Origin of the sequence: Streptomyces sp. NPDC057694 (assembly GCF_042799415.1) — a bacterium.
Classification (GTDB): Bacteria; Actinomycetota; Actinomycetes; order Streptomycetales; family Streptomycetaceae; genus Streptomyces.
On sequence record NZ_JBHVIX010000007.1, the window covers coordinates 1 to 113932 of the forward strand.

Genomic DNA, 113932 nt, shown 5'->3' on the forward strand with positions numbered 1-113932 from the left:
TGGTACTGCAGGGGGGACCCTGTGGGAGAGTAGGACGCCGCCGAACAAATTTTGAGAAAACCCCCGTGCCATCGGCACGGGGGTTTTCTGCGTTTAAGGGGCTGGTCGGTCCACAGCCCCGTTATACGAGGCCGTGGTGGATCAGTGGGTGGGTTAAAGGCGGCCGGCCGATTTCAGGGACAGATAGGCGTCTGCCAGTGCCGGGGCCAGTTCTGATGGTGTCGCGTCGACGACGGTGACGCCGTGGCGGGTGAGCTTTTCCGCGGTGCGGAGGCGTTCCGCCGTGGCCTGGGCCGCCGATGCCGCGTCGTAGATCGCGTCCGTGGTGCCTCTGGCCGCCGCCATCGTTTCGATGGCCGGGTCGGCGACCGAGGCCACCACCACTGTGTGGCGCTTGGTGAGGCGGGCCAGGACAGGGAGCAGGCCCTCCTCGACGGGGGCTGCCTCCAGCGACGTAAGAAGAACGATGAGGGAACGGCGGGGCGCCGAGTGGAGGGCCGTCGCCGTGAGGCCTCGGGCGTCGGTTTCGATCAGTTCGGGTTCCAGCGGGGCCATCGCGTTGACCAGGGCCGGGAGGACCTCGCCCGCGGTGCGGCCCTGGACCAGGGCGCGGACGCGGCGGTCGTAGGCGAGCAGGTCGACGCGGTCGCCCGCGCGGGACGCCAGGGCGCCCAGGAGGAGCGCGGCGTCCATCGAGGCGTCCAGGCGCGGGGCGTCGCCGACCCGGCCGGCGGACGTGCGGCCCGTGTCCAGGACCAGGAGGATGTGGCGATCGCGTTCGGGGCGCCAGGTGCGTACGGCTACGGACGACTGTCGGGCCGTCGCGCGCCAGTCGATGGAACGGGTGTCGTCCCCGGGGACGTACTCGCGGAGGCTGTCGAACTCGGTGCCCTCGCCCCTGGTCAACACGCTGGTGCGGCCGTCGAGTTCGCGGAGGCGGGCCAGCTTGGAGGGGAGGTGCTTGCGGCTGTGGAACGGTGGCAGGACGCGGACCGTCCACGGGACGTCGTGCGTGCCCTGGCGGGTGAAGAGGCCCAAGGGGCCGAACGAGCGGACCGTGACGCGGTCCGCCCGGCGGTCGCCCCTGCGGGTGGGCAGGAGGCGGGTGGTGACCCTGCGGCGTTCGCCCGGCGGGATCGTCACCTGGTGGCGGGACGCGTCGTGCTCCATGCCCTTGCGCCAGGTGCTGGGCGGCCAGGCGTCGCGGATCTGCGCGCGCAGCGGACGGCGTCCGGGATTGGTGACCGTGAGCGTGACATCGGCCGGATCGCCGAGACGTACGGACGTGTCGCCGGAGCGCGTCAGGCGCAGTGAGCGTACGGGGGCGGCCAGCGCGAAGTCGCAGGCGCAGGCCAGGGCCAGGGGGGCGTTGACGGCCAGGATGCCTGTCCAGCTGGGCTCCCAGATTCCGATGGGGAGGGAGCCCACTGCTGCGAGCAGGGCCGTGCGTCCGGTGAGGGCCATGTCGTCCGGTCTCTAGCGGGGGACGGGGACGTGGGTGAGGATCGCGTTGATCACCGAGTCCGTGGTGACGCCTTCCATCTCCGCCTCCGGGCGCAGTTGGACGCGGTGGCGGAGCGTGGGCAGGGCGAGGGCCTTGACGTCGTCGGGCGTGACGTAGTCGCGGCCGGTCAGCCAGGCCCAGGCACGTGCGGTCGAGAGCAGGGCCGTCGCGCCTCGGGGGGACACGCCGAGCGTGAGGGACGGGGACTCGCGCGTCGCGCGGCAGACGTCGACCACGTACGCGGTGACCTCGGGGGAGATGGAGGTCTTGGCCACCGCGGCGCGGGCCGTCTCCAGGTCGGCGGACGTGGCCACCGGGCGGAGGCCGGCCGACTTGAGGTCGCGCGGGTTGAAGCCGGACGCGTGGCGGGTGAGGACGTCGATCTCGTCCTGGCGGGTGGGAAGAGGAACGTTCAACTTCAGCAGGAAGCGGTCCAGTTGCGCCTCGGGGAGCGGGTACGTGCCCTCGTACTCGACCGGGTTCTGGGTGGCGATCACCATGAACGGGTCGGGGAGGGGACGCGGGGTGCCGTCCACCGTGATCTGACGCTCCTCCATCGCTTCGAGGAGGGAGGACTGGGTCTTGGGCGGCGTGCGGTTGATCTCGTCCGCGAGGAGGAGGTTCGTGAACGCCGGGCCCGGCTGGAAGGAGAAGCGCGAGGTGTGGGTGTCGTAGACCAGGGAGCCCGTCACGTCGCTGGGCATCAGGTCCGGGGTGAACTGGATCCGCTTCGTGTCCAGTTCGAGGGACGCGGCCAGGGAGCGGACGAGGAGTGTCTTGGCCACACCGGGGACGCCTTCGAGGAGGACGTGGCCCCGGCACAGAAGGGCCACGACCAGGCCCGTGACGGTGGAGTCCTGGCCGACCACGGCCTTGGCGATCTCGGCGCGCAGTGCTTCCAGGGAAGCCCGTGAGCTGCGGGGATCGCTCGTGGGCCCGGCGTTGTCAGTGGTCGGGTCCATCATGAATTCCGTACCTCTCTTTCGAGGGCGTCGAGGTGGTCGGCGAGGGCGATGAGTGCCGCGTCGGTCGTGGGGGGCGGACCGAAGAGGAGAGCGTGCAGGTCCCGGCCGGGCGTGGGGAGTTGGCGGGCCAGGGCCGGCAGGAAGGTCTCGGGCGTGTGGGCCTGGGAGACGGGGATGCCGATGAGGGGGGCGAGCTTGGTGCGGGTGGAGATACGCAGGGCGCTCGCCGCGCGGTCGCGGGCGTTGGCCTTGCGGTAGAGGCGGGCGCGGCCTTCGGTGGTCTCGGAGGCGCGGATCGCGACGGGGAGACGCTCGGGGACCAGGCGGCCCAGACGGCGTGCGCGCCAGAGGGCGGCGAGGGCTGCCGCGACGAAGAGTTGGAGCGTGCCCCAGAGCCAGCCCTTGGGGATCAGGTCGAAGAAGCTGCGGTCGTTCTGCGCACCGGAAGCCGCGGATTCGTCGGAGAGGGAGGGGAGGTACCAGACCAGATGGGGGCGGGTACCGAGGAGTTGGAGAGCGAGCGAGGCGTTGCCCTGCTCGTCGAGGCGGTCGTTGAGCAGGATGTCGGGGGCGCCGATGATCACCGTGTCGCCGGTGGCCGCGGGCAGGCGGAGCAGGGTGGGGATGCCGTCGCTCGGATAGCAGGAGTCGGCTTCGGACGACGCCGTGTTGTAGCGCTCGCCGCCGGTGTCGGCCGTGCCCGCGCTGCGGGCCGCCGGCAGGGAGCAGTCGGGGGCGAGGGTCCTCTCGGCGCTGGGCCCGGGGTCCGCGGTGACCCCGGGGGCCAGCTTCTCCACCGACGCGGCGCTGGGGGCCACCAGGACCGTACGGCCGCCGGATCCGGTGGTGGCCTCCGCGATCCCGCGCTGCTGGTGGGCCGTGAGCAGGTCGGGGACGGCGACGAGGAGGGTGGTGTCCGATCCGGTCGCGGCGCGGGCCTCGGCCGCCGTGGTGACGACCCGGGTGTCGACGCCGCGCTCGGCGAGGAGTGCGGCGACGGCGCGGCTGCCGTACGGGTCGGCGGAGCGCGGGTCGAGCTCGCCGTGCTTCTCGCCGGAGCGGACGGCCGCGATGGCCACCGCGGCGGCCAGGAGGAGGACCAGGGCGAGGGCGATGCCTCGGGTGCGGGTCCACACCTGGCGGACCGTGGGGGTGGCCGAGGTGGCCCCAGGGGCCGGTTCGGGGGCCTCAGGTGGTGGCGGTGGCGCGGTGAGGGTGGCCGTGCCGGTGCCGGTCGGGGGCGTGGCGCGGCCGGGCTTGGAGAAGTCCGGGGTGGGGGACGGCGGCGCCGGGGGTGGCGTGCTGCCCGGGGAGGGGTCGGCGTGCGGGTTCGGGGTGCTGGGGTCGGTCACCGTGCGGCCCCCGGGGCGGCGAGGGACGGGGCGGTGCGTTCCGCCTCGGTGTCCAGGGCGGTCAGGCGCTGGTACATCTCCGGGGTCGCGGAGCGGCCGCCGTATGTGACGTCGTCGAAGTCGCGGGCCGCCGCGCGGAGCCCGTCCGTGTGCTGCGGCAGCGCGCGGGAGGCCTCGGTGGCCGCCTCGTCGGCGGTGCGGCCGGGGCGCGGGTCGAGCAGGGCGCGTTCCTCCAGGGAGCGGACCAGGGCCCGCATCCGCTCCTGGACGGCCTGGTTCCAGTGGCCCTGGGCGGCGTGCGCCTCGGCGGCCGCCCGGTGTTCCGCCGCGCTGCGCGGGCGGTCGTCGAAGAGGCGGGCCGTGGAGGTGGGCGCGCGGTGCGGTGTGCCGAGGCGCCACCACAGTGCGGCCGCGACGGCGACGATCGCCAGCACGATCACGATCAGGCCGACGGCGCCGCCCGGTGTCGCGCCGGAGGCGGCGGAGAGCAGCTTGTCGATCCACTCCCAGAACTTGTTCAGGGCCCGCATGTACCAGCTCGGATCGTTCTGGTGGTACGCGGGCTTGGACAGCTCGTGCTCGGCCGCTTCCCGCGCGGGATCGCGCGAGATCGTCACCGGCGGCTCGTCGCCGCCGGCGCGCGTCAGCCAGGCCGCCGCCATGAGCACTCCCCCGGGCGCGCTCACCGCATCAGCCCCCCGGGGTGGCGCCGGGGGCGGTCCCGTAGCCCTGCAGGCCCGCGGCGCGGGCGAGTTCGAGGTCGAGGGCCTCGCGACGGATGCGCTGGTCGATGTAGAGCAGCACGGTGACGCCCGCGGTGATCGGGAAGGTGAGCGTGGAGCCGATCACCGAGCCGATGCCGCTGATGATCAGGAAGGCCCAGCCCGAGTCGCCGGTGCTGTCGAGGAGCCCGACGCCGCCCCCGCTGACCGCCGCGGCGACGAGGGTGAAGGGGATCAGGATGATCGAGGAGACGATGTTGGTGATGATCGTCGCCAGGATCTGAATGCCGAAGACCCGCCACCAGGAGCCGCGGACGAGCTTGCTGGACCGGCCCATCGCCTTGCGGACCGTCTGCTTCTCCAGCATCAGCGCGGGCGAGGCCAGCGAGAAGCGGATCATCAGCCAGACCGCGACGACGAAGCCGGCGATGCCGCCGATGACGGCGAGCGCGATGCCCCCGTCGGACGAGCCGAAAGCGGCGAGGAGGATGCCGGGGACGGTGCCCACGCAGACGATCGCCCCGACGATCAGCGGCAGCAGCAGCGTCAGACCGAGCAGCCGCAGGACCTGCGGACGGGCGTCGCGCCAGGCCTCTCCGGTGGTGACGGACGTGCCGAGGACCGCACGGCTGGTGACGGTCGTGAGCAGCGCCGTGGCGATGATCGTGCCGAGCAGTGTGACGACGAGGACGGCACCGGCGCCGATGAAGATCCCGCCCACGGCGTTGAGGACTTCGCGGGGGGTGGCGTCCGGGTTGTCCAGCGCGGCGTTGGTCGCGGAGTCGTCGAGGAAGAAGCCCTGGAGGAGGACCGCCAGAAGTTCGGTGACCACGGCGACGGTCAGCGAGATGCCGAGGACGGTGCGCCAGTACGTGCGCATCGTCGATACCGCGCCGTCGAGGATCTCTCCGACGCCGAGCGGGCGCAGCGGGATGACACCGGGCTTGGCGGCGGTGGGCGGGCCGCCCCATCCGCCGTTGCCCCAGCCGCCGGGGCCGCCGCCCTGCGGGGGAGCGCCCCAGCCGCCTTGACCGGGACCGCCGGGGCCCTGGCCCCAGCCCTGGCCGGGAGCCGGCGGGGGCGGTGGCGGGGTCTGGCCGGGACCGGAAGGGCCCGGAGAGCCGGACGGGGCGGACCACTGTGCGGGCGGCGGCTGCTCCTTGGACCACTGGGGGCCCTGGCCCGCGGCGTCCTGGGGAGCGGCGTCCTGAGCGTCGCCGCTCTGGCTCGTGCCCTCCTGGCGCTTGTCGTCGGGGCCGTCGGAGGGGGCAGATCCGGGCGAGGCCCAGCCCGGAGTGTCGTTCATCGTCGCTCCTTCAAGGTGCCCGTCCGCGGTCGCCGCGGCAGGTTGGCTGCCATCGTGCCATGGGGTGGGTTCGGCGTGACCTGGCCCCGTAGTGCCTTGACACCTTCAATTGTCGGGGCCGCAAAGGGCAGACTGGGCGGATGGCTGATCAGTACGCGCAATCCGGCGAGGACATACAGCTCAGCGAGGACAAACAGCCCAAGACCATCGACGTACAGGCGATCCGCTGGGAGGAACCGGCGGAGGGGCCCGTTCTGGTGTTGCTCGACCAGACGCGCCTTCCGGCAGAAGAAGTCGAGCTGGTGTGCACGGATCCGCAGGCGTTGGTGCAGGCGATCCGGTCCCTGGCCGTGCGCGGGGCTCCGCTGCTCGGCATCGCGGGGGCCTACGGGGTGGCCCTGGCCGCCGCTCGTGGGTTCGACGTGCAGGAGGCCGCGGACGCTTTGGCGAACGCGCGGCCCACCGCGGTCAATCTGGCGTACGGCGTGCGCAGGGCACAGTCGGCGTACCGGTCGGCGTTCGGGAACGGTGCGGGGGCGGACGGCGCGGCCGTCCGGGAGCGGGCCGCCGCTGCCGCGCTCGCCGCCGCGCGGGCACTGCACCAGGAGGACGCCGCGGCGAGTGCCAGGATGGCGGAGCACGGAATGCGGCTGCTCGACGAGCTGTTGCCCGGCGGGAACCACCGGATCCTGACGCACTGCAACACCGGGGCCCTGGTCTCCGGCGGTGAGGGCACGGCGTTCGCGGTGGCGCGCGCCGCGCACCGCGCCGGGCGGCTGCGCCGGCTGTGGGTGGACGAGACTCGTCCGCTGCTGCAGGGGGCGAGGCTGACGGCGTACGAGGCGGCGCGCAGCGGGATGGCGTACACGCTGCTGACCGACAATGCGGCGGGGTCGCTGTTCGCCGCCGGTGAGGTGGATGCCGTGCTGATCGGGGCGGACCGGATCGCCGCCGACGGTTCGGTGGCCAACAAGGTGGGGAGCTATCCGCTCGCGGTCCTGGCGCGATATCACCATGTGCCGTTCATCGTGGTGGCGCCGGTGACGACGGTGGATCTGGCGACTCCCGACGGTGCGTCCATCGAGGTGGAGCAGCGGGCCGGACATGAAGTGACGGAGCTCACGGCGCCGCAGGTGCCGTTGGCGGGAGTGGAGGCGGGTGGCGGGATTCCGGTGGCACCGTTGGGAACGCAGGCGTACAACCCTGCGTTCGACGTGACACCGCCGGATTTGGTGACGGCGATCGTCACGGAGTGGGGCGCGTTGGCGCCTGTGACAGGTGAGGGCCTGAGTGAGCTGTGTTCCAGGTCACGCCAGGTAACGATGAGCTAATGGGATGATGTGGTCCATGAAGGGACGAGTCCTTGTCGTCGACGACGACACCGCACTGGCCGAGATGCTCGGCATTGTGCTGCGTGGTGAAGGTTTTGAGCCGTCGTTCGTAGCTGACGGCGACAAGGCGCTGGCCGCTTTCCGTGAGACCAAGCCCGATCTGGTTCTCCTCGACCTCATGCTGCCCGGCAGGGACGGCATCGAGGTGTGCCGCCTGATCCGGGCGGAGTCCGGGGTTCCGATCGTGATGCTCACGGCGAAGAGCGACACCGTCGATGTGGTGGTGGGGCTCGAATCGGGCGCCGACGACTACATCGTGAAGCCCTTCAAGCCGAAGGAGCTCGTGGCCCGTATCAGGGCGCGGCTGCGGAGGTCGGAGGAGCCCGCGCCCGAGCAGCTGGCCATCGGTGACCTGGTCATCGACGTGGCCGGGCACTCGGTCAAGCGGGACGGACAGTCGATCGCGCTGACGCCGCTGGAGTTCGATCTCCTGGTGGCACTGGCCCGCAAGCCGTGGCAGGTGTTCACCCGCGAGGTGCTGCTCGAGCAGGTGTGGGGCTATCGGCACGCGGCGGACACGCGCCTGGTCAATGTGCATGTGCAGAGGCTGCGCTCGAAGGTCGAGAAGGATCCTGAACGGCCGGAGATCGTGGTGACCGTCCGCGGTGTCGGCTACAAGGCAGGGCCGAGCTGACATGTCCCGTAACAGTGCCGCTCCGGCGCCCGGGAAGCCGGGATCCCGCGCGGAGCGGCCTGTGGGACAGGCGGCCGGGCGGGATTCCTGGTCGCGCCGCATGCTCGACGGTGGTCTGCTGCTCCAGGGCGGAATGAAGGGCAGTCCGGTGCTCCGGCTGTTCACGCGCTGGGTGCGGCGGCCGCTGCTGCCTGCGATGCGGCTGTGGCGGCGCAACATCCAGCTGAAGGTCGTCGTCACCACGCTGGTGATGTCGCTGGGTGTGGTGCTGCTGCTCGGCATCGTCGTCATCGGTTCGGTGAGCAACGGACTGCTGGACGCCAAGGTGAAGGCGTCGCAGAGCCAGGCCGAGGGCGGCTTCCGGGCCGCCAAGGACAAGGCGGACTCGGCCACGGCCGGGACCTCGGACGGCGCGTCCGAGGAGAGCCGCACCAGCGTGGAGCCCAACGCCTGGAAGACCGATCTCGTCAGCCAGCTCTCCAGCGGCGGCAAGGGTGCTTTCGACGTCGTCACGCTCAGCTCCGGCGACGCCGACAGCGGCAAGGGACGGGCCCTGCGCGGCTCCGGCAGCGTGCAGCCGGTGCGCAGCGTGCCCGAGGAACTGCGGGAGCGGGTCGAGCGGATGACCGGCGCCTCCCAGGAGTACACGCGGATCATCTACGAGGAGGGTCAGGCCTCGCAGCCCGGCCTGGTCATCGGCAAGCGCCTCAACGATCCCGAGGGCAACCCCTACCAGCTGTACTACCTCTTCCCGCTCACCCAGGAGGAGAAGTCCCTGGGCCTGGTGAAGGGGACGCTCGCGACGGCGGGCCTGTTCGTGGTCGTGCTGCTCGGGGCCATCGCCTGGCTCGTCGTGCGGCAGGTCGTGACGCCCGTGCGGATGGCGGCAGGAGTGGCCGAGCGGCTCTCCGCGGGCCGCCTCCAGGAACGTATGAAGGTCACTGGCGAGGACGACATCGCGCGCCTGGGTGAAGCCTTCAACAAGATGGCGCAGAACCTGCATCTGAAGATCCAGCAGCTGGAGGATCTGTCGAGGATGCAGCGCCGCTTCGTGTCGGACGTCAGCCATGAGCTGCGGACGCCGCTGACGACCGTACGGATGGCCGCGGACGTCATCCACGAGGCGCGGGTCGACTTCGATCCGGTGACCGCGCGGTCCGCGGAACTGCTCGCCGATCAGCTGGACCGGTTCGAGTCGCTGCTCGCGGACCTGCTGGAGATCAGCCGGTTCGACGCGGGGGCCGCCGCGCTGGAGGCCGAGCCGATCGACCTGCGCGAGGTCGTGCGCCGGGTCGTCAGCGGCGCCGAGCCGCTCGCCGAGCGCAAGGGCACGCAGGTGCGGATCGTCGGCGCCGACCAGCCGGTGGTCGCCGAGGCGGACGCCCGCCGCGTGGAGCGCGTCCTGCGCAACCTCGTGGTGAACGCCGTGGAGCACGGTGAGGGCCGGGACGTCGTCGTGCGGCTCGCCGCCGCCGGTGGCGCCGTCGCCGTCGCCGTGCGCGACTACGGGGTCGGGCTCAAGCCGGGCGAGGCGACCCGGGTGTTCAGCCGTTTCTGGCGGGCCGATCCGGCACGCGCGCGGACGACGGGCGGCACCGGCCTCGGCCTGTCGATCGCCCTGGAGGACGCGCGGCTGCACGGCGGCTGGCTGCAGGCGTGGGGTGAGCCGGGTGGTGGTTCGCAGTTCCGGCTGACGCTGCCGAGGACGGCGGACGAGCCGTTGCGCGGGTCGCCGATACCGCTGGAGCCGGAGGACTCCCGGCGCAACCGGGGCCTGGGCGACGGCGCCACGCAGGACAGGAAGCTCGCGACGGTGCCGGCCCAGGCGCCGCCGGCGCCCGCGCAGGCACCGATAGCGCCGCGCCTGCGCCAGGCCGCGGTGCCCGCCGACCCCACGGCGCTGCCGGGCAGCGGCGCGCGCGTGGTCTCGCGCGGTGGAGGTACGGGGTCGGGCGGCGGGGCGCTGAGCGTGCCGCGCCAGCCGGGCGACGGCACGCACCGGACCGGCGAGGCCGGTCCGGTCGGTGAAGTGGGTCCGGTGGAGGCCGTCGGGTCCGAGCCGGTGCCCGGCACGCCGTGGCACGGAGACGTCGCCGTCGGCGGCCGCCTCGGTGGACCGGCGGAGCGTGACGAGGGGAGCGACGGCGGTCGTGGATGAGCAGCGGGCGTCGCGTCGGCGGCGCGGGGTGCGGGGCGGTGCGCTGGCCGGATGCGGCGCCATCGTGCTCGCCGGGTGCGCGTCGATGCCGGACAGCGGCGGACTCGAATCGGTGGAGGCGTCGCAGCGCCCGGACTCGCAGGTCCGTGTCTTCGCGCTGCCGCCGCAGGACGACGCGGCGGCCAAGAGCATCGTCGAGGGTTTCCTCGAGGCGCTGACCGGCGACGACCCTTCGTACGCGGTGGCCCGCAAGTATCTGACGTCCAAAGCCGCGAAGACCTGGCATCCCGAGCGGCAGACCGTCGTGCTCAAGGAAGCCCCGGGCGCGACCTCGACGGACCGGGCGAATTCCGGGGACGACGGGCACGGCTTCGAGCTGACCGGGACCCAGATCGCCAGCCTCGACGAGGAGCAGGCGTACCGGCCGGCCGACCACCGTTACGAGGGTCGGCTGCATCTGAGCCTGGTCGAGACCGCCAAGGGCAAGCCGAAGCAGTGGCGGATCGACACCCCGCCGGACGGCGTCGTCCTGGGGAAGACCGACTTCCAGCGGATCTATCAGTCCGTCAACAAGTACTACTACGCGGTGGATTCCGGCGCGGCGTCCGCCGGCGGAGCCAGTCAGAACCGGCTCGTCGCCGACCCCGTCTTCGTCCGCAGGTGGGTGGATCCGCTGACGGAGACCGTCAGGGAAGTGCTCGCGGGGCCCACGCGCTGGCTGAACCCCGTGGTGACGACGTCGTTCCCGCTCAAGGCGGGGCTGCGCGCCGGTACGAAGTCGCTGGCTCCCGACGACGCGAACAAGCTGACGGTGCCGCTGAACAAGACCGCGGACTCGATCGGTTCGGCGCGGTGCAAGAAGATGGCCGCCCAGATCCTCTACTCGCTGCGGGACCTGTCGTCGTCGAGCGTGGACGATGTCGAACTGGAGCGCGCCGACGGCCGGTTGATGTGCACCCTCGCGAAGCCCGCGGCCGACGCGCTGGTGGCGCCGCGGTACTCGGAGGGGACCGAGTACCAGTACTTCCTGGACGACAAGGGCCGCTTGGTGCGGATGCCGGGTACCAGCGGCTCCCACCAGAAGCCCGAGCCGGTGGCGGGGCCGATGGGCGAGGGTGAGCGGCGGATGCGCTCCGTCGCGATCTCGCGCGACCAGGAGCGGGCGGCGGCGGTGTCGGGCGACGGGCGCTCGCTGTACGTGGCGTCCATGGTCACCAACGCCTCGCTGGGGGACGCGCTCGCCCACAGCGGCGCCAAGGCCGAGAAGGACGGTTTCACGACGCCCAGTTGGGACGGGAACGGCGACCTGTGGGTGGCCGACCGCGATCCGAAGAACCCGCGCCTGCTCGTGTTCGGGCAGGGCCAGGCCGACCGGATGCAGGAGGTCCGGGTCGGCGACCTCGGTGACGAGGCCCGTATCGAGGCGGTGAAGATGTCCGCCGACGGCGCGCGCATCGCCCTGCTGGTGAACGAGGACGGCAAGACGCGGCTGAAGGTCGGCCGCGTCGAGCGGGAGCACGGCACGACGGACGGCGACGTCGAGATCTCGGTGGCCGACCTGGGCCTGGCCGCACCGGAGATGGAAGAGGTCACCGCCGTGTCCTGGGCGGGCGGCAGCCGGCTCGTGGTGGTGGGCCGGGAGCCCGGCGGGCTGCAGCAGATCCGGTACGTGCAGTCCGACGGCTCGACACCGACCGGTCAGGCGCTGCCGGGGCTGACCCGGGTGAGCGAGATCGCGGCGGCCGACACGGATCTGCCGCTGCTGGCGCACTCCGACGACGGGATCGTGCGGTTGCCCTCCGGGTCCGCCTGGCAGTCCGTGCTGAAGGACGGGACGGCGCCGGTCTACCCGGGATAGCCGGTCGGTCCGGAGCCCCCGGGGCCGCTCTCACCTGCGCTCTCACCTGTGCTTCACCTGCGGAGATTCGGGCGCCGGTCAGTACGGTCCAGTTGTCCACAGGCCGTTGTCCACAGGGGTGGTCGCGCAGCGCGCATGTTGGCACAGTGGTGGGTATGCGGGGGTGGTGGCAGGACCTCTCCGACCTGGTGCTGCCGGCCCGGTGCGCAGGCTGCGACAGGTCGCGTACGCCGCTGTGCGCGAGGTGCACACAGGCGGTGCACGGTGCTGGGCCGGGGCGGGTGCGGCCACGGCCGAAGCCCCCGGGGCTGCCCGTCGTGCACGCGGCGGCGCCCTACCAGGGGCCCGTGCGGGCCGTGCTGCTCGCGCACAAGGAGCGTGGGGCGCTGGGTCTGGTCCGGCCGCTGGGCGAGGCGCTCGCCGGGGCGGTGCGGGCCGGGCTGCCGGTGGACGGCGCGGGAGCCGTGGCCCTGGTGCCGGTGCCCTCCGCGCCCTGGGCGGTGCGGGCGCGCGGGCACGATCCGACACGCCGACTGGCTTACGCGGCTGCGGCCGGACTGCGCCGTGACGGCGTTTCGGTCAGGGTGCTCGCCGTGCTGCGGCAGCGGCGCGCCGTGGCCGACCAGTCGGGGCTCGACGCCCGGCAGCGCCGGGCCAATGTGTCCGGCGCGCTGGCCGTGGTGGGCGGTGCGTCCGCCCTGCTCGGGGAAGTTGGCCGGATCGTGCTGGTCGACGACCTCATGACGACGGGCGCGTCTTTGGCGGAGGCGGCGCGTGCAATACGCGCGGTCACGCGTTCTCCGGCGGGCGCGGGAGAAGCCGCGACGGGTCCGGGAATGGCAGGACCGATCGCTATGGGCGCAGCCGTGGTCTCCGCATCTCCGGATTCCTTCGAAATAAACCGGAACTGACCGAGGATCTGCATCGTTGCAGGTAGAGAGAGGGTTCATTCACTTGAATGGAGGTACGCGTCAGTAGAGGGTGACGACATCCGTCCGGGCGAGATATGTTCAGTTGTGAGGAACTCGGCAGGAAAGACGGAAGCCGCACCTCGCATATCGGAATGCCATGCGGGAGATTGCGCAGAGTTTTTGACAATCACCCGTCCCGGTGGGGTGGAGATCTCGTCCACGGGGGAGGAGGAGGTGGAAGTCACCGAGTCCGAGGCTCCGGAAGTGGCCGGAGTCGTGTGCAAGAGGGAGATGCTCCGCCGAGCGAGCGGAGTTATCCGGGAACGGAGTTCTGCGTGGACATCGTCGTCAAGGGCCGCAAGACCGAGGTACCGGAGCGGTTCCGCAAGCACGTGGCCGACAAGCTGAATCTGGAGAAGATCCAGAAGCTCGACGGCAAGGTGATCAGCCTCGACGTGGAGGTGTCCAAGGAGCCCAACCCCCGGCAGGCCGACCGTTGCGACCGCGTGGAGATCACGCTGCGTACGCGCGGACCGGTGATCCGGGCGGAGGCCGCGGCGAGCGACCCGTACGCGGCGCTCGACCTGGCCACGGAGAAGCTCGACGCGCGGCTGCGCAAGCAGCACGACAAGCGGTCGACGCGGCGTGGCACGAAGCGGATCTCGGCCGCCGAGGTCGCCGAGCACGTCCCGGACGCCGCCACGCTCAACGGGGACGGCTCGATCGCCCAGTCCGGCGACGACGCCGAGGCCGGCGGAGTGCAGACCACCAGGATCGGCTCGCTGGAGGTCCAGGGCGAAGGCCCGCTGATCGTCCGGGAGAAGACCCACGTCGCGGCACCGATGACGCTCGACCAGGCGCTCTACGAGATGGAGCTGGTCGGGCACGACTTCTACCTGTTCGTCGACGCCGAGACCAAGGAACCCAGCGTGGTCTACCGGCGCCACGCCTACGACTACGGCGTCATCCACCTCAACAGCGATCCCATGGTCGCCGACGTGCGCAGCGCCGACGCCGGGGACGCGATCGGCGGCTGAGCCCGCCCGGTCAGCCCCGCCGGCAGGCCCCTCCGCAAGCAGGACGTCCCGTCGGCAGACTGTCCGAAAACCCACTCATCCGGTGCCCCTGGAGCGTGCGTGCGCCCCCGGGGGCACCCTTGTGCGACCCCTTCGTGCACCGCTCCGTCGACGCGCGGACGCCGAGGCATGAAATCATGGCCGTGCCGGGTCAACCGGTGTGCCGGCGCCTCGGGTTGGCCCGGTACAGGAAGACGGGGCCACGGCCTTCAGGGGGAGGAACGATGGCGGACAGCTTCGGACCGATGCGGGGCGAGGGCGCCGACGCGGCCGATGGCGGCGCCGGCACGGGCCCGGACGAGGGCTCACCGCGCAAGGAGCCGATCCGGGTCCTTGTGGTGGACGACCACGCTCTGTTCCGGCGTGGTCTGGAGATCGTCCTCGCGGCCGAGGAGGACATTCAGGTCGTCGGTGAGGCGGGCGACGGCGCCGAGGCGGTGGACAAGGCGGCCGATCTGCTGCCGGACATCGTCCTCATGGACGTACGCATGCCCAAGCGCGGCGGCATCGAGGCGTGCACCTCCATCAAGGAGGTGGCGCCGAGCGCCAAAATCATCATGCTCACGATCAGCGACGAGGAAGCGGATCTCTACGACGCGATCAAGGCGGGCGCGACGGGATATCTGCTGAAGGAGATCTCGACCGACGAGGTGGCCACGGCCATTCGCGCCGTCGCCGACGGTCAGTCGCAGATCAGCCCTTCCATGGCGTCGAAGCTGCTCACCGAATTCAAGTCGATGATCCAGCGCACCGACGAGCGCCGGCTGGTGCCCGCGCCCCGGCTCACCGACCGGGAGCTGGAGGTGCTCAAGCTGGTCGCCACCGGGATGAACAACCGGGATATCGCCAAGGAACTGTTCATCTCGGAGAACACCGTGAAGAACCATGTGCGCAACATCCTGGAGAAGCTGCAGCTGCACTCCAGGATGGAGGCCGTGGTGTACGCGATGCGCGAGAAGATCCTGGAGATCCGCTAGCTGGAGATCCGGCGGCAGGGGATCGGCCGGTGGGAGATCGGCGGGCGGGGGATCCGTCGGTCGGGGCGCCGGGCGCTCTAGTCGAGGGCTCTGACGAGGTCCTGCTTCAGGGCCGGGTCCGTCATGCGCTCCACCCGGACGCTGTCGCAGCCCACCCAGCTCGCCGCTTCGACCAGGGCCTGGGCCACCGGCGCGACGGCCTTCGGGCCGTCCAGGGAGACCTGCCGGGCGACCAGGGTGGTGCCCTCGCGTGCCGGGTCGACGCGGCCCACCAGCTGCCCGCCCGCCAGGACCGGCATCGCGAAGTAGCCGTGGATCCGCTTCGGCCTGGGGACGTACGCCTCCAGGCGGTGCGTGAAGCCGAAGATCCGCTCCGTGCGCGCCCGCTCCCAGATCAGCGAGTCGAACGGGGACAGGAGCGTCGTGCGGTGGCGGCCGCGGGGTGTCGACTCCAGTGCCGCCGGGTCGGCCCAGGCCGGCTTCCCGCCCCAGCCCTCGACCGTCACCGGGACCAGACCGGTCTCCTCGATCACCGCGTCGAACTGCTCGCTCTTCAGCCGGTGGTAGTCGGCGATGTCCGAGCGGGTGCCGACGCCGAGCGCTTGGCCGGCCTGGACGACGAGTCGGCGGACGCACTCCTTGTCGTCCAGGTCGTCGTGGAGCAGATCCGCCGGGATCGCCCGCTCCGCCAGGTCGTAGACCCGCTTCCAGCCGCGGCGCTCGACGCAGACCACCTCGCCGTACATCAGCGCGCGCTCGACGGCGACCTTCGAGTCCGACCAGTCCCACCACTCGCCCTTGTTCTTCGCGCCGCCCAGCTCCGTGGCGGTCAGCGGGCCCTCGGCGCGCAGCTGCTTGATCACCTGGTCGTAGGCGCCGTCGGGGAGGTGGTGGTTCCAGTGCGGGCGGCCTCGGTAGGCGCGGCGGCGGAAGGCGAAGTGCGACCACTCCTCCACGGGGAGGATGCAGGCGGCGTGGGACCAGTACTCGAAGGCGTGGGTCTGCGTCCAGTAGGCCTGCTCGACCTTCTTGCGGCCCACCGCGCCCAGGCGCGCGTACGGGATCAGTTCGTGGGAGCGGGCCAGGACCGAGATCGTGTCGAGCTGGACCGCGCCGAGGTGGCGCAGGACTCCGCGTACGCCCGCGGCGCGGTTCGGGGCGCCTAGGAAGCCCTGGGCTCGCAGGGTGATGCGGCGGGCCTCTGTCGCGGCGAGGGCGACGGGGGTGTGGTGGGTGGGGTGGTGCGGGGCGGGCGTCGGCATGGTCGGAACCCTAGGGGGCGGCGCTGACATTTCTGGGCGGGCCGGGGCCGTGGGGGCCGCTCGGGGCTGGGGCGCGGGTCTGTCGGGGCGCCTGCCCGGCGCTTGGGGGCCGCCTTGCCCACCCTGCCGCCCTTGGCGGCAGATTGCCCAAGGCGGGGGCGGGGCGGGGGTGGGGGTCCGGCGGGTTGCCCAGGGCGGGGTGGGGTGGGGCCGGGACGCGAGAGGTTGCCCAAGGCGGGGTGGGGTGGGGCGGGGCGCGGCAGATTGCCCAAGGCGAGGGTGCAGCAGATTGCCCTTGGTGGTGGGGCTCAGTGGGGGGTTGGGAGGTAGGGGAGGGGGGTGGGGAGGGTCAGGTCCGAGGGGAGGAGGGAGGCCAGTCGGCAGTCGCGGAGGACTCCCTTGTTGAGGAGGCCCGCGCGCAGTACGCCCTCCATGGTGAAGCCGGCCTTCTCGGCGACCGTGCGCGAGCCGTGGTTGCCCACCTCGGCGCGCCATTCCAGGCGGGGGCAGGCGAGGTCCGTGAAGGCCCAGCGGGCCACTTCCAGGACCGCCTCCGTCATGTAGCCGCGGCCGCGGAACTCCTTGGCCGTCCAGAAACCCACTTCCCACGCACCCGCGCGCGGGTGGTGCAGCCCGATCGCGGCGGCGATCGGTCCCTGCTCGTCGGTCCGGACCGCGAAGGTGTACTCGGCATCGTCACGCCAGCCGTCCGCGACCACCCGGTCGATGAAGTATTCGGCGTCCACGCGCGCGTAAGGCGAGGGAATCGTGGTCCAGCGCTGGATGTCGGGGTCCTGGCAGATGGCGTGCACCTCGTCGACGTCGGCGGGGGCGAAGGTGCGCAGTCTCAGACGAGCGGTGGTCAGCGTCACGGGTTCCATCACCCGATTCTGCTCGGTGCGAGGAGGGCGCACCATCACTTTTCGTGGGGTATACCGGCACCTTCAGAGGCACCTGTGCGTTGGACCTGATGGCAGACCTCCCGGCGCGGTGGGGTCCTCGCATACGATGGCCGTTGCTCAGGCTGTCGCCCGAGTAACCGACCGTGCCAGGCCCGACCGGCAAGGAGACCAACCCCCGTGTCCGTCATCCAGAAGATCATGCGTGCAGGCGAAGGCAAGATCCTGCGCAAGCTGCACCGCATCGCGGACCAGGTCAACTCCATCGAAGAGGATTTCGAAAGCCTCTCCGACGCCGAGCTGCGCGCGCTTACGGACGAGTACAAGCAGCGCCTCGAGGACGGCGAGACCCTCGACGACCTGCTGCCCGAGGCGTTCGCGACCGTCCGTGAGGCCTCCCGGCGTGTCCTGGGCCAGCGCCCCTACGACGTGCAGCTGATGGGTGGCGCCGCCCTCCACCTGGGCTACGTCGCCGAGATGAAGACCGGTGAGGGCAAGACCCTGGTCGGCACGCTGCCGACGTATCTGAACGCGCTGTCCGGCAAGGGCGTCCACCTGATCACGGTGAACGACTACCTGGCCGAGCGCGACTCCGAGATGATGGGCCGCGTCCACAAGTTCCTGGGCCTCACCGTGGGCTGCATCCTGGCGAACATGACGCCGGCCCAGCGCCGCGAGCAGTACAACTGCGACATCACCTACGGAACGAACAACGAGTTCGGCTTCGACTACCTCCGCGACAACATGGCGTGGTCCCAGGACGAGCTCGTCCAGCGCGGCCACAACTTCGCGGTGGTCGACGAGGTCGACTCCATCCTCGTCGACGAGGCCCGTACGCCGCTGATCATCTCCGGTCCGGCGGACCAGGCCACCAAGTGGTACGGCGACTTCGCCAAGCTGGTCACCCGCCTGACCAAGGGCGAGGCCGGCAACACCATGAAGGGCATCGAGGAGACCGGCGACTACGAGGTCGACGAGAAGAAGCGCACCGTCGCCATCCACGAGCCGGGCGTCTCCAAGGTCGAGGACTGGCTGGGCATCGACAATCTGTACGAGTCGGTGAACACCCCGCTGGTGGGTTACCTGAACAACGCCATCAAGGCCAAGGAACTCTTCAAGAAGGACAAGGACTACGTCGTCATCGACGGCGAAGTCATGATCGTCGACGAGCACACCGGCCGTATCCTCGCGGGCCGCCGCTACAACGAGGGCATGCACCAGGCGATCGAGGCGAAGGAAGGGGTGGACATCAAGGACGAGAACCAGACCCTGGCGACCATCACCCTTCAGAACTTCTTCCGCCTCTACGACAAGCTCTCCGGCATGACCGGTACGGCGATGACCGAGGCCGCCGAGTTCCACCAGATCTACAAGCTGGGCGTCGTCCCGATCCCGACGAACAGGCCGATGGTCCGCAAGGACCAGGCGGACCTGATCTACCGGACCGAGGTCGCCAAGTTCGACGCGGTCGTCGACGACATCGCGGAGAAGCACGAGAAGGGCCAGCCGATCCTCGTCGGTACGACGTCGGTCGAGAAGTCCGAGTACCTCTCGCAGCAGCTCTCCAAGCGCGGTATCCAGCACGAGGTGCTCAACGCCAAGCAGCACGACCGTGAGGCGCCGATCATCGCGCAGGCCGGCCGCAAGGGCGCCGTCACCGTCGCCACGAACATGGCCGGCCGTGGTACCGACATCAAGCTCGGCGGCAACCCCGACGACCTCGCCGAGGCCGAGCTGCGCCAGGCGGGCCTCGACCCGGTCGAGCACGTCGAGGAGTGGGCCGCGGCCCTGCCCGCCGCGCTGGAGAAGGCCGAGCAGGCCGTCAAGGCCGAGTTCGAAGAGGTCAAGGACCTCGGCGGGCTGTACGTGCTGGGCACCGAGCGGCACGAGTCGCGGCGTATCGACAACCAGCTGCGCGGTCGTTCCGGCCGTCAGGGCGACCCCGGCGAGTCGCGCTTCTACCTGTCGCTCGGCGACGACCTGATGCGGCTGTTCAAGGCGCAGATGGTCGAGCGCGTGATGTCGATGGCGAATGTGCCGGACGACGTCCCGATCGAGAACAAGATGGTCACGCGTGCGATTGCTTCCGCGCAGTCGCAGGTCGAGCAGCAGAACTTCGAGACGCGTAAGAACGTCCTGAAGTACGACGAGGTGCTCAACCGCCAGCGCGAGGTCATCTACGGCGAGCGCCGCCGCGTCCTGGAGGGTGAGGACCTGCAGGAGCAGGTCGTGCACTTCATGGACGACACCATCGACGAGTACATCGGCGCCGAGACCGCCGAGGGCTTCGCCGAGGACTGGGACCTCGACCGGCTGTGGGGCGCCTTCAAGCAGCTCTACCCGATCAAGGTGACGGTGGAGGAGCTGGAGGACGAGGCCGGGGACCGTGCCGGGCTCACCGCCGAGTTCATCGGTGACGCCGTCAAGGACGACATCCACGCGCAGTACGAGGAGCGCGAGGAGCAGCTCGGCTCCGAGATCATGCGTGAGCTGGAGCGCCGGGTCGTGCTCTCCGTGCTCGACCGCAAGTGGCGTGAGCACCTCTACGAGATGGACTATCTCCAGGAGGGCATCGGGCTGCGCGCCATGGCGCAGAAGGACCCGCTGGTCGAGTACCAGCGCGAGGGCTTCGACATGTTCACCGCCATGATGGAGGGCATCAAGGAGGAGTCCGTCGGCTACCTGTTCAACCTGGAGGTCCAGGTCGAGCAGCAGGTCGAGGAGGTCCCGGTGGAGGACGCCGCGCCCGCCACGTCCCTGGACAAGGAGGACGCGGTGCCGGCGCAGGTCCGTCCGGAGATCCGGGCCAAGGGGCTCGACGCTCCGCAGCGGCCCGACCGGCTGCACTTCCAGGCGCCGAACGCCGAGGGTGGGGTCGACGAGGGTGACTTCGTCACCGAGGGCGGGCCTACTCGGTCCTCCGCCGATGGTCTGACGCGGGCCGAGCGTCGTAAGCAGCAGAAGGGGCGGCGTCGCAAGAAGTGACGCTGCTTGTGTGAAGGGCCGGGCGCCGGGTGGTTGGGCGCCCGGCCCTTTGCGTTGTGCTGCGCTCGCTCTGGTTGTTGTCGGGTGCGGGGCTCGTCGTGGCTGGGCGCGCAGTTCCCCGCGCCCCTGGGTTGTCGGTCGGCTGACGGCCGGTGGGGCTTCTCGCGCAGTTCCCCGCGCCCCTGAGGTGGGCGGCTTCGCCGTCACCTCCCCCCTCGCGCAGTTCCCCGCGCCTCTGGGTCGGTGGTCGGCTGCGGCCCGGTGGCCGCTTCTCGCGCAGTTCCCCGCGCCCCTGAGGTGGGCGGCTTCGCCGTCACCTCGCCTTACGGGGCTTCGGGTTCTCTTGGGGTGCGGCCGTCCAGGTCTACTGCTGTGCAGCGCCAGCGGAGGTCCTCGGCGCGGGTCAGGCGGAAGGCCAGGGCGTGCAGGCGGGGGCCGACCGCGATGCGGGCGAAGACCTCGTAGGTGTCGGTGTCGGGCTCGTAGTGGCCCACGTCGTGGATCCTCGGGCTCGGGCCCGAGCGGGCCAGTGGGCGGTGGGCCAGGAGCCAGAGCAGGTCCTCGAAGGCGTGGCCCCTGCTGTGCCGGGCGAACCAGACCGCGGGGCGATGGCCGGCCAGGACCAGCAGGAGCAGGTCGGTGAAGTGTTCGGCGGGGTGCGGCGGCGCCTGCGGCCGTACCCGGGGCGGGGCGGGGCGCCGGGTGTCCCTTCGGGCGGGGGGACGGCTGGTTCGAACGGGGCCTCGCCTGGAAAGCACCTTCTGCACGTCGCCTCCGGATTGATACCAGTCGGTAACTCTTCGTGATCACCTTCTACGAGGTCGGGCAACGGCTCCGCAAGAGTCGGCGGAGGGGCCTGGAGGGGTGCCGGGGATTCACTTATCCGGGTGACGGCGGGGTGCGCGAGGCCCGTGTGGCGGGGTGGGGCCGGGGGGCGCGGTGGAGCAGGGGTGACGGGGGTGTAGGAGGTGGGCGGCAGCCCGAAAGGGGACTCCCGCACGTATCCTGAAGGCCTCCCGGACGATCACCGACGACTACGAAAGCGGACCGTCATGCGCGTGTACGTACCTCTCTCCCTGCCGCGACTCGCTCAGGCGTACCAGGCGGGCGAGCTGGGGCCCGCGCCGCTCACCGCCTTCGCCGTCACGCCCGCGCTGCGCGAGTGGTACCTGTCGGACGACATCGAGGAGCTGGAGTACGCCGCCCTCAACCGGGCGGGGCTCGCCTCCCTGCGGATGCTCGCGGGCGAGCCGGACGCGCCGCGCCGCCGGGTCGTCGTGGCCGTCGACGTCGCGGACCGGGTCGCCGTCGCCGATCCCGACCGGGGCCTCGACCCCGGCGCGCTCGGTGAGGTCACCGTGCGCGAGGTCGTGCCGCTGGCCAAGGCCGCCGCCGTACATGTGGACGCCGACGACGCGGAGGCCGATGTCGCGGCCGCCGCCGACGCGCTGGGCGCGGCCGATCACGGTGACGACGACGCCCAGTTCGTCGTGGACGGCGCCGAGGATCACGAGCTGCTGTGGTTCGCGACGCAGGAGATCGCCAACCTGGTCGGCCAGGGCGACTGAATCGGGGCCGGTCCGTGCGGGGTACGTTTCGCCGTATGGGGAAGCACATAGCCGGGGGCTCGTTCGGCCCGTCCGCCGGACACATCGTCTGGGACTGGAACGGGACGCTGTTCCACGACATCGACGCCGTCATCCACGCCACCAACGCCGCGTTCGGGGAGCTCGGGCTCGCGCCGATCACGCTGGAGAAGTACCGCGCGCTGTACTGCGTACCGGTTCCGAAGTTCTACGAGCGGCTCATGGGCCGGCTGCCCACCGAGGCCGAGTGGCTCGTCATGGACGAGGTCTTCCACCGGCACTACGCGCGGCACTCCGTGGACTGCCGGCTCGCCGACGGCGTGGAGCCGCTGCTCGCCGGGTGGCAGGAGGCCGGGCGCAGCCAGTCCATTCTCAGCATGTACGGGCATGAGGAACTGGTGCCGTTGGTGCGGCAGTTCGGGATCGCCGAGCGGTTCGTGCGGGTGGACGGGCGGGTCGGGCCCTCCGGGGGGAGCAAGGCCGAGCACATGGTGCGGCATCTGGGGGCGCTGGAGAAGGTGGCCGGGATCGCGCCCGAGCAGGTCGTTGTCATCGGGGATGCGGCTGATGACGCGGTGGCGGCGTTGGCTGCCGGGGCGCGGGCCGTGCTTTATACCGGGGGGTCGCACGGGCGGGCCAGTCTTGAAGGGGTGGGGGCGCCGGTGGTGGATTCGTTGGCGGAGGCCGTGCGGGTCGCTTCCGCGGGGTAGCGGGTGGGGGTGGTGGGGCGGTGCGGCTTTCGTCGTGGCTGGTTGCGCAGTTCCCCGCGCCCCTTGCGGGGCTTCTCGCGCAGTTCCTCGCGCCCCTGAAAGATCTGCGTCTGCCTTGTGGGGGTTCGTTGCCAGGTGCGGGACGTGGCCGCTTCTCGCGCAGTTCCTCGCGCCCCTGAGTTGCGCACTTCGTGCGGCATCTCATCCGGCTTCTTGCTCACGCTCCGCTTGTGGCTGCGTACGCTTGGTGGGAGTGGTGGCTTGACGGGACACAGTGGGGGAGTGGGGCATGGGGTTCGGGTTCGGGCAGCGGCGTGGTGGTCAGCTTCCGGTCGAGGTGACCCCGTTCGTCGGTAGGGCGGCCGAACTCGCCCAGGTGCGGGCGGCGTTCGCGGGGGCCAGACTCGTCACGCTCGTCGGGCCCGGGGGTGTGGGCAAGAGCCGTACGGCGTTGCGGGGCGCGGCGGAGCTGGCGGGTGGGTTCGCGGACGGGGTGGTGCTCGTCGAGCTGAGTGCGCTGCGCGATCCCGAGCTGATTCCGGTGACGCTCGCTGCGGTGCTCGAACTGCCCGAGCAGGCGGGGATGGAGCCGCTCGATGCCGTTGTCGCCCATCTGCAGGGGCGGCGGATGCTCGTCGTGCTCGACACGTGTGAGCATCTCGTCGACGCGTGCGCCATGCTCGCCGACGTGCTGCTGCGGGAGGCGGCCGGGGTGCAGGTGCTGGCCACCAGCCGGCAGCCGCTCGACGTGCCGGGCGAGCACTGCGTGCCCATCGCGCCGCTGGAGCCCGACGACGCCCTGGAGCTGTTCGTGCAGCGGGCCGCCGCGGTGGTGCCCGGGTTCGCCGTGCACGACGGCAATCGGGAGCAACTGGCCGCGCTGGCGAAGAGGCTGGACGGCATTCCGCTCGCCCTGGAGCTGGCCGCCGTGCGGCTGCGGGCGGTCTCCCTGGAGCAGTTGGTGGAGCGGCTCGGGCAGCGGTTCGAGGTGCTGACCGGGGGGCGGAGGACCGCGCTGACCCGGCACCAGACGTTGCGTACGGCCATCGGCTGGTCCCACGAGCTGTGCACCCCGCGCGAGCGGCTGCTGTGGGCGCGGCTCTCGGTCTTCGCCGGGTCCTTCGAGCTGCGGGCCGCCGAATTCGTGTGCGCGGGCGAGGAGTTGTCCGGCGGTGAGGTGCTGGAGTGCCTCATCGGGCTCGTCGACAAGTCCGTCGTGCAGCGGCTCGGGGTGGACGGCAGCCGCTACCGGCTGCTCGACACCATCCGTGAGTACGGCGCCGAATGGCTCGTGGAGTCCGGCCGGGCGGACACCGTGCGGGCCCGGCACTTCGCGTACTACCGGGATCTCGGGCAGCGCTACTGGGACGAGTTCCTCACCCCGGCGCAGCCCGTCCTGCACCGGGCGCTGCGCACCGAGAGCGCCGATGTGCGGTGTGCGCTCGACTACGCGTACGGCTCGGCCGAGCTGGCCCCGCAGGGGCTGTGGCTGGCCTCGCAGCTCGGGCCGTACTGGCGGGCGCTCGGCGCGCTGTCCGAGGGGCGGTACTGGATCGAGAAGGGGCTCGCACCCCTCGGTGAGGTGGGGGACGAGCAGGCCTGGGGCCGGTTCATGATGGCGCTGTTCTCGGTGTGGACCGGGGACCTGCCGACCGCGCTCGAACTGTTCCACCGCGCGCTCCGGATCGCCAGGGACGCCGGAAACGACCGCGTCGAGCTGTTCTGCGACGCGTATCTCGGCGGGCTCGGCGCGCTGTGCGGGGAGCCGGACGGGCTGACCGCGCTGGAGGACGCCCGGCAGCGGATCCTGGCGCGCGGCGACGGGCTCGGCACGGCCGTCGTCCACTACGAGGGCGCGCTGGTGCTCGGCGTGCTCGGCGATGCGGAGGCCGCCCTGGAGTGGTGCCGTACCGGGCTCGCCTACCTGGAAGGCACCGGGGAGCGCCAGATGTACGCGTCGACGCTCACCGTGCAGGGGCTGATCCTGTGGCTCTCCGGGGAGCGCGAGGAGGCCGTCGGGCTGCTGGGGCGGGCCCTGGAGGCCGCCGCGGAGATCGACGAGATCCTGGTCGCCGCCATGTGCTGCCTGATGCTCGCCTGGTCCGCGTCGTCCGAGGAGCGGCATGTGCGGGCCGCCTGGCTGCTGGGCTACGCGGAGAACGCGCGGCGGCTCGGCGGCGGCGACCCCGTCGGCATGCTGCCCTCGCTCTTCGACGAGCAGGAGGCCGTGCGGGCCGGGCTGCGGCGGGCGCTGGGCGACGAGGAGTACGAGCGGTGGCACGGGGTCGGGGCGCGGCTGTCCGGGGCGCAGGTGCTGGCCGCTGTGCGGGAGGGGGCCGACGTGCCCGGTGACCGGGTGCCGGCGGCGCGCGGGGGTGGCGTGGACGCTCTGACGCGGCGGGAGCGGGAGGTGGCCGCGCTGGTGGCGCAGGGGTTGTCCAATCGGGAGATCGCGGAGCAGTTGGTGATCTCCAAGCGGACTGCTGATGCGCATGTGGAGCATATTTTGGCGAAGTTGGGGGTGGGGTCGCGGACGGAGGTCGCCGCGATTGCCTCCGGCGGGGAGCGGGTTCAGCGTTCGGGGGGCTGATTTCTGGCGGGGTGAGGGGTGCGTTGTCGGGTGCCGGTTCGTCGTGGCTGGTCGCGCAGTTCCCCGCGCCCCTATCGGGGCTTCTCGCGCCCCGCGGCGGAGCCGCTGATGGATACAGTCCCGCGCCCCTTACGGGGCTGGTCGCGTCCCGCGGCGGAGCCGCTGATGGATGCAGCCCCGCGCCCCTATCGGGGCTTCTCCTAGGTATACCGAGACCGGCCGAGCCCCCTCACATGCGTATACCGGTCTCCCCGGATACCGATGTCGTCGGAGGGCGGGGCCCGGTTAGGTAGGGGTGTGCCGTGGGTTTTCGGGAGATGCGGTGCGGCGGAGCGTCGGGCAGTAATGGTCAACTCCCCACGGCTGTCGTGGCAACGGCCCTCCGTCGTGGCGCCCGGGATACGGCACACCTCGGTGGCTGCCCTCGTCGGCGGGGCAGCCACCGCACAGGCGTACAGGTGGGATCAGACCGCCGGGGCCTTCGCCCGCAGGACCGTCAGGAACTCCCGCATCCACGCCGCGTGGTCCGGCCAGGCGCGGGACGAGACCAGGGTGCCGTCGACGACCGCCTCGGTGTCCTGGAACGTGGCGCCCGCCGCCTGCATGTCCGGTTCGAGGGCCGGGTACGCCGTGACCCGGCGGCCCCGCAGACCGTCCACCGACGCCGTCAGGAGCGGGCCGTGGCAGATCTGGGCGATCGGCTTGTCGGTGTCGAAGAACGCCTTGACGATCTTGCGCAGCTCGGCGTCGCCGCGCAGGTACTCGGGTGCGCGGCCGCCCGGGATCACCAGAGCGGCGTACTGGCCCGGGTCGACTTCGGAGAAGGCCAGATCGGCCGGCCAGGTGTATCCCGGCTTCTCCGTGTACGTGTCGAAGCCGGGCTCGAAGTCGTGGATCACGAAGCGGAGCTTCTTGCGGGTGGGGGCCGCGATGTGGACCTCGTAACCCTCTTCGAGGAGGCGCTGGTACGGGTACAGGACCTCCAGCGACTCCGCCGCGTCGCCGGTCACGATCAGGATCTTGAGTGCCATCGGTCACACGCTCCCGTGTCGGTCGTGCGCTGTGCGGGCCGAATCCGCCCGGTGCCCAACGTGCCGCTGCCTGGGACTCCTGACAAGAGGGGCCGTTCTGTGCAGAGTGTCAAAGTTCGGCCACCGGTTTTGTACACATGCGGCTCATGACGTGCCCCCCGTCAGGAGCGATAGCCTGGTCCCGTGATCAGCGCGATATCTCGCGGGGGCATCGTCGCCCCCTGCCCGCGCCGGGAGAAGACGGACCGCCACAGCGGCCGCCCCCGGCGCTCGGACGCCGATCATTTCCGGCGGATGGCCAGTTCGTTGAAAATGGCGCATTACCGTCCGCTCTTCTCTCAATCCGGCATAACGTCGAAGGCGACCGGACACCCCGCGTCGCGGCGTTACGTCGAGCCAAACACGTCTACGTCACGCAACGGCGCGCGACAGGAGCCAGAGGACAATGCAGACCAAGCTGGACGAAGCCAAGGCCGAGCTGCTCGCGCGGGCCGCCCGGGTAGCTGAGAACAGCCCGGTAGGGGGGCACCTACCGACGGGCGAGAGCACTCCTGATCAGGACACCGTGCTCACGTTCCTCCAGCGCTACTACCTGCACACCGCGCCCGAGGACCTGGCCGACCGCGACCCGGTCGACGTCTTCGGAGCCGCCTACTCGCACTACCGGCTCGCCGAGAACCGGCCACAGGGCACCGCGAGCGTGCGGGTGCACACCCCTACCGTCGAGGAGAACGGCTGGACCTGCAGCCACTCCGTCGTCGAGGTCGTCACCGACGACATGCCGTTCCTCGTGGACTCCGTGACCAATGAGCTGTCGCGGCAGGGCCGGGGCATCCACGTCGTCATCCACCCGCAGGTCGTCGTGCGGCGCGACGTCGCCGGCAAGCTCCTCGAAGTGCTGCCGGCCGGGACCACCGCCGAGGGCCACGACGTGCTCACCGAGTCGTGGATCCATGTCGAGATGGACCGCGAGACCGACCGCGCCGATCTGAAGCAGATCACCACCGACCTGCTCCGGGTCCTGTCCGACGTGCGCGAGTGCGTCGAGGACTGGGACAAGATGCGCGACGCGGCGCTGCGCATCGCCGACGAGCTGCCGAGCGAGCCCACCGCCGGTGACCTGCGCGACCAGGAGGTCGAGGAGGCCCGCGAGCTGCTGCGCTGGCTCTCCGCCGACCACTACACCTTCCTGGGCTACCGCGAGTACGACCTCACCGACGACGACTCGCTCACCGCCGTCCCGGGCACCGGCCTCGGCATCCTGCGGGCCGACCCGCAGCACGACGCCGACGACCACCACCCCGTGTCGCCGTCCTTCAACCGGCTGCCCGACGACGCCCGCGCCAAGGCCCGCGAGCACCGTCTCCTGGTCCTGACCAAGGCCAACAGCCGCGCCACCGTGCACCGGCCGTCCTACCTCGACTACGTCGGCGTGAAGAAGTTCGACGAGAAGGGGAACGTGGTCGGCGAGCGCCGCTTCCTGGGGCTCTTCTCCTCCGCCGCGTACACCGAGTCGGTCCGTCGGGTCCCCGTCGTGCGCCGCAAGGTCGCCGAGGTCCTCCGGGGCGCGGGCTTCTCGCCCAACAGCCACGACGGCCGCGACCTGCTCCAGATCCTGGAGACGTACCCGCGCGACGAGCTGTTCCAGACCCCGGCCGACGAGCTGCGGTCCATCGTCACGTCCGTGCTGTACCTCCAGGAGCGGCGCCGGCTGCGCCTGTACCTGCGCAAGGACGAGTACGGGCGTTACTACTCGGCCCTCGTCTACCTGCCCCGCGACCGGTACACCACCGGTGTCCGGCTGCGGATCATCGACATCCTCAAGGAGGAGCTGGCCGGTACCAGCGTCGACTTCACCGCCTGGAACACCGAGTCGATCCTGTCCCGGCTGCACTTCGTCGTCCGCGTCGCGCCCGGCACCGAGCTGCCCGAGCTGACCGACGCCGACTCGGACCGCATCGAGGCCCGGCTCGTCGAGGCCGCCCGCTCCTGGGCCGACGGCTTCGCCGAGGCGCTCAACGCCGAGTGCGGCGAGGAACGCGCCGCCGAGCTGCTGCGCCGCTACGGCCAGGCCTTCCCCGAGGGCTACAAGGCCGACCACACGCCGCGCGCCGCCGTCGCCGACCTGGTCCACCTGGAGCAGCTCAGCCACGGCGACCGCGAGGGCAAGGACTTCGCGCTCTCGCTGTACGAGCCCGTGGGCGCCGCTCCCGGCGAGCGCCGCTTCAAGATCTACCGGACCGGTTCGCCCGTCTCGCTCTCCGCCGTCCTGCCGGTGCTCCAGCGGCTGGGCGTCGAGGTGACCGACGAGCGCCCGTACGAGCTGCGCTGCGCCGACCGTCCGACCGCGTGGATCTACGACTTCGGGCTGCGCATGCCGATGCCGGGCAACGGCAGCGGCGGCGAGCTGGGCGCCGACGGCCGCGAGCGGTTCCAGGAGGCGTTCGCCGCGACCTGGACCGGGCTCGCCGAGAACGACGGCTTCAACGCGCTGGTCCTGGGCGCCGGGCTGAACTGGCGGCAGGCGATGGTGCTGCGCGCGTACGCCAAGTACCTGCGCCAGGCCGGCTCCACCTTCAGCCAGGACTACATGGAGGACACCCTCCGCAACAACGTGCACACCACGCGCCTGCTGGTGTCGCTGTTCGAGGCGCGGATGTCGCCCGAGCGGCAGCGCGCGGGGACCGAGCTGATCGACGGGCTCCTCGAAGAGCTCGACGGCGCCCTCGACCAGGTCGCCAGCCTCGACGAGGACCGCATCCTGCGCTCCTTCCTCACCGTCATCAAGGCGACCCTGCGCACGAACTTCTTCCAGAGGACGACGGACGGCACCCCGCACTCGTACGTCTCCATGAAGTTCGACCCGCAGGCCATCCCGGACCTGCCCGCGCCGCGCCCCGCCTTCGAGATCTGGGTGTACTCGCCGCGCGTCGAGGGTGTCCATCTGCGCTTCGGCAAGGTCGCCCGCGGCGGTCTGCGCTGGTCCGACCGGCGCGAGGACTTCCGCACGGAGATCCTCGGCCTGGTCAAGGCGCAGATGGTGAAGAACACCGTCATCGTGCCGGTCGGCGCCAAGGGCGGCTTCGTCGCCAAGCAGCTGCCCGACCCGGCCGTCGACCGGGACGCCTGGATGGCCGAGGGCATCGCGTCGTACAAGACCTTCATCTCGGCGCTGCTCGACATCACCGACAACCTCGTCGCCGGTGAGGTCGTGCCCCCGGCCGACGTCGTGCGGCACGACGAGGACGACACCTACCTGGTGGTCGCGGCCGACAAGGGCACCGCGTCGTTCTCCGACATCGCCAACGGGGTCGCGGAGTCGTACGACTTCTGGCTGGGCGACGCCTTCGCGTCCGGTGGCTCGGCCGGGTACGACCACAAGGGCATGGGCATCACCGCGCGCGGCGCCTGGGAGTCCGTCAAGCGGCACTTCCGTGAGCTGGGCGTCGACTCGCAGTCCGAGGACTTCACGGTCGTCGGCGTCGGCGACATGAGCGGTGACGTGTTCGGCAACGGCATGCTGCTCTCCGAGCACATCCGCCTGGTCGCCGCCTTCGACCACCGGCACATCTTCATCGACCCGAGGCCGAACGCGGAGACGTCGTACGCCGAGCGCCGCCGCATGTTCGAGCTGCCGCGCTCGTCGTGGGCGGAGTACGACAAGGAGCTGATCTCGGCCGGCGGCGGCGTCTTCCCGCGCTCCGCCAAGTCGATCCAGCTCAACGCGCACATCCGCGAGGCCCTCGGCATCGCGTCCGGCCAGGCCAAGATGACCCCGGCCGAGCTGATGAAGGCGATCCTCCAGGCGCCGGTCGACCTGCTGTGGAACGGCGGCATCGGTACGTACGTGAAGTCGTCGGTGGAGTCGAACGCGGACGTCGGCGACAAGGCCAACGACGCGATCCGGGTCGACGGCCAGGACGTGCGCGCCCGCGTCATCGGCGAGGGCGGCAACCTCGGCGCGACCCAGCTGGGCCGCATCGAGTTCGCCCGCACCGGCGGCAAGGTCAACACCGACGCCATCGACAACAGCGCGGGCGTGAACACGTCCGACGTCGAGGTCAACATCAAGATCCTGCTCAACGGCCTGGTCTCCGAAGGGGACATGACCGTCAAGCAGCGCAACAAGCTGCTGGCCGCGATGACCGACGAGGTCGGCCACCTGGTGCTGCGCAACAACTACGCGCAGAACACCGCGCTGGGCAACGCCGAGGCGCAGTCGTCGTCCCTGCTCCACGCCCACCAGCGCTTCATGCGCCGGCTCGGCAAGCAGGGCCACCTCGACCGCGGCCTGGAGTTCCTGCCGAACGACCGGCAGATCAAGGAACTCCTCAACAACGGGCGCGGGCTGAGCCAGCCCGAGCTGGCCGTCCTCCTCGCGTACACGAAGATCACGGCCGCCGACGAGCTGATCCAGACGACGCTGCCCGACGACGCGTACCTGCGCCGGCTGCTGCACGCGTACTTCCCGCAAGAGCTGCGCGAGAAGTACGGGGAGGCGATCGACGGGCACGCGCTGCGCCGCGAGATCATCACGACGGTGTTGGTCAACGACACGGTGAACACCGGTGGTTCGACGTTCCTGCACCGGCTGCGCGAGGAGACCGGTGCCTCCCTCGAAGAGATCGTGCGGGCGCAGCTCGCCGCGCGCGAGATCTTCGGCCTGAGCGAGGTCTGGGACGCGGTGGAGGCGCTGGACAACACCGTCGCCGCCGATGTCCAGACCCGGATCCGGCTGCACTCGCGGCGGCTCGTCGAGCGCGGCTCCCGCTGGCTGCTGAACAACCGGCCGCAGCCGCTCCAGCTCGCCGAGACGATCGACTTCTTCCGGGACGGTGTCGCCGAGACGTGGGCCTCGCTGCCGAAGATGCTGCGCGGCGCGGACGCCGAGTGGTACCAGTCGATCTTCGACGAGCTGACCGGCGCCGGAGTCCCGGAGGAGCTCGCGCGGCGGGTCGCCGGGTTCTCCTCGGCGTTCCCGGCGCTGGACATCGTGCAGATCGCGGACCGGATGGGCAAGGAGGCGCTGGACGTCGCCGAGGTGTACTACGACCTCGGCGACCGGCTCGGCATCACCCAGCTCATGGACCGGATCATCGAACTCCCGCGGGCCGACCGCTGGCAGTCGATGGCCCGCGCCTCGATCCGCGAGGACCTCTACGCGGCGCACGCGGCCCTGACCGCCGACGTGCTCGCGGTGGGCAACGGCAGCTCGACGCCGGAGCAGCGGTTCAAGGCGTGGGAGGAGAAGAACGCGGCGATCCTGGGCCGGGCGCGCACGACCCTGGAGGAGATCCAGGGCTCGGACGCCTTCGACCTGGCGAACCTGTCGGTGGCGATGCGCACCATGCGCACGCTGCTGCGCACGCACTCGTGACGCGTCGGGCGTAGCCCGTACGTCCACCAGGGGCGCCCCGGACCGAACCGGTCCGGGGCGCCCTTGTGTCATGTCGTCGCCGTGTCATCTGCCGTTCCACGCGGCGCAGTTGGCGCGCGGCGGGCGTCGCCGACCGGGTTCGTCGCCGTATTCTGCCCCTGTTCTTGGCGTGCTCTTGCCTGCCTCCTGACGTCGTCCGGCTTGATGGACTCCCTGCACCCGGGCCACGTCTCGGGGCAATGCGGGACATAGCGTCTAAAGTGGACTCCGATTGTCTGATGACCGTTCAGGGAGAGCCGATGCCGTCGAAGCCAGCCGATTCGCCGAAGTCGCCGCGGACGGCCGAGCGTGCCCTCGCGCTGCCCGAGACGTGGGCGGCGACGCCGCTCACCGTCGTGATGCCCACCTACAACGAGGCCGGGAATCTGCCCGGCATGGCCGAGGGCCTGATGGGGCTCGAACTGGCCGGCCTGCGGCTGCTCGTCGTCGACGACTCCAGCCCCGACGGCACCGGGGACATCGCAGAGGAGTACGTACGCCGCTTCGGCGCCGACCGGATCGGCGTGCTGCACCGCGCGGGCAAGGAAGGGCTCGGCCGCGCGTACGCGGCCGGGATGGGCCGGGCCGTCGCCGAGGGCGCGCGCTACGTCCTTCAGATGGACGCCGACGGCAGCCACCCGGTCGCGAAGGTCCCCCAGATGCTGGGCGTCGCGCTGGCCACCGGCGCCGGGGTGACCATCGGCAGCCGCTACGTGCAGGGCGGCACCCTCTCCGACGCCTGGGGCGCGCACCGCCGCCTGCTCTCCCGGTGGGCCAACGCCTACGCGGGCACCATCCTCGGCACCCGGGTGCGCGACATCACCGGCGGCTTCAACCTGTGGCGCGAGGACACCCTGCGCGCCATCGACCTGGCCTCCGTCGACAGCGCGGGCTACAGCTTCCAGGTCGAGATGAAGTACCGGGCGCTGCGCCGCGGGCACGGCATCGTCGAGGTCCCCATCCACTTCGAGGACCGCACCGTCGGCGAGTCGAAGATGAACCTGATGGTGCAGCTGGAATCGGTGGCGATGCCGTGGAAGCTGCGCGCGAGGGCCCGTTGACGGCTGCGGAAGCCGCGCGCGAGGGTCCGCTGACCGCCACGCCCGCCCGCATCGCGGCCGGTGCCGCCGCCTGCGGTGTTCTCGTGCTGCTGTTCGCCGTCGTGCTCCGGCTGCCCTGGGCGGGCGATCTCGGCATCCACGCCGCCACCGTCGAACGCCTGCGCCACGACCTGCTCGACCCCGGCGACCCACTGGTCGCGGCCGACGCCGACAGCCCGTACTACAGCCCCTGGACCCTGCTGCTCGGCTGTGTCGCGAAGGCGACCGGGCTCGGGGTGTTCGTCGTGCTGCGCGTCGGGGCGCTTCTCTCCCTCGCGGTGCTCGCAGGCGGGGTGTGGGTGTTCACCGGTACGTTCCTGGAGCGGGCGGCCGCGGGGTGGCGGCGGGCGGCCGTGACCGGGCTCGTGCTGCTGTGCCTGGTCCTGCTGTGGGGCACGACGCTGTTCAACTGGAGCGGCTACCTCGGCCTCAACTCCCTCGCCCTGTGCGTCGCCTACCCGAGCACGTTCGCGCTCGGCGCGTCGTTCTGGCTGTGGGCGCTGCTGCGCCGGGCCGTCTCCTGGGCGCACTTCCTGGGCGCCGGGGTGCTGTGGGCGGTGATCCTGCTCAGCCACCAGTTCACCGGCGTCGTCGCCTCGCTCGGCGCCCTCGCCATGGTCCTCGGCGCGCGGCCGTGGCCCGGCCCCGCGAGCTGGGCCCGGCTCGCCGGGGGACTCGCGGCCGGTCTGCTGCTGATCGGGCTCTGGCCCTACTACTCCTTCTTCGCGCTGTTCGGCGCGGGCGACAACCTGGAGGCCATCCACCGCTCCCTCTACCGGGACCTGCCCGCCCGGCTGTGGCTGGTGGCGCTCGTCGGCGGCGCGGCGCTCGTGCTGCGGTGGCGGCGCGACCGCCGCGACCCGCTGGTCCTCTTCTGCCTGTCGGGCCTCGTCGTGTTCGCGGCCGGCGGTCTGACCGGGCACTGGTCGTGGGGTCGGGTGCTGCCGGCCGTCCTGATCCCCGCGCAGGTCGCGGCCGGCCTCGAAGTGTTCCTCGCCCCGCGCAGGGCGGTGCGGATCGCCCTCGGCTGGGCGGTGACGGCGGCGCTGCTCGCGGGGGCGTGGACCCAGTCGGGGACGCTCGGATACGTGCTGCCGCGCTCCGCGCTGCCCTCGTCCGTCGCCGCCAAGTACCGCGAGCCGTGGGGCGGTTACCACTGGATCACGCCCTGGGTGGCGTACGGGGACGTGGTGCTCGCCAAGACGTTCCCGGCCCGCCAGATCCCCGCCTACGGGGCGTACACGGTCGCCCCCGGCTACCCGGACTTCTTCCTCGACGACGAGGGGGCGCGGGAGGCCGCCGTGGAGACGTACTTCGCGGACCGGTCGCCGCGCCGGGACCGGCTCGGCGTGCTGCGCCGCTACGGCGTGAAGTGGGTGGTGGCCTACCGCAGCGACGGCGGGCTGCCGGCCGGGGACCCGGCCCTGGAGCGGGTGGCCGTGGGTCCCCGGGGACAGCAGCTGTACCGGGTGCGCGTCAGCGGGTGAGGGCCGACACCAGACGCGCGGCCCGCCGCACTCGCCGCGCCACCTGATTGCGGCCCACCCGGCGCGCGACCGGCCGTACGATCCGGGCCGTCATCCCGACCGCGGTCCACCGCACCTGGAGCCGTCCCGCGCCGCGGCCCTCCGGCTCGACCGTGACCCGGTGCTGACGGAACTCGGACGTGAAGGACGGGAAGTCCAGCGGGGCGAGCAGCAGGCCCGTGTTGCGCAGGCCGCCCGGCGCCTGGAGCTGGAGGAGCGGGTGGCGGGTGCCGTCGAAGCCCTGGGCCGGCAGCGCGACCTGTGTCAGGTCGAGGTCGACGCGGCCCTCGAAGACACCGGGGCGCACCGGGTCGAGGCGGAAGCGGACCGTCGTGCGGCGGCGCCCGGGGGAGAGCAGCAGGGCGGCGACCTGCGGGCCGACCGGGAGGCGCAGCGCCGGGTCGTGGGTGCGGACGTGCAGGGCGAGCGAGGCGGGTCCCGGGCCTCGCCGCACCGAGACGATCTCGTGCCGGAACTGGGCGCCGGGGAACGGGCGGGAGTCGAGCGCCAGGTCGTCGAGGGCCAGCTCGCGGCGGGCCTCGGGCGTGCCGGGCAGCGTGGCGCCCCAGTAGAGGCTGCCCGAGGCGTCCGTCGCCACCTCGCGCGGGGCGACCCCGTGCCCGAGGCCGCGCGCGGCGAGCCGGGCCTCGTCGAGGCGGCCGTCGCGGACCAGCTGGAGGACGACGCGCTCGGCGCGCGGCAGCCGTTCGTAGGCGCCGGGGGCGAGGCCCGCCAGATACGGGTTCACGATCTCGGCGAACCCCTCCAGCCAGTCGTCGGCCCGGTAGGGCAGGTCGCCCGCGTACATCCGGAAGTCGTGCTTGAGGAACTTGTAGTCCTTGGCCTCGCGCACCGCGTCGCTGAAGCCGCCCTGCTCCAGGAAGTCGTCGATGAGCGTCTGGACGTGGACGCGGTCGCGGACGTTGGCCAGCTTGTGCCGCTGGTTGGAGATGGAGGCGGCGGACTCGGCCGCGTACGGCGCGATGTACCAGCGGTAGACGGTGTCGGGGACGACCGTGAAGGATCTCGCCAGGCCGTACGCCTGCGCCGAGAACAGCTGGTCCTCGTAGTGGATGCCCTCGGGGAAGCGCAACCGGTGGCGGTCGAGGAAGGTTCGCGCGTACATCTTGCTGGTCGAGAGGTGCTCGAAGAGCAGGGCGGGCTCGGCCTCGATGCCGGGGACCGTGCGGCGCTCGGCGACCAGGTGCGGCATCCAGATCGAGCGGTGGCCCGTGTCGACCCTGATGCGCTGCACCGCGCCCATCGCGAAGTCGATCGCGGGGTTCTCGCGGTGCGCGGCGAGCAGCGACTCGACGGCGCGCGGCGGGAGTTCGTCGTCGCTGTCCAGGAACATCAGATAGGGGGCGCGGGCGATCTCCAGGGCGCGGTTGCGCGGGGCGGAGCAGCCGCCGCTGTTCTCCGGCAGCCGCAGATAGGTGATGCGCGCGTCCTGCGCGGCCAGTTCCCTGGCCACCTCGGGGGTGCGGTCCGTCGAGTGGTCGTCGCTGATGACGATCTCGATGTCGCGGTGCGTCTGCGCCCGCAGCGAGGCGACGGCGCGCGGCAGCCGCTCGGCGTCGTTGAAGACGATCACCGTGATGGTCACGTCGGGGGTCTGCGCGGGCATCAGCCGGTCGCCTCCTCGGGGGTGGGAGCGGGGGTGCGGGACTCGACGGGGAGCACCGGCGGCAGGCTCTCCTCGGGCTCGCCCAGGAAGACGCGGCGCACGACGCGCTCGGCTGCCCGCCCGTCGTCGAACTCGCAGAAGCGGCGCCGGAAGTGGGCGCGGCTCTTCGCCGACGCCTCGTCGCGCCAGGTGTTCGTGGCGAGGATCTCCGTCAGCTCCTCCTCGGTGCGCGCCACGTGGCCCGGCGGCTCGGCGAGCAGGTCGAAGTAGGTGCCGCGGGTGCGTGCGTACGTCTCCCAGTCGTCGGCGTAGCTGATGATCGGGCGGTTCAGGTTGGCGTAGTCGAACATGATGGACGAGTAGTCGGTGACCAGCGCGTCGGCGGCCAGCGCCAGCTCCTCCACCGGGTCGTACGCCGATACGTCGATGACCCGGCCGGTGCGCCGCAGGCCCGCCAGCGGGGACGTGCCGCCGCCGTAGAAGTAGTGGCCGCGCACGAGGAGGACCGTCTCCTCGCCGAGCCGCTCGGACAGGGCCGCCAGGTCCAGGCGCGGGGTCCAGCTCGCCTCGTAGTCGCGGTGGGTCGGCGCGTACAGGACGGCCCGGCGGCCCGGGGCGATGCCGAGGCGGTCGCGGATCGCGCGGATGTCGGCGGCCGTCGCCCGGTAGTAGACGTCGTTGCGGGGATAGCCGTGGTCGAGCGAGGTGTAGTGCGACGGGTAGGCGTGCTCCCACATCCGCGTGGAGTGGCTGTTGGCGCTGACGCTGTAGTCCCACTTGTCGACGCGGGCGAGCAGGGCGTCGAAGTCGAGGCCCCGGGAGGCCGTCGGGTAGGCGAGCTGGTCCAGGCCCATCTTCTTCAACGGGGTGCCGTGGTGGGTCTGGAGGTGGATCGCGTCCGGGCGTTTGACCACGGCGTTCGGGAAGTTGACGTTGTTGGTGAGGTAGCGGGCGCGGGCCAGCACCTCCCAGTAGCGGCGGGTGCCGGGCACGATGTGGTCGGTGCCGGGCGGCAGGAGCGGCTCGGTCGCCTTCGACACCACCCACACCGGGCGGATGTGCGGGGCCAGCTCGGCGAGCTTGGCCGCGATCGCCGCCGGGTTGCAGGCGATGCCGCGGTCCCAGTAGGCGGAGAAGACGGCCAGGTCCTGGTCGACGGGCTCGCGCAGGGCCTTCTGGTAGTAGTGGTCGCGGACCTTGGCGCCCAGCTGCTTCTTGCGGGTGCGCAGGGTCGTCCGCAGGCCGCGCCGCCGCTGGTTGGCGGCCTGGAACGCGCGGTACTTCGGGTACGCGTCCTCTTCGAGCAGTCTGCGCCGGATGCCCTCCATGCCGCCGGGGCGCCGGTGGCCGGCGGGCTTCCAGCGCACGGCGGCCGCCGAGGCGCGGTGGAAGAACTCCCGCGCCGTCGCGTCCGGCATCGACTCGCGGGCCACGACCCGCATCGTCTCGGTGGCCATCAGGTCGTACAGGACCGCGCGCGGCCGGGGCGCGGACTCCTGCCGGCTCAGCAGGCGCTGGAGACGGTCGTAGGACTCGATGAGTCCGTACCGCTGCTCGGCGGTCACCGGGGGCAGGCTTTCGGGCCGCAACTGCCTTACCTCCACGACCACTTGGTCCAGGCAGGCGATCCGGCCGGCGAGCGCCAGGGCGGCGCGGGAGGCGAACATCTCGTCCGGGTCGGCCAGTTCGGCCTCGTGCGCGCGCCAGAAGTCGGCGCGCAGGGCGCGCTTGACGAGCAGCGGGGTGACCCGGAGCAGGTCGGGGGCCGCGTCGAGGGTGACGTCGCGGCGGGCCACCCGGGCCAGCCGCCCGGCGTCGGCGCCGGAGGTGCCGGTGCCGCGCCAGGTCGTACGCACGTGGTCGGCGACCACGACGTCGACCGGCTCCGGCACCTCGGCCAGCCGGTCGAGCAGCGCCCGCACCGCGCCCGCGGGCAGCCGGTCCTTGGCGGGCAGGAACCACAGCCAGGTGCCGCGTGCCCGCTCGGCCCCGGCGGCGCGCGCCGCCGCGTCGTCGGTGTCCTCGGGCAGCGGCAGGACGGTGCCGCCGGAGCGCACCGCCACGTCCTGCGCGTCGTCCCCGACGGCCGCCGTCACGAGCTCGGCCTCCGGCGGGAGCTGGGCCGCCACACTGTCCAGGCATACGCCGAGCAGTCCCTGTATGTCACGCCCGTACACGATGATGCTGAGCAACGGCTCGTCGGTCCGGGATATCTGCACAGGGGCTCCTTGGTCGTCTTCAGTTCACCGCCCAGGCGCCCCATACTTGCACTAAACGGACAAAACGGTAAGCGCAGTTGTGCCCCTGATGGGCCTCATGGGGGAAGAGGCGGGCCGGTGGGGGTCAGGTTCCCTTTGCACCGCTCTTGCCCGGCTTGGCGCCCTTGGGAGTCTTGGGCGGGTTGGTGAATGCCTCGTACGCCGCGAGGACCTCCTCGGTCGGTCCGTCCATCCGCAGTTCGCCGCGCTCCAGCCAGAGCACCCGGTCGCAGGTGTCCCGGATCGACTTGTTGCTGTGGCTCACCAGGAAGACGGTGCCCGCGCGCTCGCGCAGCTCCTTGATCCGCTGCTCGGAGCGCTTCTGGAAGGAGCGGTCGCCGGTGGCCAGGGCCTCGTCGACGAGGAGGACGTCGTGCTCCTTGGCGACGGCGATGGAGAAGCGCAGCCGCGCGCCCATGCCGGACGAGTAGGTGCGCATCGGCAGGGTGATGAAGTCGCCCTTCTCGTTGATGCCGGAGAAGTCCACGATCTCGTCGTAGCGGTCGCGGACCTGCTCGCGGCTCATGCCCATGGCGAGGCCGCCGAGCTTGACGTTGCGCTCGCCGGTGAGGTCGCTCATCAGGGCGGCGTTCACGCCGAGCAGGGAGGGCTGGCCGTCGGTGAAGATCCGCCCGTTCTCCGTGGGCAGCAGTCCGGCGACGGCCTTGAGCAGGGTCGACTTGCCCGAGCCGTTGGTGCCGATCAGGCCGATGGCCTCGCCGCGGTAGGCGGTGAACGACACGTTCCGTACGGCGTGCACCTTGCGCACGCCCGCGCGCCGCTCGACCTTCTTGCGGCCGCGCACGATGCGGCTGAGGGCGGCGGTCGCGGTGCCGCGGCCCGCGCCGGTGCCGTTGACCCGGTAGACGATGTCGACGCCGTCGACGATGACGGTGGGGACGCGCTCGTCCTGGGGCTGCGGGGCCGGGGCCGGGGCCGGGGCGGGGGCGGGGGTCGGGGTCGTGTCGTGGAGGGCGATCGCCTCGGTCTGGGTCTCAGTCACGGCCGTACGTCTCCTCTGCCTTCCAGAAGTAGATGAACCCGCCGATGCCGGCGAGCAGGGCCCAGCCCACGGCGAAGGCCCAGATGTGCGGCGGAAGGTTGTCCGCGGTGAAGCTGTCGATCAGGGCGAAGCGCATCAGGTCGATGTAGACCGCGACCGGATTGAGCTGCACGGCCTGCTGGACGACCACCGGAAGGTCGGTCTTCGGCAGCTTGTCGCTGAGGCTGAACATCACGCCGGACAGGTACATCCACACGCGCAGGATGAACGGCATCAGCTGGTTGAGGTCGGGGGTGCGGGCGCCGAGCCGTGCCATGACCAGTGCCAGGCCCGCGTTGAAGACCGACTGGAGCGCCAGGGCGGGCAGCACCAGGATCCAGGATGGGCCCGGCGGGACGCCGAACGCCAGCAGGATCACGATCAGCGCGACCATCGAGAACAGCAGCTGCTGGAGCTGCTGGAGGCAGTACGACAGCGGCAGCGAGGCGCGCGGGAAGTGCAGGGCGCGCACCAGACCCATGCTGCCGGAGATCGCCTTCACCCCGGCCATCACCGAGCTCTGGGTGTACGTCCAGATGAACACCCCGGTCACCAGGAACGGGATGTAGTCCGGGACGCCTCTGGAGGTCTTCAGGATGACGCCGAAGATGAAGTAGTAGACGGCGGCGTTGAGGAGCGGGGTCAGCACCTGCCACAGCTGACCCAGGCTCGACCTGCTGTACTGCGCCGTCAGCTTGGCGGTGGCGAAGGCGGTGATGAAGTGCCGCCGCGCCCACAGCTGCCGCACATAGGCGGACAGCGTGGGGCGGGCGCCACTGACGCTCAGGCCGTACCGGGCCGCGAGGGCCGCGGAGTCCTCGGTGGCGGCGGCCGGGGGTGCCGGCGTGGGAGGCGTGTCCAGTACCTGACTCACGTCCGCTGCTTCCTTCGATGGCTTCGGTGAATGGAGGACGACGGGCGTTCACCTCCCGTTTACGTCGGGACGGGTCCGTATCGTCGTCACGTGATGGCGATGACGATAGGGCTGATCTACGTCGGAACGCAACCGTTTCGTCGTTACGCCTCTATGCTTTGCCATATGACGACCAACGCCGACCCCGCCCATGAGAAGGCCAAGCCGACGCGTCGCAGGACCCCGGCCGGGGCCGCCGTCCTGCGCGAGGACGTCACGGACGCCATCCGCGGCGCCGTCTTCGAGGAGCTGGCCTCCGTCGGCTACGCCCGCATGTCCATCGAGGGCATCGCGCGCCGGGCCGGGGTCGGCAAGACAGCCGTCTACCGCCGCTGGCGCTCCAAGCTGCATCTCGTCCTCGACCTGGTCTCCGCGATAGCGGTGCAGGGGCTGCCCGCCCCGGACACCGGCTCCCTCCAGGAGGACCTGCTCCTGCTGTACCGGGTGACGTCCCGGGCGCTGCGCCACCCCGTGGCCGGCCAGATCATCCCCGACCTCCAGGCGGAGGCGGCCCGCAATCCCGAGATCGCCGACGCGATGCAGAAGGCGCTGCGCGAGGGCCAGCACGGGGTGGCGAGCGGGATCGTGCGGGCAGCCGTCGAGCGGGGCGAGCTGCGCGAGGGGCTCGACGAGGAGCTGGCGCTCGACCTGATCTCCGGCCCGCTGTACTGGCGCTCGGTGGTCGTGCGCACACCGGAGCTGCCGAAGGGGCATCTGAAGCGGCTCGCGACGGCGACCGCGGCGGCGCTCAAGGCGCTGTGAGGCACGGCGGGACACGGTCAGCAGGATCCCGGCCGAAGTTTCATGAAAGGTAAGGGCGGCGCACAGCCCGGGTAAAAGTTCGGCGGGCAGAGTCTTTGCCATGGGAACTGTGCAGACCGGGATACGGCGCAGGGCGCGCCTGCTGAAGGAGGCGCTGAGCGCGCCGGCACCGAGGGCGGGAGGGCCGGCGGCCCCGCCAGCGAGGCGGCCGCCCAAGCGGACCGTCCCCCTGGAGGTGGCGGTGCCGAGGGCGCCGCGCCTGGTGGAGAGCCCGGTCTTCGTCCTGACGCCGGTCCGCGCGGGCTCCACCCTGCTGCGGATGCTGCTCAACAGCCACTCCCGGGTCCGCGCCCCGCACGAGCTGCACCTGCGCAGCGTCGAGGTGGACCTCGCCCCCGACTTCTCGGGGCGGGCGCTGCGCGCGCTCGACCTCGACAAGGCCGAGCTGGAACACGTCCTGTGGGACCGGGTGCTGCACCTGGAACTGGAGCGCTCCGGCAAGGACGTCGTCGTCGACAAGACCCCGGGCAACGTCTGGGCCTGGCAGCGCCTGGAGCACGCCTGGCCGCGGGCCCGCTTCCTCTTCCTGCGGCGCCACCCGCGGGGCATCGTCGACTCGCTCGACAGCCGCAAGGGCAACACGGCGACCACGGCGGAGAACGAGCGCAACGTGCTGAAGTACCTCGACCCCCTCGAAGAGGCCCGCCGCCGCCTCGACCCGGCGCGCACCCACACCGTCCGCTACGAGGACCTGACCGCCGACCCGGCCGCCGTCACCCGGGGCATCACCGACTGGCTCGGCCTCGACTGGGAGCCCGGCATGCTCGACTACGGCTCCCACGCCGACGAGCACGGCCCGCTGCTGGCGAACCTCGGCGACCGCAGCGAGAAGATCCTCTCCGGCCGCGTCCAGGCGACACCCGCGCCGCCGACCCTCGACGGACTGTCGCCGCGGGTGCGGGAGGTCGCGGAGAACTGGGGATACGGGCACGGGTTCGCCGCCTAGCCTGAATGGGGTAAATGTCCGTTACGCTCGATTTCTATGGCTGTGACGACGGACACCCCCTGGCTGACCCGGGCGCTGCCGCGGCTGCGCGGCCTCGAACCCATCAGGAACTACGGCTACGCCGGTGAGTTGCTGCACGACGACGGCCGCACCGACATGGAGGCGTACGGCGCGCGCGTCGCCGACCTCGCGATCCGGCTCGGTGACGCGCTGCTGATGTACGGCGGTTCGGCGGAGGAGGCCGTCGCCGGAATGCTGGTGACCGCCGAGACGTACGGGCTCAGTTACTGCGAACCCGGCGTCACCCTCTCCGAGGTCTCGCTGTCCGGCTACGCGCCCGGAGAACTCACCCCGCTCCACGCCCGCCGGGTGATCCGCCGATACGGAACCGACTACGGCGCCCTGGGCCGCGTCCACCGTCTCGTGGACCGGATCGGCGCCCGCGAACTCACCCTGGACGAGGCGCGGGCCGAGACCGCGCGGATCCTGGACGCGCCGCCGCGCGGCGGGCGGTGGGCGCGGTGGCGGGTGCCGGTGCAGACCGGGCTCGTCGCCGCGGGCGCCTCCGTCGTCTTCGGGGGCGGGCCGCGGTCGCTGCTCTGCGCGTTCGTCGCCGGGCTGCTCGGGGCGCTGCTGTGCGGGTGGCTCGGGCGGCACGGGGTGCCCGCGTTCTACCGGTTCGCCGTGGCCTCCATGCCGGCCGCGCTGATGGCGCTCGCGGTGAGCCGGGTCGCGCCGCCGTCGGTCGTGCCGGCCGTCGTCGTCGCCGGGGTGCTCGGGCTACTGCCCACGGTGACGTTCGTGAGCGCCGTGCAGGACGCGCTCACCGGGCACTATCTGACCGCGCTCGGGCGGCTGTGCGATGCCGTGCTGATCTTCGCGGCCGTGGTCACCGGGGTGGTGATCGTGCTGGGGGTCGGGGATCTGCTCGGGTTCGCGGTGCCGCTGGTGCCGGCCGTCGGCCGGGCCGAACATCTGGGGCTGCCGGTGGTGGGGGTCGTGGTGTTCGCCGTCGCGGTGGCGGCCCGTGCGCGGGCCCCTCGCCGGGACTGGCTGCCGGCTGCCGTGCTCGGGGTCGTCGGGTTCGTGGTGTCCGTCGAGTTCCGGGTGCTCGGGTTGTCGGCGCTGGTCGGTACGGCACTGGTGGCCACCGCCGTGGGGTGCGCCGGGCATTGGGTGGCCCGGCGCCGTCGGGAGTCGGCCCTGCCGTTGGTCGTGCCCGCGATCGCTCCGCTGCTGCCGGGCGGGGTGCTGTACGGGGCGCTGGGCTCGCTGGCCTCCGGGCGGACCATCGAGGGGCTCGGGGGGATGGTCGACGTGGCCGCCGTGACGCTGGCGCTGGCTGTGGGGGTCGGGCTGAGCGGGGAGGTCGGCCAACTGGTCCGCAGGGTGCGGGGGGCCGGGGGGTAGCCGGCGGGGCGGTGGGGGCTGCGGCCGGGGTGTCGGTCGGGTGCGGGTCTCGTGTGGTTGCTCGCGCCGTTCCCCGCGCCCCTGAAGCGAGCTTCGCTCGCCCTTGTTGTCGGGTGCGGGTCTCGTCGTGGTTGCTCGCGCAGTTCCCCGCGCCCCTGGAAGCGGGCTGCGCCCGCTCTTGTTGTCGGGTGCGGGGTGGTGGCCGCTTCTCGCGCCGTTCCCCGCGCCCCTGGAGCCTTGCGCTGCGCGCGGCTCATCCGCGGGGCGGTGGCCGCTTCTCGCGCCCCGCGGCGGAGCCGCTGATGGACACAGCCCCGCGCCCCCGAAGCGGGCTGCGCCCGCCCAGGGGCGTCAGGGTTGGGGCTCGTCCGGCCAGACGGCTATGTGGTCCTGTTCCAGTTGGAGCAGGACGCGGTGTTCCATCGCGAGGGAGTCGACGTACTCCGACGGCAGTTGGAGGCGGCCCGCGCGGTCGAGCATCGCGTACTCGCGGGCCTCGACCGAGGTGCGGCCGCCCTCGTCGACGGTGGTGCGGCGCAGCGTCTCGGTTGAGGTGCGGCCGTCGCGTATGGCGACGGTGCGGCGGACCTCGTCGGCCACCGCCTGGTCGTGCGTCACCACCAGCACGGTGGTGCCCAGCTCGTCGTTGGCCCGGCGGAACGCGGCGAAGACGTCGGCGGCCGTCGCCGAGTCGAGCTCGCCGGTCGGCTCGTCGGCGAGGAGCAGCGACGGGTCGTTGGCGAGCGCGACCGCGATGGCGACCCGCTGCTGTTCGCCGCCGGAGAGCGCGGCGGGGCGGCGGTCGGCGCGGTCGGCGACGCCGAGGAGGGCGAGCAGGTCGTGCGCCCGTCGCGCGGCGGCGGCACGGGCCTTGCGGCCGCCGCGCCCCGCCAGCCGGATGGGCAGCGCGACGTTCTGCGCCGCGTCCAGGTACGGCACGAGGTTGCGGGAGGTGCGCTGCCAGACGAAGCCGACGGTCGCGCGCCGGTAGGCGAGGCGGTCGCGGGAACCCATGGTCAGCAGATCGCGTCCCGCGACCCGGGCCGCGCCGGCGGTGGGCACGTCGAGGCCCGCGAGGATGTTCATGAGCGTCGACTTGCCGCTGCCGGAGGCACCCACCAGAGCTGTCAGTTCCCCCTTGCGGACCAGGAGATCGAGGCCCTGGAGGGCCTGGACCTCGACGCCGTCGGCGGTGAAGACCCGTACGAGACGGTCGCAGACGACGAGCGCGTCCTGGCCGTGGGCGGGGCGCTCCCGCCCGGCCCGGGCCTCCAGCTCGGCCAGGCTGCTGGGGCCGCGGGCGCCGTCCGAGGGCGGTGGCACGGTCATGAGGACTCCCCTCTCACAGGTCTCACAGGTCTACGGGTGTTCGGTCGGGGTGGGGGCGGCGGTGCCCGGGCGTCGGGCGGGCCGGTCGCCCGTCCGGCGGGTGTGCAGGACCGTCACGACCGCGGCGAGCACCAGCACCGCGACGGCGGGCAGCGCCAGCGCGGCCGGGTCGGCCGGCAGGCCGGGGCGGAACCCCTCCGGGACGGCCGCGCCGTCCTGCCCGGTGCGGGCCGGACCGAGAGCGAGCAGCCGCAGGTCGATCGCCGGGCCCGCGAGGGTGATCGCGGCCCATCCGGTGACGGCGCCGCCGAGGGCCGCGGTCGCCGCGAGCGGTGCCGCCTCCAGCAGAGCGAGCCACCGGCCCTGCCGCACCCCGAGCCCCAGCGTGCGCAGGCGGCCGAGGAACGCGGTGCGGGCGGCGGCGTCGTGCAGCAGGGACAGCGCGAGGGCGAGCGCGGCGAACGCGCCGGCGGCGGCGACCGCGGCGGCGTAGACGAGGACGCTGCCCTTCTGCAGCGGCGACGAGGCGTACCGCGCCCGTACGTCGGAGCGGAGCACGGCGCGCACCTGCGCGGAGGATCCGGCGCGGGCCGCGCGTTCGAGGGCCTGCGCGTCGGCCGGGGCGCCGCTGACCAGCAGGCTCGTCACACCGGCCGGTGCTTTCAGGCGGCTCCGGTCCAGGACGAGGAACGCGCCGTCGGGGACGGCCGGGGTGGTCGTCCGGGCGGCGGTGACGCGCACGGTGACGGTTCTGCCGAACGCCTCGATCTCGTGCGGCCCCGTGCCCAGCCGCCGGGCGAGCCCGGCCGAGGCGACGGCGCCCACCGCACCCGAGCGGCTGCCGAGGTCGTCCGGTTCGAAGCCGCCGAGGCCGGTGGAGCGGGTCAGCCGGGCGTACGCGTCGGCGGGGACGGCGACGGCGGTGAACGCGGCGTCCCCCGCCCGCGCGTCGCGGTCCGCGCCGACCGCCGTGACCGCGCGGACGCCGGGCAGCGCGGCGACGGCCCGGGGCGCACCGGCGGCCAGCCGGCCCCCGCCCAGGACGTCGACGCGGGCGTCGGAGCCGGTGACGAGCACCGCGGCCCGGTCCCGGGCGTCGGTCGTGCCGGCCAGGACCGATCCGCCGAACGCGGCCGTGGTCAGGGCGATCACGAGGGCGCAGAGCGGGAAGGCGGTGGCGGCGGGCGCGCGCCCGGCCCTGGCCAGCGCGAGGAACACCACGGAGCCGCGCAGCCGGGCCGCGGACCGGGCGGCACGGCGCAGCAGCGGCGGTGTCAGACGCAGCAGCAGCAGCGCGCCGAGCAGCGCGGTGAGTACCGGCGCGACGGCGATCGCGGCCGTCGAGTCCGCGCCGGTGGTGCGCAGGGCCACGAGCGAGCCGGCCGTGAGCAGCACGGCCGTCGCCTCGACGACCAGCCGGCGGCGGCCCGGGCGGACGTCGGCGATGTCCTCCCGCTCGTCGTGCACGCGCGGCACCCGGTGACCGGCGAGGACGAGCAGGGGCGGCACCGCGCAGACGAGCCCGGCGGCGGCCGCCACGGCGAGCGCGGCCGGGGCGTCGCGCCCTTCGGGCAGCGCCAGCCGGGCGAGCAGCAGCCCGAGGGCCGCCGCGGGCAGCGCGCACACGGCCGTCTCGGCGGCGGTGCGGGCGGCCAGCGAGGCCAGACCGGCGCCCCGGGCGCGCAGCAGCGCCAGTTCGGGGGCGCGGCGGCGGGTGAGCACGGCGGCCGCGGCGATCAGTACGAGGGCGGCGACGGCGGCGGCTCCGGTGAGGCCCGCCGTGACCAGCGGGCGCAGCGTGTCGCGCAGTTGGGTGTGGTCGGTGACGACGGCGCCGAGCCCGGTGGTGACGGCGGCGGTGGGCCCCGCGACCGAGCGCAGCCGCAGGGCGGCGGGGCCGTTCTGCATCGACGCGGTGGCGCGGACGAGTCCGTCGGCGTCGGCGCCGGTCAGCCCGTCGGTGTCGGGGGCGAAGCGCCAGACCAGTTCCGGCTGGGTCTGGGTGCCGAGCAGCACGGGCGCGGCCTCCGCGGGCAGCAGCAGCGCGGCGGACCAGTACAGCGACGGCGGCTTGCCGCTGGTGGCGGCGAGGCCGGGGGTGCGCAGCTGCGGATCGGCCGACCAGTACGGGCTGTCCGGTTCGAGCGCGCGCAGGATGCCGCTGATGGTGAACACCGGGCCCGGGGCGCCGTTCGCGTGGGCGGTGTGCACCGTGCTGCCGACGCGCAGGTGCAGGGCCTGCGCGGTGGCCTCGGTGACGGCGGCCTCTGCGGTGCGGGTGTTCTCCGTGGCGTCGCGGGGCGCGCGCGGCAGCCGGCCGGACGCCGCCCGGGCGTGCTCGGCGAGGCCGCTCAGCGCGTGCACGCTGAACTGCGGCGGCACGGCCTCCGGTCGGGGCAGGCCGGGGTCGGTGCCGACGAGCTGGTCGGTGGTGCGGACCTCGGTGACGGCGCTGCCCGGGTCGGCGGCCAGCGGCGCGGGGAACAGTCCGGCGGCCCGCTTCGTCACCCGGGCGAGCGCGGCCGGGGCGACGGCGGCCGCGCGGTCCCGCGGCGAGAGCGCCAACGACGGCTGCGGTGCGGTCAGTTCGATGGCGGTGCGCGAGGGGCCGGCCGTGTCGAGGGTGGAGCGCAGCGCCCGGGCCGTGACCGTGTCGTCGGCGCGCGGCAGCCCCGCGGCGAGGAAGGCGACCACGCCGACGAGCGCGGCGAGCGCGAGGGCCGCCCGCGGCGCGGCCCGCAACCGGGTCCGCAGCCAGGGCGCGGGGACCCGGTGCCCGCGCGCCGGGCGCGGCGCGGTGGTGCCGCTTTCTGTTGCGCGGTGCACGGTCATGCGGGCTCCGTTCCGGCGCCCGCCGGGGTGCGGGCCGCGTGGCGGGCGAGCAGGGCGGTGACGACGACGGGGACCGCGGCCACGGCGGCGAGCAGGACGAGGACATGGGCGACGGGCAGATCCGTGACCGCCGTCGGCACGGGCCGTGCGCCGGTGGCGGTACGGACGGTGTACGGGACCACGGCGTGGACCAGCAGCACGCCGAGGACGGTGCCGGTGACCAGGCCGGTCACCAGGTGCGCGGCGTTCTCGGCGACGACCAGCAGCAGGGGCAGCCGGCGTGGTGCGCCGAGGGCGCTCAGCACGGCGAACTCCGGGCGGCGGACCCGGGCGGTGCCCGCGCCGGCCGCCGCGAGACCGAGCGCCGCGAGGACGACCGCGGCGGCGGCCGTGGCCCACAGAGCGCCCCGCACACCGCCGTTGAGCGGATCGGCGAGCAGTCGCGCGGCGACCTCGTCGCGGACGGTCACGGTGGCACCGGGGACGGTGGCCCGCAGGCTCGCGGCGGCCTGTTCCGTATGTCCCGCCCCGGGCGCCGCCCACCACTCGGTCGGGGTGAGCGGGTCGCGGTCGTGGGCGGCCAGCCAGGCCTCGGTGGCGGCGAGGTCGACGACGAGCGCGCCCTTGGTGCCGGTGGTCGGGAAGGTGGGCGCGGTGGCGGCGATCCTGACCCGCAGCGACTCGCCGGAGAGCGTGACGTCGACGGTGTCTCCGGCGTGGGCGCCGGTGGCCCGCAGGTACGCGTCGGTGGCGAGGGCGGGCAGGGCGGCGGGGGCGTGCGGCCGTTCGCCGGGGCGCAGCCGCACGGTGAGAGTGGCGTCGCCGAGGTCGTCCGACCCGGTCGGGTAGGAGAGCGTCACCGCGTCCCCGGCGGCCTTCGGACGCAGGGAGCGGGCCGGATCGTCGAGCGTGCCGCGGGTCACGGTGGACTCGGCGCTCCAGGTCTGTCCCGCGGGCAGGTTCAGGGCACGGGGCTGGTCGCCCGCACCTGTGGTGAGCAGCGCGCCGATGCGCAGGACGGCGGTCCCGCCGTGGACCGGCACGGCACTTTCGAGGCCGATCTCGGCGACGGTCAGCGGGCCCGCGGGGGTGAAGCGCGCGGAGTCCGCGCTGGTGTCGAGCGCGACGTGGAGCCGGTGGGTGCGGCCGTCGGCGGGCAGTTCGCCCGCGGCGAGCCGGTAGGCGGTGCCGTGCCGGTCGGTGACGAGCACGCTCACCCGCCCGGCAGGGGCCCGATCTCCCCGCGACCCCGTCCTGGCGTCGATCAGGAGCGCGCGGGCGTCCTTCGGGAGGGTCACGCGGGGGCCGTCGGCGGCGGGCCGGGCGCGGGTGAGCGGGGCGAGCGCGGTGTCGGCGGAGCCGGGCCCCGGCAGGACGACGGAGCGCAGGGCGGCGGTGTCCGCGGCGAGGACGGTGGCCCGGGCGCCGCCGGAGAGGTCGGTGTCGGCGCGGTGCACGGGCGCCACGGCCCGCAGGCCCCGTACGCCGTCGACGCGGCCGCTCTGCCCCGGGCCGCTCGGGCGCGGGTCGTCGAGGCGCAGCGGCGCGCCGGCCGTCTGGTCGGCCTGGTCGTGCTGCGAGGTGCGCCACGAGGCGTTCTGCCCGGCGGCGAGCAGCCCGGTGGCGACGGCGAGGGCGAGCAGCAGGACGGGGGCGGTGGCGACGGCCGGGCGCCGGGCGAACTGCCGTCCGGCGAGGGCGGCCCCGGCACCGCGGCGCCGGGCCGCGAGGTGCTCGGCGGCGCGTGCCGCCCACGGCAGGAGCCGCAGCATGAGCACGGTGCCGGCGAGGAGGGTGAGGGCCGGGGCGAACGCGGCGACGGGGGTGAGCCGGTCGCCGGAGCGCAGCGGGAGCCAGGCCGCGGCGGCGAGGACGGCCAGGGCGACGTCCGCTCCGGCCCGCACGGGCCCGGGCAGGGCGCGGGCCCGCCCGCTCGCGCTCTCGTCCCGGGCCGGGGTGGCGGTGCCGAGGACGACGGCCGCTCCGGCGAGCGCGGTCCCGGCCGCGACGAGGACGACGGGCAGGGTGAGCGGGGCGTGCGCGGCGTCGGCGGCGAACAGACCGGCCAGCGGACGCGCGGCGAGCACGGCGACGGCCGCCGCGGGCAGCGCCAGGCACACCGCCTCGACGGCGGCGACGGCGGCCAGCCGGCGGGTGGAGGCGCCCCGGGCGCGCAGCAGGACCGTCTCCGCGGTGCGCCGCTCGCGCAGCAGCCGGGCGACGAGCAGCAGGACGCCCAGGGCCAGGACGACGAGGTGCACGGCGGCGGTCAGCAGCGAGGTCGCGGCCACCGAACGGGCCGTCGCCGCCTCGTCGAGGAGGGCGGGCAGCCCGGTCGTGACCTGGGCGGCGCCGCCCAGCGCGGGCGCCTTGCGCAGCGCCGCGCGGGCCCGGACCACCTGGGTGCGCAGGTCGTCCGCGTCGGCGACGGTCAGCCGGCGGGTGTCGGCGGTGACGCTCCACGCGGTGCTGTCGGTGCCGACCCGGCCCGAGCCGAAGGCGGTGGCGGGGGCGAGCAGCGGCCCGTACGTGGTGAAGGAGACGGTGGCCGCGCCGCGCCCGCCCAGCGGGTCGAGCCGCCAGTACGGATCGGCGGTGTCCCGTGCCTCGTACACGCCGGTGACGGTGACCCGCAGGGCGCGGGAGTCCAGGCGGCCGGTGAGGGCCAGGGTGTCGCCGACGCGGAGGCCGAGGCGTTCGGCGGCGATCCGGGGGACGGCCACGGGGACGCCGTCGCCGCTGCCCCCTGAAGGCAGCCGGCCGGAGACGAGGCGCACCCGGTCGGTGTCGAGGGTGGCGAGCCGGGCGAGGTCCGGGTGGTCTCGGTCGCCGCCGGGCAGCGCGTACGTGACGGAGCGCTCGCTCTCCCGGACGGTGGCGGGCAGCCCGGCGAACGCGGCGCGGGCCTGCCGGGCGACGGTGGCGCGGGCCGCGCTCCGCTCGCCGTCGGGGACGTCGGCGGTGACCGTCAGCGCGGTGTCGACGCGGTGGTCGGGGGCGGCGAGCGTGCGGCGCAGGGCGACGTCACCGGCGGCGGTCGAGAAGGCGGCCAGGGCGGTGAGCACGGTGGCCGCGAGCGTCACCGCGAGCACGGCGGCCAGGATCGGCAGCCGATGCGCGAGGACGCGCCGTACTCCCCAGGCCAGCACGCGGACCGCCCCCGTCCAGTCGTCGCACCGCCGACCACCGTTCCCCGGACGGCAGTTCGATACGGAGCGCGAGGATCATAACCCCCGCCCGTCCGGACGATCGGGCGGCCGATGGGCGGGCGTTGTCCCGGACGGCGCGTCCGCATAGGGTGACCGCCCGTCCGGTGACGGGCGCACGGGCGCCCGCCGGGCGGAAGGCGACGGCCGCGACGGGGTGGGGCGATGACGGAGCACAGGGCGGAACACGGAACGGTGCGGACGGCTGTCGGGCCCGACGCCTCGGAGCCGATGGTGCGGGTGGAGGACGTGCACCGCAGTTACGGGCGCGGGCGGTCAGAGGTGCACGCGCTGAGAGGGGTGTCGCTGACGGCCCGGAGCGGGCGGCTGACCGCGGTCCGCGGGCGCTCGGGCGCGGGCAAGACGACCCTGCTGAACATCGTCGGCGGCCTCGACCGGCCGGACCGGGGCCGGGTGCTCCTGGACGGGGCCGATCTCTCCGGGCTGCCGGAGGCGCGGCTGCGCGAACTGCGCCGGGACCGGATCGGGTTCGTCTTCCAGGGCTTCGGGCTGCTTCCCGTGCTCACGGCGGCCGAGAACGTCGGCGTACCGCTGCGGCTGCGCAACCTGCCGCGCGAGGAGCGCGACGAGCGGGTCCGGGTCCTCCTGGGCCTCGTCGGCCTGGCCGACCACGCCAAGCAGCGCCCGGACGAGCTGTCCGGAGGGCAGCAGCAGCGAGTGGCCGTGGCGCGGGCGCTGGCCAACCGCCCCGCGCTGCTCATCGCCGACGAGCCGACCGGCCAGCTCGACGCGCACACCGGCGTGGCCGTCATGGAGCTGCTGCGGGCCGTGGTCGACAGCGAGGGCGTGACGGCCCTCGTCGCGACCCACGACACCCGCCTCCTGGACCTGGCCGACGACGTCTGGGACCTGACCGACGGCACGGCCACACCTCAGCGCGCCCAGGGGCTGTCTCCCGGATAGCCAGGACGAGAGCCGTGCCGGCCGGACCGGCTCAGGTGTGCGGCCACCCCGCCCACGCCGAGGACACCATCTCCGCGACGTCCCGCTTCGCCGACCAGCCCAGTTCGGCGGCGATCCGGTCCGCGGAGGCGACCACGCGGGGCGGATCGCCGGGGCGGCGGTCGTGGACGGTCGCGGGCACGTCCAGGCCCGTCTCGCGGGCGATGGTGTCGATCATCTCGCGCACCGAAACGCCCACCCCGCGCCCGATGTTGAGCGTGAGGTCGGTGCCGGGCGCCGCCCCCGCGAGCCGCTGGGCGATGGCGACATGGGCCTCGGCGAGATCGGCGACATGGATGTAGTCGCGGACGCAGGTGCCGTCCGGCGTCGGATAGTCGGCGCCGAAGATGCGCGGAGCGTCCCCGGCGGTCAGCCGCTCCAGGACCATCGGGACGATGTTGTAGACCCCGGTGTCGGCGAGCGCGGGCGAGGCGGCGCCCGCCACGTTGAAGTAGCGCAGGGAGGCCGTGGCGAGGCCCGTGGCCCGGCCCGTCGCCCGGACCAGCCACTCACCGGCGAGCTTCGTCTCCCCGTACGGCGACACCGGCAGGCACGGGGTGTCCTCGGTGACCAGCTCGACATCCGGCATGCCGTACACGGCCGCCGACGAGGAGAACACGAACGCGCGGACCCCGGCCTCCGTCACCGCGTCGAGCAGCACCCGCAGCCCCTCCACGTTCTCCCGGTAGTAGTGCAGCGGCCGCGCCACCGACTCGCCGACCTGCTTCTTCGCCGCGAGGTGGATGACACCGGTGACGGAACGGCCGGCGAGGGTGCGCTCCAGCAGCGCGCGGTCCAGGGTCGAACCGACCACCAGCTCCACGCCGGCCGGCACCCGGCCGGCGATGCCCGTGGACAGGTCGTCGTAGACGAGCGCCTGCTCGCCCGCCGCGCGCAGCGCGTGCACCACGTGGGCACCGATGTAGCCGGCCCCGCCGGTGATCAGCCAGGTCATGTCGGAGAGATCCCCTCGTGCAGAGAACGCGAAGAACGCAGTGGACGTCAGTGAAGCAGGCGGCCCGCCCTGCGCCGTACCACCGACACCACCCCGCGCAGTCCCGGCGCCGTGCGCAGGGCGAGGGCGCCCGAGTGGGTGGCGTACGGCTGTGCGAGCAGGACGCCGTGGCGGCGGCTCGGGACGGCGACGCGGCGCAGCAGGTCCGGGCGGTTCACGGCGTGCGCGGTGGTGTCGCGGTGGCTGCCGTCGGCGAAGTGCAGCCGGATCCGGATGTCCCAGGTGCCGGCCCGGCCGAGCGCGGAGAGGTCGAGCGGGACCGTCGCCGCCCACTGCTGCTCCGGCTGCGCGGTGACGGCGGCGGTGCGGCGCTGGACGACGCCGCCGCACTCCCGGTCGACGAGTTCCACGTCCATCATCCGCGGCCCGGCGTCGGCGACCCGCCCGTACAGCTCGTGCATGACCAGCGACAGCCGGGTGCCGCGGGGCCCTGGACGCAGTTCGCCCTCGACGGCGACCGGGAGCAGGTGGACGGGCCGGTGCAGCAGATGGTCGAGGGTGACCTGCGGCAGCTCCGCTGACCAGGCGGGGGTGCCGTCGGGCGCGTACGCGTACGGCGGCAGGAGACGGGCCGGGCGGGCGGCGAGTTCCTTGACGCGGGGCAGATCGCACGGCTCCTCGGTGGCCTGCACGATCCGGCCGACGACCCGCCCCGGCGCGGGCGCCAGCTCGAAGTCGGCGGTGTCGAAGGTCTTCAGGTACGTGCGGGTCCTGGTCCACCACTCGGTGCGGTACTCGGGGTCGCGCAGATCGAGTTCACGCGCGTACATCCGCAGCGAGTGGTCGAGGAAGTGGGCCCGGGCCGCCCGCGCGAGCCGCTTCTGCTCCGCGCCGAGCAGGATGTCGACGGCCGTGCGGTGGGCGTCGAGCCGGGCCTGCCAGTTGTCGATGCGGGCCCGGTCGAGGGAGAGGGAGAGCCGGTCGGCGCTGCGGCGCACGTGCCACACGTAGACCGGGTCGGGGACGAGCGCCATGCGCGGCCCGGCGGCCAGCACCCGGGCCGTGAACACGAAGTCCTCGTAGACGAACCGCCCGTCGGGGAAGCGGATGCCGTGCCCGCGCAGGAAGTCCGTGCGGTACAGCTTGTTGACGCAGAGCGTGTCGTGCACGAGGCGTCTGCGGCGCGCGGGGTGCGTGACGACGGACGGCTCCGCGTACAGCTCCGGCTGCCAGGGTGTCTCGCGCCCGGACGGCAGTTCGCGCCGTACGCACAGTCCGGCGGCGACCTCGGCGCCGTGCCGCCGGGCCGCGCCGAGCAGCGCGTCCACGGCGCCCGGCGGCAGCTCGTCGTCGCTGTCCAGGAACATCACGTACGGGGAGGAGGCGCGCGCCAGCCCGTCGTTGCGCGGGGTGCCGCAGCCGCCGCTGTTGTGCTCGCGGTGCACGACCGTCAGGCGCCGCTCGTGGGTGGCCAGTTCGTGTAGCAGCGCGCCGCTGCCGTCCGTCGAGCAGTCGTCGACCGCGATGACCTCGGTCACCGCGGGCCCCTGGGCGAGGGCCGAGCGCACCGCGTCGGCGACATGGGAGACATCGTCGAAACCGATCACGACGACCGTGACCGCGGGAGGTGGCGAGATCTTCACAGCAGAATCTTAGGTGTTATTGGTAAATGTCTGGTAAGCCGGAATTTTTACCTCCCTGTTCCCCTCCGGAGGGAACGGAACGAGACGAAAACCCCTCCGAGGAGAAGGGCGTTGCGCGCTCCCGTCACCGCGCAGCCCGTCCAGGTTCCGGCCAGCACATCGGCGTAGAGCACCGGGTAGGTGAGCGAACTGAGGGCCGCCGCCGCGAGGATCAGCGGGGCCACCCTGGCCTGAGTGGTGTACCGCGAGGTGAGGCAGACGGCGGTGAGGCCGAGCAGCCAGACCAGGTACTGCGGGCTGATCACGCGGCTGGTGACGGTGAACATCAGGACGGCGCACAGCGCCGCGTCGTACGGCGTCGCCTCGGACCACTCGCGGGCCCGCGTCCGCCACCACAACAGCACCCCGAACGCCGCGACGGTGAGCGCGAGGGCGGCGGCCGCGACCAGTTCGACGTGCGGACCGACCACCTCGAACGCCCCGTACTGGTAGCGGACCCGGCCCGGCCACCCGAAGCGACGCGCGATCATCAGCGCGGTTCCGCCAAGTGACTCGATCTGCACCCCGCGCCCGCTCTGCCCACGCAGGAACGACAGTGGCGCGTCGAAGGCGAGCGTCAGGACGAGGAGCATCGCGGCCCCGGACGCGACGGCCGCCGTCCACGCCTCCTTCGCCGAGCGTCCGCGCTCCACGCCCAGCAGGGTCAGCGCCGGCCAGACCTTCACCAGGGTGCCGAGCGCCGCGAGGAATCCCGCGGTGCGCGGCGAGCGACCCCTCGACGGCAGGGCGAGGAGGGCCAGTACGGCGAGGGCGGTGACCTGGACGTCGAAGCGGGCCAGCGGGATGTGCAGGAGCAGCGGCAGCCCCGCCACCCACAGCCAGGCGCCGCGCGGCTCGCGTCCGCCGCGCGCCAGGGCGAACGTGATGAGCGCGTCCGCGGCGAGGGTGAGCGTCACGAACGCCTGGAAGTACGTGAGCCAGGGGAGCAGCCCGGGCGCGAGGAGCACCGGGCCCGCGCCCGGCGGGTACTGCCACAGCGGGTCGCCGGACGGGAACGCGCCCCGGGCGAGGGTCGCGTACCAGTGGGCGTAGAGCCCGTGCGCCTCCCTGGCCACACCGCCGGTGCCGAGTCCGTCCCACGCGAGGAGCAGGACCATCGCGGCGCGGGTGGCGAGCCAGGTGGCGGGGAGGGCGGCGCGGGCCAGCGGGCCCGGGCGGACCCAGGTGGCGAAGACGGGGGCCGGGATGCTCGGCCTGGTGTCGAGTGTCACGGTTCGGGAGCGTATGTCCCGACCGGGGCATCCCTAAATGTCCGCGCCGTCCGCAGAGCTCAAGGTCTTGATGTCCGCGCTGTCCAGCGCCTCGGTCAGCCGGTTGAGCCGTGCTCTCAGGTCGTCCAGCTCGGCCAGGTCGAACCCGGTCGCCGCGCCGATCGCCCGCGGCACCTCGGCCGCCCGCTCCTTGAGCACCACGCCCGCCGCGGTGAGGGTGACGACCACCGAACGCTCGTCCCGCGCGCTGCGCTCCCGGCGCACGAGCCCGCTCGCCTCCAGGCGCTTGAGCAGCGGCGAGAGGGTCCCCGAGTCGAGCCGCAGCCGCTCGCCGAGCCGCTTGACGGGGAGCCCGGCGCCGTCGGCCTCCCAGAGCGCGAGCATCACCAGGTACTGGGGATAGGTGAGGCCCAGGTCCTTGAGGAGGACGCGGTAGACGCCGCCGAACGCGCGCGCCGCGGCGTTCAGCGAGAAGCAGATCTGCCGGTCTAGGCGGAGGTACTCGTCGCGCTGGGTCATGGCTCCAGGGTAATCCCTCGGGCGATTCAGTTGTGCACAATTGAATTGCGTGCTCTACTTGAGCACGTAAGAAACCCGGAACCGCTGGAAGCATCTCGAAGGGCAGGCCCCTCATGGACGCCATCTACACCGCTGTCGCCACCGCCACCCACGGTCGCGAAGGCCGCGCCGTCTCCTCGGACGGTGTCATCGACCTCCAGCTCGGCATGCCCACCGCGATGGGCGGCAGCGGCGAGGGCTCGAACCCCGAGCAGCTCTTCGCCGCCGGTTACGCCGCCTGTTTCGGCAGCGCGCTCGGCCTGGTCGGCCGCAGCGCCAAGGTGGACGTCACCGACGCCGCCGTCACCGCCGAGGTCTCCATCGGCAAGCAGGGCGAGGGCTTCGGTCTCGCGGTCGTGCTCCGCGTGGAGCTGCCGGACACCGTCGACGCCGAGACGGGCCGCAAGCTCGTCGAGCAGGCCCACCAGGTCTGCCCGTACTCGAACGCGACGCGCGGCAACATCGACGTGCAGCTCGTCGTCGAGTAATCCGACGGGCGGCCCGGCGCCGGTCGCGTAGGAACGGGTGACGTTGTGCGGCACATGCCCCACTATCGTCCTGATTAGTCGGCCTGTCGTACAAGCTCGGCACATGTCGCTGATCACGCACCCCGGGCCGGCGCGCGCCCGGGCCCTGGCCGTCGCCGTCCCCGGAGCCGTGGCGCTCGTCCTCGGACTGTGGGGCCTCGACCGGGGGACGATGTGGCGCGACGAGGCGGCCACCGTCATGGCCGCCTCCCGTACCCTCCCGCAGCTGTGGCAGCTGCTGGGCACGATCGACGCCGTGCACGGCCTGTACTACCTGCTCATGCACTTCCTGCTGCCGCTGTACCCGGGCGAGGTGCTGCTCCGGCTGCCGTCGGTGTGCGGCGCCGCCGCGGCGGCGAGTCTGGTCGCCGCCGTCGGCACCCGCCTGGTCCGCCCCAGGACCGGACTGTGGGCCGGACTGCTGTACGCCGTCGCGCCGTTCACCCAGTACTACGCGCAGGAGGGCCGGTCCTACGCGCTCGTCGCGGCCGGCGCCGCGGCCGCGACGCTGCTGTGCGTACGGGCGGTGCGGGAGCCGTCGGGGCGGGCCTGGACCGCGTACGCGGCGGCCGTCGCCCTGACCGCCTGGCTGCACGAGTTCGCGATCCTCGTGATCCCCGCGCACGCCGTGACCCTGGCCGTGACCCGGGTGCCCCGACGTGTGTGGCGCGGCTGGGGCGGCGCCGCCGCGGCCGCCACCGTCTCGCTGCTGCCCCTGGCCCTCGTGACCCGGGGGCAGAGCGCCCAGGTCGGCTGGATCAGGCGGCCCGGCCGCGCCGACGCCGAGGCGCTGCTGCGGATGGCGGCCGGCGGGCACGGACTGCTGTACGCGGCGACCCTCGCCCTGATCGCGGTCGCCGTCTCCCGCCCGCCGGCCCGCGCCGCCAAGGGGGCGCCCGGCCTGGTCGGGACCGCGCTCCCGCTGGCGCTGCTGCCGCCGCTGATCCTGCTGGCGCTCTCCCAGTGGCACCCCCTGTACGCGCCGCGCTACGCGTTCTTCGCCTTCGCCGGGGTGCCGCTCCTCGTGGCGGCCGGCGCCGAGGCGCTCGTGTCCCGGGTGCCCCGCCTGGCACCCGCCGCTACCGCCCCGGCGCTCGCGGGTCTCGGCCTGATCGCGGTCGCCTTCCTCGCCCAGCTCCCGCTCCAGGAGCACCAGCGCTCGACACACGCCCGCCGCGACGACCTCGGCTCGGTGGCCCGCATGCTCAGCGCCGAACTGAAGCCGGGCGAACCGCTGTTGTACGTCCCCAAGACCGGCCGCAAGTACGCCGAGGCCTACCCGGCGTCCGTCGCCGGCACCCGGGACGTGTCCCTGCTGACCTCGGGCGCCCGCTCCGGAACCCTCTACGGCCGCGATGTCGGCGCCGCCGCGCTGCGCGCCCGGATGGCCTGTCTGCCCCGCCTGTGGGTCTACTTCGACGCGGAGGCGGCCCGCCCGGGCTGGCGCTCGCGCACCGCCGCCGACACGGCCAAACTCGACGTGCTGCGCAAGGACTTCAGGCCGGTGCGCCAGGGCCGGCGGCAGAGCGGCACGGTGCGGTTGTACGAGCGGGTGGGCGGCGCGGCGCCGGGGTGCCCGGCGGTCCGGGACGCGCCCGGGAGCCCCCGGAAGTCGCCTTATCCGACACTTCAGCCGATGGGGTGATTGCGTAAAGCGCCGGAAAACTCCGGTCGGCCCGGAGGAGTTGACCTCGCGCCAAGTTGTCATCTCCGGACGGAGTGATGTCAGTGATGTCCACGAGTGGGGGTCCCGCACCGATCCCGCCCGCACGCCCCGTCATCGGGGAGGCCGAGATCGAGGCGGCCGTGCGCGTCCTGCGCACCGGCCGTGTCGTCCAGGGGCCCGAAGTGGCCGCCTTCGAGGAGGAGTTCGCCGAGCTGGTCGAGGGGCGGGCCTGCGTCGCGGTCAACTCCGGGACGTCCGCACTGCAGTTGACGCTGCTCGCGCTCGGTGTCGGCGGCGGCGACGAGGTGATCGTCCCCTCCTTCTCCTTCGCCGCGACCGCCAACGCCGTCCGCCTGGTCGGGGCCGAACCCGTCTTCGCCGACATCGACCCGCGCACGTACTGCGTCGACCCGGACGCGGTCGCCGCGCTGGTCGGCCCGCGCACGGCGGCGATCATGCCGGTCCACCTCTACGGCCACCCTGCCGCGATGGACCGTCTGACCCCGCTCGCCGAGCGGCACGGCCTCGCCCTCGTCGAGGACGCCTGCCAGGCGCACGGCGCGACCCTGCACGCTCGCCCGGCCGGCGCGCACGGCGTCGCGGGCTGCTTCAGCTTCTACCCGACCAAGAACATGCACGCCCTCGAAGGCGGCATGATCACCACGGCCGACCCCGAACTCGCCCGCACCCTGCGCCTGTTGCGCAACCAGGGCATGGAGCGGCAGTACGACAACGAGATCGTCGGCGCCAACATGCGGATGACCGACGTGAACGCCGCCGTCGGGCGCGTCCAGCTCGGCCGACTGGGGGAGTGGACCGAGCGGCGGCGCACCAACGCCAAGCGGCTCGACGCGCTCATCACCGTCGGCGCGGTGACCACGCCGTACGTCGCCGACGGCGCCCGGCACGTCTACCACCAGTACACGCTGCGGGTGCCGGAGCGGGACCGGTTCAAGGAGGAGCTGGCCGCGCGGGGCGTGGGCAGCGCCGCCTACTACCCCACCCCCATCCACCGCCTCGCCCCTTTCAGCACCGGCGACCGGCTCCCCGAGACCGACCGGGCCGCCGCCGAGGTGCTGTCGCTGCCGGTGCACCCCGGGGTCACCGACCGCGAGATCGAGCACATTGCGGACGCCGTCAACTCCGTTGCCGGGAGCCTGTGATGGGCGGCACCCGGCTGCGCGCCGGACTCGTCGGCCTCGGCGCCATGGGCCGCAACCACGCCCGCGTCCTGGGTCTCCTCGGCGGGGTGGACCTCGTCGGAGCGGTGGACCCGGCGGGCGGCACCCTCGCCGACGGCACCCCGGTCGTGCCGACGCTCGACGAACTCCTCGCGCTGCGACCCGACTACGCGGTCGTCGCCTGCCCGACCGCCCTGCACGAAGAGGTCGGCATGACCCTCGCCGCGCACGGCGTCTGCGCCCTGATCGAGAAGCCGCTCGCGCACTCGGTGGTCGCGGCCCGCAGGCTGGTCGACGCGTTCGAGGCGCAGGGCCTGGTCGCGGGCGTCGGGCACATCGAGCGCTTCAACCCGGCGCTACAGAGCCTCCGCTCCCGCCTGGAGGCAGGAGATCTCGGCGAGGTCTTCCAGGTCGTCACCCGCCGCCAGGGACCCTTCCCGCACCGCATCGCCGACGTGGGCGTGGTGAAGGACCTGGCCACGCACGACATCGACCTCACCGGCTGGGTGACGGGCCAGGACTACGCGTCGGTGTCGGCCCGCACCCTCAGCAAGAGCGGCCGCGAGCACGAGGACATGGTCACCGTCACCGGAGACCTCACCGACGGCACCCTCGTCAGCCACCTCGTCAACTGGCTCAGCCCGCTCAAGGAGCGCTTCACGGCCGTGACGGGGGAGCGCGGCTGCTTCGTCGCGGACACGCTCACCGCGGACCTGACGTACTACGCCAACGGCGCCGTCACCACCGAGTGGGAGGCGTTGCGGGCGTTCCGCGGGGTGAGTGAGGGGGACATGATCCGGTACGCGACCGCCAAGCGGGAGCCGTTGCTCGTGGAGCACGAGCGGTTCCGGGACGCGGTGGCGGGCAACGATGCGTCTAACGGCATCGTCACGTTGCGGGAGGGGTTGCGGACGGTGTCTGTCGCCGCGGCTGTTCTCGAGTCGGCCCGGGACCGGGGGTCTGTTCGGCTGCCGGGCGCTCGGCGGGAGACGGCGGGGACGTGACCCGTCGCCGGGGGCGGTCGGGGTTGTCGGTCGGGCGCGGGCCGGTGGGGGCTGGTCGCGCAGTTCCCCGCGCCCCTGGAGCGTGCGCTGCGCGCTGCTCCATCCGGTGATGTGGGACCGGTACCGGTCGGGGTCCCCGTAGCGCCGCCGGGAGGAACGGCAGACCCAGTGCGGCGGGCAGCCACATCAGTACGCCCAGGCGGTCCGACTCCCCGGCCAGGGGGTGGGCTGCGATCTGGGCGAAGCCGACCAGGGCGACGGCGCAGGTGAGGAGTCCCAGGGCGGGGGAGCGGCGGTGGAGGGACCAGGCGGCCGTCGCGGTGAGGGCGAGGTAGGTCGGCTGGGCCGCCTGATCGGCCCACCACTGGTGCCAGAAAGCCGAGTTGAGGTCCCACAGGCGTGACCACGGGTCCGGGACCGGGGCGCTGGTGAAGTGCACGGTGAAGGTGTCCTGGAGTGTGACCTCGGAGGTCGGGAGGGCGAGCAGGGACACGGCCCCGGCGGTCAGGCAGAGCCCCGCCGCGGCGATGCCCGCGGCCCACCAGGAACCGGCGGCGGGCCGGCCCGTGCGGACCCGGGCCGCGCCGTGCGCCGCCGGCGCCGCGGTGAGGGCCGCGCACAGCGGCAGCGCCGTCGAGTAGCGGACCAGGAAACACCCTGCGAGAGCGCCCGCCAGGAGCAGGCCGTACGGAAGCCGTCCCGCCCTGCCCCGGACCAGTCCGACCGCGCCCCACAGCGCCGCCAGGACAGACGCCAGGACGAGCCCTTCGGTGAGGGGCTGAAGCGACCACCAGCCCAACGGCGTTGCCAGCAGGGCGACCTGACCGGCGCAGGCGGCCCGTCTGCCGAGGCCCGCCGCCCGCAGCAGGCCGAACGCCAGCAGCGCACAGCCCGCCGCCGTCACAAGACCGTGCGCCCGCAGCCCGTCCGCGAGGCCGAACCCGGCGGCGAACGGCACGAGCGTCCACGGGTACGCCCAGCGGCTCTCGAAGACCGACTGGTACCGGGGATCGAGGGTGGTGACGTCCCCGGCCCGGCCGTGCTCGCGCAGGCACGCCGCCTCGCGCGCCGCGCGGAAGGACACCGGCTCCGGCGGGCGGGGCCGCAGCGCCGCCTCCCGCGCCGCACGCTCCGCCCGGTCCGCGCAGAACGGGGCGAGCGCGGCGGCGTAGGCGTCGGCCCGTCCGGCGCCCAGGTGCTGCTCGGCGGCGCGGGCGTACCGCGTGGTGTCGGGCCAGACCGTGGGCGCGGTGCCCACGGTCAGCTGGAGCAGGACATAGACGACGGGGACCAGCAGGGGAACCAGGGCGTCACGTGGTCGCGGACACCGGAGGACCTTCATGGGGGGCGACTCCCGGGAGCGGGGACCGGACGGGACCTTGGTCCAACGAGCGCGGGCGGCGCTCCGGGCTGCTCCACCCGGGTGACGCCGCACCGGTCCGCGTAGCGGCCCCGTACCGGAGTCGTTGGAACGGGCAGCCCCGCCCCAGCGAGGAAACAAGGACTGAGCGTGCGACACGACACGGCCCCCGAACCGGCCGGGAACCCCGTACACGGAGGCCGCCGCGTGGTGATGCTCGTCGACAATGCCGTCGACGGCGACTCCCGCGTACAGAAGGCGGCCCGCTCCATGGCCGACGCCGGCTGGCAGGTGACGCTGCTCGGACAGTCGCCGGACAGGAAGCCGCGTCACTGGATGCTCGGCGACGCCGAGGTGCGGCTCCTGCCGCTGGAGCGCCACCTGAACCGCCGCCGCCACGAGTTCCGCCGCGCCTTCGTGCGCCATCCGCTGGCCTACCGCCCCGGCGGCATCGCGGCCTACCGGGAACGGCAGGCCAGGGCCTGGCGCGCCGACCTGCTGGTGCGCCGGGCGGCCGAGGGGCGCAGCCTCTTCCTGCGCCGGCTCGCCGCGAAGCTGCTGGTGCGCTGGACCGGTCTGCGGCGCGGCCAGCTCAGGCGCGCCCAGGAGCGCCGCAAGCACCTCGACACCCTCGGCGACCGGATGTGGACCGCCGCCGTGCGCGCGGTGATGCGCGAGCGCAGCTGGCGCCGGCTCGAACCGTACTTGTGGGACTACGAGTTCGCGTTCGGCCCCGAGGTCGACCGGCTGCGCCCCGACCTCATCCACGCCAACGACTTCCGGATGATCGGCGTCGGTGCCCGCGCAGCCGCCCGCGCGCGCGGCGAGGGCCGCACCGTCAAGCTGGTGTGGGACGCCCACGAGTACCTGCCCGGCATCAAGCCCCGCGCCCAGCAACACCGCTGGCTGCCCGCGCACTGCGCCCACGAGCGGGAGTACGCCGCCCGGGCCGACGCGGTCGTCACCGTCTCCGAGACCCTGGCCGAACTGCTCCGGCGCGACCACCGGCTGCCGGAACTCCCGGCCGTCGTCCTCAACGCCCCCGGCGGCGAGGGCCCCGTCGAGGAGCCGGGCGAGCCCGCGCCCGATCTGCGGGCCCTGTGCGGGATCGGCGCGGACGTCCCGCTGATCGTCTACAGCGGGGCACCGGCGGAACAGCGCGGGCTGCGCACGGTGATCGAGGCGCTGCCACAACTGCCGGGCGTGCACGCCGCGTTCGTGGTGCTCACGGCGCGCAGCTCGTACATGAAGGGGCTGCTGGCCAGGGCCGCCGAGCTGGACGTGGCCGACCGCGTCCACGTCCTGCCGTACGTCCCGCACTGGCAGGTCGTCGGCTTCCTGTCCGGCGCGGACGTCGGCCTCATCCCGATCCACCACTGGCCCAACCACGAACTGGCGCTCATCACCAAGTTCATGGAGTACGCGCACGCCCGGCTGCCCATCGTCGTCAGCGATGTGCGGACCATGGCCGACAAGGTCCGCGAGACCGGCCAGGGCGAGGTGTTCCGCGCCGAGGACACCGGCGACTTCGTGCGCGCGGTCCGCGCCACGCTCGCGGCGCCGGACCGCTACCGCGCCGCGTACGACACCCCGGGCCTGCTGGACGCCTGGACCTGGCAGGCGCAGGCCCAGGTGCTCGACGCCGTGTACCGGAGCCTGCTGTGCCCCGAGGTGTCCGGCAGGCCGGCCGCGCTCACGTCCCCGATCGGAGTCAACTAGTCATGCGTATCTGCGTAGTAGCCCTCGGCAAGATCGGCCTCCCGCTGGCCGTCCAGTTCGCGGCCAAGGGCCACGAGGTCCTCGGCACGGACGTCGACGAGCGGGTGGTGACCCTCGTGAACGACGGGGTGGAGCCCTTCCCCGGTGAGCACGAACTCGACGTCCGCCTGAAGAAGGCGGTGGCCGACGGCAGGCTGAGCGCCACGACGGACACGGCGTCGGCCGTCGCGGTGTCCGAGGCCGTGGTCCTCGTCGTCCCGCTGTACGTCGACGCCGACGGCACCCCCGACTTCGAGTGGATGGACGCCGCCACCCGCGACGTCGCCAAGGGGCTGCGGCCCGGCACCCTCGTCAGTTACGAGACGACGCTCCCGGTCGGCACGACCCGTACCCGCTGGGCGGCGATGCTGGAGGAGATCTCCGGGCTGCGCGCGGGCCGCGACTTCAGCCTGGTGTTCAGCCCCGAACGGGTGCTGACCGGGCGGGTGTTCAGCGATCTTCGGCGCTATCCGAAGCTGGTCGGCGGCGTCGACGTGGCCTCCGCCCGCGCGGGCGTCGAGTTCTACGAGTCCGTCCTCGACTTCGACGTACGCGACGACCTGCCCCGTCCCAACGGCGTCTGGGACCTGGGCTCGGCCGAGGCCGCCGAACTGGCCAAGCTCGCCGAGACGACGTACCGGGACGTGAACATCGGCCTGGCCAACCAGTTCGCGCGGTTCGCGGACAGCGCCGGGATCGACGTCCTGAAGGTCATCGAGGCCTGCAACTCCCAGCCCTACAGCCACATCCACCAGCCGGGCATCGCGGTGGGCGGGCACTGCATCCCCGTGTATCCGCGGATGTACCTGTGGAACGACCCCGGGGCGAGCGTCGTCGCGGCCGCGCGCGAGGCCAACGCCGCGATGCCCGGGTACGCCGTCACCCGGCTCGCCGAGGCGTACGGGGAGCTGGCCGGCGCCGGGGTACTGGTGCTCGGCGCCGCCTACCGGGGCGGCGTCAAGGAGACCGCGTTCTCCGGGGTGTTCGGCGTGGTCGGCGCGCTCCGCTCGGCCGGGGCCGTGCCGTACGTCAGCGACCCGCTGTACTCCGACGAGGAGCTGGCCGCGCTCGGCCTCACCCCGTACGCGGGCCAGGAGGTGACGGCCGCCGTGGTGCAGGCCGACCACGCCGAGTACCGGGAGACGGGCGTCGCCGACTTCCCCGGCGTCCGGGTCCTGGTCGACGGCCGCCGCGTCACCGACCCGGCGCGCTGGCCGGGCGTCCGGCGGATCGTGCTGGGCGCCCCGGCACCCGCGTAGACCGTCAGTCGCCGAGGGCGAGGCGCACGCCGAACCCGGCGATCACCGTCCCGGCCACCCGGTCCAGGGTGCGCCGGGCCCGGGGGAGTGCCAGCCAGCCGCGCAGCACGCGGGCGCAGGCGATGAGCACGGCGGACCAGAGCAGGCCGAGGGCGACGTGGACGCCGGCCAGCGCGAGCCCCATCACGAAGTGGTTCGAGCCCGCCGGGACGAACTGCGGCAGCATCGCGACGTAGAAGGCGCCCATCTTCGGGTTGAGGAGATTGGTGAGCGTGCCCTGCCGCCAGCCGGCGCGCAGCGAGTCCGCGCCCGCCGCGGCGCCGGACTCCGTGGCCTCGGGCGCCGGGCGTCCGCGGAACGTGGCGTACAGCATCCGCGCGCCCATCCAGACCAGGTACGCGGCGCCGGCCCAGCGCAGGATCTCGTAGGCGACGTGGGAGGCGGTCAGCAGGGCCGTCACGCCGAGGGCGCTCAGCGCGCCCCACAGCAGGGTGCCGGTCTGGATGCCGAGGACGACGCCCCAGGCGCGGCCGCGGTGGCCGAGGGCCGAGGTGCGCAGGATCAGCGCGGTGTCGAGTCCGGGGGTGAGGGTGAGGAGCCCCACGACCAGGGCGAATGACCAGAGTGCGGTGGTTATTGCCATGGATGTTCAGCGTACGTCACGGTGCTCAGGCCTCCGTGAGGCGGCCCTGTGCGGGCTCCTCGTAGCGGGCGCCGGTGCGCGGGCACTGCCAGGTGCCGGGCGCGACCTCCTGGAGCCGTTCCCCGGCCCGTCCCACCCAGCCGATCCACCGCGCGGGCACGCCCGCGACGAGCGCGAAGTCCGGGACGTCGCGGGTCACGACCGCGCCCGCCGCGACCATCGCCCAGCGCCCGATCCGGACCGGCGCCACGCACACCGAGCGCGCCCCCAGCGACGCCCCCTCCGCGACCGTCACCCCGACCGGCTCCCAGTCGGCGGCGCCCTTCGCCCGGCCGTGCGGGTCGACGGCGCGGGGGTTGTGGTCGTTGGTGAGGACCACGGCGGGGCCGACGAAGACCCCGTCGGCCAGGGTCGCGGGCTCGTACACGAGCGCGTAGTTCTGGATCTTCACGTTCGCGCCGACGGACACGCCCGTCCCGAGATAGGCGCCGCGGCCCACCACGCAGCCCTCGCCGAGGCTCGCGCCCTCCCGGATCTGCGCCAACTCCCATACCCGGGTGCCGGATCCGAGGGTCGCGGACTCGTGCACCTGGGCGCCGTCGGCGATGCGGACGGAAGTGGTGGGAACGTTCGTCGTCGTCATGGACTGTGCAACGACTGACGTGCGCCGTCGTTTGCACCACATGCAGAACATTCCCGGCCGCGCGCCGGACGCCGCGGACAGCCCGGGTGTCCCGGACGTCAGTGTCGTCGTCGCCGTCTACAACACGATGCCGTACCTCACGCAGTGCCTGACCTCGCTCGTCGAGCAGAGCATCGGGACCGGCCGCATCGAGATCGTCGCCGTGGACGACGGGTCGACCGACGGCAGCGGCGCGGAACTCGAACGGTTCGCCCGGCTGCACCCCGATGTCCTCACCGTCGTCCACCAGGCGAACTCGGGCGGCCCGGCGGTCCCCAGCAACCGGGCGCTCGGCCTCGCGCGCGGCCGGTACGTGCTGTTCGTCGGCGCCGACGACCACCTGGGCCACGAGGCGCTGGAGCGCATGGTGGAGGCCGCCGACCGGCTCGGCTCCGACATCGTGCTCGGCCGGATGGTCGGCGTGAACGGCCGCTGGGTGTCGCAGGCCGTGTACGGCGAGAGCCGCGACGAGGTGACCCTGTACGAGTCGGCGCTGCCCTGGGCGCTGTCCAACACCAAGCTGTTCCGGCGGGAGTTGATCGAGGAGCACGGGCTGCGGTTCCCCGAGGACCTCCCCGTCCTGAGCGACCAGCCGTTCACCCTGGAGGCCTGCTTCCGGGCCGGGCGGATCACCGTACTCGCCGACTACGACTACTACTTCGCGGTGCGCCGCGACGACGAGACCAACGCCACCGTCTCCTTCCGCGCCCTGGCCCGGCTCACCGGCACCCGGCGGCTGTTCGAGCTGACCCGGCGCATGTCGGAGCCCGGACGCGGCCGCGAGTGGATCCACCAGCGGCACTTCACCTGGGAGGTGGCGCGGCTGATCGGCCCCGAATTCCTGGAGCTCGGCGCCGACGAGCAGCGGGAGGTGTGCGACGGGGTCGGCGCGCTGCACCGCGAGTACGCGAGCCCGTACGCTCTGAAGAAGCTGTCGGGGCAGCAGCGGCTGCTGCTCAACCTCGCCGACAAGGGGCATCTCGACGCCATGAAAGGCGTGTTGAGGAGCGCGGCCGGGGGCGGGCCGCCGGTCGTCGTCGACGGGGAGCGCGCCTACGCGGGCTATCCCTGCTTCCGCGATCCCGAACTCGCGCTGCCCGACGCGTGGTTCGACATCACCAAGGGCTCCCGCACCCGGTTCGCGGAGCAGCGGTTCACCCCGGCCGAGACCCGGCTGACGGAGACCGGCCTGGAGATCGTCGCGCACAGCTCGCTGACCGACCTCGCGGACTTCGGCCCCGCCACGGTGCGGGCCGAGACCACCCTGGAGCGGTCCGGCGAGCGGGTGGTGAAGTCCTACGACGCGGCGGTGGCCGCCGACGGCGAGGGCAGCGCCGTCCGGTTCACGCTGCCGCTGAGCGAACTGTTCCCGCACAAGGGCGCGCCCTGGGAGCGGTGGAGCGTGCGGCTGGTCGCGAGCGCGCTCGGCGAGAGCCCGCGGGTGCCGGTCGCGCCGCTGCCGACGGAGGCCCGGGTGCCCCGCCCGCGCCGGCACCGGATGCGGCCCTACGGCGTCGGCGTCGCCACCCCCGGTGCGAGCGAGCTGCGGATCACCGTGCGGCAGCTTCCCGTGCGCGAGCTGCTGCGGGCCCGGGCCTGATCACCCGGGTGGGCCAGTACAAGTGACCGAACGGGCGCTGCGGTGTTGGTCAGTGGATGAAGATCTTGCTGCGCCCTCCCACGGCGACCGCGCTGACCGCATGGACGGCCCGGGTCCGCCCGTCCGCACCCCGGGTGCCCGCCGCCCGCCGCCCCGGTGCCCCGCCGGGCCGGGGGCCCGCGCGCTGGGCCGTCCCCGCCGCCGTCGTCGCCGGCACCGCGCTCGTCGGACTGCGGGCCGCCTCGCTCGGCCAGTGGATCGTCGACGACGCCGCCGTCACCTTCGCCTACGTCCGCAGCGTCGGCGAGGGCCTCGGCCCGGTCCAGCAGGCGGGCGCCGCGCCCGTCGAGGGGTACTCCAACCCGGCGTGGCTGCTGCTCCTGCTCGTCGGGCGGACCCTGCGCCTCTTCGACCGGGGCGGCTGGTGGGGCGTGAGCGACCTCGCGCTCTTCCCGAAGGCGCTCGCCCTGCTCTGCGTCGCCGGCACCCTCGCCTGTGTCGCGGGCGTGGCCCGCGCGGCCCTCCCGTCCCGCGCCTGGATCGTGGTCCTGGGCACGGGAGCGCTGCTCGCCGCCAACCTCAGTTACGTGGTGTGGTGCTTCTCCGGCCTGGAGAACTCCCTGTACGGGCTGTGCGCCGCCGCGCTCGCCCTGGTCCTCGTGCGCGCCGACGGTCTCAAGGGCGCCTGCGCCGCCGCCGGGATCACCCTGCTCGCCGCGCTCACCCGCCCCGACGGCGCCGTCCTCGCCGCCGCCTACCCGCTGGCCGTCCTGCTGCTGCGCCGCCCGCGCGCACTGCGGGCGGCGGCCGTCAACTGCGCGCTGTTCGGCGCCGGTTACGGGCTCTTCCTGCTGTGGCGGCACGCCGTCTTCGGCCTGTGGGTGCCCAACACCGCCGTCGCCAAGGCCCAGCAGCCGCCCGAGCTCGCCGACCTGGCGAAGGTCGGGGAGCTGATCGGGTACGCGGGCTGGGCGCTCGTCCTGCTCTGCGCGGGCTGCGCCGGGCTCGTCCTCGGCCGGCCCGGTCCCGCCCGCCGCGTCCTCGGCCTGCTGTGCCTGCCGCTCACGCTCGGCCTCCTCGCGTACGGGGCGCTCGCGCCGGACTGGATGCCGCTGTACCGGTTCGCCACCCCGGTGTGGGTGCTCGGCTCGGCCGTCGCCGCGCTCGCCGTCACCGCCGCCTGGGGCGCCGCGCCGGTGCGGGCCCGCGCCCTGGTCGCCTGCGCGCTCGGCGGGGCGCTCACCCTGTCGCTGGCCGGACAGGACGTGCGCGACAAGGAGTTCACCGCCGAGCCGACCCTGTCCATGTGCTGGGTCGCCGACCGCTACGGCCGCCTCTTCGACTCCTACGCCGACCGGCTCGGCCTGCGCCCCGGCGCCACCGCCGCCCTGCCCGACCTGGGCGGCACCCTCCTCACCAGCAGGCTGAAGGTCGTCGACGTCGCCGGGCTCACCGACCGGCGCATCGCCGACGCCTACGCCGCCCACGACAGGGCCGCCCTCACCGGCTACCTCCTGAACGAGGCGCGCCCCGAACTCCTGCACGTCCACGCCGCCTGGCCGGGCCGCTCCGGGCTCACCGCGGAGCGGCTGACCGACGCCGGATACGTACGCCTGTACCGCGAGGACAACGGCGGCGACTGGGTCCGCGCCACCGCCGTCCCCGGCGGCATCGAGCGCATCGACGCCGTACGGGCGTGGGCGAAACCCCGCGTCGACCGCATGCGCCACGCCAAGCACCAGCGGCGCGGCGAACTCGGCGACTGCGGCGCCCGCCTGGTGCCGGGACAATCCGCCCGGGCCGCCGTCGCCGAGGTCCCGCCGCCGCGGCCGGGACCGCCCGGCCGGCTCGTTCCCGCGCGGCCCATCCCGCTGGCGCCGCCGCACGCCCCGCAGGCGCCCGCGCCCGCCGTCTTCCGGGGGGTGTGATGACCAGCGCCCTGCTCCCGCAGCAGCCCGCCCTCCGACCCCGCGCGTCCGTGCCGCGCGCCGACCGGCTCGACTCGCTCACGGGGCTGCGTTTCCTCGCCGCGCTCGCCGTGTTCACCCACCACTTCACCGGCGCGAGCCCGTCCGGCGGCGTCGCCCACACGCCCGCCCTCTTCCCGTACTCGACGATGGGCGTCAACGGCGTCGGGTTCTTCTTCGTGCTCTCCGGATTCCTGCTCGCTTGGGGACACCGCGCCGGGACACCCGCAAGGATCTTCTACTGGCGGCGCGCGGGCCGGGTCCTGCCGCTGCACATCGCCGCCACCGTCCCCTGCATCTGGGTCTTCCACCTGTGGGGCGGCGTGCCCTGGGACCTGCCCAGCTTCCTCGCCTCACTGGTGCTCGTGCAGACCTGGTTCCCCGGCGTCGTCCCCATGTTCCCGGGCAACGGCGTGTCCTGGACGCTGAGCGTCGAGGCCTTCTTCTACCTGCTGTTCCCGTTCGTCATCCGCGGCGCCTACCGGCTGCGCACCCGCACCCTGTTCGCCCTCTGCGCCGCCGGACTCCTCGCCATGTGGGGCGTCGGGCTCTGGGCCGCGACGCACCTCTCGCCGTTCCACAGCGAGTGGCTGATGCGCCTGCCTCTGACGCGGCTGCCGGAGTTCGCGCTCGGAGTGAGCCTGGCGCTCGCGGTGGGGCGCGGGGTGCGGATCCCGGTGCGGCCGGGACCGCTCGCCGCCGCCTTCGCCGCGTACACCGTCGTGTACGCCCACCGGGGCGACTGGTTCGGCCCGGCCCTCGTGCAGCAATTCGACTGCTCGGTCAGGCCGTTGGTCGCTCTCTTCTCCGGGCTGCTGATCGTCGCGTACGTGCGGCGCGAGCGCTCCGGGGTGCGCGGCTGGCTGTGCGCGCCGCTGATGGTGCGGCTCGGCGCCTGGTCGTACGCCTTCTATCTGCTGCACCAGACCGTGAACCGGTTCGTCCTCGACCACTGGGGGCGCGCGGCACCCGGCGACCAGAACGTCTTCACCCTGATCGGGGTCGCCACCGTCGTCGCCGGGCTGTCCTGGGCCGCGTACACCTACGTCGAGGAACCCGCCCGGCGCTGGTGGTACCGCCGTCAACCTACTTAGAGTGACGACGAATTGACGGATCGTGACAGGGAGGGTGAATTGCGCGTAGTGTCCCGCCCCATGGCATGGAAGAACGCCGTCAACGGCGCACTCCGCACCCTGACCGGATACCAGCTGACCCGCCCCCAGGTGCCCGCCCCGCGCGCCGTCGCGCAGCCCGCTCCCGCGCCCGCCGTGCCGCCCGCGCCGAAGCCGCCGAAGGAGCTCAGACTCCCGGCCGACTACGACGACGAGGCCAAGGAGATCATCCGCGCGGTGAAGCCGTGGACCATGACGTCCCCGGAGCGGCTCAACGCGTTCGTCCTCGCCACCCGGCACGTCGTCAAGCACGGCATCCCCGGCGACATCGTCGAGTGCGGCGTGTGGCGCGGCGGCTCCATGCAGGCCTGCGCAAGGACGCTGCTGAGCTCCGGCGCCACCGACCGCGACCTGTACCTCTTCGACACCTACGACGGCATGACGCCGCCCACCGACGAGGACCTGCGGCGCGACGGGACCCCCGCGTCCGACATCCTCGCCCGCAACTCCAAGGACAAGGCGATCTGGGCGTACGCGACCCTCGACGACGTCAGGTCCGGCTTCGAGCAGGTGCCTTATCCGGCCGAGCGCATCCACTACGTGCAGGGCAAGGTCGAGGACACCGTGCCCGGCGAGGCCCCCGACAAGATCGCGGTACTCCGCCTGGACACCGACTGGTACGCCTCCACCAAGCACGAACTCGACCACCTCTACGAGCGGCTGGTCCCCGGCGGCGTCCTGCTCATCGACGACTACGGCTACTGGCAGGGCTCCCGTCAGGCCGTCGACGAGTTCCTGGAGGAGACCGGCGAGCGGCTGCTCCTGCTCCGCATGGACGAGGGACGGATCGCCGTCAAGCCGTGACCCCGCCCGCACCCGCCCCCGATCGCCGGCCCCCGCGTCCCGTGACGCGGGGCCGGCCCGTGCTCACCCGAATGGACCAGGTCGGGTGACCGGCGGGGGCGACGCCGGTTGTTAACGAGTGAGCCATCTCCAGCACACCCGGCTCACCACAGCGGTCCGCTGCTGTCCCCAGTCGTTCTCCGTTGTCCTCTGTCGTCTTCTGTCGTCCGGAAGGAATGTGCGCCGCGCATGACACCCCGACTCACCGTCGTCGTCCCCATCTACAACGTCGAGGAGTACCTCGCCGACTGCCTGGAGTCGCTGTCGGCGCAGACCATGCGTGACCTGGAGGTCGTGATGGTCGACGACGGCTCCACCGACGGCAGCGGGGCCGTCGCGCGCGCCTTCGCCGAGCGGGACGCCCGGTTCCGGCTCGTCGAGCAGGCCAACGCCGGGCTCGGCGCCGCCCGCAACACCGGCATCCGGCACGCCACCGGCGCCCACCTCGCCTTCGTGGACAGCGACGACGTGATCCCCGAGGGCGCCTACGAACTGATGCTCGACACCGTCGAGGCCTCCGGGTCCGACTTCGTCACCGGCAACGTCTTCCGGCTGCGCGCCGACGGCTCCACCGCCCAGTCGCCGATGTTCCGCAAGATCATGGCGACCACCCGCACCACCACCCACGTCACCCGCGACTGGGGCCTGCTGGCCGACCGCATCGCCTGCAACAAGGTGTTCCGCCGCGACTTCTGGGACGAGCACTCCCTCGCCTTCCCCGAAGGCGTGCTGTTCGAGGACATCCCCGTCGTGCTCCCCGCTCACTTCCGGGCGCGCTGCGTCGACGTCCTGTCCGACACCGTCTACCTGTGGCGCGACCGCGACGGCTCCATCTCCAACAAGCGCGCCGTCCCCCGCGCCATCCAGGACCGCACCGCCTCCTGCGCCTCCGCCAGCCGCTCGCTCGCCGAGCGTGAGGAGTGGCGCGAGGGCAAGCGGCGCTACGACGCCAGCGTGATCTCCGGCGACCTGTGGATGTTCATGGAGGCGCTGCCCGACGGCGACGCCGCCTACCACGAAGCCTTCCTCGACCACGTCAACTCCTTCGCGGACAGCGTCGATCCGGGCATCTTCGACGACCTCCCGCTCGGCCTGCGGGTGCGCTGGCGGCTGATCCGGCAGCGCCGGACGGCGGAACTCCTCGCCTACATGGCGTACGAGAAGAGCAACCCGGGCGCCTTCACCGCGCGTCGCGGACTGCGCGGCCGCCGGGCCGACTTCCCGGTGCTCGGCGGCCGGCTGCCGCGCTCCGTCGTGGGCCTCGCCAAGAACGACCTGCCGCTCGACGCCCGGATCACCCAGGCCGCCTGGGACGAGGACGGCAAGCTGCGCCTCAAAGGCTTCGCCTACGTGCGCAACCTGCCCGCCGGACGGCTCGGCGCCCGCGCCCGCGTCGCCTGGCTGCGCGCGGGCAAGCGGCGGGCGGTGCCGCTGCGGCTGCGCACCGTCCGCTCGCGCGAGGCGACCCTCGCCTCCAAGCAGGGGCTGCACAACTACGACCGGGCCGGCTTCGAGACCGTCGTCGACCCCGCGAAGCTGGTCACCGCCCGGGCCAGCACCACCTGGAACCTGGAGCTGGGCGCCTGGGCGGGCGGTCTGCTGCCGCGCACCGGACCGGTCCGGCTGAGCGGCTCCGGCACCGTGCCGCTGCGCCACCTCGACGACGATGTGCGGGTCGTGCCCACCCTCAGCGACGGCCGGCTGCGGCTGCGCGTGGAGCGGCTCCAGGCCCGGCTCGCCGAGCACAGCAGCGATGGCGAAACCATCCGCCTGACGGGAGCGCTGGCCGACGGCGCCCCCGGCACCCCGCTCGCCGTCCGCGTCGAGAACTGGCGCACCAAGGAGTTCCACGACTTCTCCGTGACCTGTGACGGGCGCGCCTTCACCGCCCGGGTGCCGCTCGCCCTGTTCGGCGGCACCCAGGACGCCGCCGACCCGTGGGGCGTCGCCCTGGTCCGCGAGGGCGGCACCCCCGGCAACCCCGGTAACTCCGGCAAACCTGCCAAGGCCGTCTCGCTGCCGGTGCGCCCCGACATCGCCCCCGGCCGCTACGGCCTCGGCGGCGGCCGCGAGCTGATGGTGCTCGCCAACCCGTCGGGCAACACCGAACTGCGCGACCAGATCGTGCGCCCCGTCGTCGACACCGTCCGCTGGGAGGAGTGCGGCGCGGGCGAGACCTGCCGGATCTGCGCGGACTGCCGCGAGCCCGGCGGCCATCTGCTGCTCGCGGGCAGCTACCCGCTCGGCGGGGAGCGGGAGCTGGTCCTCGCCCACGACGGCCACGGCGAACAGGCCGTCACCCCCGTCACCGTCGCCGACGGCCGCTTCGAGGCCGTCGTGCGCCCGCACGCCGTCATCGGGCAGGCCGGGATCCTGCCGCTCGCCGAGGGCACCTGGCAGCTGTATCTGCGCGCGCCCGGCGACAGCGACCCCGACCGGCGCGTCCCGCTGCTGCTCGCCCCGGCCCGCCACGCCGACCTGCCGCTCGTGCGGGCCCTGCGCGGCCGGAACTTCACCGTGCAGCGCCGCCACCACGACCAGCTCGTCCTGCACTCCGGCTCCGCGCTGCCCGAGGCCGACCGGGGCCGCGCCGCCCAGAGCGCGCTGCGCGAGCGCTACGCCGCCCAGCGCACCCTGCCGCGCCGCGACGCCGTCCTCCACATCAGCTTCGACGGCCGCCAGTACTCGGACTCCCCGCGCGCCGTCCACACCGAACTCGCCGCCCGCGACACCGGACTCGAACACCTGTGGGTGGTCCGGGACCAGCAGGTCGAACTGCCGCCGGACGTCACCCCGGTCACCCTGTGGAGCGCCGACTGGTACGAGGCGCTGGCCCGCTGCCGCTACGTCGTCACCAACACCCATCTGCCCGAGTGGTTCGAGCGCGCCGACGGCCAGTACGTCGTCCAGACCTGGCACGGCACCCCGCTCAAGCGCATCGGCCGCGACCTGCTCGGCAGCGCCAGCGCCGACCCGAAGTACATCGCCACGCTGCCCGCCCGCGCCGACCAGTGGTCGCTGCTCGTCTCCCCGAACAGCTTCTCGACCCCGGTGCTGCGCGAGGCGTTCGGCTACACCGGCGACGTCCTCGCCTCGGGCTACCCGCGCAACGACCTGCTGCTCGCCCCCGACCGCGAGAAGCACGCCGCGTCGGTGCGCGAACGGCTCGGCGTGCCCGACGGCAAGCGCGTCATCCTCTACGCCCCGACGTGGCGCGAGAACCAGCCCCGCACCGGCGGCAAGTACGGCCTCGACCTCCAGCTCGACCTCACGGCGGCCGAGGCGGCCCTCGGCGACGACCACGTGCTCCTCGTGCGCCGCCACTACCTCGTCGGCGGCGCCGTCCCCACCACCGACTTCGTCCGGGACGTCTCCCGCCACCCCGACGCCGCCGAACTCCTGCTGATCGCCGACGTGCTGGTGACCGACTACTCCTCGATGATGTTCGACTTCGCGCAGACGGGTCGGCCGATGCTCTTCCACACCTACGACCTCGACCACTACCGCGACACCCTGCGCGGCTTCTACTTCGACTTCGCGGCGAAGGCGCCGGGACCGCTGCTGCGCACCAGCGACGAGGTGATCGCCGCGCTGCTCGACGCGGACGCCGCCGTCGCCGGTCACCGTGACTCCTACCAGCGCTTCCGCGAGGCGTTCTGCGACCTGGACGACGGCACGGCCGCCGCGCAGGTCGCCGACGCGATGCTCGGTCACGACGTGCTCGGGGGCGGTCGATGAGCAGCGTGGACCCCCTCGACGTCAGCGTCGTCAGCGTCGTCGTCGACTGCCCGCCGGGCACCGCCGCGGCCGCCCTGCGCGACAGCGTCCGCTCGGTGCTGGACCAGACCCTGGCCGCCACCGAGGCGGTCCTCACCGGGGCGGGCGCCGCCGACGCGGGCGCCGCCCTCGTCGCCGACCACCCGCGCCGGGTGCGCACCGGCGCCCCGCAGGGCACCTTCGTCCTGCCCCTCGCCCCCGGCGAACTCCTGGAGCGCAACGCCTGCCGCAACCTCTTCGCCGCCGCCCGCCGCACCGACGCCGACCTGATCGCGGGCCGCTGGACCCGCCGCACCGGCAACGGCACCAAGGAGCAGGCCCCCGCCTGGCAGCAGGAGCTGTACGGGCGCACGCGCCTCGTCACCGATGTCGCCGACGCCCCCGAACTGGTCGTGCGGGACGCGCTCACCGCCGGATTCGCGGTCCGGCGGCCCCGCTGGGCCGACGGCGGCACGGGCTTCGACCTCGCGCTCACGGCCCGCCGGATCGCCCTCGTCCCCAACCTGATCACCACCCGGCGCCCCGCCCCCGACCCGCTCGGTGAGCTGCCGGCCGCCGCCGCGGCGCAGCGCCACGCCCTCGCCCTGCTCACCGACCCCGCGCTGCGCGCCGCCCGCGCGCACGCCTTCCTCACCGACCACGTCGTGCCGTGCGCCCGCGCCTTCCTCGGCGCAGCCCCCGCCCGCCGTACCGAACTCGCCGCCGCCTACGCCCCGTTGCTCGACGGCCTGATCGACGAGCGGGCGCTGCGGGACCTGGAGCCCCTGGAGCGGGTCGCCGCCGCCCTGCTCGTCGACGGCGACGCGGCCGGGGTGCACACCGCCGCGTACGCCCTGGCCAGGCCCGGCACCGTCGTCACCGCGCAGGCCGTCCATAACGGGCGCTCCTACTGGACCCCGGAGCACCTGCACCCCACGTACGACCTCACCGAACTCGGCGATTCGCAACGCCCGTTGAGCGGCCTCAAGCTGCTCAACCGCGTCACCCGGTGCGCCCGCGAGAACGGGCGCCTGGTCGTCGAGGGCGCGGCCGTGCTCCCCCCGGCGCTGCGCGACAGCGACCGCACCCATGTGCTCACCGGGAGCCTCGAACTCACCCCGCGCGCCGCCGGCGCCCGGCCCGTCACCGTGCCGCTGGACGACGTACGGCTGCGCGGCGACACCATCACCTGGCGCGCCGCCGTCCCGCTCACCACCGGCCTGCGCCCCCGCGGCATCGGCGACCGGAACTGGGACCCGCGCCTGCTGCTCGGCGTCGACGGCGAACAGCTCGCGCCGCTCGACCTGTTCGCCGAGAAGGCGGCCGTCGACACCAAGGCGACGGCCCTCCCGGCCCGCCCGCGCCTCGGCCTCCTCACCGCCGACACCTGGCAGCCCTACGTCACCGCCGGACACCATCTGGCGGTCTGCCTGCTGCCCCGGCGCCGTCCGGCCCGCGCCGCGAACAAGGTGGCTCGCTACGCCACGAACTTCCGCCCGGCCCGCATGATCAAGCAGCGCTGGAAGAAGCTCCGCAAGACGATCGCCGCCCTGCACTCCCAGCGCACCAAGACGAGCGTCTACCGCCATCTGCTGCGCCGGCTGCCCGTCAGCCGCGGCACCGTCGTCTTCGAGAGCCACATGGGCAAGTGCTACGGCGACAGCCCCCGCGCCGTCCACGAGGAACTGGTGGCCCGCCGCCGCGGCGCCCGCGTCGTGTGGTCCTACGCCGACGACCCCGCCGGGTTCCCGAAGGACGCCACGCTGGTGCGCCGCTGGTCCTGGCGGTATCTGTGGGCGCTTGCCCGCGCCGAGTGGTGGGTCGACAACCAGGGCTTCCCGCACGCCCTCGACAAGCCGAAGCACACCACGTACCTCCAGACCTGGCACGGCTCCGCGTACAAGCGGATGGGCTACGACGAGATCCGCCACAAGATGCAGAACGCCCCGCAGCGCGAGCAACTCATGCGCGCCGTCGGCCGGTTCGACCGGTTCCTCGTCCGCTCCGAGCACGACGTGACCACGCTGGCCCGCGCCTACCGCATCCCCGAGGAGCGGCTGATGCGCGTCGGCTACCCGCGCAACGACCGGCTCGTCGCCGCCCGGACACGCGACGAGCGCGAGGGCCGCTTCCCGCGCCCCGCCCTCGCCGCCGCGCTCGGCATCCCCGACCACCGGACGGTCGTCCTGTACGCGCCCACGTTCCGCGGCACACCGAAGAACAAGAAGGCGCAACTGCTTCTGGACGTGCGGGAGTTCGCCGAGCGGTTCGGCGACACGCACACCCTGCTGGTGCGCGCCCACTACATGGAGGCGGCGACCCTGCCCGTCACCCCGTCCGGCACCGTCCTCGACGTCTCCCGGCACCACGACGTCAGCGAACTCCTCTGCCTCGCCGACGTGCTGGTCACCGACTACTCGTCGATCATGTTCGACTACGCCCTCCTTGACCGCCCGATCGTGCACTTCGCCCCCGACCTCGACACGTACACCGCCGAGCGCGGCAGCTACTTCGACCTGCGCGCCCGCTCCGGCGGCCCGGTCGTCGACACCCAGGAGGAGCTGCACCGCACCCTCGCCGGGATCAAGGAGACGGACGGGGACTGGCAGGAGGCGCGGCGCGCGTTCGCCGCCGAGTTCGGGACCTACGACGACGGGGGCGCCGCCCGCGCCGTCGTCGACGCCCTCTTCACGCGAAAGGCGGGCCGCTGATGACGACGTCCTCGACGACGACGGCCGGTACCCGGGAGCGGGACCTCTACCTCGTCGCCAACAGCACCGACGAACTGGGCGGGGTCACCGCCTGGACCCACCAGATGGCCCGCCTGTTCCAGACGGCTGGGCACAGCGTGCACGTCATCGGCGTACACAAGGCCGATCTGAAGATGGCCGTGCCCGAGACCCCCGACTACCCGGTCACCGCCCTCTACCCGGAACACCCGCTCACCGCGCGCCCGATGCGCGGCCGCCGCCGCTTCAGCGTGCCCGCGCGGCGCCGCGAGGCCCGCAGGCTCGACGCGAAGAAGCGGGCCATCGCCGAGCTGGACACGATCCTCGGGCAGGCGCGGCCCGGCTCCGTCCTCGTCGTCACGCAGGTGTGGCCGATGGAATGGCTGCGCGAGACCGACACCTCGCACCTCACGGTCATCGGCATGAGCCACGAGTCGTTCGCGTACTCGCGTGCCTGCCACCGCTACCACTGGGTGAAGCGGCACTATCCGCACGTCGACCGCTGGCTGGCCCTCACCCAGGAGGACGCCGACATCTGGACCGCCGAGGGCCTCGACAACGTGGGCTTCATGCCCAACGCCCTGGCCCACCTGCCGGCCGTGCCCTCGCCGCGCACCGCGAACGTCGTCTGCTCCATCGGCCGCCTCGCCGACCAGAAGGGCATCGACATGCTCCTCGACACCTGGGCGAAGGTCGCGCCGCAGCGCCCCGACTGGGAGCTGCACCTGTACGGGGCGGGCACGGATGAGCCCGAACTGCGCGCGCAGGCTGCCGAGTTGGGCATCGAGGGCTCCGTGCGCTGGCAGGGCCGGACGGACGACGTGCCGGGCGCCCTCGCGGAGTCCTCGGTCTTCGTGCAGTCCTCACGCGGGGAGGGGTTTCCGCTCGCCCTGATGGAGGCCATGGCCAGCGGGGTGCCGTGCGCGGCGTTCGACTGTGCGCCGGGCGTGCGGGAGATCGTCCGGGACGGCGAGGACGGGTTGCTCGCGCCTGCCGGGGACCTCGACGCGCTTGCCGACCGGCTGCTGCGGCTGACCGGGAATCCGCGGTTGCGGGACGCGATGGGGGACCGGGCCCGGTCCAACGTCCAGCGCTTCTCGGAGGAGCAGGTCCTCGGCATGTGGGAGGACCTGTTCGCCCTGCTGGAGCGCTAGCCGTCCGCCTGCGGCCCGGTGGGGGCTGTTCGCGCAGTTCCCCGCGCCCCTTATCGGGTTGTCGTTCGTGTGCGGCCCGGTGGGGCTTCTCGCGCAGTTCCCCGCGCCCCTGGAGATGCGCACTGCGTGCGCCATCTCCATCAAGGCGCGCCACCCACCCAAGGCGGAGGTGTGGCCTCTGCCTCAGGTGGAGGGGCGTCCCTTGCCCCGATGGGAGGCGCGCCCCGCTGCCCCGTGTGGAGGCGCGCGGAGCGCAGCCTCCGAGGTGAGGCGGCGCGAAGCGCCTGCCTCAGGGGCGCGGGGAACGGCGCGAGAAGCGGCCACCGGCCGTCAGCTGACCGACAACCCGTTAAGGGGCGCGGGGAACGGCGCGAGAAGCGGCCACCGGCCGTCAGCCGAACGACAACCCGATCAGGGGCGCGGGGAACTGCGCAAAGAGCCCCGCCGGGCCGCGGACGGACTCAGGCTCGCGGCACCGGAGACGACTCCGCAGACTGATGCGGGACCGCCGCCGCGCCGAGCGGCTCCTCGCCGAACACCACCCGCCGAACCACCCGCTCCCCGGCCCGCCCGTCCTCGTACGGACAGAACCGCTCCCGGAACGCCGCCCGCAACTGCGCGGAGCGCGACCCGCGCCAGTGCCCCGTCGCGAAGATGTCGATCAGCTCGTCCTCGGACCTGGCGACCGCGCCCGGCGGGAAGGAGCGCAGGTCGAAATAGGTGCCGCGGGCCGCCTCGTACGCCTCCCAGTCGTCGGCGTGGATGACGATCGGGCGGTCCAGCGCCGCGTAGTCGAACATCAGGGACGAGTAGTCCGTGACCAGCGCGTCCGAGGCGAGGCAGAGGGACTCGACGCTCGGGTGGCCGGAGACGTCGATGAGGCGGGCGGCCGCGACGCCGGTGAGCGGGGCCGCGTAGCTGTGGTGCGCGCGGGTGAGGATCGTGAAGCGCGGGCCCAGGGTGCGCAGCATCCGCTCCAGGTCCAGCGGGAGGCGCTGGGTGATCCGGTAGTCCCGGTGCGTGGGCGCGTAGAGGACCGCGATGGTGTCGCGCGGGATGCCGAGCGTGTCCCGCAGCCGCACGGTCTCCTCCCGCGTCACCGACCGGAAGCGGTCGTTGCGCGGGTAGCCGTATTCGAGGGTGGTGTACGCGGACGGGTAGGCGCGCTCCCAGACCAGCGTGGAGTGCCGGTTGCTGGACAGGACGTAGTCCCATTTGTCGGCGTTGGCCAGCAACTGGGCGAAGTCCGTGCCGCGGGCCGCCGCCGGGTGGTCCTGGAGGTCGATGCCCATCTTCTTCAGCGGCGTGCCGTGCTGGGTCTGCACGAAGACCTGCCCGGGGCGCTTGACCAGGCGGCGGTCGAAGTTGACGTTGTTCACGAGGTACTTGGAGCGGGCGAGCGCCGTCCAGTACGCGGCCGTGCCCGGCGTCAGCCGCCGGGTGCCGGCCGGGATCGTGTGGTGGTGCTCCGGCGCCGCGATCCAGGACGTGCGGATGTGCGGGGCGTGATCGCGGAAGGACTCCTCCAGGGCGCCCGGGTTGCAGCCGTGGCCGCGGCCCCAGTACGACGCGAAGACGGCCTCGTTCTCGCGGACCGGCAGGCGCAGCTGCACGCGGTAGTGGAGCTGGAGCGCGGCGGCCCGGACGGAGCGGCGGGCCGCCTCCAGGGCGCGGGACAGGCGGCGCCCGACCGCCATCGCCGTCCACAGGGTCCGGTAGGTGCGGTGGGTGCCGAGCCGGACCAGGGCGTGCCGCAGCCGGGTGCGGCGGCTCACGCGGGCGCCCGGTGTGCGGTAACGGGCGTAGTGGGAGCGGGCCTTGCGCAGGAACTCGGCCCGGCTGCGGCGCGGGAGCCGGCCGCGCTTGGTGAACAGCGTGGAGAGGTGGTCGACCATCCGCCGGAACATCGCCGGGCGCCACTGCGCGTCCAGGTCCGGGTGCTGGTCGAGGAACTCGAAGACGCGCTCGTACTGGTCGAAGATGTCGAAGTGCCGGTGCGAGGTGGTGCCGAGGATGTTGCCGCCGCGCCGCTGGCGGTAGTGCACGCAGACCCGGTCCAGGGTGGCGAGGGACTCGGCCGCCATCAGGACCGGGTACGTCCAGGGCGTGTCCTCGTAGTAGCCGGGCGGGAAGGTGAAGCCCTCGCGCTCGATGAACTCCCGGCTGTACGCCTTGTTCCAGACCACCATCAGGACCTTCAGCAGGCCCGGCCGGTCGGCGAGGGTGAAGGACGCCGGGCCGTCCTGGGCGAGCAGGTGCGCGAACTGGTTGCGGATCTCGCGGCCGTCCCAGAAGGTGCGCGCGTAGTCGAAGAGCAGGACGTCGGGGGAGCCGGTCTCCTTGACGCGGTCCGCGATCGCCCGCAGCGAGCCGGGGGTGAGGGTGTCGTCGCTGTCGAGGAAGAGGACGTAGTCGCCGCTCGCGTGCTTGAGGCCGGCGTTGCGGGCGCGGCCCAGGCCCACGTTCTCGTCCAGGTGGACGGCCCGGACGCGGGCGTCGCGCGCCGCGAACTCGTCGATGATCTCCCCGCAGGCGTCCGGTGAGCAGTCGTCCACCGCGATCACTTCGAGGTCCGTGAAGTCCTGCTCCAGCACCGAGGCCAGGCATGCGTGCAGATACGCCTGCACCTTGTACGCGGGGACGATGACACTGAACCGGGGCAAGGTGACACATCCAGGGAGTCGGCGCGGGCATTCTGCCCGGGAACGGCCGACACGCAGGGAAGTTACGCGCGATGCGGCATTCGGGGGACACCGCGCGGAGAAGGCCGAAGGGGCGGGCCGGAGAGTCCCGGCCCGCCCCTCAACCCCGCCTGGCGGGCGCCTACTTCACCGCGCCTACTTCAACGCGTCTACTTCACCGCGCCCGCCATCACGCCCGAGACGAACTGGCGCTGGAAGGCGAAGAACACCGCGAGCGGAATGATCATCGAGATGAACGCGCCGGGTCCGAGCACGTCGACGTTGTTGCCGAACTGGCGGACCTGGGTCTGGAGCGCGACCGTGATCGGCTGGCTACCCGCGTCGGTGAAGACCAGCGCGACCAGCATGTCGTTCCACACCCACAGGAACTGGAAGATGCCGAGCGAGGCGATCGCCGGTGCGCCCAGCGGCATCACCACGCGCACGAAGAGCCGCAGCTCGCCCGCCCCGTCCAGCCGGGCCGCCTCCAGGAGTTCGCGGGGGATCTCCGCGAAGAAGTTCCGCAGCAGGAACACCGCGAACGGCAGCCCGAAGGCCACATGGAAGAGGACCACCCCGAGCACCGAGCCGAAGATGCCGATGTCGCCGAAGAGCTTGGCGATCGGTACGAGGGCCAGCTGCACCGGCACCACCAGCAGCCCCACCACGATCAGGAACCACCAGTCGCGGCCCGGGAACTCCATCCACGCGAACGCGTACCCGGCCAGCGAGCCGATCACGATGACCAGCAGGGTCGCCGGCACCGTGATCAGGATCGTATTGATCAGGGACTTCGTGATGTCGGAGTTCTCGAGCAGCTTGCTGTAGCTGTCGAAGGTGAGCTGCGACGGCTTGGAGAACACCTTCCACCAGCCGCTCGCCGCCATGTCGTCGGGGGAGCGCAGCGAGGACAGCAGCAGCCCGACGGTCGGCACCAGCCAGAGCGCGCCGACCACGAGCAGCACGAACTGCACCAGGCCGCCGCTGAGCTTCTCGCCGATCCGGCCCGCCAGCGACCGCTTGGCCCGCACCGTGTCGTCGACGGTCGTCATCGGCGTGCCTCCTGCCTGAGCCGTCGCATGTTGAACCACATCACCGGGATCACGAGGAGCAGCAGGAGCACCGCGATGGCGCTGGCCAGGCCCTCGTTGTTCTCGTTGAACGCCGACAGGTACAGCTGCAGCGCCAGGACGTTCGCGTCGTCCTGGCTGGAGCCCGGCGCGATGATGTACACGAGGTCGAAGATCTTCAGGACGTTGATCATGAGGGTGACGAGGACGACCGCGAGCACCGGTGCGAGCAGCGGCACCGTGACCCGGCGGAACACCTGCCACTCCGTGGCCCCGTCCACCCGGGCGGCCTCCAGCAACTCCCGTGGGATCCCGGCGAGTCCGGCGCCGATGAGGACCATCGCGAAGCCCGCCCACATCCACACGTACGCGACCATGATCGAGGTCGTCACGATGTTGAGGTAGAGGTCGAAGCCGCCCAGATGGATGGTGAAGAACTTCTTGTCGCCGAGCCAGTCGACGCCGTTGTACGCCGCCTTGAAGTTCGCGGCGGGCAGCCGGAGTTTCGCCCCGTCGGCGGCGGCGGGCAGGGTGAAGGTGCCGTCGGCGGCGGCCGTCGTGGACGCCACGACCTTGCCCCCCTTCACGGCCTCGATCCGCATCCCGGGGTAGCCGACCTCGGTGGGGTCGACGCCCTTCGCCTTGCCCACGCCCTTGCCGAGTGTGAAGTCCTGCCAGAGCGTGCCGGTGACCTTGCCCGGCGAGACGGCCGCCGCCTTCGCCGGTTTCGCGCTGTCCGGCATCTGGTCGGCGGCGACCCCGACCAGCGGCAGCAGATAGGACTTGCCCGCCTGTACCGGCTGCTTGGTCAGGTACGGGCCGCCCGCCTTGCCCGCCAGCGGATCATTGGCGCGCGGATGGGCCTTCGGGAACGCGGACGACGAGCTGAACGTGTCGTGGACCGAGGTCCACACCGCGTTCACCGCGCCCTTGCCCGGATCCTGGTCGTACACCAGCCGGAAGATGATGCCCGCGGCCAGCATCGAGATCGCCATCGGCATGAAGACGAGCAGCTTGAACGCCGTGCCCCAGCGGATCCGCTCGGTCATCACGGCGAAGATCAGGCCGAGTGCGGTGGCGACCGTCGGGGCAAGCACCACCCACCAGATGTTGTTGTTGATCGCGGCCTTGGTGTCGGAACGGGTGAACAGCGTCTGGTAGTTGTCGAACCCGATGAACGAGCTGCCCGAGGCGTTGAAGAAGCTGCGCACGACGGAGTACCCGATCGGGTAGACGACGAGCGCGCCGAGCAGCACGAGGGCGGGCAGGAGGAAGGCGAACGCGACGGTCCTGCGGGTACCGGTCACGCTCTTGAAGCGGCGGGGGGACGGGGCGGGCCCGGGTCCCGCCGACGCGGCCTGGTCGGCCGGTGCGTCGGCGGGAGTACCCGGGCCGCCGTCCTTGTCGGGTCCGGCGGCCGGGGTGGTCATCGCCCGATCAGTCCTTGTACGCCTTGACCGCGTCGGCCTCCAGAGTCCTCTGGGTGCCGGCGATGTCCTTGGGGTTGGCCAGGAAGTCCTGGAGCGCCTTCCACTCGCCCTTGCCGGGCGTGCCGCCGAACGCCTGCGGGGTCTGGTCCGACATGTCGAAGCGGAAGCTGTCGCCCGAGTCGACGAGCGCCTTGGCGATGGTGCGCTGCACGGCGTTCGGGTACGCGGACAGGGGCACGTTCTTGTTCGGCGAGAGGTAACCGCCCAGCTTGGCCTGGATGGTGGCCGCGTCGGGGGAGGCCAGGAACTTCACCAGGGCCTGCGCCGCCGGCGAGTCCTTGAAGATCACCGCCGCGTCGCCGCCGCTGACCACGGGCGCCTGGTCGCCGACCGCGGGGAACGGGAACACCTTCGCGTCCGTGCCGACCTTCGCCTTGGTCTGCTGGATGTTGACCTGCACGAAGTCGCCCTCGTAGACCATGGCGCCCTTGGGCTGGTCGCCGCCGGTGAAGGTCTGCTCGACGGACTTGGTGAACTCGGTGCCCAGCGCGCCCTTGTTGCCGCCCGCGAGGTAGTCGCTCTTGCCCCACAGCTGGGCCAGCGTCGTCAGGGCCTGCTTGACCGACGGGTCCGTCCACTTGATCTTGTGCGCGGCGAGCTGGTCGTACTTCTCCGGGCCCGCCTGCGAGAGGTAGATGTTCTCGAACCAGTCGGTGAGCGGCCAGCCGTCGGCGCCGCCGACCGACACGGGCGTCACCCCGGAGTCGTAGAGCGCCTGGCAAGTGGCCAGGAACTCCTTCCAGGTCTTCGGCTCCTTCGCCGCCGCGTTCTCGAAGACCGCCGTGTTGTACCAGATCAGCGACTTGTTGGCCGCCTTGTAGTAGGCGCCGTAACTCTTTCCGTCGACCTTGCCGAGGTCCTGCCAGCCCGTGCTGTAGTTCTTCGCCAGCTCGGCCTGCACGTCCTTGTCGAGCGGCTTCGCCCACTTCTTGTCGACGGCCTGCTTGATGGCGCCGGGCTGCGGCAGCATCGCCACGTCGGGCGGGGAGCCGCCCGCGACCTTCGACCCGATGAAGTTGATGATCGGGTCCTGCGCGGGGACGAACGTGACCTTCGCGCCCGTCCGCTTCTCGAACTCCGCGAGCACCTGCTTGAAATTCTTCTGCTCGTCACCGGTCCACACGGCGGCGATCTCCAGCGTCTTTCCGTCCAGCTTGGGGAGCTGGAGGGAGGAGGCGGGGGACTTCGACGAGTCGTTCCCGCTCGGCTTGTCGCTGTCGTCGTCGCCCCCGCAGGAGGTGAGCGCGAGGGTTAGGGAGCCCACGGCCAAAGCCACGGCTGCTCGGCGGAAGGCGGGTGTCCGAAGGGTGCTGCGCATCACTGCCCCGTTCTCGTCCTGAAGGCTGAACGTACGTACTGAGCGCTGTACTTCTGGCGTGTCGTGCGCTCTGGTCTACGCCCGACCAGGGAGAACCGGCAAGGGTGCCCGTCGCCTCCGGCGGGTGATCGTGACGGGGTCGTGATACGTCAACGATGCCGCGGGGGGCGGGAGTTGGGGGTGCCGGGGTGGGGGTGCGTTGTCGGGTGCGCCTGTCGTCGTGGCTGGTCGCGCAGTTCCCCGCGCCCCTGAAAGGCCTGCGGCCTTCAGGGGAGGCGGCGCGAAGCGCCTGCCTCAGGGGCGCGGGGAACTGCGCGAGAAGCGGCCACCGGCCGTCAGCCGACCGACAACCCAGGGGTGCCTACAGCAGGGACGGCACCTCTTGGGCCGAGACGGAGCGGGCGGCCCGCTCCAGGGCGCTGGCCAGGAGGGCCAGGTCCGTCGGGCCGTTGCCCAGCTCGCGGACCGGGCGACGGTCCGGGGGGTCTCCCATGCGGGCCCAGTCGAGGACGATCACGGTGGGCCGCTGGGTGGCCGTGCGCGGGATACGCCCGGTGACCCGCCCGGACTGCAGCCCCACATCCCGCCCATCGGCCCCGAGCAACCGCCCACGCCCCGGCGCCGGATCCTCGGGCCCGCCACCCCGCACGGCATCGAGCACCACGCGCGGCCGAGCCGACCACCCGGCACCCCCGCCGGAGGCGAACGCCGCGACGAGATGCACCCCGAGCCGCTCCCCGTCCCGAGCCACGGCTTCGAGAGCCCGCACCACGGACCCCGCGGCGGGCCGCCCCGGCGACCCCAGCGGCGGCGCGAGCAGCGCGTCCAGATCGTCGACGACCACCACGAGCCGCGGCAGCGGAGGCGCCGCCTCCGCCTTCTCCCGCGCCGCACCGGGCCGCAGCCGCATCGTGGGCATGGTCGTGCTCGGCGGTGTGTCGAGGTCCCCCGCGTCGGACGCGCCGCCGGAGGCGGGCGCGCTGCGCTGGGAGACGAGGCGCCCCGCGACGGTGCGCTGGGTGTGCCACTCGGTGAAGTGCGTACGCCCTATCAGCTCGGCCCGCCGCTTCAGCTCGGTGCTCAGCGACTGCGCGAACTCCCGCATCCGCACCGGGTCGTTGGCCGCCAGATGCGTCGTGACGTGCGGCAGATCGGTGCACACCCGCAGACCGTCCGCCGCACCGCCCGGCCCGCCGGTGCCGCCCTGCCCGTCGATGAGGACGAGACTGAGCCGGTCCGGCCGCTCGGCGGCGGCGAGTGACGCGGCGACCGAGCGCAGCAGCTCCGTACGCCCACTGCCCGAGGGCCCCTCGACGAGCAGATGCGGACCGTCCGCCGCGAGATCGACCCCGACCGGACCGCGCGGCCCGGCGCCGAGCACCGCCCACACCCGGCCGCCCAGGGAGTCCGGATCGTCCGAGGCCGCCGCCCAGCGCGCCATCAGCGACGCCGGGGTGGCCCGGGCGAGCCCCAACTCGTCGAGGAGCCGGGCGACGTGCGGCAGCGGCGCCGACACGCGCGCGTGCGACTCGGCCCCGCCCGCACTGTCCGAGCGCAACGGGGCGAGGGCCCGCGCGAACCGCTCCGCCCACGCGAGCGACACGGCGTCCACCGTGGCCACGGTGCCGTGCCCGACGGGCTGCCCCTGCGCGGCCCGGTGCAGCCGCAGCGAGGTCGCCACGTCACCGCTGAGCAGCGCCACGGCGCCGCACGCGCGGAAGGGCGGACTCTGCGCGCAGGCCGCTTCGTAGGTGCGGTCGACCGGGGACGCCGGGGTGGTGGCCGGTGTCTCCGCCAGGCACACGACGTGGATCCCGGCGGCGGCCCCTTCGGCGGCGAGCCGCACCGTGGCCTCCCGCAGCGTCGCCGATCCCGGGTCGCCGTCGACGACGACCACGGCGGCGGCGTCCGGACGCAGACCCGCGGCATGGTCGTCGAGGCGGCGCAGCAGCTCGCCGGTGCGGGCGGCCGCCTGCTCCCGGTCGTACGCGAGCAGCAGCCGGCAGTCCTGCCCGTGGGCCGGACGCACGTGCGGCAGCCAGCCGAGCCAGGACCACTCGGCGACCCGCTCCGCCTCGGGCCGCGCCCGGTCGGTGCTGATCAGCACGATCTCCAGGCGCTCCGGCGCGTGCAGCGCCGCCAGCTGCGCCACGACCGCGCGGGCCAGCCCGGTGAGCCGCGCGCGCGGTCCGGCGAGCCCCAGCGCCCCGGCTTCGGCGAGCCCCACGGTCACCGGGACCGCGGGCAGCAGGCCGGCCCCGCCGGGCCCGGGCCGGTCGACGGCGCCGAGCCGCACGGCCAGCGCCTCCGGGTGCCCGGGGCCGCGCTCCCACAGCCGCGGCCCGGGGCCGAGCGCGGTGAGCAGCAGCGTGGCGGCATCCGGCCAGGTCTCGGCGGTGGCGGGCACCGCGGCGGCGTCGGGCCCGGAACCGGTACGGGGGGCGGGCACGCCGGGCTGCTGCGGTGCGCGCAGCGCGTACGGCTCGTGGATGGCGTGCTCCGCGTCCTGCGCCCCGTCGGCGCCGCTCGCGTAGCGCCCGTACTCGCTCTCTCCCGACCGCTCGTCACGCCCGGGGCCGCGCCGCAGCAGCCGTCCCAGACCGCCGCGCTTGCGCGGGGCGCGCGGCAGCTCCGTACCGCGCGGTGGTGTGCCCGTCCGCGTCCGCTCCATGTCGGGCGCCCCGCCCTGCCCCGGTACGACGGGCTGCGTGCCCCCGGGTGCCGAGTCGCCCGCGGCGCCCCAGGACGCGTCCCCGTACGTGTGCCGGGTCTCGTCGGAAGGAACCACGGGAGACACAGCGGGCGAGGAAACAGGGGAAGAAGGGGGAGCCGGAGAGGACGTGGAGGGAGCGGGGGTGCCCGCCGGGTCCAGCGCCACCCGCACCTGCCCCTCGCCGTCCGGCGCGGTCGCCAGCGGAGCGGTGCGGGCCGTGTCGCCCGCCGCCGTGACCCGCAGCGCCGATTCGCCGAGGCGCAGCAGTGTGCCGGGGGACAGGCGCACGGGGTGCTCGCCCAGCGGGCGGCCCTCCAGCGTCGTCCCGTTCGTCGAGCCCAGGTCGGCCACCGTGACCCGGCCGTCGGGGGTGAGCGTCACCGCGCAGTGCAGCCGTGACACGTCCGGGTCGTCCAGGCAGACGTCCGCGTCCGCGGAGCGGCCGATGCGGATCTGGCCGCCGTGCAGCAGATGGACACCGCCCGCGTCGGGCCCCGCCACCACGTGGAGCTGGGCCGCGGCCGAGTCCGGGTCGGGGCCCGGGTCCGCGGGGCCGCCGAGGGAGAGCACCGCGCCGTCGGTCAGCGGCGGCTCGCCCAGCAGGCAGCGCTGTGCGTCGAGCCGCTCATGACCGGCGTACAGCACGGACGAGGGGGCGTCGCTGCCCGCGACGGCCGCGACCAGGCCGGAGAGGACCGCGGCGAGCGCGGTGCCCGCGGGCGCTGTGACCAGCAGGTCGCGGGCCGGGGATGCTGCGGCCTCGACGGAGGCCATGACGGTAAGCCGGATCTGCATCGCCGTCAGCGGTCCCTTCTGCGCGGGCACCCGGGCCAGGGACGCCCGCGGTCCCCACCGCAGATTCCCCCGCCGCCACGGGCACGTCAGCCAGTGCTGAGAGGCATCCTCGCACCTGCCACTGACACTTCGCCCGCCCCCCACCCGTAAGTGATCTTGATTGGTCGGCTCTGCCCGCAAAAGTGCCTGCTCTGTCGCCGCCGGACGTCCGGTTGAGATCGCTCACGTCCCCGACCGGCAACCACCCGACCCGGGGCTGCGTCTTTCCGAAGAAGTCATTCCGCCGAAGTGGTTCCGCCGAACACGGGTAGGGGCCGAGCACGGGTATGGCCGGTCGAAGAAGATCGACAGCCTGTACCTCGTACAGCGCCACTACAGTGGGTCGGAACACCTTCTCCACCCGACAGACACCCGCTACGGGACAGACCAAGCAAGTACGCGACAGTACGCAAGCCAAGCAGGGAGCGCATGACGTGCGGCCGGTAGGCAGCAAGTACCTGCTCGAGGAGCCGCTCGGACGCGGCGCCACGGGCACCGTCTGGCGAGCCCGCCAGCGCGAGACCGCGGGCGCCGAGGCGGCCGTCGCCGGGCAGCCCGGCGAGACCGTTGCGATCAAGGTCCTCAAGGAGGAGCTGGCCAACGACGCGGACGTGGTGATGCGCTTCCTCCGGGAGCGCTCCGTCCTGCTCAGGCTCACGCACCCGAACATCGTGCGCACGCGTGACCTGGTCGTCGAGGGTGAACTCCTCGCCCTGGTCATGGACCTGATCGACGGTCCCGACCTGCACCGCTATCTGCGCGAGAACGGCCCGTTCTCGCCGGTCGCGGCCGCTCTGCTGACCGCGCAGGTCGCCGACGCGCTCGCCGCGAGCCACGCCGACGGTGTGGTGCACCGCGACCTGAAGCCGGCGAACGTGCTGCTCAAGCAGGACGCCGGCGGCATGCACCCGATGCTCACCGACTTCGGCATCGCGCGCCTCGCCGACTCCCCGGGGCTGACCCGCACGCACGAGTTCGTGGGCACGCCCGCGTACGTCGCGCCCGAGTCCGCCGAGGGCCGCCCGCAGACCAGCGCGGTCGACATCTACGGCGCGGGCATCCTGCTGTACGAGCTGGTGACCGGGCGCCCGCCGTTCTCCGGCGGCTCCGCCCTCGAAGTGCTCCACCAGCATCTCTCCGCCGAGCCGCGCCGTCCCTCCACCGTCCCCGACCCGCTGTGGACGGTCATCGAGCGCTGCCTGCGCAAGAACCCGGACGAACGGCCGAGCGCGGAGAACCTCGCGCGCGGTCTGCGCACCGTCGCCGAGGGCATCGGCGTGCACGCGAACAGCGCGCAGATCGCCGCCGCCGAGGGCGTGGGCGCCCTGCTGATGCCCGACCCGGACCCGGCGTACGTCCCGGGCGTCGCCGGCGCCGCCGACCCCACGCAGGTGCTGCCGAGCAACGCGGGCTCGTACGACCCGAACGCCGCGACGAGCGTCATGCAGTCGCAGGGCGGCCAGTATTCCGACGCGGACCCCACCTCCGTACTGCCGAACAACCGCGGCGCCGCCGACCCGACCGCCGTCATGCCGCCGGTCCCGCAGAACCCGCCGGGCGGCAACCCCGACGACCCGCACCCCTGGCAGAACCAGCTGCGAGCGGCCCGCGACCGCAACGAGCAGACGCAGGTCCAGTACCTCGACCCGAACGAGGACCCGCTGCGGCGGCGTCCGCAGCGCCAGGTCCAGCAGCCCCAGCAGCAGCCGCGCCAGCAGCAGTACGCGCCGCGGCAGCAGCGCCCGGCGCCGCGGTCGACCCCGCAGCCGCAGCAGCCCCAGCAGCAGCCGCAGCACTACGCGCCGCCGCAGCCGCCGCCCCAGCAGCAGCGGCCCCCGCGCGAGCCGCGGCAGCGCAGCTCCAACCCGATGAAGATCCCCGGTCTCGGCTGCCTCAAGGGCTGCCTTTTCATGATCGTGATCCTCTTCGTGGTGAGCTGGCTCGTCTGGGAGTTCACCCCGCTCCAGGACTGGATCGGCACCGGCCGGGGCTACTGGGACCAGCTGTCCACCTGGTTCGACGACATCACCGGCTGGATCGGCGATCTGGGGAGCAAAACCGGCAACTGAACCGCGATGTTGACGATTTGTCGACATCCAGCGGGTGATTTCTCCTTCTGATGCGCTGGTTGGCGTCCGGGCCGCGTAGCTTGGGCGCCAACACGCGTCTGTAGGAGCAGTCTTGGCACGGAAAATCGGCAGCCGCTACACCGCACACCAGATCCTGGGGCGCGGCAGTGCGGGCACCGTGTGGCTGGGCGAGGGACCCGACGGTCCGGTCGCCATCAAACTGCTGCGCGAGGATCTCGCCTCCGACCAGGAGCTGGTCGGCCGCTTCGTCCAGGAGCGCACCGCCCTGCTGAGCCTCGACCACGCGCGCGTGGTCGGCGTTCACGACCTGGTGGTCGACGGCAACGACCTGGCGCTGGTCATGGACCTCGTCCGCGGCACCGATCTGCGCACCCGCCTGGAGCGGGAGCGGCGCCTCGCCCCCGAGGCCGCCGTCGCCATCGCCGCCGACGTCGCCGACGCGCTGGCCGCCGCGCACGCCGCGGGCATCGTGCACCGCGACGTGAAGCCCGAGAACATCCTGCTGGACATGCAGGGTCCGCTCGGTCCCGGCGGCGCGCACCCCGCGCTCCTCACCGACTTCGGCATCGCCAAGCTGATCGACACTCCGCGCCGCACCAAGGCGACGAAGATCATCGGCACGCCCGACTACCTCGCCCCCGAGATCGTCGAGGGCCTGCCGCCGCGCGCCGCGGTCGACATATACGCCCTCGCCACGGTCCTGTACGAGCTTCTGGCGGGCTTCACGCCCTTCGGCGGCGGGCACCCGGGCGCCATCCTGCGCCGCCACGTCACGGAGACCGTGGTGCCGCTCCCCGGCATCCCCGACGAGCTGTGGCAGCTCCTCATCCAGTGCCTCGCCAAGGCGCCGGCGTCCCGGCTGCGTGCCTCGGAGATGGCCGCCAGGCTGCGCGAGCTCCAGCCGTTCCTGGCCGGCATCGCTCCGCTCGACGTCGACGAGCCCGGGGCCGAGGAGGACGCCGAGGAGCCTCAGGAACCGGCCGAGGAGCCCCGGGAGGTGGAGCGGCCCCGGCGCGGCGCCGTGCCCCTCGTGCCCGGCACGGCCTCGGCCGACTCCAACCGCGACACCCATACGTCGATGAGGGTGCCCGCGCCGGACGAGCTGGCCGGCGGGGCCCGTGGCACGGCCCGGGTCCCGCGCGCCTCCGGGGCGCCCCGGCCCGGCTCGGCCCGCAATCGGCATTCCGCGCGGCGGCGACGGATCACTCTGGGGGTGGCCGGGGTTGTGCTGGCCGCCGTGGTGGGGGGCGGTATCTGGGCCGTAACCTCCGGCGGCGACGAGCCTCCTCCGTCGGACAACCAGAACTCGGCTCCGGCCGCGCCGTAGGGGCTGGGTTCGTCGTCCGCGGCTCTCGTCGTGGCTGGTCGCGCAGTTCCCCGCGCCCCTGGGTAGTTCTCCGTCTGCGGGCCGGTGGCCGCTTCTCGCGCAGTTCCCCGCGCCCCTGAGATGCGCACTGCGTGCGCCATCTCATCAAAGGCGCGCCACCCACCCCTAGGGAGAGGCGCGCCACCCACCTTTTAGGAGAGGCGCGCCAGCGGCCTTTCATCAGAGGCGCGCCACCCACCTTCAGGAGAGGTGCGCCACCGGCCCTTCATCAGAGGCGCGCCATCCACGTTCAGGAGAGGCGCACCGCCGGCTCTTCATCAGAGGCGCGCCACCCACCTTCAGGAGAGGCGCACCACCGGCCCTTCATCAGAGGCGCGCGAAGCGCAGCCTCAAGGGGAGGCGGCGCGAAGCGCCTGCCTCAGGGGCGCGGGGAACTGCGCGACCAGCCCCCACCGGCCCGCACACGAACGACAACCCGATAAGGGGCGCGGGGAACTGCGCGAGAAGCCCCACCGGGCCGCGGGCGAACGACAACCCAGGGGCGCGGGGAACTGCGCGACCAGCCCCACCCGAGCCGCGGCCGGAGAAGGCGCCCAGAACCCGGGCACCCGGCTCCCGGCCGGAGGTGGTTGCGGTAGACGTTAGGCTGGGGATGTGGCAGTCGTCGATGTATCCGAAGAGCTGAAGTCCCTCTCCTCGACCATGGAGTCGATCGAGGCCGTCCTGGACCTCGACAAGCTGAGGGCAGATATCGCCGTGCTCGAGGAGCAGGCGGCCGCCCCGTCCCTGTGGGACGACCCCGAGGCGGCGCAGAAGATCACCAGCAAGCTGAGCCACCTCCAGGCGGAGGTGCGCAAGGCCGAGTCCCTGCGCGGTCGCATCGACGACCTCTCGATCCTCTTCGAGATGGCCGAGGAGGAGAACGATCCGGACACCCGCGCCGAGGCGGAGTCCGAGCTGACCTCCGTGAAGAAGGCGCTGGACGAGATGGAGGTCCGTACCCTCCTGTCCGGTGAGTACGACTCCCGCGAGGCGCTGGTCAACATCCGCGCGGAAGCCGGCGGCGTCGACGCGGCGGACTTCGCGGAGCAGCTCCAGCGCATGTACCTGCGCTGGGCGGAGCGCCACGGCTACAAGACGGAGATCTACGAGACGTCGTACGCGGAAGAGGCCGGCATCAAGTCGACCACCTTCGCCGTCCAGGTCCCGTACGCCTACGGCACGCTCTCCGTCGAGCAGGGCACGCACCGCCTGGTCCGCATCTCCCCGTTCGACAACCAGGGCCGCCGCCAGACGTCCTTCGCGGGCGTCGAGGTGCTCCCGGTGGTCGAGACGACCGACCACATCGACATCGACGAGTCCGAGCTGCGCGTCGACGTCTACCGCTCCTCGGGCCCCGGCGGCCAGGGCGTGAACACGACGGACTCCGCGGTCCGTCTGACCCACATCCCCACCGGCATCGTGGTCTCCTGCCAGAACGAGCGCTCGCAGATCCAGAACAAGGCCACGGCGATGAACGTGCTGCAGGCCAAGCTCCTGGAGCGCCAGCGCCAGGAGGAGCGGGCCAAGATGGACGCCCTCAAGGACGGCGGCAGCTCCTGGGGCAACCAGATGCGTTCGTACGTCCTGCACCCGTACCAGATGGTCAAGGACCTCCGTACGGAGTTCGAGGTCGGTAACCCGCAGTCCGTGCTCGACGGCGAGATCGACGGCTTCCTCGAGGCCGGAATTCGCTGGCGCAAGCAGCAGGAAAAGTAAGCGACACGACTTTATCGACAAGGCAACTGCCGCTCTTGGAGCGGCAGTTGCCTTTCTTTGTGCGGGGAATGTGAAGACCCTTCCGGGTTTTACATCACAGTCACATGTCCGTACGCCGGTCATTTCCTCTGGTAATGGACATTGGGTGCGCAACGGCCTTGACGTTGATCTGAAAACTGGGAAGGCTGGCGCGCGGCATGCGTATCAGTGGGACGCGTGTGAACGGGGGGCGGGTCGGACGAGACCCCTGCTGCCTCCGGAACGCGGTCCCTGGCGCTGCTCCATCGACGATTGGCTACTGGGGGTAGCAGACAGATGACCAAGAAGACGCGGATCCGTGTCGCGCGGATAGCTGCCGGCGCGGTGATCGCCGCCGGCGCGTCGCTGACCGCCGCGGGGGCCGCCTCGGCCGCCGATGGCACCACCAGCGAGGACTGTGGCCTGCTCTCCGTTGTGTTCGGTTGCGACGACGACGGCGGCGGCACTGACGGCGGTACCGACGGTGGCACTGACGGTGGCACTGACGGCGGCTCCGACGCCGGCGGCGTGGTCGCCGGCGCCATCGGCGGTTCCGACGACGGCGGTGCGGCCGACGGTGGTGCTACTGACGGTGGCGCGACCGACGGCGGTGCCACTGACGGCGGTGCGACCGACGGCGGTGCCACTGACGGTGGTGCCACTGACGGTGGCGCGACCGACGGCGGTGCGACCGACGGCGGCGCGACCGACGGCGGTGCCACTGACGGCGGTGCGACCGACGGCGGCTCCGGCAACAACGGTGGCTCCGGCGACAACGGCGGCTCCGGCAACAATGGCGGCTCCGGCGACAACGGTGGCTCCGGCAACAACGGTGGCTCCGGCAACAGTGGCGGCTCCTCCTCCACCGGCGGTTCCTCCACCGGTGGCGACAACACCAACCCCGACGGCAACAACAACCCCGTCGAGCAGGGTCAGGGCAAGGACAGCCTCCAGGACACCGGCTCCGACTCCACGGAGGCGGCCGGGACCGCGAAGAACGGTGAGCTGGCCGAGACCGGTTCGTCCGGTACCACGTTCCTGCTGATCGGCGCCGCGACCATGATCGCGGGCGGTGTGGGCTTCCGCCTGCTGCCGCGCATGGCCGGCGGTCGCAACACCGCTGTGTGACCTGTGTGACCTGTGTGACCTGTGTGACGTGATCCGGGGCTGACCCGGAACCACGAGAAGGCCCGGAGCCGATCGGCTCCGGGCCTTCTCACATCTCGTCGCGGCTGTCGCCGCGGGCTATGCGGTCTGGTGCGCGAGCAGCGCCACGGCCGCCACGAGCACCACCACCAGCGCGATCAACGCCGTCGGGTTCAGCCCGGACAGCGGATTCTGCTGCTGGAGCCGCTCACGGTTCGCCCGGCAGACCGGGCAGCGGCCCTCGCTCACGGGCGCCGCGCAGTTCGCGCACACCAACCTGTCGTAGGTCATGCGCCTCTCCTCCTCCCGCGCGGCGGAGCCGGCCACCGAGTACCCACTGGTTCTCTCCGCTCAACGCTCCGGGAAACGCAACCGTTCCCCCCTCCACTGTGCCAGCTTCGCGGAATTTCGGCGCGTCTCCCTCACAGGACCGTCGCTGACCAGGCACGGGACGGACAAAACCGGCAACGCGCCGGGTCCCGCACCGGGACAAAACGCTCAACCCGGGTCGGCGCCTGATATCCGCGAGCCGGTTCGCGTATGGTCACGCTCACCTACGGGGTGTCCGCAGACGCCCCCGCCCCCTACGCCCCCGACGCCCCGAGGCGCACCCGTGATCCGATTCGACAACGTCTCCAAGGTCTACCCGAAGCAGACCCGACCCGCGCTCCGGGATGTCTCCCTGGAGGTCGAGCGCGGCGAGTTCGTCTTCCTGGTCGGCTCGTCCGGCTCCGGCAAGTCGACGTTCCTGCGCCTCATCCTGCGTGAGGAGCGCTGCAGCCACGGTCAGGTGCACGTGCTGGGCAAGGACCTGGGCCGGGTCTCCAACTGGAAGGTCCCGCAGATCCGTCGCCAGCTCGGCACGGTCTTCCAGGACTTCCGGCTCCTGCCCAACAAGACCGTCGGCGAGAACGTCGCGTTCGCGCAGGAGGTCATCGGCAAGTCCCGCGGTGAGATCCGCAAGTCCGTGCCCCAGGTGCTCGACCTCGTCGGCCTCGGCGGCAAGGAGGAGCGGATGCCCGGTGAGCTGTCCGGCGGTGAGCAGCAGCGTGTGGCCATCGCCCGCGCGTTCGTCAACCGCCCCAAGCTGCTGATCGCGGACGAGCCCACGGGCAACCTCGACCCGCAGACGTCGGTCGGCATCATGAAGCTGCTCGACCGCATCAACCGCACGGGCACCACCGTGGTGATGGCCACCCACGACCAGAACATCGTGGACCAGATGCGCAAGCGCGTCATCGAGCTGGAGAAGGGCCGTCTCGTCCGCGACCAGGCACGCGGCGTGTACGGCTACCAGCACTGAGAAGTACCGAGAGGTACGAGAATTACCGAGTGAAGCTGCGAAAGGCTCAGTAAGCGCTATGCGTGCCCAATTCGTTCTGTCGGAGATCGGCGTCGGTCTGCGGCGCAATCTCACGATGACCTTCGCCGTCGTCATCTCGGTGGCCCTCTCGCTCGCCCTGTTCGGCGCCTCGCTGCTCATGAGCGATCAGGTCAACCAGATGAAGGGCTACTGGTACGACAAGGTCAACGTCTCGATCTTCCTGTGCAACAAGGGCGATTCCGAGTCCGACCCGAACTGTGCCAAGGGCCCGGTCACGGCCGAGCAGAAGAAGCAGATCCTCGACGACCTGAAGAAGATGACGGTCGTCGACAAGGTCGCGTACGAGTCCCAGGACCAGGCGTACAAGCACTACAAGGAGCAGTTCGGCGACTCCCCGCTGGCCAGTTCGCTCACCCCGGACCAGCTCCAGGAGTCGTACCGGATCAAGCTCAAGGACCCGGAGAAGTACGAGGTCATCGCGACCGCGTTCAACGGCCGGCCCGGTGTGCAGTCCGTGCAGGACCAGAAGGGCGTGCTCGACAACCTCTTCAAGCTGCTCGGCTACCTGAACTACGCGGCGGGCGCGGTGATGGCGGTGATGCTCGTCGTGGCGCTGCTGCTGATCGTCAACACCGTGCGCGTCTCCGCGTTCAGCCGCCGCCGCGAGACCGGCATCATGCGGCTCGTCGGGGCCTCCGGCTTCTACATCCAGGCGCCGTTCATCATGGAGGCGGCGGTCGCCGGACTCATCGGCGGCGGCATCGCCTGTCTGTTCCTGGCGGGCGGCCAGTACTTCGTGATCGACAACGGCGTGGCGCTCTCCGACAAGCTCCAGCTCATCAACTTCATCGGCTGGGACGCCGTGTTGACGAAGCTGCCGCTCATCCTCGCGGTGAGTGTGCTGATGCCCGCGCTGGCCGCTTTCGTGGCGTTGCGCAAGTACCTGAAGGTGTGACGAGAGTCCCCCGTACCGCGGGGCGCCGCGCGGTTCAACCCACCGTGCGGCGCCCCGCGTTGTCCTAGACTCACCGACATGTCAGGCCCGGATCGGTTCTCGGTGAAGTCTGCGGTGTCAGCGCCGAACGCGTACCGCCGCATCGGCCGCGGGGCGGCCCTGACCTTGGTCTTCGGCTGTGTCCTCGCCACCGGTGCCGCGACCGGCGCACTGCCCGGAGAGACCGGGAAGACCCCCGCGCAGCAGGACAGTTCCGTCACGCCCCGGCACGGGAGGTCGTCCGGCGCGGACGACAAGGCCTCCGACGAGGCGGCCGAGGCCGCCTACGAGGCGATGTCCGACGGCAAGTCGCCCGAGCAGTCCGCGCAGGCCGCCGAGGAGGCCGTCAGCCGCAGCGGCGACCGCTGGGGCGCCGTCTACTCCCAGGGCGAGTACCACGAGTTCGAGCAGGCCCTCGACGGCGAGTACACCGGCGTCGGCCTGTGGGCCCGGCGCACCGCCGACGGTCAGGTCCAGGTCACCAAGGTGCGCTCCGGATCGCCCGCGGCGGCCGCCGGCATCCGCGACGGCGACCGCATCGCGGCCGTCAACGGCAGGCCGGTCACCGGCCGGCCCGTCACCGAGGTGCTGACCCTCCTGCGGGGCGAGCGCGCCGGGACCTCCGTCCACGTAGGACTTCAGCGCGGCACGCGCGCGTGGAGCGAGACCCTGCGCCGGGCCAACCTCCCCACCGACTCCGTCGCCGTCAGCCGCCTCGGCAGCGGGGCGACGCTCGTCAAGGTCACCGCGTTCACCAAGGGCTCGGGCGAGAAGGTGCGCTCGGCGGTGCGCGCTGCGCCCGCGCGCGGGGGAGTCGTCCTCGATCTGCGGGGCAATTCGGGCGGCCTGATCGACGAGGCGGTCACCGCGGCCTCCGCCTTCCTCGACGGCGGACTCGTCGCCACGTACGACGTACGCGGCAAGCAGCGCGCCCTGCACGCCCGCGGCGGCGGCGACACCACCAGACCGTTGGTCGTGCTCGTCGACAGCGGCACGATGAGCGCGGCCGAACTGCTCACCGGCGCCCTCCAGGACCGCGGCCGCGCCGTGGTCGTGGGCACCCGGACCTTCGGCAAGGGCTCGGTCCAGATGCCGAGCAGACTGCCCGACGGTTCCGTGGCGGAACTGACCGTCGGGCACTACCGCACCCCCTCGGGGCGAGGCGTCGACAACCGGGGCATCACCCCCGACCTGGACGCCGACAAGGACGCCCTGCGGCGGGCGGAGACAGTATTGACTGGCCTCGGGGCCCCCTCGTAGTGCGAAAATGGCCAGCACTATGGCCAAGGGAATGTACGTACCGAAGGAGTCCCAGCCCAAGCAGGGCAAGGGGGACGCGTCCAAGAAGGACGGCAAGCGCAAGATCGTCGCGCAGAACAAGAAGGCGCGGCACGACTACCTGATCATGGACACCTACGAGGCCGGCATCGTGCTGTCCGGCACCGAGGTCAAGTCGCTCCGCCAGGGACGCACCTCCCTGGCCGACGCCTTCGTCCAGATCGACGGGGGCGAGGCGTGGCTGCACAACGCCCACATCCCCGAGTACAGCCAGGGCACCTGGACCAACCACGCGGTGCGCCGCAAGCGCAAGCTGCTCCTGCACCGCGACGAGATCGACAAGCTGGAGTCGAAGTCCCAGGAGTCGGGTCACACGATCGTGACCCTCGCGCTCTACTTCAAGGACGGCCGCGCCAAGGCCGAGATCGCGCTCGCCAAGGGCAAGAAGGAGTACGACAAGCGGCAGACCCTGCGTGAGCAGCAGGACCGGCGGGACTCGGACCGGGCGATCGCGGCGGCCAAGCGCAAGCAGCGGGCGCGCGAGCGCTGACCGCTCGCCACGGGTGCCGGGGAATACGCTGGCATCGTCGGGCGTTGGTCACGTACGATGGCACTGCTCCTCACGCAGGGGCGGCGGATCTCCGGATCCACATTGAAAAAACAACATGGGGATGATCGGTTTCGACAGCGGATGTCGAAGCAGGTGAAGCGTGTCGAGGAAGCGGCAATGATCTCGTAAACCATATGTCGCAACCAATAATCGCCAATTCCAAGAGCGATTCCCAGTCCTTCGCCCTCGCTGCCTAATAACAGCGACTGAAGGACCCTAAAAGGGTGTCAGCCCGGGGGTGTTCCCGACCCGGACCCTGGCATAATCTAGGGAACTAAACCATCGAGCCCGGTCACGGGGTTCGATGGGAAATCAAACAGTGACTGGGCCCGTCGGCGACTTGTTCGCGTGATCACCGGGGCCGAGAAAATCGCAGCGAACTGCACACGGAGAAGCCCTGCTGCTGCACCGTTGGACGCGGGTTCGATTCCCGCCATCTCCACTCATCCCATGCGATTCAGGCCCGACTGTGAACCACAGTCGGGCCTTCGTCGTTGTGTGGTCCCGCTACATGTCTGGGGGGACGCGCCGGTTCTACGGTCCCTCCTCATGAACCCCCACACCAGAGACACCGCAGTTTCCAGAGCCGCGACCGTCCTCGTGGCGCTTCTCCTCGTGCTCTTCCTGCCCGCGCTGCCCCGGGCGTCCGCCGCCGCGGGCATCCAGGAAGTCACCGGCTTCGGGCCCAACCCGGGCGCGCTGAAGATGTTCCGCTACGTTCCCGACGGTCTGCCGAGCGGGCGGCCCGTCGTCGTCGCGCTGCACGGCTGTACGCAGAACGCCTCCGGGTACGGCACCGGCAGTGGCTGGACCGAGCTCGCCGACCGGTGGGGCTTCTCCGTCGTGCTGCCGCAGCAGACCACCGGCAACAACGCCAGCTCCTGCTTCAACTGGTTCGAGACCGGGGACATCGCACGGGGCCAGGGCGAGGCCGCCTCGGTCGCGCAGATGGCCGACAAGCAGGTCGCGGACGCCGGCGCGGACGCCTCGCGGGTGTACGTCACCGGGCTCAGCGCCGGCGGCGCCATGACCTCCGTGATGATGGCGACGTACCCGGAGAAGTTCGCCGCGGGCGGGGTCGTCGCCGGGCTGCCGTACGGGTGCGCGCAGGCCGCCGGATCGCCGTACGTGTGCATGTACGTGGGTGCCACCCAGAGCGCGAAGCAGTGGGGCGACCGGGTGCGGGCCGCCCGCTCCGGCTACACCGGGCCGTGGCCCCGGCTCACCGTCCTCCAGGGCAGCGCCGACTACACCGTCAAGCCCGTCAACATGACCGACCTGATGAAGCAGTGGACCGACGTGCTCGGCGCCGACCAGACCGCCGACACCAGCGACACCGTCTCCGGCTACCCGCACCAGGTCTACCGGACCGGCTCGGGGGCCACGGCCGTCGAGACGTACAGCATCACGGGCATGGGGCACGGTCAGCCCGTCGACCCGGGGAGCGGGGCCACGCAGTGCGGGACCGCCGGGGCCTACATCCTCGACGTGAATCTCTGCGCCGCGTACACCCTCGGGCACTCATGGGGTCTTGGCTGAGCCCTCCTCCTCCGGGATGCTCCTGACGCATGAGCACACCTGACGGAACCGCGAGATCCAACTTCCGTACGAGGGCGCGACGGTGGGCCCTGCCCGCCGTCGTCGCCGTCACCGCCGCCACCCTGTCCTGGGGCGCGCCCGCCGGGGCCCACTCCAGCACCAGCGGGCTGCCCGAGGCGATCGACACCATCCTCGGCGACCCGCGGATGGAGGGCGGTGCGGCCAGTGTCGTCGTCGCCGACGCGCACACCGGGGAGACGCTGTACCAGCACAACCCGACCGGGCGGCTCAGCCCGGCGTCCAACACCAAGCTCGCCACCTCGGCCGCGGCCATGTCGCTGCTCGGCCCCGGCTACACCTTCTCGACCGATGTCCGCGCCGACGGGCGGGTGCGGGGCGGTGCGCTGCACGGGGACCTGTATCTGCGCGGCACCGGGGACCCCACGACCCTCGCCGCCGACTACGACAAGCTGGCCGCCGCCGTCGCGGCCGCCGGGGTGAAGAAGGTCGACGGGCGCCTCGTCGCCGACGACACCCGCTTCGACCACCAGCGCATCGGCGACACCTGGGGCGGTGACGACGAGTCCTCGTACTACGCCGCCCAGATCTCCGCGCTGACCGTGGCGCCCGACACCGACTACGACTCCGGGACCGTGATCGTCGAGGTCGCGCCCGGAGCGAAGGCGGGCGACAAGCCCGTCGTCAGCGTCACGCCCAAGAACTCGTACGTGCACCTCGACGTGCGGGCACGGACCGGGGCGGCAGGCGGTGACGGCACCGTCGCCGTCGAGCGGCAGCACGGCACGAACACCATCACCGTGAGCGGGACCGTGCCGGTGGGCGGCGACACCGCCAAGGAGTGGGTCACCGTCTGGGAGCCGACCGGGTACGCGGCCTCCGTCTTCCGTGCCGCCCTCGCCGCGCACGGGGTGAGGGTGAGCGGCTCCACCCGGCTCGGGCGGGCCACGCCGACGGCCGCGAAGACGCTCGCCACGCACCGGTCCATGGCGCTGAAGGACCTCTTGGTCCCGTTCATGAAGCTGTCCAACAACATGCACGCCGAGTCGCTGATCAAGGCCATGGCGTACAAGGCGACCGGCAAGCCCGGGAACTGGGGCGACGGCACCGCCGCCGTCGCCGGCTACCTGAAGGGCGCCGGGGTCGACGCGACCAAGATCCGGCAGGTCGACGGCTCGGGCCTGTCGCGCAAGGACAACTTCGCCGCACGGCAGATCGCCGACCTGCTGCTGAAGGTGCGCGGTGAGTCCTGGTACGCCGACTGGTACGCGTCGCTGCCGGTGGCCTGCGACCCGGCCCGGTTCGTCGGCGGAACCCTGCGGACACGGATGTGCGGCACGCCCGCCGCGCTCAACGCCCGCGGCAAGACCGGCTCGCTGACCGGCGCCTCGGCCCTGTCCGGGTACGTGAAGGACGCCGACGGCCGCGAACTGGTCTACAGCGTCGTCCAGAACAACTACCTCGTGGACTCCGTGAAGCCGCTGGAGGACGCGATCGTCGTGACGCTCGCGAAGTCCACGGCCGAGGAGGCGTCGGCCGTCCTGCCGAAGTCCACCCGCGCGGTCCCGGCCGCCGAGCGCGACGGCGACCTGGAGTGCTCGTGGCGCAAGCCCGCCACCTGCTGATCACCTAGGCGCGCGTACGCAGCCGTAGAGGGACAGCAGCAGCGCGGTCGCGGCCGCCGTGAGCGGGACCGCGTACGCCGCGGTGGGGCCCCAGTGCTCCACCGCGGCGCCGCCCGTCGCCGACCCGGCCGCGATACCGCCGAGCAGGCCGGTCACCGCGAGGGTCAGGCCCTCGTTCAACCGGCCCTCGGGCGTGAAGCGTTGGACGAGCGTCATGCCCGTCACCATCGTCGGCGCCGTCGCCATCCCGGCGATCAGCAGCGCGCCGCCCAGCACGTAGAGGGAGCCGGTGAGCGCCGCCGCGAGCAGCGGCAGCGTCATCAGCACCGCCATGGCCGCCACGCACAGCGGGTGGCGGCGCTCGGCCGGGCCGGTCGGCTTGCATGCCCCGTAGACCAGCCCCGCCGCGCACGATCCCGCCGCCTGGAGCGCGAGCACCGGGCCCGCCCACGCCTTGTGGCCCTGGCCGTCCGCGAAGGCGACCGTGACGACCTCCAGGGAGCCGAAGACCGCGCCCGTCGCGAGGAACGCGATCAGCAACGGCGGCATGCCACGCGCGCGTAGCGGCGATTTCGTCGCCTGCGTGCGCGCGTGCACCGGAGGTTCCGTGGCCCGCTGCGCGGCGAAGATCAGTACCCCCGTCACCATGAGCACCGCGCCGGCCAGAGTGCCCGCCTCCGGGAACAGCGAGCCGCACAGGAAGGCGGCGATCACCGGGCCCAGCATGTAGCAGAGTTCGTCCGCCGCCTGCTCGAAGGAGTTCGCGGTGTGCAGCGCGTCCGGCTCGTCCTTCAGCAGATGCGCCCAGCGGGCCCGGGACATGCCGCCCGTGTTGGGCGTCGTCGCAGAGGCCAGATAGGCGGCGAACAGCGTCCAGTCCGGGGCGCCGAAGTGCACGCACAGCAGCAGCGCGAGCGAGCCGCCCGCGGATATCGCGGCGGCCGGGACCGCGATCCTGGCCTGCCCGTGCCGGTCGACGAGGCGGGCCGTCAGCGGGCCGACGACCGCGTTCGCGACCAGACCCGTGGCGGTGACGGCGCCCGCGAGCGCGTACGAGTCACGGGCCCCGGAGATCATCATGACCGCGCTGATGCCGAACATCCCCTGCGGGAAGCGCGCGAGGAGATTGCCGAGGGTGAAGGCGCGGGCGCCGGGGATCGCGAACAGGCGGAGATAGCCGCCCCGCTCCGGCTCCCGGGTGATCGTCGTGTCAGCCATGCCAAGAGCGTCGCCGCAGGTCACGTACGGGGTCCAACACTTACTCGGTGCCGATTCACGCGCCTGTGTTGTAAGTTCGCCGGATGCCGAACTCCGCGTACGGGGTCGAGCCCCGGCTGCTGCGTGCCTTCCTCGCCGTCGCCGACGAGCTCCACTTCACCCGTGCCGCCGCCCGCCTCTACGTCGCCCAGCAGGCGCTCAGCCGCGACATCCGCCGCCTGGAGCGGGAGCTGGGCGCCGAGCTGTTCGGCCGGACGACCCGGCAGGTGACGCTCACCGCCGACGGGGCGCGGCTGCTGCCGTACGCGCGGCGGGCGATGGAGGCGCAGGACGAGCTGCTCGCCGCGTTCGCCCGGCCCGCCGCCGAGCACCGGCCGCTGCTCGTGGACGTCAACAGCCCCGGGCTCGTGACCGAGCAGGTCCTGGAGCGGGCCCGCGAACTCGCCCCGCAGTGCGAGCTGATGGCCCGCTACGAGAGCGGGCTGACCGGCGCCGCCGCCGAGCTGCTCGCCGGACGGCTCGACATGTCCTTCGGGCGGTTCGCCGGGCTCGACCCCGCGGTGCGCGAGCGGCTCGCCCACCAGCCGCTGCGCTACGAACCGATGGCGATCGTGCTGCCCGACGACCACTCCCTCGCCGCACTGGACGCGGTGCCGCTCGACCGGCTCGCGGGGGAGACCGTCTACGCCGGTGCGGGCAACCCCCGTACGCCCGAATGGACCGACCTGGCACGGCAGTTGTTCGCCGGCCGGGGCATCGCCGTCGCACCGCCCGCCCCGCTCGCCGTCGGACGGGAGGAGTTTCGGCGGATCATGACCAAATACAGGAATCCGGTCCTCGCCGGAGTGGACTTTCCGGCCATGCCGGGCTCGGTGCTGAGGCCCCTGGCCGACCCGGTGCCGCTGTCGCCGGTGTCGTTGGTGTGGCTGAAGGGGCGGGAGCATCCGGGGATCACGGCGGTCCGCGCCGCCGCGAGAGAACTGGCACGACGGAACGCATGGCTCACACAGCCGGAGAACGCGTGGATACCGGCCACCGATGCACTCATCATGATGAGTCAGGACTGACACGTGGACACGGCTGTCACCGGCGTGCGCTACATTCATGGTGCGGGCGCAGTGTGATAAGGGGGGCGCCCGGGTCGAGTGGGGGCTCGGTCCGGGGCGACAGATACCCGCCCGTCGCACGCCCAATTGAGAACATGACAGAGACATGTCCTGGGGGGATGTGCGTACGGTGGAGAACTGGCGAGAAGATGCCCTGCCCGGGCACACCCATGATCCCCATGAGGTGACGATTCAGCTCGACGGCGCGGGCCGCCTGCTGGGCGAGATGATCGCCGCGGGCAAGCGTCCGGGCGAGGAGATACCGGGCCGCGAGCCGGGGGACGACAAGGAAGTCCCCGTGTTCGTCGACGACTCCGGCAGACGCGGCCGCACCTTCCGGCGCGTCGGCGTCGCCGTCGGCCTGGCCTGTGCGGTCTACGCGATCGTCATCGTGGTCACCCTGTTCTCCGGGAGTTCGACCGCGCCCATGCTGCCGGGATTCTCCGAGGACAAGAAGTCCGCGGACCAGGTCGACACCTCTCCGCAACTGCCCTCCGACTCCGCGTCGCCGTCCCTGTCGCCCGGCGCCACCCCGGACCCGAGCGCCTCCGGCACCGCGACCGACGCCTCGGGAGCACCCGCCGACGGCGCCTCGTCGTCCGCGGACGCGAGCGCCGACGAGCAGGGCGCGCCCGGCGCCGCCACCACCGGCCCCGGCAGGCCGACCGGCCGCGCGACAACGAAGTCGGCCGACCCGTCGAAGTCCGCGGACGACGACACGACACCGGCCGACCCGTCGACACCCGCCGACCCGCCGCCGGAGACCACCCCGACCGACGACCCGCCCGCGGAGGGCGGCACGAGCGGCACCGACGCCGTCGCCTACAGAACCTCCGCGTCCCGGCCGGGCGCCGCACCGGCCGCGTCGCTCGCGTCCTAGAGCGCGAGGCCGGCCCCGCCCCGGCGGAGCTCCCCCCGGCCCCCTGGGCCCCCGTGGCGTCCGCGCCGCACCGTCCCGGCCGTGTCCCCCGCCCGCGACCCCGTCGCGCCCGCGGCCATGTCCCCGCCGCGTTCCCGCCCCGCGTCCCCGGAAAGCAGCGTCCTGTAGAGATGAGCGACCAGTAGAGATGTCCCACCGCTCCCGTTCCCGGCACTCCCGGGGCTCCCGGCGGGCCCCGGCCGCGGCCACCGCCCGCAGGCGCCGGCTCCCGCTGCGCTATCTCCTGCCCTCGCTGCTGCTCGTGGCCATGATCGCGATGCTCATGCTGCGCGGCTACGTGCACAGCGAGATCATGGCCGACCACCGCATCCAGCCGGAGGCCGCCACCGACAAGGTCCCCGAGAAGATCCTCGACGGCGGCCCGGTCATCGACACCCGCGGCGGCCAGGAGTCCAGCCGCTCCATAGCCGACCACAAGCTGGTGCTCACCTTCGACGACGGGCCCGACCCGGAGTGGACCCCGAAGGTCCTCGACGTCCTGAAGAAGCACCACGCCCACGCCGTCTTCTTCGTCACCGGCACCATGGCCTCGCGCTACCCCGAGCTCGTCCAGCGCATGGTCGCCGAGGGCCACGAGGTCGGCCTGCACACCTTCAACCACCCCGACCTGTCCTACCAGTCGACGAAGCGCATCGACTGGGAGCTGTCCACGAACCAGCTCGCGCTCGAAGGCGCGGCGGGCGTGCGCACCTCCCTGTTCCGGCCGCCGTACTCGTCGTTCGCCGACGCCATGGACGACAAGTCGTGGCCGGTCACGCAGTACATCGGCTCGCGCGGCTACCTCACGGTCGTCAACAACACCGACAGCGAGGACTGGAAGCGCCCCGGCGTCGACGAGATCATCCGCCGGGCCACCCCGCACGGCGGCAAGGGCGCCATCGTCCTGATGCACGACTCCGGCGGCAACCGCTCGCAGACCGTCGCCGCGCTCGACCGCTTCCTGCCCGATCTCCAGCACGAGGGCTACCGGTTCCAGAACCTCACTGAGGCCCTGGACATGCCGAGCGCCCACACGCCCGTCACCGGCATGGACCTGTGGAAGGGCAAGGCGTGGATCTACGCGGTCGAGGCGTCGGACAACATCACGGACGTGCTGGTCGTCGGGCTCGCCGTCATCGGCGTCCTGGTCATGGGCCGCTTCGGCCTGATGCTGATCCTGTCCGCCGCCCACGCGCGGCGCGTCCGCAAGAAGGGCTTCGCCTGGGGCCCGCCGGTCACGGAGCCGGTCTCGGTCCTCGTCCCGGCGTACAACGAGGCCAAGTGCATCGAGAACACCGTGCGTTCGCTGATGCTCAGTGAGCATCCCGTCGAGATCATCGTCATCGACGACGGCTCGACGGACGGCACGGCTCGCATCGTGGAGAACCTGCGGCTGCCGAACGTCCGGGTGGTGCGCCAGCACAACGCGGGCAAACCGGCCGCGCTCAACAGGGGCCTGGCGAACGCCCGGTACGACCTCGTCGTGATGATGGACGGCGACACCGTCTTCGAACCGGCCACCGTGCGCGAGCTGGTCCAGCCGTTCGGCGACCCGCGCGTGGGCGCCGTCGCGGGCAACGCCAAGGTGGGCAACCGCGACTCCCTCATCGGCGCCTGGCAGCACATCGAGTACGTGATGGGCTTCAACCTCGACCGCCGCATGTACGACCTGCTGCGCTGCATGCCGACGATCCCCGGCGCGGTCGGCGCGTTCCGCCGCAGCGCCCTGGACCGGATCGGCGGCATGAGCGACGACACGCTCGCCGAGGACACCGACGTCACCATGGCGCTGCACCGCGACGGCTGGCGCGTCGTCTACGCGGAGAAGGCCCGCGCGTGGACCGAGGCCCCCGAGTCCGTCCAGCAGCTGTGGTCGCAGCGCTACCGCTGGTCGTACGGCACCATGCAGGCCATCTGGAAGCACCGCCGCGCGGTGATCGAGCGCGGCCCGTCCGGCCGCTTCGGCCGCGTCGGCCTGCCCCTGGTCTCGCTCTTCATGGTCCTCGCCCCGCTGCTCGCCCCGCTCATCGACGTCTTCCTGCTGTACGGGGTCGTGTTCGGCCCCACCGCCAAGACGGTCGTCGCCTGGCTGGGCGTCCTCGCGGTCCAGGCGGTCTGCGCGGCGTACGCCTTCCGGCTCGACAAGGAAAAGATGACGCACCTCATCTCGCTGCCGCTCCAGCAGCTGCTCTACCGGCAGTTGATGTACGTGGTGCTGCTCCAGTCCTGGATCACCGCGCTCACCGGCGGCCGTCTCAGGTGGCAGAAACTGCGCCGCACCGGCGCGCTCGGCTCCGCGCCGGGTGCCCTGCCGCAGCAGCGCACGACCTCGGTGTCCGGTGGCGACAGGAGGCCGGTGGCATGACGCATCCCCAAGAACCCTCGGGACAGGGCAACTGGTTCGACGGGTCCGAGCGGCCCCTGCGCCGGGAGTCCGAGTGGCGGCGCGCCGTGGAGGGCCCGGACAACCCCGGCCCGGCGGCGGGCGCGGCCTCCGGTACCGCCTGGCCGTACGAACCGGTGGCCGCCGACACGGCACCGGCACCGGTCTGGCCCGCCGCGGCCGGCAGTGCGCAGACCGGCCAGGGCCCCGCCCTCCACGCCACCGAGCCGACCGCGCGGTTCGCCGAGGTGACCGGGACGGCCGCGCTGCCCGCGCAGGCTCCCGGTACCCGCCCGCTGCCGCAGGCCGCACCCCGGAGCGCGCCGGAGCCCGCCCCGGAGGCCAGGCCCAAACGGCCCGGCCGCGACCGCTACCTCGACCTGCTGCGCTCCCTGGCGCTGATCCGCGTCGTCGTCTACCACCTCTTCGGGTGGGCGTGGCTGACGGTGCTGTTCCCGTCCATGGGCGTGATGTTCGCGCTCGCCGGATCGCTGATGGCGCGCTCGCTCAGCCGCCCCGCGATCGGCGTCATCCGCGGCCGTATCCGCCGGCTGCTGCCGCCCATGTGGGCGTTCAGCGTGGCGGTGCTCGCCCTGCTCTTCCTGGGCGGCTGGAACCCGGGCAAGGACCCGGACAACGGCGGAACCTGGGGCTGGATCAGCCTCTTCAACTATCTGGTGCCGATCGGCGCGCCCTCCTTCCCCTGGCATCTCGGGGACAAGGCGGGCCTCCTGGAGGACACCTGGCCCGCCCAGGCGGCCGGACCGCTCTGGTACATCCGCGCCTACCTGTGGTTCGTGATCGCCTCGCCGCTGCTGCTGTGGGCGTTCCGCAAGGTGCCGTGGGCGACGCTGCTCGCGCCGCTCGCGCTGACCGCGATCGTCGGCACGGGCCTGGTCACCATCCCCGGCGAGACGGGCAACGCGGTCTCCGACTTCGCCGTCTACGGCAGCTGCTGGGTGCTCGGGTTCGCGCACCAGGAGGGCAGGCTGAAGGAGATCCCGCGCTATCTCGCGGTGTCCTGTTCGGCGCTCGTGATGGCCTTCGGACTGTGGTGGGCCTCCGGGCACCTCGGCCCGGACGGCTGGGACCTGAACGACATCCCGCTGGCCCAGGCCGCCTGGTCCTTCGGGTTCGTCGTGATCCTGCTCCAGTACTCACCGTCCTGGCAGGAACTGCCCGGCAGACTCGCCAAGTGGGACTGGTTCGTCACGCTCTCCAACAACCGGGCCGTGACGATCTACCTCTGGCACAACATGCTGATCATGGCCACGGTCCCGATCATCGACCTCGCGTACGACCTGCCGTTCATGGAGAACGCACGGTGGAGCGGCGCGCTCGACTCGACGTACATGATCTGGATGTTCGTCCTCGTGTGGCCGCTGATCGCGCTGTCGATCGTGGGCGTCGGCTGGATCGAGGACCTTGCGGCCAAGCGCTCACCGCGGCTGTGGCCGGACGGCCGCAAGAAGCGGCGGGCCCGGGCGGCCTGAGGGCGGCCGGTGAGGGCTTGTGTGCGCGGGAGGCCTCCGGGTTGACTGGGGCGCACGGGGGACAGGGCAACGGGGAAACGGGGACGCGCCATGACACAGCCACCGCAGGACGGCCAGGGGTACGGGTACGGATACGGCGGCGGGCAGCAGCCGCCCCCGCCGCCCCAGCAGCCTCCGGCGCAGCCGCCCGCGGGTCCGTACGGTGCGGCGCCGGGCCCCTACGGTCCGCCGCAGGGCCAGGCCCCGGCTCCGGCCCCCGGCCCGTACGGCGGCTACGGCCAGCAGCAGCCGCCGTACGGCCAACAGCAACCCGGCTACGGCCAGTTCCCGCCGCCTCCCGGCCCGCCCCCGGGCGGCGGCAAGAAGAAGGCCGTCCTGATCGCGGCGGCCGTCGTGGTCGTGGCCGCGCTGGCCGGCGGCGGCATCATGCTGGCCACCAGCGGCGACGACGGGGGCGACGACAAGCCGGCCGCCAAGGAGAGCAGCGTCGTCGCGACGGGCAGCGTCAGCGAGCCCGCCGACGATCCCACTCAGACGGAGGCCCCGGTCAGCGACGAGCCCACCGGCGCGTCCACCGACGACCCGTTCGCCGACGAGAGCGACGGGCCGGCCGAGCGCCCGGCGGGCGACACCGGCTACCAGGGGCAGTGGCAGAACGAGAAGGCGCAGACCCTCACCGTCGCCTCGAAGCTCACCACGGGCACCGCCAAGGGCAAGTACGCCGTCTCGTACATCGACGCCCAGGGCAAGGGCATCTGCAGCGGCATCGGCCAGACGCAGAGCGGCGACCGCTTCCGGATCGCGGTGTCCTGCTCCGGCAAGGACACCGGCGACAAGGTGTTCGTGGCGAACCTGACGCAGTCGGGCGACGTCGTGACCCTCACCTGGGAGAAGGGCGGCGGCACCGTGAAGCTGCCCTGGGCGGGGTAGTCCGCGGGCCGGTCCGCGCCGCTCCCGGCTGCGATGGGGCAGGCTCGGCCCCAAGCCTCACCACGGCCCGCCCGCCCGGGTGAGAGCAACGTTCCCGGGCGGTCACTCCACGGCACAGCGCGGAAATCCGCCGTGCCTACCTTCGGTCGCAGCAGCCGTACCCCGTGACCTGGAGGCGTGAGATGGCCGGCCCCGATGACCTCAAGGAGCAGCCCCGAAGCCGGAGTTGGATCGAGCGGTGGGATCCCGAGGACGAGACGTTCTGGGCGCAGACCGGCGCCCGGATCGCCCGGCGCAACCTGATCTTCTCCATCCTGTCCGAGCACATCGGGTTCTCCGTCTGGAGCCTGTGGTCGGTGATGGTCCTGTTCATGGGGCCCGAGTACGGCATCGACCCGGCGGGGAAGTTCTTCCTCGTCTCGATGGCCACCCTCGTCGGGGCCTTCGCGCGGGTGCCCTACACCTTCGCGGTCGCCGTCTTCGGCGGCCGGAACTGGACGATCGTCTCGGCGAGCATGCTGCTGGTGCCGTCGGTCGCCGCGTTCGTCGTGATGGAGCCCGGCACCTCGTACAGCACGCTCATGGTCTGCGCGGCGCTCACCGGTGTCGGCGGCGGCAACTTCGCCTCCTCCATGACGAACATCAACTCCTTCTACCCGCTGCGGAAGAAGGGCTGGGCGCTCGGCCTGAACGCGGGCGGCGGCAACATCGGAGTCCCCGTCATCCAGCTCGTCGCGCTCGCCGTCATCGGCGCGAGCGGCGGCCCGCGCGTGCTGCTCGGCATCTACATCCCGCTGATCGTCGTCGCGACGGTCCTCTCGGCGCTGTTCATGGACAACCTGGCGACGGTCAAGAACGACACCGGCGCCGCCAAGGAGGCCGTCCGCGACGGCCACACCTGGATCATGGCGTTCCTCTACATCGGCACGTTCGGTTCGTTCATCGGCTACTCGTTCGCCTTCGGTCTGGTCCTCCAGACGCAGTTCGGCCGCACGCCGTTGCAGGCCGCCTCGATCACCTTCATCGGCCCGCTGCTCGGCTCACTGATCCGTCCGGTCGGCGGCAAGCTCGCGGACCGCTTCGGCGGCGCCCGCATCACGCTGTGGAACTTCGCGGCGATGGCGCTCGCGACGGCCGTGGTCACCCTCGCGTCGGTCGCGAAGTCGCTGCCGCTGTTCACCGCCGCGTTCATCCTGGTGTTCGTGCTCAGCGGACTCGGCAACGGATCCACGTACAAGATGATCCCGGGCATCTTCCAGGCCAAGGCGGAGAGCCGGGGCCTCACCGGCGAGGCGGCGGCCGCCTACGGACGGCGCCTTTCCGGCGCCTCGATGGGGCTGATCGGCGCGGTCGGCGCGCTCGGTGGCCTCGGCATCAACCTGGCCTTCCGGCAGTCCTTCCAGACGGCGGGCACCGGCACCGGCGCCTTCGTCACCTTCCTCGTCTTCTACGCGCTGTGCTTCGCCGTGACGTGGTCCGTATACCTTCGCCGCTCGGCCGCCCGCTCCGGCGCGGTGTCCACCACGGAGACGAAGCCGCAGCTCAGCTACGCCGAGGTGTGAGGAACAGCCCCGTAACACGTACGCAATCATGTTGATCCGGGTCTGTCACGCAGCGTTGGCAGGCTCGGACGACGCCACACTGTGACCAGGCGTGTACGGGACGACCGTCGAGCGGGACGAGAACCAGCATGTACGACGAACAGCAGGCCGCCGGCGCCGCACAGGCGCCGGCCCACGGGCCGCTCGCGGGCTTCACCGTCGGGGTGACCGCCGCGCGCCGGGCCGACGAACTGGGGGCGCTGCTGAAGCGGCGCGGCGCCGCCGTGCTGCACGCGCCCGCACTGCGGATCGTGCCGCTCGCCGACGACAGTGAACTCCTCGCCACCACCAAGCAGTTGATAGACCACGCGCCCGACGTGGTGATCGCGACGACCGCGATCGGCTTCCGCGGCTGGGTGGAGGCGGCGGACGGCTGGGGTCTGGGCGAGGCGCTGCTCGCACGGCTCGGCAGCGTCGAACTCCTCGCGCGGGGGCCCAAGGTGAAGGGCGCGATCCGTGCCGCCGGGCTCACCGAGGAGTGGTCGCCGTCGTCGGAGTCGATGGCGGAGGTGCTCGAACGGCTCCTCGGTGAAGGGGTGGAGGGCCGCCGCGTCGCCATCCAGCTGCACGGCGAGCCGCTGCCCGGCTTCGTGGAGGCGCTCAGGGAGGCGGGCGCCGAGGTCGTCGGCGTGCCCGTCTACCGCTGGATGCCGCCGGAGGACATAGCGCCCGTGGACCGGCTCCTCGACGCGACGATCGCCCGGGGCGTGGACGCGCTGACGTTCACCTCGGCGCCGGCCGCGGCGTCGCTGCTGAACCGTGCCGAGGAGCGCGGTCTGCTGCCCGAACTCCTCTCGGCCCTCCAGCACGATGTCGTGTCCGCGTGTGTGGGGCCGGTGACCGCGTTGCCCTTGCAGGCGCGCGGGGTGGAGACGGTGCAGCCCGAGCGCTTCCGGCTCGGGCCGCTCGTACAGCTGCTCTGCCGTGAACTGCCCGGCCGCGCACGGACGTTGCCGATAGCCGGGCACCGGATGGAGATCCGCGGGCACGCCGTCCTGGTCGACGGCGAGCTGCGGCCCGTGCCGCCCGCCGGGATGTCCTTGCTGCGCGCCCTCGCCCGGCGGCCCGGATGGGTGGTCTCCCGCGCCGATCTGCTCCGGGCGCTGCCCGGTGCCGGGCGCGACGAGCACGCCGTGGAGACGGCGATGGCCCGTCTCCGCTCGTCCCTGGGCGCGCCCAAATTGATCCAGACCGTGGTCAAGCGGGGGTATCGGCTGGCGCTGGAGCCGGCGGCCGACGCCAAGTACTCCGACGGTTAGGCGGGCGTGTTCGGGTGCGGGTCCGTCGTGGCTGGTCGCGGGGGGGGCCCCCCCCCCCCCCCCCCCCAAAACCCCCCCCCCCCCCCCCCCCCGGAAGCAAGAGAAAAAACACCACACACCAAACGCAAAGAACGCACCCCACCCCTCCTCCGCCC

At 72.7% G+C, this 113932-nt stretch carries 78 protein-coding genes and 1 other RNA gene; 49 read left to right on the plus strand and 30 right to left on the minus strand.

Annotation, left to right across the window (positions count from 1 at the left end; all coding sequences use genetic code 11):
* Window positions 1–153: 153 nt before the first annotated feature.
* From ACFVDP_RS17890 to ACFVDP_RS17910, 5 genes are all read right to left on the minus strand, one after another.
* Entirely contained in the window at window positions 154–1464 is a 1311-nt protein-coding gene (locus ACFVDP_RS17890) for a DUF58 domain-containing protein (protein ID WP_383490446.1), read from the minus strand.
* A gap of 12 nt (window positions 1465–1476) precedes the next feature.
* Window positions 1477–2466: an AAA family ATPase gene (locus tag ACFVDP_RS17895; RefSeq protein ID WP_383490937.1), complete on the minus strand. Its 990-nt coding sequence runs from the start codon at window positions 2464–2466 to the stop codon at window positions 1477–1479.
* Window positions 2466–3605: a DUF4350 domain-containing protein gene (locus ACFVDP_RS17900; protein ID WP_383490939.1), complete on the minus strand. Its 1140-nt coding sequence runs from the start codon at window positions 3603–3605 to the stop codon at window positions 2466–2468. Before ACFVDP_RS17900 ends, ACFVDP_RS17895 begins: the two co-directional genes overlap by 1 nt.
* 212 nt (window positions 3606–3817) lie before the next feature.
* Window positions 3818–4483, minus strand: coding sequence for a DUF4129 domain-containing protein (locus ACFVDP_RS17905; RefSeq protein WP_383490941.1), 666 nt, complete (start codon window positions 4481–4483; stop codon window positions 3818–3820).
* Between the two features lie 28 nt (window positions 4484–4511).
* Entirely contained in the window at window positions 4512–5849 is a 1338-nt protein-coding gene (locus ACFVDP_RS17910; protein ID WP_383490448.1) for a glycerophosphoryl diester phosphodiesterase membrane domain-containing protein, read from the minus strand.
* A gap of 140 nt (window positions 5850–5989) precedes the next feature.
* Between ACFVDP_RS17910 and mtnA the strand changes: the two genes are divergently transcribed.
* From mtnA to ACFVDP_RS17945, 7 genes are all read left to right on the plus strand, one after another.
* Window positions 5990–7180: an S-methyl-5-thioribose-1-phosphate isomerase gene (gene mtnA, locus ACFVDP_RS17915; protein ID WP_383490450.1), complete on the plus strand. Its 1191-nt coding sequence runs from the start codon at window positions 5990–5992 to the stop codon at window positions 7178–7180.
* A 4-nt stretch (window positions 7181–7184) separates the two neighbouring features.
* A complete protein-coding gene (gene mtrA / locus ACFVDP_RS17920; RefSeq protein WP_199836122.1) occupies window positions 7185–7874 on the plus strand; it encodes a two-component system response regulator MtrA in 690 nt (229 codons plus the stop codon).
* Between the two features lies 1 nt (window position 7875).
* Complete coding sequence (gene mtrB, locus ACFVDP_RS17925) at window positions 7876–10032, plus strand: MtrAB system histidine kinase MtrB (protein ID WP_383490453.1); 2157 nt, start codon at window positions 7876–7878, stop codon at window positions 10030–10032.
* An 85-nt stretch (window positions 10033–10117) separates the two neighbouring features.
* Window positions 10118–11890: an LpqB family beta-propeller domain-containing protein gene (locus ACFVDP_RS17930; RefSeq protein WP_383490943.1), complete on the plus strand. Its 1773-nt coding sequence runs from the start codon at window positions 10118–10120 to the stop codon at window positions 11888–11890.
* 155 nt (window positions 11891–12045) lie between these two features.
* Window positions 12046–12801, plus strand: coding sequence for a ComF family protein (locus tag ACFVDP_RS17935; RefSeq protein ID WP_383490455.1), 756 nt, complete (start codon window positions 12046–12048; stop codon window positions 12799–12801).
* Window positions 12802–13136: 335 nt separating this feature from the next.
* Window positions 13137–13838 (plus strand): ribosome hibernation-promoting factor, HPF/YfiA family, encoded by a 702-nt coding sequence (gene hpf, locus ACFVDP_RS17940; RefSeq protein WP_383490457.1) that lies wholly within the window; start codon window positions 13137–13139, stop codon window positions 13836–13838.
* A gap of 263 nt (window positions 13839–14101) precedes the next feature.
* Complete coding sequence (locus ACFVDP_RS17945; RefSeq protein ID WP_383490459.1) at window positions 14102–14854, plus strand: response regulator; 753 nt, start codon at window positions 14102–14104, stop codon at window positions 14852–14854.
* A gap of 77 nt (window positions 14855–14931) precedes the next feature.
* On the opposite strand, the gene ACFVDP_RS17950 is transcribed toward ACFVDP_RS17945, so the two are convergent.
* Together ACFVDP_RS17950 and ACFVDP_RS17955 are read right to left on the minus strand one after the other, a co-directional pair.
* Window positions 14932–16116, minus strand: coding sequence for a winged helix-turn-helix domain-containing protein (locus ACFVDP_RS17950; RefSeq protein ID WP_383490461.1), 1185 nt, complete (start codon window positions 16114–16116; stop codon window positions 14932–14934).
* A gap of 308 nt (window positions 16117–16424) precedes the next feature.
* Entirely contained in the window at window positions 16425–16997 is a 573-nt protein-coding gene (locus ACFVDP_RS17955; protein ID WP_383490462.1) for a GNAT family N-acetyltransferase, read from the minus strand.
* A 198-nt stretch (window positions 16998–17195) separates the two neighbouring features.
* On the opposite strand from ACFVDP_RS17955, the gene secA reads away from it, so the two are divergent.
* Window positions 17196–20000, plus strand: a complete 2805-nt coding sequence (secA, locus tag ACFVDP_RS17960; protein WP_383490464.1) for a preprotein translocase subunit SecA — start codon at window positions 17196–17198, stop codon at window positions 19998–20000.
* 323 nt (window positions 20001–20323) lie between these two features.
* Here secA and ACFVDP_RS17965 read toward each other — a convergent pair whose 3' ends face one another.
* Window positions 20324–20767, minus strand: coding sequence for an Rv3235 family protein (locus ACFVDP_RS17965; RefSeq protein WP_383490466.1), 444 nt, complete (start codon window positions 20765–20767; stop codon window positions 20324–20326).
* 285 nt (window positions 20768–21052) lie between these two features.
* Between ACFVDP_RS17965 and ACFVDP_RS17970 the strand changes: the two genes are divergently transcribed.
* The 3 genes from ACFVDP_RS17970 to ACFVDP_RS17980 all read left to right on the plus strand — a co-directional run bounded on the left by ACFVDP_RS17970 (window position 21053) and on the right by ACFVDP_RS17980 (window position 24886).
* Entirely contained in the window at window positions 21053–21568 is a 516-nt protein-coding gene (locus tag ACFVDP_RS17970; RefSeq protein ID WP_383490468.1) for a DUF6912 family protein, read from the plus strand.
* Window positions 21569–21603: 35 nt separating this feature from the next.
* Window positions 21604–22296, plus strand: a complete 693-nt coding sequence (locus ACFVDP_RS17975; RefSeq protein WP_383490470.1) for an HAD family hydrolase — start codon at window positions 21604–21606, stop codon at window positions 22294–22296.
* A gap of 289 nt (window positions 22297–22585) precedes the next feature.
* Window positions 22586–24886, plus strand: coding sequence for an ATP-binding protein (locus tag ACFVDP_RS17980; RefSeq protein WP_383490472.1), 2301 nt, complete (start codon window positions 22586–22588; stop codon window positions 24884–24886).
* Between the two features lie 464 nt (window positions 24887–25350).
* Here ACFVDP_RS17980 and ACFVDP_RS17985 read toward each other — a convergent pair whose 3' ends face one another.
* The gene (locus tag ACFVDP_RS17985; RefSeq protein WP_383490473.1) at window positions 25351–25917 is read right to left on the minus strand and encodes a DJ-1/PfpI family protein; all 567 of its coding nucleotides are present in this window, start codon (window positions 25915–25917) and stop codon (window positions 25351–25353) included.
* Window positions 25918–26362: 445 nt separating this feature from the next.
* Here ACFVDP_RS17985 and ACFVDP_RS17990 point away from each other — a divergent pair, with 445 nt between their 5' ends.
* The 3 genes from ACFVDP_RS17990 (at window position 26363) to ACFVDP_RS18000 (ending at window position 33920) form a co-directional block, all read left to right on the plus strand.
* On the plus strand, window positions 26363–31294 hold the full coding sequence (locus ACFVDP_RS17990; RefSeq protein WP_383490475.1) for an NAD-glutamate dehydrogenase: 4932 nt from the start codon (window positions 26363–26365) through the stop codon (window positions 31292–31294).
* A 299-nt stretch (window positions 31295–31593) separates the two neighbouring features.
* Entirely contained in the window at window positions 31594–32394 is an 801-nt protein-coding gene (locus ACFVDP_RS17995) for a polyprenol monophosphomannose synthase (RefSeq protein ID WP_383490476.1), read from the plus strand.
* On the plus strand, window positions 32391–33920 hold the full coding sequence (locus ACFVDP_RS18000) for a hypothetical protein (RefSeq protein WP_383490478.1): 1530 nt from the start codon (window positions 32391–32393) through the stop codon (window positions 33918–33920). Before ACFVDP_RS17995 ends, ACFVDP_RS18000 begins: the two co-directional genes overlap by 4 nt.
* On the opposite strand, the gene ACFVDP_RS18005 is transcribed toward ACFVDP_RS18000, so the two are convergent.
* The 4 genes from ACFVDP_RS18005 to ACFVDP_RS18020 all read right to left on the minus strand — a co-directional run bounded on the left by ACFVDP_RS18005 (window position 33910) and on the right by ACFVDP_RS18020 (window position 39760).
* A complete protein-coding gene (locus ACFVDP_RS18005; protein ID WP_383490480.1) occupies window positions 33910–35586 on the minus strand; it encodes a glycosyltransferase family 2 protein in 1677 nt (558 codons plus the stop codon). The genes ACFVDP_RS18000 and ACFVDP_RS18005 overlap by 11 nt on opposite strands.
* Window positions 35586–37805 carry a CDP-glycerol glycerophosphotransferase family protein gene (locus ACFVDP_RS18010; protein ID WP_383490482.1) on the minus strand — a complete coding sequence of 740 codons (2220 nt, stop codon included), beginning with the start codon at window positions 37803–37805 and terminating at the stop codon, window positions 35586–35588. The genes ACFVDP_RS18005 and ACFVDP_RS18010 overlap by 1 nt, the downstream gene beginning before the upstream one ends.
* A gap of 124 nt (window positions 37806–37929) precedes the next feature.
* Window positions 37930–38733 (minus strand): ABC transporter ATP-binding protein, encoded by an 804-nt coding sequence (locus ACFVDP_RS18015; protein WP_383490945.1) that lies wholly within the window; start codon window positions 38731–38733, stop codon window positions 37930–37932.
* 106 nt (window positions 38734–38839) lie between these two features.
* Complete coding sequence (locus ACFVDP_RS18020; protein ID WP_383490484.1) at window positions 38840–39760, minus strand: ABC transporter permease; 921 nt, start codon at window positions 39758–39760, stop codon at window positions 38840–38842.
* Between the two features lie 165 nt (window positions 39761–39925).
* Here ACFVDP_RS18020 and ACFVDP_RS18025 point away from each other — a divergent pair, with 165 nt between their 5' ends.
* From ACFVDP_RS18025 to ACFVDP_RS18035, 3 genes are all read left to right on the plus strand, one after another.
* Window positions 39926–40561, plus strand: a complete 636-nt coding sequence (locus ACFVDP_RS18025) for a TetR/AcrR family transcriptional regulator (RefSeq protein WP_383490486.1) — start codon at window positions 39926–39928, stop codon at window positions 40559–40561.
* A gap of 100 nt (window positions 40562–40661) precedes the next feature.
* On the plus strand, window positions 40662–41567 hold the full coding sequence (locus ACFVDP_RS18030; RefSeq protein ID WP_383490488.1) for a sulfotransferase family protein: 906 nt from the start codon (window positions 40662–40664) through the stop codon (window positions 41565–41567).
* Window positions 41568–41603: 36 nt separating this feature from the next.
* The gene (locus ACFVDP_RS18035; protein ID WP_383490489.1) at window positions 41604–42977 is read left to right on the plus strand and encodes a threonine/serine exporter ThrE family protein; all 1374 of its coding nucleotides are present in this window, start codon (window positions 41604–41606) and stop codon (window positions 42975–42977) included.
* Window positions 42978–43328: 351 nt separating this feature from the next.
* Here ACFVDP_RS18035 and ACFVDP_RS18040 read toward each other — a convergent pair whose 3' ends face one another.
* The 3 genes from ACFVDP_RS18040 to ACFVDP_RS18050 are packed head-to-tail and all read right to left on the minus strand — an operon-like array spanning window position 43329 to window position 50287.
* The gene (locus tag ACFVDP_RS18040) at window positions 43329–44306 is read right to left on the minus strand and encodes an ABC transporter ATP-binding protein (protein ID WP_383490491.1); all 978 of its coding nucleotides are present in this window, start codon (window positions 44304–44306) and stop codon (window positions 43329–43331) included.
* A 30-nt stretch (window positions 44307–44336) separates the two neighbouring features.
* Window positions 44337–47138 carry an ABC transporter permease gene (locus ACFVDP_RS18045; RefSeq protein ID WP_383490493.1) on the minus strand — a complete coding sequence of 934 codons (2802 nt, stop codon included), beginning with the start codon at window positions 47136–47138 and terminating at the stop codon, window positions 44337–44339.
* Entirely contained in the window at window positions 47135–50287 is a 3153-nt protein-coding gene (locus tag ACFVDP_RS18050) for an FtsX-like permease family protein (RefSeq protein WP_383490495.1), read from the minus strand. Before ACFVDP_RS18050 ends, ACFVDP_RS18045 begins: the two co-directional genes overlap by 4 nt.
* A 222-nt stretch (window positions 50288–50509) precedes the next feature.
* Here ACFVDP_RS18050 and ACFVDP_RS18055 point away from each other — a divergent pair, with 222 nt between their 5' ends.
* Window positions 50510–51268, plus strand: a complete 759-nt coding sequence (locus tag ACFVDP_RS18055) for an ABC transporter ATP-binding protein (protein WP_383490496.1) — start codon at window positions 50510–50512, stop codon at window positions 51266–51268.
* Window positions 51269–51299: 31 nt separating this feature from the next.
* Here ACFVDP_RS18055 and galE read toward each other — a convergent pair whose 3' ends face one another.
* Genes galE through ACFVDP_RS18075 form a run of 4 tightly spaced genes read right to left on the minus strand, consistent with a single transcriptional unit; the run spans window position 51300 to window position 55695 of the window.
* Entirely contained in the window at window positions 51300–52262 is a 963-nt protein-coding gene (gene galE, locus ACFVDP_RS18060) for a UDP-glucose 4-epimerase GalE (RefSeq protein ID WP_383490498.1), read from the minus strand.
* Window positions 52263–52309: 47 nt separating this feature from the next.
* On the minus strand, window positions 52310–53905 hold the full coding sequence (locus ACFVDP_RS18065) for a glycosyltransferase family 2 protein (protein WP_383490500.1): 1596 nt from the start codon (window positions 53903–53905) through the stop codon (window positions 52310–52312).
* Between the two features lie 47 nt (window positions 53906–53952).
* Window positions 53953–55176, minus strand: coding sequence for a glycosyltransferase 87 family protein (locus ACFVDP_RS18070; protein WP_383490502.1), 1224 nt, complete (start codon window positions 55174–55176; stop codon window positions 53953–53955).
* A gap of 33 nt (window positions 55177–55209) precedes the next feature.
* On the minus strand, window positions 55210–55695 hold the full coding sequence (locus ACFVDP_RS18075; protein ID WP_383490504.1) for a MarR family winged helix-turn-helix transcriptional regulator: 486 nt from the start codon (window positions 55693–55695) through the stop codon (window positions 55210–55212).
* Between the two features lie 113 nt (window positions 55696–55808).
* Between ACFVDP_RS18075 and ACFVDP_RS18080 the strand changes: the two genes are divergently transcribed.
* The 4 genes from ACFVDP_RS18080 (at window position 55809) to ACFVDP_RS18095 (ending at window position 60112) form a co-directional block, all read left to right on the plus strand.
* Window positions 55809–56222 carry an organic hydroperoxide resistance protein gene (locus tag ACFVDP_RS18080; protein ID WP_383490506.1) on the plus strand — a complete coding sequence of 138 codons (414 nt, stop codon included), beginning with the start codon at window positions 55809–55811 and terminating at the stop codon, window positions 56220–56222.
* Between the two features lie 103 nt (window positions 56223–56325).
* Window positions 56326–57906: a hypothetical protein gene (locus tag ACFVDP_RS18085; protein WP_383490508.1), complete on the plus strand. Its 1581-nt coding sequence runs from the start codon at window positions 56326–56328 to the stop codon at window positions 57904–57906.
* Between the two features lie 86 nt (window positions 57907–57992).
* Window positions 57993–59090: a DegT/DnrJ/EryC1/StrS family aminotransferase gene (locus ACFVDP_RS18090; RefSeq protein WP_383490510.1), complete on the plus strand. Its 1098-nt coding sequence runs from the start codon at window positions 57993–57995 to the stop codon at window positions 59088–59090.
* Window positions 59090–60112, plus strand: coding sequence for a Gfo/Idh/MocA family oxidoreductase (locus ACFVDP_RS18095; protein ID WP_383490512.1), 1023 nt, complete (start codon window positions 59090–59092; stop codon window positions 60110–60112). The genes ACFVDP_RS18090 and ACFVDP_RS18095 overlap by 1 nt, the downstream gene beginning before the upstream one ends.
* Here the strand turns inward: ACFVDP_RS18095 and ACFVDP_RS18100 are convergent.
* Window positions 59997–61454 (minus strand): hypothetical protein, encoded by a 1458-nt coding sequence (locus tag ACFVDP_RS18100; RefSeq protein WP_383490514.1) that lies wholly within the window; start codon window positions 61452–61454, stop codon window positions 59997–59999. The two genes, ACFVDP_RS18095 and ACFVDP_RS18100, sit on opposite strands and share 116 nt — an antisense overlap.
* Before the next feature lie 168 nt (window positions 61455–61622).
* On the opposite strand from ACFVDP_RS18100, the gene ACFVDP_RS18105 reads away from it, so the two are divergent.
* Together ACFVDP_RS18105 and ACFVDP_RS18110 are read left to right on the plus strand one after the other, a co-directional pair.
* Window positions 61623–63191, plus strand: coding sequence for a glycosyltransferase (locus tag ACFVDP_RS18105; protein ID WP_383490516.1), 1569 nt, complete (start codon window positions 61623–61625; stop codon window positions 63189–63191).
* Between the two features lie 2 nt (window positions 63192–63193).
* Complete coding sequence (locus ACFVDP_RS18110; protein WP_383490518.1) at window positions 63194–64489, plus strand: nucleotide sugar dehydrogenase; 1296 nt, start codon at window positions 63194–63196, stop codon at window positions 64487–64489.
* A gap of 4 nt (window positions 64490–64493) precedes the next feature.
* Here the strand turns inward: ACFVDP_RS18110 and ACFVDP_RS18115 are convergent, their stop codons facing one another.
* Both ACFVDP_RS18115 and ACFVDP_RS18120 read right to left on the minus strand, forming a co-directional pair.
* Window positions 64494–65132, minus strand: a complete 639-nt coding sequence (locus ACFVDP_RS18115) for a LysE family translocator (RefSeq protein ID WP_383490519.1) — start codon at window positions 65130–65132, stop codon at window positions 64494–64496.
* A 25-nt stretch (window positions 65133–65157) separates the two neighbouring features.
* Complete coding sequence (locus ACFVDP_RS18120) at window positions 65158–65775, minus strand: acyltransferase (protein WP_383490521.1); 618 nt, start codon at window positions 65773–65775, stop codon at window positions 65158–65160.
* A 40-nt stretch (window positions 65776–65815) separates the two neighbouring features.
* On the opposite strand from ACFVDP_RS18120, the gene ACFVDP_RS18125 reads away from it, so the two are divergent.
* The 7 genes from ACFVDP_RS18125 to ACFVDP_RS18155 all read left to right on the plus strand — a co-directional run bounded on the left by ACFVDP_RS18125 (window position 65816) and on the right by ACFVDP_RS18155 (window position 79035).
* On the plus strand, window positions 65816–67414 hold the full coding sequence (locus ACFVDP_RS18125; RefSeq protein WP_383490523.1) for a glycosyltransferase family 2 protein: 1599 nt from the start codon (window positions 65816–65818) through the stop codon (window positions 67412–67414).
* Between the two features lie 56 nt (window positions 67415–67470).
* Window positions 67471–69342, plus strand: coding sequence for a hypothetical protein (locus tag ACFVDP_RS18130; RefSeq protein ID WP_383490525.1), 1872 nt, complete (start codon window positions 67471–67473; stop codon window positions 69340–69342).
* Entirely contained in the window at window positions 69342–70475 is a 1134-nt protein-coding gene (locus tag ACFVDP_RS18135) for an acyltransferase family protein (protein ID WP_383490527.1), read from the plus strand. The genes ACFVDP_RS18130 and ACFVDP_RS18135 overlap by 1 nt, the downstream gene beginning before the upstream one ends.
* 60 nt (window positions 70476–70535) lie before the next feature.
* Window positions 70536–71357 carry a TylF/MycF/NovP-related O-methyltransferase gene (locus tag ACFVDP_RS18140; protein ID WP_383490528.1) on the plus strand — a complete coding sequence of 274 codons (822 nt, stop codon included), beginning with the start codon at window positions 70536–70538 and terminating at the stop codon, window positions 71355–71357.
* Between the two features lie 228 nt (window positions 71358–71585).
* Entirely contained in the window at window positions 71586–75134 is a 3549-nt protein-coding gene (locus ACFVDP_RS18145; protein WP_383490530.1) for a CDP-glycerol glycerophosphotransferase family protein, read from the plus strand.
* Window positions 75131–77863, plus strand: coding sequence for a CDP-glycerol glycerophosphotransferase family protein (locus tag ACFVDP_RS18150; RefSeq protein ID WP_383490532.1), 2733 nt, complete (start codon window positions 75131–75133; stop codon window positions 77861–77863). The genes ACFVDP_RS18145 and ACFVDP_RS18150 overlap by 4 nt, the downstream gene beginning before the upstream one ends.
* Window positions 77863–79035, plus strand: a complete 1173-nt coding sequence (locus ACFVDP_RS18155; protein ID WP_383490534.1) for a glycosyltransferase — start codon at window positions 77863–77865, stop codon at window positions 79033–79035. The genes ACFVDP_RS18150 and ACFVDP_RS18155 overlap by 1 nt, the downstream gene beginning before the upstream one ends.
* Window positions 79036–79496: 461 nt before the next feature.
* On the opposite strand, the gene ACFVDP_RS18160 is transcribed toward ACFVDP_RS18155, so the two are convergent.
* The 5 genes from ACFVDP_RS18160 to ACFVDP_RS18180 all read right to left on the minus strand — a co-directional run bounded on the left by ACFVDP_RS18160 (window position 79497) and on the right by ACFVDP_RS18180 (window position 89102).
* On the minus strand, window positions 79497–81698 hold the full coding sequence (locus ACFVDP_RS18160; RefSeq protein WP_383490536.1) for a CDP-glycerol glycerophosphotransferase family protein: 2202 nt from the start codon (window positions 81696–81698) through the stop codon (window positions 79497–79499).
* A 188-nt stretch (window positions 81699–81886) separates the two neighbouring features.
* On the minus strand, window positions 81887–82768 hold the full coding sequence (locus ACFVDP_RS18165; RefSeq protein WP_383490538.1) for a carbohydrate ABC transporter permease: 882 nt from the start codon (window positions 82766–82768) through the stop codon (window positions 81887–81889).
* Window positions 82765–84216 carry a carbohydrate ABC transporter permease gene (locus tag ACFVDP_RS18170; protein WP_383490539.1) on the minus strand — a complete coding sequence of 484 codons (1452 nt, stop codon included), beginning with the start codon at window positions 84214–84216 and terminating at the stop codon, window positions 82765–82767. The genes ACFVDP_RS18165 and ACFVDP_RS18170 overlap by 4 nt, the downstream gene beginning before the upstream one ends.
* Before the next feature lie 7 nt (window positions 84217–84223).
* A complete protein-coding gene (locus tag ACFVDP_RS18175; RefSeq protein ID WP_383490541.1) occupies window positions 84224–85594 on the minus strand; it encodes an ABC transporter substrate-binding protein in 1371 nt (456 codons plus the stop codon).
* A gap of 361 nt (window positions 85595–85955) precedes the next feature.
* Window positions 85956–89102: an FHA domain-containing protein gene (locus tag ACFVDP_RS18180; protein ID WP_383490543.1), complete on the minus strand. Its 3147-nt coding sequence runs from the start codon at window positions 89100–89102 to the stop codon at window positions 85956–85958.
* A 473-nt stretch (window positions 89103–89575) separates the two neighbouring features.
* Between ACFVDP_RS18180 and ACFVDP_RS18185 the strand changes: the two genes are divergently transcribed.
* The 4 genes from ACFVDP_RS18185 (at window position 89576) to ACFVDP_RS18200 (ending at window position 95462) form a co-directional block, all read left to right on the plus strand.
* Window positions 89576–91210 carry a serine/threonine-protein kinase gene (locus ACFVDP_RS18185; protein WP_383490545.1) on the plus strand — a complete coding sequence of 545 codons (1635 nt, stop codon included), beginning with the start codon at window positions 89576–89578 and terminating at the stop codon, window positions 91208–91210.
* A 112-nt stretch (window positions 91211–91322) separates the two neighbouring features.
* Window positions 91323–92558 carry a serine/threonine-protein kinase gene (locus ACFVDP_RS18190; RefSeq protein ID WP_383490547.1) on the plus strand — a complete coding sequence of 412 codons (1236 nt, stop codon included), beginning with the start codon at window positions 91323–91325 and terminating at the stop codon, window positions 92556–92558.
* Window positions 92559–93212: 654 nt separating this feature from the next.
* Window positions 93213–94316, plus strand: coding sequence for a peptide chain release factor 2 (prfB, locus tag ACFVDP_RS18195; protein WP_383490549.1), 1104 nt, complete (start codon window positions 93213–93215; stop codon window positions 94314–94316).
* 315 nt (window positions 94317–94631) lie between these two features.
* Entirely contained in the window at window positions 94632–95462 is an 831-nt protein-coding gene (locus tag ACFVDP_RS18200; protein WP_383490551.1) for a hypothetical protein, read from the plus strand.
* A 117-nt stretch (window positions 95463–95579) separates the two neighbouring features.
* On the opposite strand, the gene ACFVDP_RS18205 is transcribed toward ACFVDP_RS18200, so the two are convergent.
* Entirely contained in the window at window positions 95580–95771 is a 192-nt protein-coding gene (locus ACFVDP_RS18205; protein WP_361559188.1) for a hypothetical protein, read from the minus strand.
* A gap of 322 nt (window positions 95772–96093) precedes the next feature.
* Between ACFVDP_RS18205 and ftsE the strand changes: the two genes are divergently transcribed.
* The 7 genes from ftsE to dacB all read left to right on the plus strand — a co-directional run bounded on the left by ftsE (window position 96094) and on the right by dacB (window position 102868).
* Complete coding sequence (ftsE, locus tag ACFVDP_RS18210; RefSeq protein WP_026245701.1) at window positions 96094–96783, plus strand: cell division ATP-binding protein FtsE; 690 nt, start codon at window positions 96094–96096, stop codon at window positions 96781–96783.
* Window positions 96784–96841: 58 nt separating this feature from the next.
* Complete coding sequence (gene ftsX / locus ACFVDP_RS18215) at window positions 96842–97759, plus strand: permease-like cell division protein FtsX (RefSeq protein ID WP_383490554.1); 918 nt, start codon at window positions 96842–96844, stop codon at window positions 97757–97759.
* A 78-nt stretch (window positions 97760–97837) separates the two neighbouring features.
* The gene (locus ACFVDP_RS18220) at window positions 97838–99058 is read left to right on the plus strand and encodes a S41 family peptidase (RefSeq protein ID WP_383490556.1); all 1221 of its coding nucleotides are present in this window, start codon (window positions 97838–97840) and stop codon (window positions 99056–99058) included.
* A gap of 31 nt (window positions 99059–99089) precedes the next feature.
* The gene (gene smpB, locus ACFVDP_RS18225; RefSeq protein ID WP_383490947.1) at window positions 99090–99626 is read left to right on the plus strand and encodes an SsrA-binding protein SmpB; all 537 of its coding nucleotides are present in this window, start codon (window positions 99090–99092) and stop codon (window positions 99624–99626) included.
* Between the two features lie 117 nt (window positions 99627–99743).
* Window positions 99744–100131: a transfer-messenger RNA gene (ssrA, locus tag ACFVDP_RS18230) on the plus strand.
* Window positions 100132–100235: 104 nt separating this feature from the next.
* The gene (locus tag ACFVDP_RS18235) at window positions 100236–101225 is read left to right on the plus strand and encodes a PHB depolymerase family esterase (protein ID WP_383490558.1); all 990 of its coding nucleotides are present in this window, start codon (window positions 100236–100238) and stop codon (window positions 101223–101225) included.
* Between the two features lie 29 nt (window positions 101226–101254).
* Window positions 101255–102868 (plus strand): D-alanyl-D-alanine carboxypeptidase/D-alanyl-D-alanine-endopeptidase, encoded by a 1614-nt coding sequence (gene dacB, locus ACFVDP_RS18240; protein ID WP_383490560.1) that lies wholly within the window; start codon window positions 101255–101257, stop codon window positions 102866–102868.
* Here dacB and ACFVDP_RS18245 read toward each other — a convergent pair whose 3' ends face one another.
* On the minus strand, window positions 102869–104086 hold the full coding sequence (locus ACFVDP_RS18245) for an MFS transporter (RefSeq protein ID WP_383490561.1): 1218 nt from the start codon (window positions 104084–104086) through the stop codon (window positions 102869–102871).
* A gap of 83 nt (window positions 104087–104169) precedes the next feature.
* Between ACFVDP_RS18245 and ACFVDP_RS18250 the strand changes: the two genes are divergently transcribed.
* The 7 genes from ACFVDP_RS18250 (at window position 104170) to ACFVDP_RS18280 (ending at window position 113777) form a co-directional block, all read left to right on the plus strand.
* Complete coding sequence (locus ACFVDP_RS18250; protein WP_383490563.1) at window positions 104170–105153, plus strand: LysR family transcriptional regulator; 984 nt, start codon at window positions 104170–104172, stop codon at window positions 105151–105153.
* A gap of 223 nt (window positions 105154–105376) precedes the next feature.
* The gene (locus tag ACFVDP_RS18255; RefSeq protein WP_383490565.1) at window positions 105377–106072 is read left to right on the plus strand and encodes a hypothetical protein; all 696 of its coding nucleotides are present in this window, start codon (window positions 105377–105379) and stop codon (window positions 106070–106072) included.
* A 187-nt stretch (window positions 106073–106259) separates the two neighbouring features.
* The gene (locus ACFVDP_RS18260) at window positions 106260–108476 is read left to right on the plus strand and encodes a glycosyltransferase (protein WP_383490566.1); all 2217 of its coding nucleotides are present in this window, start codon (window positions 106260–106262) and stop codon (window positions 108474–108476) included.
* Entirely contained in the window at window positions 108473–109987 is a 1515-nt protein-coding gene (locus ACFVDP_RS18265) for an acyltransferase family protein (protein ID WP_383490568.1), read from the plus strand. Before ACFVDP_RS18260 ends, ACFVDP_RS18265 begins: the two co-directional genes overlap by 4 nt.
* 90 nt (window positions 109988–110077) lie before the next feature.
* A complete protein-coding gene (locus ACFVDP_RS18270) occupies window positions 110078–110917 on the plus strand; it encodes a hypothetical protein (RefSeq protein WP_383490570.1) in 840 nt (279 codons plus the stop codon).
* A gap of 182 nt (window positions 110918–111099) precedes the next feature.
* Window positions 111100–112479 (plus strand): nitrate/nitrite transporter, encoded by a 1380-nt coding sequence (locus ACFVDP_RS18275; protein WP_383490572.1) that lies wholly within the window; start codon window positions 111100–111102, stop codon window positions 112477–112479.
* A gap of 128 nt (window positions 112480–112607) precedes the next feature.
* Window positions 112608–113777, plus strand: a complete 1170-nt coding sequence (locus ACFVDP_RS18280) for a uroporphyrinogen-III synthase (protein ID WP_383490574.1) — start codon at window positions 112608–112610, stop codon at window positions 113775–113777.
* Window positions 113778–113932: the final 155 nt, after the last annotated feature.

What these genes read in the sequence shown, in the direction of transcription:
- ACFVDP_RS17890 (WP_383490446.1), bottom strand. Translation starts at nt 1,464, where the DNA reads ATGGCCCTCACCGGACGCACGGCCCTGCTCGCAGCAGTGGGCTCCCTC.
- ACFVDP_RS17895 (WP_383490937.1), bottom strand. Translation starts at nt 2,466, where the DNA reads ATGGACCCGACCACTGACAACGCCGGGCCCACGAGCGATCCCCGCAGC.
- ACFVDP_RS17905 (WP_383490941.1), bottom strand. Translation starts at nt 4,483, where the DNA reads ATGGCGGCGGCCTGGCTGACGCGCGCCGGCGGCGACGAGCCGCCGGTG.
- ACFVDP_RS17910 (WP_383490448.1), bottom strand. Translation starts at nt 5,849, where the DNA reads ATGAACGACACTCCGGGCTGGGCCTCGCCCGGATCTGCCCCCTCCGAC.
- mtnA (WP_383490450.1), top strand. Translation starts at nt 5,990, where the DNA reads ATGGCTGATCAGTACGCGCAATCCGGCGAGGACATACAGCTCAGCGAG.
- mtrA (WP_199836122.1), top strand. Translation starts at nt 7,185, where the DNA reads ATGATGTGGTCCATGAAGGGACGAGTCCTTGTCGTCGACGACGACACC.
- mtrB (WP_383490453.1), top strand. Translation starts at nt 7,876, where the DNA reads ATGTCCCGTAACAGTGCCGCTCCGGCGCCCGGGAAGCCGGGATCCCGC.
- ACFVDP_RS17930 (WP_383490943.1), top strand. Translation starts at nt 10,118, where the DNA reads ATGCCGGACAGCGGCGGACTCGAATCGGTGGAGGCGTCGCAGCGCCCG.
- ACFVDP_RS17935 (WP_383490455.1), top strand. Translation starts at nt 12,046, where the DNA reads ATGCGGGGGTGGTGGCAGGACCTCTCCGACCTGGTGCTGCCGGCCCGG.
- ACFVDP_RS17945 (WP_383490459.1), top strand. Translation starts at nt 14,102, where the DNA reads ATGGCGGACAGCTTCGGACCGATGCGGGGCGAGGGCGCCGACGCGGCC.
- ACFVDP_RS17950 (WP_383490461.1), bottom strand. Translation starts at nt 16,116, where the DNA reads ATGCCGACGCCCGCCCCGCACCACCCCACCCACCACACCCCCGTCGCC.
- ACFVDP_RS17955 (WP_383490462.1), bottom strand. Translation starts at nt 16,997, where the DNA reads ATGGAACCCGTGACGCTGACCACCGCTCGTCTGAGACTGCGCACCTTC.
- ACFVDP_RS17970 (WP_383490468.1), top strand. Translation starts at nt 21,053, where the DNA reads ATGCGCGTGTACGTACCTCTCTCCCTGCCGCGACTCGCTCAGGCGTAC.
- ACFVDP_RS17975 (WP_383490470.1), top strand. Translation starts at nt 21,604, where the DNA reads ATGGGGAAGCACATAGCCGGGGGCTCGTTCGGCCCGTCCGCCGGACAC.
- ACFVDP_RS17980 (WP_383490472.1), top strand. Translation starts at nt 22,586, where the DNA reads ATGGGGTTCGGGTTCGGGCAGCGGCGTGGTGGTCAGCTTCCGGTCGAG.
- ACFVDP_RS17985 (WP_383490473.1), bottom strand. Translation starts at nt 25,917, where the DNA reads ATGGCACTCAAGATCCTGATCGTGACCGGCGACGCGGCGGAGTCGCTG.
- ACFVDP_RS17990 (WP_383490475.1), top strand. Translation starts at nt 26,363, where the DNA reads ATGCAGACCAAGCTGGACGAAGCCAAGGCCGAGCTGCTCGCGCGGGCC.
- ACFVDP_RS17995 (WP_383490476.1), top strand. Translation starts at nt 31,594, where the DNA reads ATGCCGTCGAAGCCAGCCGATTCGCCGAAGTCGCCGCGGACGGCCGAG.
- ACFVDP_RS18005 (WP_383490480.1), bottom strand. Translation starts at nt 35,586, where the DNA reads ATGCCCGCGCAGACCCCCGACGTGACCATCACGGTGATCGTCTTCAAC.
- ACFVDP_RS18025 (WP_383490486.1), top strand. Translation starts at nt 39,926, where the DNA reads ATGACGACCAACGCCGACCCCGCCCATGAGAAGGCCAAGCCGACGCGT.
- ACFVDP_RS18030 (WP_383490488.1), top strand. Translation starts at nt 40,662, where the DNA reads ATGGGAACTGTGCAGACCGGGATACGGCGCAGGGCGCGCCTGCTGAAG.
- ACFVDP_RS18035 (WP_383490489.1), top strand. Translation starts at nt 41,604, where the DNA reads ATGGCTGTGACGACGGACACCCCCTGGCTGACCCGGGCGCTGCCGCGG.
- ACFVDP_RS18040 (WP_383490491.1), bottom strand. Translation starts at nt 44,306, where the DNA reads ATGACCGTGCCACCGCCCTCGGACGGCGCCCGCGGCCCCAGCAGCCTG.
- ACFVDP_RS18045 (WP_383490493.1), bottom strand. Translation starts at nt 47,138, where the DNA reads ATGACCGTGCACCGCGCAACAGAAAGCGGCACCACCGCGCCGCGCCCG.
- ACFVDP_RS18055 (WP_383490496.1), top strand. Translation starts at nt 50,510, where the DNA reads ATGACGGAGCACAGGGCGGAACACGGAACGGTGCGGACGGCTGTCGGG.
- galE (WP_383490498.1), bottom strand. Translation starts at nt 52,262, where the DNA reads ATGACCTGGCTGATCACCGGCGGGGCCGGCTACATCGGTGCCCACGTG.
- ACFVDP_RS18075 (WP_383490504.1), bottom strand. Translation starts at nt 55,695, where the DNA reads ATGACCCAGCGCGACGAGTACCTCCGCCTAGACCGGCAGATCTGCTTC.
- ACFVDP_RS18080 (WP_383490506.1), top strand. Translation starts at nt 55,809, where the DNA reads ATGGACGCCATCTACACCGCTGTCGCCACCGCCACCCACGGTCGCGAA.
- ACFVDP_RS18085 (WP_383490508.1), top strand. Translation starts at nt 56,326, where the DNA reads ATGTCGCTGATCACGCACCCCGGGCCGGCGCGCGCCCGGGCCCTGGCC.
- ACFVDP_RS18090 (WP_383490510.1), top strand. Translation starts at nt 57,993, where the DNA reads ATGTCCACGAGTGGGGGTCCCGCACCGATCCCGCCCGCACGCCCCGTC.
- ACFVDP_RS18095 (WP_383490512.1), top strand. Translation starts at nt 59,090, where the DNA reads ATGGGCGGCACCCGGCTGCGCGCCGGACTCGTCGGCCTCGGCGCCATG.
- ACFVDP_RS18100 (WP_383490514.1), bottom strand. Translation starts at nt 61,454, where the DNA reads ATGAAGGTCCTCCGGTGTCCGCGACCACGTGACGCCCTGGTTCCCCTG.
- ACFVDP_RS18110 (WP_383490518.1), top strand. Translation starts at nt 63,194, where the DNA reads ATGCGTATCTGCGTAGTAGCCCTCGGCAAGATCGGCCTCCCGCTGGCC.
- ACFVDP_RS18115 (WP_383490519.1), bottom strand. Translation starts at nt 65,132, where the DNA reads ATGGCAATAACCACCGCACTCTGGTCATTCGCCCTGGTCGTGGGGCTC.
- ACFVDP_RS18120 (WP_383490521.1), bottom strand. Translation starts at nt 65,775, where the DNA reads ATGACGACGACGAACGTTCCCACCACTTCCGTCCGCATCGCCGACGGC.
- ACFVDP_RS18125 (WP_383490523.1), top strand. Translation starts at nt 65,816, where the DNA reads ATGCAGAACATTCCCGGCCGCGCGCCGGACGCCGCGGACAGCCCGGGT.
- ACFVDP_RS18130 (WP_383490525.1), top strand. Translation starts at nt 67,471, where the DNA reads ATGAAGATCTTGCTGCGCCCTCCCACGGCGACCGCGCTGACCGCATGG.
- ACFVDP_RS18135 (WP_383490527.1), top strand. Translation starts at nt 69,342, where the DNA reads ATGACCAGCGCCCTGCTCCCGCAGCAGCCCGCCCTCCGACCCCGCGCG.
- ACFVDP_RS18140 (WP_383490528.1), top strand. Translation starts at nt 70,536, where the DNA reads ATGGCATGGAAGAACGCCGTCAACGGCGCACTCCGCACCCTGACCGGA.
- ACFVDP_RS18145 (WP_383490530.1), top strand. Translation starts at nt 71,586, where the DNA reads ATGACACCCCGACTCACCGTCGTCGTCCCCATCTACAACGTCGAGGAG.
- ACFVDP_RS18150 (WP_383490532.1), top strand. Translation starts at nt 75,131, where the DNA reads ATGAGCAGCGTGGACCCCCTCGACGTCAGCGTCGTCAGCGTCGTCGTC.
- ACFVDP_RS18155 (WP_383490534.1), top strand. Translation starts at nt 77,863, where the DNA reads ATGACGACGTCCTCGACGACGACGGCCGGTACCCGGGAGCGGGACCTC.
- ACFVDP_RS18165 (WP_383490538.1), bottom strand. Translation starts at nt 82,768, where the DNA reads ATGACGACCGTCGACGACACGGTGCGGGCCAAGCGGTCGCTGGCGGGC.
- ACFVDP_RS18170 (WP_383490539.1), bottom strand. Translation starts at nt 84,216, where the DNA reads ATGACCACCCCGGCCGCCGGACCCGACAAGGACGGCGGCCCGGGTACT.
- ACFVDP_RS18175 (WP_383490541.1), bottom strand. Translation starts at nt 85,594, where the DNA reads ATGCGCAGCACCCTTCGGACACCCGCCTTCCGCCGAGCAGCCGTGGCT.
- ACFVDP_RS18180 (WP_383490543.1), bottom strand. Translation starts at nt 89,102, where the DNA reads ATGCAGATCCGGCTTACCGTCATGGCCTCCGTCGAGGCCGCAGCATCC.
- ACFVDP_RS18200 (WP_383490551.1), top strand. Translation starts at nt 94,632, where the DNA reads ATGACCAAGAAGACGCGGATCCGTGTCGCGCGGATAGCTGCCGGCGCG.
- ACFVDP_RS18205 (WP_361559188.1), bottom strand. Translation starts at nt 95,771, where the DNA reads ATGACCTACGACAGGTTGGTGTGCGCGAACTGCGCGGCGCCCGTGAGC.
- ftsX (WP_383490554.1), top strand. Translation starts at nt 96,842, where the DNA reads ATGCGTGCCCAATTCGTTCTGTCGGAGATCGGCGTCGGTCTGCGGCGC.
- ACFVDP_RS18220 (WP_383490556.1), top strand. Translation starts at nt 97,838, where the DNA reads ATGTCAGGCCCGGATCGGTTCTCGGTGAAGTCTGCGGTGTCAGCGCCG.
- smpB (WP_383490947.1), top strand. Translation starts at nt 99,090, where the DNA reads ATGTACGTACCGAAGGAGTCCCAGCCCAAGCAGGGCAAGGGGGACGCG.
- ACFVDP_RS18235 (WP_383490558.1), top strand. Translation starts at nt 100,236, where the DNA reads ATGAACCCCCACACCAGAGACACCGCAGTTTCCAGAGCCGCGACCGTC.
- dacB (WP_383490560.1), top strand. Translation starts at nt 101,255, where the DNA reads ATGAGCACACCTGACGGAACCGCGAGATCCAACTTCCGTACGAGGGCG.
- ACFVDP_RS18245 (WP_383490561.1), bottom strand. Translation starts at nt 104,086, where the DNA reads ATGGCTGACACGACGATCACCCGGGAGCCGGAGCGGGGCGGCTATCTC.
- ACFVDP_RS18250 (WP_383490563.1), top strand. Translation starts at nt 104,170, where the DNA reads ATGCCGAACTCCGCGTACGGGGTCGAGCCCCGGCTGCTGCGTGCCTTC.
- ACFVDP_RS18260 (WP_383490566.1), top strand. Translation starts at nt 106,260, where the DNA reads ATGTCCCACCGCTCCCGTTCCCGGCACTCCCGGGGCTCCCGGCGGGCC.
- ACFVDP_RS18265 (WP_383490568.1), top strand. Translation starts at nt 108,473, where the DNA reads ATGACGCATCCCCAAGAACCCTCGGGACAGGGCAACTGGTTCGACGGG.
- ACFVDP_RS18270 (WP_383490570.1), top strand. Translation starts at nt 110,078, where the DNA reads ATGACACAGCCACCGCAGGACGGCCAGGGGTACGGGTACGGATACGGC.
- ACFVDP_RS18275 (WP_383490572.1), top strand. Translation starts at nt 111,100, where the DNA reads ATGGCCGGCCCCGATGACCTCAAGGAGCAGCCCCGAAGCCGGAGTTGG.
- ACFVDP_RS18280 (WP_383490574.1), top strand. Translation starts at nt 112,608, where the DNA reads ATGTACGACGAACAGCAGGCCGCCGGCGCCGCACAGGCGCCGGCCCAC.